The following is an 87,589-nucleotide window of genomic DNA, read 5'->3' on the forward strand; positions in this document are numbered from 1 at the left end:
AAGAATTCGATTACGACGAACCAAGTGCTCATATTCGAGCGACCTTAGAACCAACCGAAGCGGCGCGGCACCTGACCCCCACCCGGCATTTGTTGGTTGCACGCCGCTAGCCACGCGGCGTAGTCAGGACTGTCCGGACGATGAATGGTGACCTCATAATCGACTCCAGGTTCCTCGCCTGGGGCCATAATCATAACTGAATAATCCGGAACTATGCCGACAAGCTTCGACGCCGTGATGCGAATTTCACTTTTTCGCTCGTAGTAGACTGTGTTGAGGTTGTATTTTTCCTCCGACAGTACCAGCGCTCCACCCGCCCCGTACACCTGAATATTAACGACTGGATCAGGTATACGTTGCGGGTACGGCTTTCCGGTACTTTTTGGCGTAGTCATTCCGTTGAAGGGAAAGTCGAAGAAGGCAGGATTCTGGAGCGCCGCGCTCACGCTCAGGAAGATCTCGCCGTTGTGGTGAGGCTTGATCTGGATCGCGAAACGATCCGCTTGCGCAAGGCTCACCGTCAGGGTGCCCGACACGGTCGGGCTCGAGGTTGCCTGCGGAGTTCCAGTAGATGCGGCTTTTGTCACCTTGGGGTCTGCAAGCGCGCCCGAAGGAAGTGGGGATGCCGGCTGCAGAAGAAGCCCCGTTTTTGCGGTCTGTTTTGTGGAGCTCTTGCCCTTGGCAAGGGCCCCCCGGAGGGCAGCTTCGCCTAGTACGTGCCCGTCGGCGACGAGTTCGTTCAGGAGCGCGAGATCCAAGGGCTTGGTTGCGGCGCAGTTCGCAGGCAGTAGCTGATCCCACAAAGCTTCCGCTTCCTGAAGAACTGCCGCGTCTGCAGGTAGATCGGCACAGACGCGAACTGCTGTTTCGAAGTTTGTCTCCGTGCCTCCAACGGTGAGATTATTAGAGCCGATATAAATCCGGGCCAGTGCCGGACCAGTGAAGATGTATGCTTTAGGGTGGAAGGTTATTCCTCGTTCTCTCGTGACGTAGATCTCGTCAAACACCGCCAAGGCAAACTCAAGCGCTTCTCGACTCGTACCTTGCTGGTCGATACCGAAGATCGCGCGTACCTTAGCCCCTTTCTTGCGCCATTTCTCGAAGTGGCCGCGAAGGCGGTGCAGCGGCCCTGCCTTCGCGTATGCCACGATGATGCGAAAATCCTGAAAGTCGGCCGAGGCGAGATCAGCCTTCAGTTCACCTAGAAGCCGTCGCTTGCCGACGGCTTGATCGACCGGCTTGAGTATCTCGACCTTGGCCATACGCACTCCGCGCCCCACGATGCGCCTGAACCAACATCGATTCGCACTCTGATTCCTAAGCTTAGATCAGTGCACGGAACCCGCCTGCGCTCTCCTACGCCGACCCGGGTCAACTCTGAGCCAGCGGCGAGCAGGCGACTGACTGCGTCTGCGGGTTGCATCAGGTGCTTCGCTGGCACCGGCTACATAATGGGCGATCGGATTTTCCGAGACATTGGCGAATCGCTCATGGGAGACATGCTCATCCGGGTTCCAGCGAGGGCACTCGGCGCGGCCATGTGCGTGTGGCACCCGCTTTCTAGACGGACCGCCCGACTTTGCCGACGCTAAGTTTTTACCACCCCCTGAGCTCTGCCATGCGATAGATCACGCATGAGCCTCGAACCTGAAGCAACCGCGACTCGCGCCGGGGCCTCCAGCCAGCCGGTAACTGGCTCGATGCTTTACGATCTCATTCAGTGTCCTCATCGGGTTTATGCCGACACCTTTAGTGTGGCCAGTGAGCGGGACGAGGTGAGCCCGTTTGTGCGCATGCTGTGGGAGCGAGGCAGTAATTTCGAGGCGCAGGTCATGGGCTCTCGTGTGGCAGGCTACGTGGACCTGACGTCAGTGTCCCGCCACGAGCGCGAGCGCCTGACTCGCGAAGCAATGGATCGAGGCGAGCCCCTCATCTACCGCGGGCAGATTTCAGCCGACGACCTGCTCGGCATGCCAGATGTCTTGCGTAAAGAGGTCGGCGGCTATGTGCCCGGCGACATAAAGTCGGGAGCGGGCGAGTTTGGCGGAGATGACGAACACGAACCGAAGCCGAAGCTCCACTATGCCGTGCAGCTCGCGCTATATGTAGACATACTTCAACGCTTGAGCCTCGCCGCTGGCAGGCGCGGCTTTATATGGGATGTGCGCGGCGAAGAGGTCTCTTATGACTTCGACAAACCCATCAGCGAGCGCAAGCCGAGAACCCTTTGGGATGAGTATCTCACAGCGCGGGAGGGGGCCCGCTCGATACTGTCTACGGTCACCGTCACCCGGCCGGCCTACTCCAGCACCTGCAAGCTTTGCCACTGGCACACACGGTGCCTCAGTGACCTGGAGGCAATGGATGATCTCAGCCTCATCCCACACCTCGGCCGCGCGAAGCGTGACGCCATGCTCGATTACATTCCTACACTCGCCGAGTTCGCCTCGATGGAGCTCCACAGCTTCATAACCAAAGGACGCACGCCATTCGCGCGAGTAGGTGAGAAGAGTCTGCGGACGTTCCATACGCGCGCGAGGCTCCTGAAAAGCCCCTCTCCGGCCCCGTTTCTCAAGGAGTCCATCTCCTTGCCTCTAGTTTCCCGGGAACTCTTCTTCGACATCGAAGTCGATCCGATGCGCGAGATTTGTTACCTACACGGCATCGTCGAACGCCTCGAAGGTGACAACGCTACGGAGCGCTTTATTGGCTTCTTCACCGAAGACGAAAGCGAGCAGGAGGAGGAGCGGGCGTTTGCGGAGGCCTGGGCCTATCTGACAGCTGATCCTAACGCCCTCGTCTACTACTTCTCCAAGTACGAACGGACGATCTACCGCAAGCTGCAGGCCAAGTACCCGTCGGTCTGCACTCGCGAAGACGTCGAAGCGTTGTTCCATCCCGAGAAGGCGATAGACCTTTACTTCGACGTCGTGTTCCCGGCCACCGAGTGGCCGACTCGGGACTACTCGCTGAAAACCCTCGCCCGGTATCTCGGCTTCAACTGGCGGGATGAGAACCCCTCTGGTGCTGCGTCCATCGAGTGGTTCGACCGATGGGTGAAGGGTCGCGACCCCGCCGACCGCCAACGGATCCTAGAATACAACGAGGACGACTGCCGAGCGACGCGCGTGGTCCTAGATGGGATCCGCGCTCTGGCTGCATAGGCCTAGGGCTGCAGGTTGCGCCGTTCCAACTTGTGTGCGGCAACGCCTAGGAGGGATTGCGCTGATGCCGATGAGTTTTGGCTATTATCTCGAGTTGAAATCGGTCGGATCGGGGCGCGACCGATGCGCCAATGCCCCAGTCGTTGCATGATGCCCGAGGGGGGCCGTGGACGCCAAGGATTACATGCCAACGAGGTCCTGCGGGATGCCCGCCGTGCGGCAGTATCAATGGGGAGTGAAGCGGCTCGTGCTGCTGGGGGACGACACCGTAGCCAAAGCCGGCGAGGTCCTCGCAGGCCAAGTTTCCACATGTTTTTAGTATCGTCGGGGTGGGATATCGTGAACCATTTAGAGCAACTCGTTTCCGAATGGCTTCAATACAAAGGTTACTTTGTTCGTACGTCTATTCCCGTGGGGCGGCGACCTAAGGGTGGGTATGAGGGCGAGCTAGACGTTGTAGCAATCCACTTTAAGAACAAGCACCTCCTGCATGTGGAATGCTCTCTTGATGCCTGGAATATTGAAAAGCGCCACGAGCGTTTCGCCGCAAAATTCGAGCGTGGACGTCGTTATGTGCGCGATATCTTTGAAGGTATGGAACTTCCCGAAGAGTTAGAGCAAGTCGTCGTGCTTCAGTTCGCTAGCGGCGTGGATCGCCACTTCGGCGGGACGCGACTGGTCACCGTGCGGGAGCTAGTTCACGAGATTGTTGACGGCTTGAAGGGCACATCGCCCGCAAGCAGCGCCGTGCCGTCCAACTTTCCGCTCATCCGCACCCTTCAACTGGCGTCTGACGCCATGAAGCACCCCGAGTTTGCACGGCTCGAACACCGGCTGATCCCGTTGGCGTAAGGCGGCGGCTCAGCCTCAGCCGCCTTCGGAATCGTGGCTCCTGCGAGCGAGAGGACCTGGGCACCGTAGGGTGTTACGATTGGTAAATCACGCGAGAAGCGCCCGTGGAAAGTGCGGCGCGCCTCGCCCGGGCGGCGCGGCGTGTGGCGGCTTTCGCTGCTGATGAACTGAGCTGCGGGTGACTCACTCCAGGCTGAGCTGGGAACGCGACCTCCTCTTGTGGCCTCTGCTTCCGCTGACGTCCGATCTTGCCGGCCGTGAGAGACCTCAACTATGCAGTCCGCTGGCCTATCCGACATCAGCACGACGCCCTCTCGCCCAACTGGTGAACGTCGTCATAAGCGGCACAGCGTCTCGGCTGGGGCACCTACCAAGATGTGCGCCCCTGGCAAGCTCTCACACGGCGATTTTGGCGATCAAATATTTGGACAGCGGATAGATATCGGCCTCAACGGCCTCCTCCTTTTCGTCTTGGGTACGATTGGCAGACGTAAACGGTTGAGGAGTGAGCGCTTCGCTCAGCTTGTGTCGATCAAAGACGAGGATCCGGCCTACGCCGTCGTCGTCATCGCGCGGCAACGAAGCCCAATACTCAGCGATCTGGAAGTCTGAGGTGAGACTTACATGCTTGTCGCCAAACGGGGCGCAGGCAAGTCGGTCGCTCGCGAAAATGGCATCTCCGTAGCGAGTGCCATGGAACAGAAATCGGGTCGAACGGGAAGCCATGGATATTCCTGAGCTCAGCCTTGGCGTCACCTGCGTACCTTCTCTCGATCGTAAGCGCCGAGCGGCTCCGCCTTCTCAAGTGTCTCCCGCAGGAATTGGCGGTGGCGTGCCTGCTGGTAGACTTCCTGGAACTCCTCCCGCGTAATAGTGTCGAGGTCGAGGACGGGTTCACGCTCGCGCTGCACAATAAGCTCACGAGGGACTAGCGAACCAACGATCCTTACATATGCTGCTGGATCTGCCTCGCGGATGCGCGCAATTGCGGCCGCGCCATGCTCAGCAAAGTCGTCAGCCACCGCAGAGAGGAACACATCCGTGAGGCGGTTGCGGGACCCCTTGGGCCTTCCGCCGCCGCCATTTCCCGTTAGAAAACGGCCATCTGAAGCTCGCGCCGGCGGCGTCGTGATCCCCGCTAATTCGGCTAAAGGTGCTAAATCAGCCTGCGGGTTAGCAGGATTAGCAGGCTTAGGGCGAAGCGTGTCGGTCATGGCCGAAGGGTCCAGGCTTCGCGGCGGGGAGCGCCGTCTATGATGGTTCCGGCGGGTAGCCGCTCGACGTGGCCATGTTCTTCCAGAATTTCGACCGCTCGCCGTGCGGACTTGGCATCGCGCAGGGAGTTGGGGCCAGACTGGTAGATGGTGGCAAGATTGAGCGATTGGCTGGGTTGGTCACGCCACCACGCAAGTAGCCTTTCGGCCGCGCGAAGTTCCTGCGAAACCGCCGCGCCGCCATGGAGCCGCAGCATTTCGCTGGCGAAATGCATGGCCAAGATGATGCCACACCGCATCGCCGCGAGCGGGACTTCCAAGGCTTCAGGGTCGTTGTAGAGCGTCAGCGTAGCCGCAAGCCGGCCGGCGTGTTCTGCAAGCTTCGATGCGAACGCCTTAATGGATGCTAGATGACCAGCCGCGGACATTTCGCGCTCGCAGAGATCGTGGAATTCCACCCACGCGGTAGTTGCGTCCACGCTGAGGCCCATCCCTGGCGGGTCCAGCGCGTCTGGCATTTCCCGTCGGGTTTGAGGCGGACGCGTCAAAAGATAGCGAACCCGCTCATTGTAAGCTGTCAACGCCGCCTGGGCCGTCGATGGCGGCTCGCGAAACAGCCGCGTTCCCGCCGTCGATTGCGGCGCCACAATCAACATGCGTGCCGTCAGGCCCATTCCATCTAATAACGGATCGCCAAACAACCGCTCGCCGACGACCGGCTGAAACATGATGTGAGCGCTGCATCGGCGGCCAGGCAGAAACGTCGAACCAGTGCCTACCCTGCGCCTGCGGAGCGGGTCGCCGTCCCAAAGGACATTGAAGAGCCCGGCCGTTCTCATACGGCTCTCCTCGTTGAAGGCTGCGCCGCCGAGCAACAACCCGCCTTCAGCAGTGAAAACTCCTACCGTCGGCCGACCGTTGGCTAGGTGCAGCGTCAAGCCTTCGGGAGTGGGATCGGAAATTAGCATCATGGGGTCGAGCGGCGGCTTAGGTTCTGCGCCGATCTTATCCAGGGCGCTACGAAGCGCGTCCATGTTCCCCTTGTGGGTCCGTTTCGCGTGCTCGCGCGCCGCATCCCACGCCGTTTTCTGGTTCAGATAAGCCGCGCGTTCGCCATCGCTCTGCTGTCGCAACTCTTGTTCAACTTCATACACCGGTGCGAGAGCAAGACGATCCACGCTCGACTTGCGCTCGCCGCTGTCGGCCACGGACACGAACAATCCTGACAACGGCCTCCGTCCCCCTCCAGGCAAGATCACGTCGCGTTGCGCCTGTGCCGCGAGCGTAGCGACCGCCAGGACCGACTGTGCGGCGATGGCTAGGGGAGCTTGGGTGGATTGTTGGATCGCAAGGGCCGCGGGCGCGAGCGGTCCGAGCGCGTCCAGAGGAAATGCGGGTGCAGGAGGTAGGGGTCGAAAAAGGGGGCGTTTCTCGTGCGGGGTGGCGGCTTCTTCCACTACCATTCGAGTGAACGTCACCGCGTCCGCGCCGGTCCATGTCATCGGGCTACCGTCCATGACCCGACCCCCGCGCCGCGGTCGAGATTCCACTGCGGACGGTCGCGGCGGTTTCGCGTTCGCCGAGGCCTGCCATCAGCCCCGCTTCCACCAAGGCCGCCACGGCGATCGCTGAAGGCAGCAGGCCCGCGCTGACCAACTCGCCAGCCCGGCAGGCGGCCCAATGAAGCGTAGCGTTGCGGTGCCCCGGCCTGGCTGTCGCGACGGCCCTGATCAGGCCCGCAAGCCTTGGACGCGGGTCGGTGTCATTCTGTCCGCCGGAGACAGGCTGTCGCTCCACCGACGAACGCGCCGACTGAACGCGTGCCGAAGAGACAGGCTTGGCGATCAAGTCGCATAAGGCTTGAGGCAAAGCGGGGAGCGAGTGGGTGGCAATAGCCGTCGCCAGTTGCGGCACGGTCCCGACGTGCAGAGCATAGGGCCGGCCCGTCGCCATCACGGAACCGGCCGCGATCACGTAGGCGTTGTCGCGGACGTCTATAGCTGGCGCGACCTTGCCATTAGTTGCGCCCAAGCTCTCGGGCCGGCGAAAGATAAAGTGCCGGCCGTCTCGTGGCGTGACGACTACCGGTCCGGCGTTCGGATCGACGCCGCAACGCTCAAAAATCGCTAAAGCTTCGGCGACGCCATCGCCGGAGCCGTGGCGATCCGCATCCAGAACGATGATTCCATTGGCCCGGCACGGCAGCCCAATGGCCGCAGATGGCCAGGCCCACCACCACCGGCCGACTTGTTCCGCGTCGGTGGTGGCGTTCTTGAAGCCACCTTGCACATAGGGAGACTTCGCCTGACCGCCCGCACCATCCGCCTCGCGGACTGGAATAATGCATACGCCATAGGAGCGATAGGTGCTTGCCAGCTCTGCGGCTGAGCCTGGCGCGGGAAGTCGCCTCATCGAGCTTTCTGGCCGCTTGCTCGAGCCACTGCCGACTGCCAATCGGAAACAGCCTTTTCGTCGTATCCGCCAATGGCCACGCACTCTGTGACCACCGCCATCACCTCCGCATCTGTCGCCAACTCAAGCGGAAATCGAGCGGGGCCCCGCCAGAACGGCAGCTCGAAATGCCAGCCTGGAACAACCCTGAGGACAAGCGTCGAGATATCCAGAGATGGGATGCCGGTCGCATCCCATCTACCCGGCATCTCCGGCAGGGAGGGAGCGTGGCGGATGAACGCGTTTCGTCCAGGGCCGAACCTAGCGAACGTTTCACAGTCGCGGGCGTAGGCGTCGCTTTGGTCGCCTGCCGGCGGGCTAAATCCCCACTGTCTACTGAGGGGCCGGGTATCGATCCGAGGCCAGGGTCCCGGGTCAAATATGCCCTGGAGAGGGTGCTTTCGAGCGGAGGCCATGACTCAGACCGCTCGGGCGCCGGAAGCGCCCAATTCGGACGTCGATTGGACGGCCTTTGACATGCGGGCTAAGGCCCACGCGTCGAGGTCTTGAGGGCTGTAGACGGGGAACGGGCCGAGTTTCCTAAATCGTGGGCCGCCGCCGACACAGGCGAATTTCGCCAGAGTTTCTGTGGTGTACGCGCCGTATCGTGACTGGAGGTACGCAGCCGCCTTGTCTCGGCGGAGATAAGTCTGTGTTTCCACTTGGGGCCATCCCTTTCCCTGCGCCGGAATGGCGCGGGCTGGCTCCCTAGGGATCACATAGAATTCGAACCGGCCAATGCATTGCGGTTCGGGTAAACCCCTGATTATCGCGAACCTAACGAGTGCTCGCGCATCAGCCGTTCATCTTCCTCGATGGCTGGCCGCAAGATGCGCACGGCCTTCAACAAGGTGGTGCGGCTCAAACCATGGTCAGATTTGCCTCTGGCGACCGCGTACTCAAAGCCATGGGCAGACTGGTTTTCCATGAATTGTCGGACCGCCTCAAAATGCTCCATCGCCGACTCACGGGGCCGGCCGTTGCGCCGCTTGGTCATTCCCAATTTCATTTCGCTGTTCCCATCGGGATCGCAAAGCGCGGCGAGCCAGTGGCGCATATCCGCCGATATCGGATGCCGTCCACGGAGTAGTTCAGCCAGCAAGGCCATATTTGGGGGTGCGCCTTTTGGTATCGGCGCTGCGGTGTAGACCGGTCTGCCCTCAATCAAGCTCACTGAAGCAGCCGACTGCTGCCCTTCGACAGTGGCTCGCACCATCAGCGCTTCGAGCCGCCTGCCGAACCGGCCCTTAAAAAGCTGAACCATCGGCAATTAGGCCTGTCGAGCCGGTAGCGGTGTGGGGTCTGGCGGGACGGGCTGCGCGCTGATAGCCGCTGAAATCGTACTCGCAATGCTGTCGGACGCTCGGCGCAGCGGGTCGTCGGCAAAGTGCGAATAGCGGGCTGTCGTCGTAGGTGAGGCGTGACCGAGTAACTTGCCAACCAAGCCAAGGCCAATCCCGGCCGCAGCGCCGACTGACGCGTAGGAATGGCGTAGGTCGTGAAGCCGAACGTCGTGGAGCTCGGCGTGCGCGATAACGCGCTCCCATGGCCGCTTGATGTCCGCGCGCGGCTTGTCCGGCTTTGCACCGGCAATGACGAAGTCCCCTATCCGAGGGAGCGTGGCGAGGATTTCGAGTGCCGGCGCGCCAAGAAGCACCTTCTTCGCTCCCGTCTTCGAATCCGGCAGGTTCAGCAGGCCGTTGTCGAAATCTACTTCGTTCCAACGGAGGTTCAGCATCTCGCCAGCCCGGCAGCCAGTGAGCAGCATCAAGCGAATGGCCGCGATGGCATACGGGGATATGACTTCGCGCCGGTTTTCCTCCTTTACCGGCCGGTGCTTAGCCTTCTTATCCTCATTGATTTTCCAGGGGAGCCCTACGGTTTCGGCTTCGCGCAGGGTTTCGCCCAGCTTCTGAAGCTCGGTCCCCGATAAGAACCGTTCCCCTTTGCCGTCGGCGTAGACCTTCACACCAAGGCGGGGGTTCGTCGCGAGATACCCGTTGTCCACGGCGTAGGTGAAGATGCCTCCCAATAGGCGAACCGTTCGGGTTGCGGTGCCTTTGCCCCCTTTGACGATAACCCGGCCGTGCTTAATGGTCTTCAAGTCCACCGCAGTCTTCCCGTTGGCGACGTCGCGCATGAAGCGTTCGATGTCGGCGCGGGTAATGTCGCCGATCTGTTTGCGGCCCAACAGCGGCTTGATGTGACGCACGATGCGTCCACGATCTGAGGCTAGCGTCGACGCCTTCTTCAGGGCGCAGCCCTGTTCAAGATATTCATCGCAAAGCTGAGCGACTGTCATTTCGGCCCGCTTCTTTGCCCGCTCCGCAGCCACGTCGCTGCCAAGCTCAGCCTTGGCCAGAACTTCACTCGCTGCCTTGCGCGCGGCGTCTACGGTGAGCTTTCCATAGCTTCCAATAGTCACCTTCCGAACCGGCGTATTCCGGCCGCCCACCCGATATTGAGCGATGAAGGATTTTGCGCCGGTAGGGCGAACGCGGCACCCGAAGCCAGGCAGCTTGCCGCACCACACTACATAGTCGGTCGCGCGCGGCTCCAACTCTTCTACGACGTCCTTCGTGAGGCGCTTCGTTGCCATCACTGCCTCCGGGAAGCACCGGGGTAGCACGACTGCGGTATTTTGACGTAACCCGCAGCTACCCAAGGCAAGGAGTATAGATAGAAATCCGTGACAGTACAACGTGCTACGCAGGCCCAGGCAAACTGAGGTAAAGCGATTCCTATTGCGTCCCCTGCCCTCCGAAGGCAAAGGTCACACGTTCGAATCGTGTCGGGTGCGCCATTTCTTTTTCACCAGCCAAAAGACCGGTTAAGACGTTGAACGGCAACGATAAATTTGCCGTTCTAAACCCTTCTTTGCACTTGTAGCGAAGTCGCTCCGCAAACGTGAGCTTTAGCACCGTTCGGCGGTCTACCAGCCGATCTGATTGCCAAAGATTCCAAGGGTTTGCGAGGAAGTCGAGCGCCGTTCTAAGTCCATCTTCAAAGCTGCTTGCCGGCTGTCCGTTTTTGGCAAGCCGCACTGTCATGGACAGCTTTCGCTCTTCAAGCTTGCGAATCCGATCTTCGAGGGCATTCGCCACCGTCGGCAATGTCGTTTCGAGCAGTCGATCGACATGCTGCGTAATTTGCTTATCCACTCCCTGAACTTCCAGTCGCAACGCGTTTGCCTGGGCCTCACCTTGAGTGCGCCGGTGTTCCCATAGATCGCGGAACATTTTGCGAGCGACTTGGAAGAGCGACGGGGCCGGGCGAATGCTATGGAGCAGCTCTGCGAACTGCCCCTCAATCAGCTCTCTACGGATCGACTTCCCGTAGCTCTCACAGCCCCGCTTTGGGCACAGGTAGTAGGGATATCGAGCGTGGCTTCCCTTCGACCAACACGAGGTTACCCGCCAACGGATATATGCGGCTAGCGACAAGCCGGCCGCGTCGTGTTCGAGGCGACGACGATCCTCTGCCGAGAAGCGGAGGCTGAATGGCATAAGTCGCTTCGCCGGCTGGTCCGGCGACGCGCTCTTATCAAACTCAGGTTTGATGGGTGGCTGATCGTCTAGGGGCACGGCGGCTCCTTCCGATCGGCTTGGGGTCTATGCTCTAGGTAGGTGTTCCATTCCGCGAGAGTTTCGAGCAGTTCGTTCGAAGTCGCACCATCAAGGTGCGCCAGCAGGATCAACAACGCAGCTATCCCGGCGAATGGCGTTGCGTCGCTGAAGTCGCCGCCGCCCCAGCTTTCTTTCGCCGGGAATTGACGTCAGCAATCAGGTCTCGACCACGCCGGGTATCGTCTATCTGAGCCGCGCAACCATCTCTGTCGGCATCGAGCCTGGGGATCCACTGGGCGTCTACACCGTGTCCGCGGCTCTGCGTGATCCGGCAAGCGGGGGCCTAGTCGAGCTGAAGCAGACGTTCGACGTCGCACCGTGAGCCTTGCCGGGCGCACAAGCCGGCGTTCCGTCACGCGCCGAGGTCGAGATCGAGCGCACGCGTAGTCCGCGGCTGGTTCATGATCTGCGGGCGGCCTTTTTCGCCACCACTGAGAAGCTCAGCGCCGGGTCGCCGTCAGCCGTCACGAGGCCGCGGATAAAGACCAGGCTTCGGCCGCCGCGGATCACTTCGCCGCCAGCCTCAACAAGAGCGCCGGCCGAGACCGCGCCCACGAATTCGGCGTTGAACGCAGCCGTCACCGACCAGTCGTCACCCAGGGCGCTCATGCCGATCGCGAATGCGGAATAGTCGGCGAATGTCATCAGGCACCCCCCGTGCATGAATCCGCTGGCGTTCATGTGGCGCGGTTCTGCCCGAAATGCGCACCGGATCGCCCCATCGGCTCCCGCACGCCAATAGAACGGCCCCACCATGCTTTCGAAGGCGTCGAGTTCGCCCCAGGTGCGCCAGCCCGCCCAGGGGCCTTCGATCACATCGATCACACCGTCGGGCCAGACCGTCGCTTGTTCCGCCATCGATCACTCCCAACAGTTCCTGCGCTCGTGAACGACTGTAGTTCGGCGGAGCCTGTCGGTCCGACTGAGATCGCTGTCTCCGTCGGCCTGTCACCGCCAACGCACCGGCCGATCCTGTTGGCGAGGTCGGCGGTGGCGCCTTTCAGCGGCGAGTTCATGTCGAACCCTTCGCGCCCCTCGCCTAAGCGACCGCACGCACCGAAGCGGGGTCGACGGGGCGCGAGCGGCCGACGCCCCTGGCCGAGAACAGGTGTTCGATCGGGCCCGGGAAATCCGCAGGGTTCTCCAGCATCGCGCGGATGTGTTCGCCCACCTCTCGGTCGGTAATCCAGTTGTACTTGGGATCATCGCCCTTGGCCTTGTGCTCGGTGGTGACCATGGCGCCGATGATGAGCTCGCGGATCGCGATGCGATGGTTCTCCATCTCGTGGTCGAGGTAGCGGAACATGGTCCGTTGCGCCGACTGGATCATCGAATTGTAGCTGTAGTGAGGGAAGATCCGGTCGGCCATGGCGCCGCCCACGCCGATATAGATCCCGCCGTCGATGACGATCGGAACGAAGGTCTTGGCGGCGACGAAATGGGTGATCAGGTTGTCGTGCACGATCGCCAGCAGGTCAGCGGAACTCCATTCCACCAGCGTCTTGCCCTGCGGCCAGGCGCCGCTCAGGCCGGCCAGCACGCCGTCAACTCGATCGACCCGCGCGCGGACGCCCTGCAGCAAGGTCGCAGCCGCGGCCTCGTCGTGGACGCTCCCTTCGATCAGCTGAAAGGATCGGCCGGCGTGGCGATTCTGCAGGGCCTCGGCCTTGGGACCGCCCCGGCTCGCCGCCAGGACGCCGTGGCCTGCATCCAACAAGGCCGCGATGACGCCGCTGCCCACGTCGCCGGTACCGCCCAGAATCAAGAACTGCTTCATCGCTTCGCTCTCCATGCCTCTGTTCTTCTGTGGCGATCGGAACGGCCGCAACCTGCCGATCATGGACCGGCGCATATCCCGCATCAATCGGGCCTGGCGCCCGATGGCGAGGTCGTCGCGCGAGCTTTGACCTGCTAACGTCTTCGCCTGCGACGGGAGCAAGCCTATGAGCCAGACTGAAGTCAGCCCACCGGAAATCGGCAAGAGCCTGGAGGCGGGTGGCGTCTCAACGAACTACCACGATCATGGCGCCGGGCCGCCGGTGCTGCTGATCCACGGATCGGGGCCGGGCGTCAGCGCCTGGGCCAACTGGTCGCGCAACATCCCTGTCCTGGCGAAGGATTTCCGGGTGGTCGCCCCCGATCTGGCGGGCTTCGGCTACAGCGACGCGATCGCCGGCGGCGTGCGCGACAAGGCGGTGTGGGTCCGCCAGCTCGTCGGGGTGCTGGATGCGCTGAAGCTCGACAAGGTCAGCGTCGTCGGCAACTCGTTCGGCGGCGGCATGGCGATCGCGCTGATGGTCGCCCACCCCGACCGGGTCGAGCGCGCGGTGCTGATGGGTTCGGTGGGCCTGAAGGCGCCGATCAGCGAGTCGCTGGACTACCTCTGGGGCTATCAGCCGAGCCTCGAGAACATGCGCAAGGCGATCGAGCGGCTGGTCTACGACCAGAGCCGGATCACCGAGGAGCTGGTGCAGATGCGCCACCAGGCCAGTTCGCGTCCAGAGTCCTACGCGCCGTACGCGGCGACGTTTGGCCAGGCGCCGCGGCAGAATGCGATGAACATGCTGGCCAGCGATGAGGCGCAAATCGCCGCGATCACCCAAGAGGTGCTGATCCTGCATGGCGCCTTCGACCGGGTGATCCCGCTGGAGACCTCGGTGCGGTTGAACCAGCTGATCCGCAATTCTGACCTGCACAGCTTCGCCGGCGCCGGCCACTGGGTGCAGATCGAGCGTGCTGCGAGCTTCAACCGCATGGTCGCCCAGTTCATCAAGCACGGGCTGAACGAGTAGCGGTTAAGGCCGGGCGAACACGTGGCGGAAGCCGCGCCAGCACCTAGTCCGTACACGGACGGCCAACGGCGCGGCGCGGAAGGGGTAGTCGATCTATCCAATGACACGTGGACCCAGGCCTGGGGTTGAGGCGTCCAGGCGATAGGCGGCGCCGGCGACGGGGCCACCCAACGACGACCTACTGAGCCGCTAGAATTCCGCGCGTAGCGTGCCGCCGAAGGTGCGTGGCGCGCCCAGGCGCGAGCTGACGCCGAACGCCGAGGCGCCCACCGGGCCTGCCGTCGTGGCCGACTGCAGGAAGTAGACTTCGTCGAAGGCGTTATCGACCCAGAAGGACAGGTCGTACTTGCCGTCCGCCAGCTTGGCGCCGACGCGGGCGTTGAACACGCCGTAGCCCTTGATAAGCGTCAGCGGGTCAGCCTGCGGCGAGCCGAAGTGGTCGGAGCGGTAAGCGTACGCCGCCAGCGCATAGCCGCGGGCGGAGTCGTTCCAGTCCCACTCGTACCGCGCCCCGAGATTAGCGATATACTTGGGCGACTGGTAGAGGCGGACGCCGGTCAGGTCGCAGGGCGCGGTCTTGCCGACGGCGCACGGCCCGTTCGGATAGGACGTGTAGCGTGCGTCGATGTAGGAGCCGTTGGCGTTCAGCGTCAGGTTGTCCGTGACGCTCCAGACCGCCTCGGCCTCGACGCCCTTGGACCGCACCTCGCCGACGTTGGCGAGATACGAACGCACCCCCGGCAGGGCGATATTGGCCTGCAGGCCGGACAGCTCGGTCCAGAACGCCGACAGGTTGAGGGTCAGGCGCCGGTCGAAGAACTGGTTCTTGGAGCCTAGCTCCCAGTTGGTGACGTCTTCGGGATCGAGGATCAGCGGCGAGCCTGGGGTCACCGCCGCGTTGAGGTTCAGGCCGGCGGCCTTGTAGCCCGTCGAGTAGGACGCATAGAGCAGGTTGTCTGGGGTGACCTTGTAGGCGGCGCTCAGCAGGTATGAGACGTTGTCGCCCTTCACGGTCACGTCGTAGTTGAACGGGATCGAGGTGGGGGCGTAGGGCGTGCCGCGGGTCGAGGTGGCGGAGATGCCGTCACGTTCGTCCTTCGTGTAGCGCAGGCCGGCCGTCAGCGTGAGGGCGTCGGTCAGTTCGAAGTTGGCCTGTCCGAACACCGCCCAGGCGGTCGACTTGGTGTTCACGTCATCGAGGTACTGCGAGCCCGGCGCGATGGTGATCGCGGCCGCGTTCGGGTTCGTCTGACGGGCGAGCGCGGTGTAGAAGGCGCTGGCGTCGAAGCCGAACTGGTTGAGGATGTAGTGGTCCTTCAGCCGCTGCTGGAAGTAGTAGGCGCCGGCCTGCCAGTTCAGGCGGCCAGGCTTGGAAGCCAGGCGCAGCTCCTGGGAATACTGCCAGTCCTTCGTCGTCGCGACGTTCACCTGGATCACGTCCAGAGGCAGGTTGTCGCTGTCCTGCAGCGGATCGAAGTGCCAGTAGCGCCAGCCGGTGATCGAGGTCAGGTCGGCCCACCCCAGGTCATAATTGACCTCGGCCGAAACGCCCTTCTGATCGGTGCGCATGTTCTGCAGCGCGTTGTTCTGCACGCTGTCGAGGCTGACTTTCGGGACGTAGCCCAGCGCCGCGAAGGCGTTCAGCGTGCGTTGCGTGGCGACGCCGCCCAGCGAGGTCGGGACGAGGGCCGACAGAACGCTGACGCAGCAGGTGTCGTCCTCCATGGAGTAGTCGCCGATCAACCGGATCGACAGCTTGTCATTCGGTGTCGCCAGCAGTTGCAGCCGGGCGCCGGCGCGGCCGACGCTGTTGGCGGAGATGCCGGTTTTCGTATTGTCCAGCACCCCGGCGCGGTGGGTGTTGAAGGCGGTCAGGCGATAGGCCAGCAATCCGTCGATCAACGGGCCGGTGAGGCTGGTGCGGATCTGGTTGTACTCGTAGTTGCCGAGCGAGCCCTCGATCACCGCGCCCTGGGTGAAGCTGGGCTTGCGGGTGGTGATGTTGATCACGCCGGCCGAGGTGTTGCGGCCGAACAGCGTGCCCTGCGGCCCACGCAGAACTTCGAAATTCTCGATGTCGATCAGGTCGGCCAGCGCCATTCCGGGACGGCCGAGATAGATGCCGTCGAAGTAGAACCCGACCGAGGTGTCCAGCCCGTCGGAAGCCGTCGACACGCCGATGCCGCGAATGGCCGCCGAAGAATTGCGCGGATTGGAGTTGTTGGCGGTGAAGCTCGGCACCGTCCGCTGGATGTCCTCAAGGGTGTAGGTCCCCTTCTCCTCCATCGCCGCGCCAGAGATCGCCGACAGCGGGATCGGCACGTCCTGGGCGCGTTCGGCCTGACGGCGCGCGGTGACGATCACTTCGGCGACCGCCGTGGCGGCGTCGGCGCCCGGCAGCGCCTCTACGGCCGAGGCCGACGCGGAGGCGTCCTCGGCGGCGGGCGCCTGGGCGAACGCCGGGGAAGCCGACAGGGCGCCGACAGCAAGGCTCGCGAGCAACAGTGATTTGTAAGTGTGAGAAGAAATCATGGTTCGTCCAGTGAAGAGTTACGAATACCCGCCCCGCGACCGAAGCGGGTCGCAGGTTTCACAAGCATCCGGGATTACAGAGAGCGCGTTTGGCTTCTCACCTCAGTCTTGGGCAGACCAAGGCGTGGCCGATTAGGTCAAGAGGCGCGGCGACAACACATTATGGTCGACGCATGTTGGGTCGCAGTCGCGGCCTGCTTTTCATTTTCTCGTACATCGACGAACCGCATGCGGTGAAGTTGAGGCCGCGTCTTAGGTCTTCAAATCATACTCAGTCAATATGAAATCCCATCAATGCTTCTCGCCAGACGGATAGTTTTTCTGTTTCTGGGTTCGCAACCATGCACAATCTGACCCGCATGGAAGGTGGCGTCGCTCGTCGGCGCCCGGGCGATCGCCTATCTTTCACGCGAGAATCTAAGGGAGCCGCGGACACGCACCCGCGGCGGGGGTGGACGACGGATGCTTTCGCAGCGCGGTCGCTATGCACTGAAGGCGCTGATCAACCTTGCCCGTCTGGAGCAGGGGTCGCGGCAGGTCAGCGCCATCGCCGCCGAGGAGAACATCCCGCGGAAGTTCCTCGAGGCGATCATGTCCGACATGCGACGCGCCCATCTCGTTGAAAGCGCGCGGGGAAAGATGGGCGGCTACAAGCTCGCCCGTCCCGCCGACCTGATCACCTTCGGCGATGTGATCCGCATCACCGACGGCCCGCTGGCGCTGATCCCCTGCGCCAGCCGCAACTTCTACCGCCGTTGTGACGACTGCCACGACGAAGGCGCCTGCATCCTGCGTCGGATCATGTCGCGCGTGCGCAACGAAGTGTCCGAGATCCTCGATCGCACAACCCTTGCCGACGCCCTCGCCGGCCTCGCCGATCCGCTGCTGATCGACGAGGACGAGCTGCTGGACGGCCCGCCACGCCCGGTCGAACAGGCCTGACGGTGTCAGCAGCGCTGTAGGGCGGGTCCAGAATTTCTGACGCATTTCCGAGTCAGAACGCGCTTTCCCAATTCATATCACGATAGTAGGTGTTAAGCCGCAACCGCGGAAACGCGCGTTGCTGGACGTCCGGCGACGTCCTTGGTCTTGGCTTCAGATTAGCGGCGCGGCGAACGCTCGCCAGCCCACGAGGGAAACACCATGAGCAGCGCGTCAGCGGTCCTGAAACGTCAATCATCCGATTTCCGGGCGAGCCAGCAGTCGGCTCCTTCGCGCATCGTCGTGCAGCCGGTGACCCCGGTGATCGGCGCGGAAATCTCCAACGTCGACCTTCGCAAGCCCATCGATGCGGAGACAGCAGCCGAGATCCAGGCCGCCCTGCACAAGTGGCGGGTGGTGTTCTTCCGCGACCAGGACATCTCCAACGACCAACTCAAGGCCTTCGGCCGCGCCTTCGGTCCGCTGACCCCCGCCCATCCGATCTCCGACGGGCTCGAGGAGCATCCCGAGATCTGGGAGCGCAAGGTCGCCGAGTATCGCACGCGCCGCACCGACAACGACGCTTCCGTGCCCCGGGCCCGGCCACCCCGCGACTACAAAGGGTGGCACATCGACATCACCTTCGTCGCCAACCCGAACCGCTATTCGATCCTGCACGGGGTGGAGATCCCGCCTTATGGCGGCGACACCCTGTTCACCAACCTGATCGCCGCCTACGAGGGCCTGTCGCCACCGATCCAGAAACTCATCGATGGCCTGCAGGCCGTGCACCAGACGACCAGCTACGACGCCGGCGAGCGCAAGCCGCGCCGCGACGGCCGCTCGACCGGGCCTTTCGTCTCGCTGCACCCGCTGGTGCGCGTGCATCCGGAGACGGGCGAGAAGCTGGTGTTCCTCAATCCGGGCACGGTCAGCCACATCGTCGGCCTGAAGGAACGCGAGAGCCAGGCGTTGCTCGACCTGCTGTACGGCGAGATCACCCGGCCGGAATACCAGGCGCGACTGCGCTGGGCGCCGAACTCGCTGGTGGTCTGGGACAACCAGGCCGTCGCCCATGCCGGGCCCATCGACTACGCGCACTTCAGCCTCGGCCGCACCGTGCGCCGGATCACGGTGGCGGGCGACCTGCCCACAGGTCCAGACGGATTCCGCTCGCGCGCCCTGGAAGGCGAGCTGTTCAACGTCCTCGGCTGACCCCCAGCCCGAGTAAGCGGCGGGCGCCGCTGGAGCCCCTGCCGGTCAGCGCCCGCCGCACCTTCGTTTCGTTTCAACTGACTGGTCAGATCGTGGCTTCCACCCGCAACGGCGTCCTGGCGATCATCGCAGCCTCCCTGGTGGCCTCCGCCGGCGTGCTGGCGTTCGTCAAGCCGCCCGAGAAGGCGGTGGCGGCGGAGGCCGGATTGCCCCTGGACGCGCCGTTGCCCACGGTCGTGCCGCCGGGCGCCAAGCTGGTGATCGGTGACCCGCTGACGCAGCGCGTGCTGGAGCACACCGGCTGGATCAAGGACCTGCCGTTCAAGGTGGAATGGGCGCAGATCTCCGGCGGCCCGGCTGTCACCGAGGCGTTCCACGCCAAGGTGCTGGATGTCGGTTCCGTCGCTAACATCCCGCCGATCCATGCGACCTGGGTCGGCATTCCGGTCAAGGCGATCGGCCTGCGCTTCCGCCGCGATCCCCTGGCCCATCCAACCTTCGTCCTGGCCACGGCGCCGAAGTCCGGCATCCGCTCGCCGGCCGATCTGCGCGGCAAGCGGATCGCCTTCAGCGCCGGCCAGGCGCAGGGCGAAATCGTCCTGCGCACCCTGGAGCAGCAGGGGATTCCCGTCTCCGCCGTGAAGCTGGTCGAGCTGCCGTCCACCAGCGGCGACCTCTACATCAACGCCTTGGTCGGCGGCATGATCGACGCGGCCCCAATCTCCGCGGGCGCGCCTGCCAAGCGCTACCTCGAGCAGTACGGCGCGGAGGGCGGTCGGGTGATGAGCCACGGCAAGTTCCGCGACGACCTCGGCATCATCTACGTGCGCACCGAAACCCTGCACGATCCGGCCAAGGCCGCGGCGTTGCGCGAGTACGTCAAGATCTGGGGCCGCGCCAATGAGTGGATCGCAACCCACCCGAAGGAATGGGCGAAGATCTATTACGAGCAGCACCAGGGCCTGTCGCCGGATGACGCCGCCTATGTGGTGCGCACCACCGGCGAACCGGACATCCCCGCCGAATGGACCGACGCCGTCACCCTGCAACAGGCGTCCATTGACCTGATGGCCAAACAGAGCGGCCGCAAACCGTTCGACGCCGCCATCCTGTTCGACCGCCGGTTCGAACACATCGCCGCCGAAGCCGTCGCGCAATACCGCGCCGGTCTCGCCCCGCACCTCGCGCAAGCGTCGAAGGACCCCACCCCATGAACGCCCGCACGGCGACGAGCCTCGCCATCGCCGCCGAACTCCCACGAGACGCACTCGGCGTCCCCTACATCGCCGCGCCGGTCACGCGCCGCGCCCAGGCGCGTGGCGAACGCCGCCTGAGCCTGGGCGAGCCTGTGCCGTTCGGCTGGCTGCTCGGCCCGTTCTTGCTGGTGCTCTACTGGTCGGTGGGCTCGGCCTCCGGGCTGATCGACCCCCGCGTCCTGCCGGCGCCGTGGGTCGCGGTGACCACCGCCATCGACCTGATCGAAAAGGGCCGGCTGCAGGCCGACCTCGCGGTCTCCACCCTGCGCGCGGCTCAGGGACTGGCCTGGGGCGTCGCGGTCGGGCTGCTGGTCGCGCTGGTGTCGGGCCTCAGCCTGCTGGGCGGCTATCTGTTCGACGGACTGGTGCAGGTGAAGCGGGCGATCCCGACGCTGGCCCTGATCCCGCTGCTGATCCTGTGGTTCGGCATCGGCGAAACCATGAAGGTGACGGTGATCGCCCTGGGCGTGTTCATCCCGATCTACATCCACACCCACAACGCGCTGCGCGGGATCGACCTGAAATATGTGGAGCTGGCCGAGACCATCGGCCTGAGCCGCTGGGGCTTCGTGCGTCACGTGGTGCTGCCAGGCGCCCTGCCCGGCTTCATGCTGGGCCTGCGGTTCGGCGTGATGGGCGCCTGGCTGGCGCTGGTGGTCGTCGAGCAGCTCAACGCCACCAGCGGCATCGGCTACATGATCAACCTTGCTCGCACCTACGCCCAGTCCGACGTCATCGTCGTCGGCCTGGTGGTCTACGCCCTGCTGGGTCTCTCCTCGGACGCCGCGGTGCGGGCGCTCGAGGCGCGCGCCCTGCGCTGGCGTCGGACGCTCGGCCGATGAGCCCGGTCGTCAGCGTTCGCGGGCTGATCCGCAAGTTCACCCTGCGCGGCGTCCTCAACGGCGTCGACCTGGAGATCGGCAAGGGCGAGTTCGTCGCCCTGCTGGGTCGCAGCGGTTCGGGCAAGAGCACCCTGCTGCGGGCCATCGCCGACCTCGACCACGAGGCGTCGGGTTCCGGCGAGATCTTCGTGCCGGAGCGCCTGTCGGTGGTGTTCCAGGACGCCCGCCTGCTGCCGTGGAAGCGGGTGCTGGACAATGTGATCCTGGGGCTCGACGGGCCGAACGCGCGCGAGCGCGGACGCGCCGCCCTGGCTGAGGTGGAGCTAGGGGGACGCGAGAGCTCCTGGCCCTACGAGCTTTCAGGCGGCGAGCAGCAGCGCGTGGCCCTGGCTCGTTCGCTGGTCCGCGATCCTGAGCTGCTGCTGGCGGACGAACCGTTCGGAGCCCTCGATGCGCTGACCCGCATCCGCATGCACGTGCTGCTGCGCAAGCTGTCGCAGGCGCACAAGCCGGCGGTGCTGCTGGTGACCCACGACGTCGACGAGGCGATCGAGCTCGCCGACCGTGTGGTGGTGCTGGACGACGGCAAGCTCGCCGCCGACATCCAGGTCGACCTGCCGCCCGAGGGGACCGCGCGGATCGAACGCTTCGCCGAGGTGAAGGAACAGCTCCTGGTGCTGATGGGCGTCCACGAGAGCGCCTAGGTTCAAATCCCCGGTGGAAGCGTCGCCCCTCACCCCTTCGCCCGGCTCAGCACGAACTCGGCCATCTCGTCGTGGCGGGCGAACCAGACGTCGCCCGGCTGCTGGAAGTAGCTGAGGATCTTGGCGAACATCGAGGCCATCATCGGCCTGCCGCCGAAGTGGGTGTGCAGGGTCAGGTTGATGATCTCGGCCTGGCCGCTGGTGCGCAGGAAATCGAAGGTGTCGCAGTAGACGTTGAGGAAGTCCCGGGGACTCCCGCGCAGCACCCGGTTGTCGGTGAAGTCGCTGTGCATCAGGGCGACGATGTCGCCCTTGGGCGTGGGCACGACGTACGGCAGGTCGGTGTCGTTGTAGTCGCCGTGCCAGGTGTAGCCGCGCTCGGCCAGGATCTCTGCGGTGAGCGGCGTCGGCGTCATGCGGGGGCTGGCCCAGCCCAGCGGACGCGCGCCGGTGACGCCCTGGATGATCTCGCCGCAGCGGTCGATCATCGCGCGCTCCTGGTCAGGGGTCATATAGGCCACCAGCTGGTCCTGCGTGTAGGAGTGGCCGGCGATCTCATGACCCTGGGCGTGCAGGGCGCGGGCGCTCTCGGGATAGCGCTCGATGGCGTGGGCGTTGACCGCGAAGGTCGCCTTGACGCCGGCGTCGGCCAGCACCTTAGCCAGGCGCCAGACCCCGGTCTCGCCGCCGTACTCGGCCCAGGAGATGCCCTGCAGGTCGACGACGCCGTCGCGCAAGGGACTGGCCATCGGCGAATAGGGCGGCGATTTCCCGGTCGGCCAGGTCTCGTACATCACCGTGACGATGACCGCGATCTTGCCGCCGTTCGGCCAGGCCTCGATCCTCGGCGGCTTCAACGTCCCATGTCCTTGGCGGTCTTTCCGGCGATGCCCCAATCGGTGCTGGGCACCTCATGAATGATCACGCGGATCGACTCGATCGGCGCATCGAGCGATTCCGAGATCGCCTGGGTGACGGCGATGATCATCGCCTTCTTCTTCTCGACGGAGCGGCCTTCGATCAGGTTCACGATGGCGACGGGCATGCGGTTTCCTCCCGGTGTTTTCTGGTTAGCTCTCACGCTGGCTGGCCGGCGCGGGCGCCGACAGCAAGGCCGTTCGCTCAGCTTGCGTCAACGGCCTCCATCGGCCTTCCGGCAGATCGCCCAGGGTCAAGGGTCCGATCCGCACGCGCAACAGGTCGACCACCGACAGGCCGACCAGATCGCACATACGACGGATCTGGCGGTTACGCCCTTCCTGCAGGATGAAACGAAGCTGCTGGCCGCCCATGCGGTCGACGCGGGCCGGGCGCAGTTGACGGCCGTCGAGCTGCAGGCCGTGGCGAAGCTGCTTCAGCTTGCGCTCGCTGATCTCGCCAGCGACTCGGACCAGGTACTCCTTCTCCATCTCGGACGCCGGCCCGATCACCGCCTTGGCCAGCACGCCGTCCTCGGTCAGCACCAGCAAACCGCGCGAATCCATGTCGAGCCGGCCGATCGGCGCCAGGCGGTTGGCGGAACCGGGAATGGTCGTCGCTTCGCCCCACAGGGTCTCGCGGGTCAGCAGCCGTACGGCCGGGATCTGCTGGCCTTCCGGCTGGGAGGAGACCACGCCCATCGGCTTGTGGATCACCACGCTGAGCGTCGCCTCCAGCAGCGCCTCTGCGCGGTCGGACAGCGTCAGGATCTGGCCGGGCAGAATCTTGCGGCCCACGTCGTCGACGCGCTCGCCGTCGATCGACACCAGGCCCTGGCCGATCAGCCCCTCGGCCTCGCGGCGCGAGCAGACGCCGTTCTGGGCCAGCCAGCGGTTGACCCGCTGCGGTTCGGCTTCGTCATAGCGGCGGGTCCAGGCCATGGCCGTGCATCGCGCGCCGCAGCGACCCTGTCCAGACCTGCGCAGCTCCGCATTGTGGCGATGCGGCGACACAGTTAGGCTTCCGCGCAATCAACCAACCCAATCGGAGACGCAGCCCCATGTCCCTGTTCAGCCGTTCGACCTGGCTGCTCGCCGCCGGCGCCGTGCTCGCGGTGGCCACTGTCGCCCAGGCCCACGTCACCATCGGCCCGAAGGAGTCGCCGCTGGGCGTGCGCGAGAAGTACGTCATGCGCGTGCCCAACGAGCGCAAGACCGCGACAGTGAAGATCGAGGGCTTCTTCCCGGCCGGACTGAAGATCAGCAGCTTTGAGGATAAGTGCGGCTGGAAGGTCGAGACCACCCGCGACGCGTCGGGCGCCATCGTCTCGGCGGTGTGGACCGGCGAGGTGCCGGTCGATGGTTACGCCGAGTTCGGGATCATCGCGATCAATCCGAAGGAAGGCGCGACCCTGGCCTGGAAATTCAACCAGACCTACGCCGACGGCACGGTGGTGGAATGGAGCGGACCCAAGGGTTCGAAGACGCCAGGACCGATCGTGACCTTGACGCCTGCGCCGGAAGCGGCCCCTGCGCCGGCGGCGGCCGCGCACTAACCCCCTCCGTCAAGCCCCTGCGGGGCGCGCCACCTCCCCCGTTCCACGGGGGAGGTGGCCTCGCGGCAGGCGAGGTCGGAGGGGGCTTACGCGCCCTCCACACACAACGATCTCGCTCAGACCGTAGCGATCGGATTGACCGGTGATCCCACCGCGCCCGGCAGGCGCAACGGCGGCGCGGTCAGCAGGAAGCGGCTGCGCCCGTTGGCCGCCAGCCAATCGGCCAGCGGCGTCAGCCACCAGAGCTCGCCCAGCGGCAGGCCGAGCTTGAACAGACAGAGCTCATGCAGCGGCAAGAGCGCATGGCGGCCGTCACCCGCGTGCTCGTACGGGCGCGCCTCCACCGCGTAGTTGTCGGCGGCGATGGCGGCGATCCCGCTGTCGTCGATCCAGCGCAGCAGCCGCGCGTCGGCGCCGTCCAGCACCGCGCCGCAGGCGTCCAGCCGCGCCTTGTCCGGCGCGCCGGCCATCTCGACGATCGCCTCGGCGAAGCCTGTATGGACGCAGAGCACGTCGCCGCGCTCGACCTCGGCGCCCTGCGCCTGCAGCGCCCGCATCAGGTCGTCATAACCGACGCTGCGTCGAGCATCGCCGAACGCGCGGCGCAGGTCGGCCATCACGCCACGCCCCTGCACGCCGTGAACGGCGGCGTTCTCGATGCCCAGCGCGCCGGCGCTGGAGGCTCCCTGCGGATTGTCGGCAGGGGTATGGAACAGGCCTTCCGGGCGATAGCCGTTATAGAACACCGTCTCGGCTTCACCGTCGCCGTCCGCATCGAACTGCGCCCCGACGTGGCTGAGCGCGTCCCACTGGGTGGAGTACTGCAGGCACAGCGTCACCATGTCGTCGCAGACGACCTCGGTAGTGTTGTAGACCTCACGGAACGACCGCAGGAAATTCATCTCTCCCGCCGGCGTCGTGGTCGGGCGAAGCTGCGGCGGATGGCGCGACGGATTGAGCACCGCCCCGCCCGGCAGGTCGAGCGGCAGGCTGAGGCTGAAGGTGCGCCCCTCGCGCACCTCGGCGACGCCCTGGCGCACCTTCTCGGGCGTCATCAGGTTCAGACGGCCGAGCTGGTCGTCGTCGCCGAATTCACCCCAATTGGCGCCCTCAGGCCGGACCTTCCAGCGCCGGGTCACGAGAAGCTGGCATCGAGCACGCCCAGCCGGTCGAACTCCAGCCGCACGGCGTCGCCCGGATGAACGAACACCGCGTCGGTGAGCGCGCCGGCCAAAGCCACCTGACCAGCCTTCAGCGGTCGGCCGAGCTCGGAGGCCCGCGTCGCCAGCCAGGCGAGAGCTTCCCAGGGATCGCCCAGGATCGCGGCGCCAGAGGCGGTGGCCATGACCTCGCCGTTCTTGCTGTAGACCATGCCCACCAGCTTCAGCTCGTAGTCGCTGGAGACTGGCGTCTCCGGACCCAGCACCACGCGCGCGGCCGAGGTGTTATCGGCGATCACGTCGCCCAGGCCGAACTTGAAATCCTTGAAGCGGCTGTCGATGATCTCCAGCGCCGGCATCACGGTGGCGGCCGCGGCGCGCGCCTGGGCGATCGTGGTCGGCCCGTTCAGGTCGCGGCCGAGACGGAACGCGATCTCCGGTTCGGCGCGGGGATGGATCAACGGCTTGGTGTCGACGACGCCGCCGTTGGCCACCAGCCCTGAGCCCAGCAGGTGCCCCAGGATCGGCTGCAGCACGCCCATGGTCTGCTGCTTCGCCTTGCTGGTCAGGCCGGTCTTCAGGCCGACGATCTGCTCGCCGCGGGCGAGCTTGTCGGCGATGCCTTCGAACTGCAGGCGGTAGGCCTCGTCTTCGCCGACCAGGCCTTGGGGATCGATGCGATCGATCTCGCGGCGCTCTCGCTCGGCGGCCAGCAGGGTGACAGTGCGGGGGTCCATGGTGCTCATTGTCCGTTCGCCATCAGTGCGCGCATCAGCGCATAGCCTTCTTCCGGCGCCGCGTTCAGCGAGCTGCCATTGGTGTTCGGGCGGATCCACAGCCAGGATCCGGGGATGTTCTGGTGCAGTTCGAAGCAGTGACCCAGGGGGTGAACCACTTCACGCTCGTCGCCGCGTAGGATCAGGGTCGGGACTCGGACCCCTTTCGACGTTTCGCGCAGGCTGTAGTGCTCCTGAAGCTCCGGCTTGTTGCGGATGCTCATGTAGTTGGCCAGGACGTTTCGCCAGTCTGTCCCGTGCTGGTTCTCGCGCATCTTCTGGTCGGCTTCAGACAGGTTGTCGAACGAGCCGAGGTTGACGTTCAGCGCGGTGTTGGTGGCGCCCTCCATGGCGATGATCGGCAACTCCAGCGTCAGGGTCTTCACCAGCGCCGGATGATCGATGGCCAGCCGCAGGGCGACACGGGCGCCCAGGCTGATGCCAAAGACATGCACGCGCTGCAGGCCCAGGTGATCCAACAGGGCCTTGGCGTCATCGGTCCAGGCCGACGGCGGCATCTCGCTGACGTGGGCGCTGCGGCCCATGGCGCGCATGTCCGGCACGATCACCCGGTGGGTCTTCGACAGAGCAAGGGCGTGGTGGGCGAGCGAGACGTTGGACTGCGAGGCGCCATGGAACATGATCAACGGCTCGCCCTCGCCGTGATCCTCCCAATAGTGTTGCAAGCCGTTAATGACCGCCTCAGGCATGGTCGCCTCCCATGGGTTCTTGTCTGTTTCGCGTGTGAGCCCGCGAATGGTCCAACCTTAGGGGCGTATCACCGCCGTGGCCAGACGGACGTCACATGGCGTCAACCCGCGGCGACGTCCAGCAACGCCCGGGTGTAGCCCTCGACCACCAGGCTGATCGGCGTTTCGTCGGCCAGGACCAGCACGGCGCGGTGCCGGATGATGTAGGGGCCCGGCGCGCCCGTCAGGATCTCGGCGTCCAGTGTGCGGCGGCGGAAACCGAGCGGCCGCACGACCGCGCCGAACGGCGTGCGGCTCTCATCCAGACACCGGTTCATCTCCGGCGTCAGGCGCGCGGGCACGTACCAATTGTCGGCCTCCGACAGGATCGTTCCATCGACCAGGAGCTCGACCCGGCGATGGCGAACCAGGTCCCCGTCGCCGACTTCGAGCATGGCGCGGGTCGCGGCGTCGGCTGGACGCTCGTTGTCGCCGATGCGGCAGGCGCTCACCTCGGCGCACGCCACGCCGCGCCACCGGGCCAGGGTCTCGGTGGCGCTGTCGTTCTGCAGGAGCTGACGGTTCAGCGCCTCGACGCGGGCCCGATGCTCTGGGCTCATACTGGTACGCGACTCCTTGACCCTCTCGAGCGGCGCGCCGCGTGTCAGGTCGCGGGCGGGCGCTCGCCGTTCGGCTTCTGGTAGTGCAGGACGCGCATCACGTTGTCGACCACGCCGGTGATCATCATCGGGCTGCCAACCTCGCGGCCCATATCCATGGCGATTCCGACGTCTTTCAGCCCGATCTGCAGCCGTCCTGCGTAACTGGGATCGACGCGGCCCTGCATGAAGCCGGCGAATGAGTTCATCAATCGCGCGAGCCCGTGGTCGGGAGCGATGGCGTTGGCGCGCCCGTACTCCTTGAGCATGTTGGAGTCCGCGAAACCGCCGGCCAACGCCTGGGGCAGCAGGTCGGAGTTCAGGCCGAAGCACTGCGACAGACTGCACGCCTCGGCGATCGCCATCATCGTCGCGAAGTTGATGACCTGGTTGCAGATCTTGGTCGCCTGGCCGGCGCCCTGCCCGCCCATGTGGGTGATGGTGCCCGAGTAGGCGGCGATCATCGGCCGAGCCCGCTCGAATTCCTCGGCGGTTCCGCCGGCGAAGGACGCCAGCGTCCCGGCCTGGGCGCCGCCCGGCCCGCCGGACACCGGGGCGTCCACCCAGCCGATGCCGTGCTCGGCGCGCAGGCGCTGGGCCATCTCGACGGTGACCTTGGGGTGGAGGGTGGAATTGTCGACGATGAGCTTCGTCCGGCCGCCGGCGGCGACTCCCAGCGGGCCGAACACCACCGCCTCCACCGCGTAGGGACTGTCCAGGCAGAGGAAGACGATGTCGGTGGCTGCGCCGACCTCGGCCGCCGAGCCCGCGGCGCGGGCGCCCTTGGCGATCAGCGGCTGCATCTTGTCCGGCGTGCGGTTCCAGACCGTCAGGTCGAAGCCCGCCAGCGCGATCCGCTCGGCCATCGGCGCACCGATGGCGCCAAGGCCGATGTAACCCACGCTCTGCGTCATTGCGGTCCCTCCCAGCGCGACCACGGCCGGGGATTGAGCCCCCGGACGCTGCGCCGGGCTTAGGTAGCCAGATCGGGCCAGCCGAACCAAGACCTCAAAGCGAGGGCGTCGCAGATCAGGGTCGCGCGGGGACCTTGCCCGGCCAGGTCAGGAAGCCGTTCCCGTCGAGGCCGGCCGCGCCGGGGCTGGCGACGCAGCAGGGGCCGCGCACGCTGCTGCGGCTCTCGTAGACCGCGCCGCCGCTGCTGTAGCTGCGATGGGTCTCGGATTCCGAGTAGCTCTCCGAACGGCTGCGCTCGCCGTAGACGCCGCCGGCGGTGCGGCCGGACTCCTGCTGGTAATAGCTATGGCCGCCGGAATAGCGGTCAGGCGTCGGCAGGCGCGGAGTCTCGTCGCGATAGCGGACCGGCGGCGGAGCCGGACGCTCGTCCCTATAGCGCGCGGGCGGCGGCGGCGGCGCGTAGCGGCGACGGCCGTCCTCGAACCACTGGCCGTCGTCAGCCGGCGCGGCGCGCTCGTAGCGGCGTTCCTGGGATTGGCCGCGATAGGCGTGGCCGTCCTGATAGCGGCGATCGGAGTAGACCTCGTCGCGCTCCTGGAACGACGGGCCGCCATAGATCCGGACGCCGGAGTCGCGACGATCGTCATAGCGGCGCTCTTCGTAACGGCCGCCGCGATCGTCGAAACGCTCGCGCGGCGGCGGGCCGCCAGCCAGGTCGTCATGGTCGCGCTGCTCGGCGCGGCGGTATTCGTAGCGCCCGGCAGGCGCGGCGTAGGCGGTGTGACGGACCGTTGAGCGCTTCGTCGCCGTAGCCTTGCCCGTGCGGCGGGCGACCGCCTTGTGGGCGCTGGCCTTATGGCCCCCACTCGCCTTGGCGGTCTGCGGCAGGCAGGCCGGCGTCGGCGGGCAGGCGGTCGCGGGCATAGTCGCCGGCAGCGGCGCACGCGCGGCGACACCACTTTTCGAAGCCGGTTGATCGCAGGCCGCGAGAGCCAGAAGTGCGGCGAAGGGTAGGACGAGACGGAGGCGCATGAAGAATTCCGGACGCGTCTGTTGAAACCAAAACCCTAATTGCAGGATGCCGAGCCGTTAACGCTGTAGGTTTCACCCGTTGCGCGAAGAAATTCTTCGACCAACTCGTCGTAGAGGTCCAGGCGCTTGTATTGGCGGAACTGTGGCGTGGCGCTTCGCCAAGCCTTGGCGAAGCCCGCGAGACGTGGCGGGTCGGCCAGCAACGCGGCCAGCGGCTCCAGCGATACGCGGATGGTGAACACTGCGCCGCCCGTCCGCGGCAGACGGCGCACGGTCTGGCGCTCAACGCGTATCCGCAGTTCCCGCTCCACATCGGCGGGCGCCAGATCGGCGATCCGCGCGCGCATCGGCGCGGGGTCGGGCGCGAACAGTTCCGGCGAATTGACCAGGGTCCAGTTGCGGCGCTCCAGCACGACGTTGGGACGCAGGGCGTCGAACACCCTTTGCACGCGGGCCAGGAACCGATCGCCGAAGCCCGGCACCGGCCCGTGCAATGCGGCCAGGGAGCGGCCGAGCGCTTCGCCGGCGGTGAAGAAGGTCGGGGCCGACAGGCTGAGCGCGGTCAGCCGCCAGGCGCCGTCCGTCTTCTCCATCAGGCAAAGGTCGTCGGCCACCCGTCGAGCGGCGGCGTACAGCGGCGGCAGGGCGCCGGGCGGCGGCTGCGCGCCCAGGGCCGCGTCGACCAGCGTGGCGACCTCCTCCTGGCCATCGCGCGACCCTTCGATTTCGCCCCAGACGAGATCGCGGCGGCCGGCGAACAGCGGGTCCTTTCGCAACCAGGGCGCCGCCTCCCCGCCCTGCAGCCACGCCGAGGCAGGGATAGGGCGCAGGCCGATGGCGAAGTCCGCGGCCTGTTCCCAAGGGCTCATGGGCGACGCCGCAAGATCACGGCCAGCGCCGCAGCCACGGCCACGCCGATGATGTTGGCCAGCATGTCGCGCCAGTCGCCGTCGCGGCCGAACCCCATGGTCGCCTGCAACACCTCGATGCCGGCGCCGAGCACCAGCATCGCCCCCACGAGGCGCCTGCAACGGGTTGGATAGAGAGCCAGGCCGAGGGCGGTGATCGTCAGGTAGGCGATGGCGTGCTCCGCCTTGTCCCAGAACCGCGCCAGGCCTGGCACGTCCTCGCCCGGCGCGAGCGAGGCCCACAGCAGGGCGGCGATCGCAGTCCCGAAGATCGCGGCCTTAAGCGCGGACGGCCAGCGCCAGGGATGCAGGAGAAGGGACGGGGGCATCGCCCGCTGATAGCAGATCAGCGCAGTGCGCGAACGCCTTGCGCGCGTCATGGGCCGTCTCTAGCGTCGCGCCGTTGGTGAGGAACAGCATGGCGATCGAGGCGGTGATCTGGGATTTCGGCGGGGTGTTCACCACCTCGCCGTTCGAGGCGTTCGCCCGTTACGAGGTCGAGCGCGGGGCGCCGAAGGACCTGATCCGACGGGTCAACACGCTGAACCCCGACACCAACGCCTGGGCGCGGTTCGAGCGCTCGGAGATCGACGCTGCGGCGTTCGACGGCCTGTTCCTGGAAGAATCGACCGCGCTGGGCCACGCCGTGCCCGGCCGTGACATCCTGCCGTTGCTGAGCGGCGCGGTCAGGCCGCGGATGGTGGCGGCGCTGGCGGCGTGCAAGCCGTTGTTCAAGGTGGGCTGCATCACCAACAACATGCGCACCGAGCACAGCCCGGGCGCCGACGCCGGCCAGCGCGAGGCGGGCGACATCCGCATCGGCGACATCTTGGAGATGTTCGACGTGGTCATCGAGAGCGCCAAGGCGGGCGTGCGCAAGCCCGATCCGAAGATCTACCTGATGATGTGCGAGGCGCTCCGCGTCGAGCCGCGCGCCTGCGTCTATCTCGACGACCTCGGCATCAACTGCAAACCGGCGGCCGCCCTGGGCATGAAGGCGATCAAGGTGGGCGATCCCGACGTGGCGTTGCGCGAACTGGGCGAAGCGGTCGGCCTCGACTTCGCGGCGGTGGCCGCGTGAGCCGCCCGGCCCGCATCGGCGCCGCTGCGGCGCTCGCCCGCCTGCCGGGCTGGAACGCCGTGGAAGGACGCGACGCCATCCATCGCACCTTCGAGTTCGACGAGTTCAACGCGGCCTTCGGCTTCATGACCCGCGTGGCGATGATGGCCGAGACCATGCAGCATCATCCGGAGTGGTCGAACCTCTATGGCGAGGTCAGCGTCACCCTGGCGACCCACGAGGTCGAGGGCGTCACCGAGCGCGACGTGATCATGGCCTCGTTCATGGACCAGTGCGCGCGGTCCAGCGGCGCCAAGTCCTGATCGCGAAGAGGGAGACACGGATGGCAGGACGGCTGGACGGCAAGAAGGCGTTCATCTCCGGCGCCGCCCAGGGCCTGGGGGCGGCGATCGCCGAGCGGTTCGTTGAGGAAGGCGCGCAGGTCAGCCTGGCCGACCTGAACCACGCCGGCGCGCAGGCCCAGGCGGCGGCGATCAACGCGGCCCACGGCGAGGGCCGGGCCTTCGCCTTTCCCCTGGACGTCACCCGCGAGGACCAGTGGATCTTCGCGCTGGAAGAGGCCGACGACGCCATGGGCGGGCTGTCGGTGCTGGTCAACAACGCCGGCATCATGCGTGGCGGCGACATCGAGAGCCTGTCGTTCGAGATCTGGAAACAGGTGATGGAGGTCAATGTCGACTCCGTCTTTCTAGGGTCGAAGCACGCGCTGAAGTACATGCGCCGGAGCCAGCCCGGCTCAATCATCAACCTGTCGTCGATCGCCGGCCTAGTCGCCGCGCACAATACGCCGGCCTACAACACGTCCAAGGCCGGGGTCTGGCTGTTGTCCAAGAGCATCGCCCTGCACTGCGCCAAGCAGGGGCTGGATATCCGCTCGAATTCGCTCCACCCGACCTATATCGACACGCCGATCCTCGACGACATCCGTGACCGCTTTGGCGCCGAGGAGGCCGAGGCGAAGCTGGCGCGCCAGGTGCCGCTGGGGCGGATCGGCGTACCGCGGGACGTCGCCGACGCGGCGGTCTACCTGGCGTCCGACGAGAGCCGGTTCATGACCGGCGCCGAACTCAAGCTGGACGGCGGCGTCTCGGCGATGTGAGGCGAGGCTTAAGGCCCGCGCCGAGTGACGACGCCCTAGTTGAGCAGGAGAGTTCCCAGCAGCAGGCGCGCACCTTTCTTGCCCAGCACGCGGTCGGTCTCGCGTTGCAGCTCACGGGCCAGGAAGTCGGCGTTGGGTGCAGAGGTCGGCGACAGGCCGGCGGCGTAGGTCTGGACGACCTGCACATAGGCCGCCCGAAGTCGCGGCAGGTTCAGCTCGGCGCGGTTGCGCAGCGCCCCGTCCGGCACATCGATGCCGGTTTCGACGGTGAACACCCCGCGCTTGCCGCTCGGGCGGATCGCCGTGGCGGTCAGGGACGAAATCTGGATGTAGGACTCGCCGCCGCCCTTCTTCTTCTCGGCCTTCTTCTCGCTCGCCGCGGCCATGCCCGGAACGGCGCTGAGCAGGGCGATGGCGGCCAGGATGTCGCGGCGGTTCATGCCCGCTATGTGCGGCCGTCAGGGTTAGCGCCATCTTTACGCGGGGGGCCGAAGAGTGCGCGCCGACATCCACAGATTGCGGAGCCCCACTTTGGGCCGGTTCGCGCCGACATCGCTAGACCTCGACGGCAAGGTCATCCTGGTGACCGGCGGCACGGGCTCGTTCGGCCGCCGTTTCATCGAGACTGTGCTGACCCGCGCGCGCCCACGCAAACTCATCGTCTATTCGCGCGACGAGTTGAAGCAGAGCGACATGCAGATCGACCTGCGCGAGCAGTTCGACGAGGCGACGCTGTCGGTGATGCGCTTCTTCCTGGGCGACGTGCGCGACCGCGAGCGGCTGACGCTGGCGCTGCGCGGCGTCGACATCGTCATCCACGCCGCCGCCCTGAAGCAGGTGCCGGCGGCCGAATACAATCCCTCGGAATGCATCCACACCAACGTTCTCGGCGCGGAAAACGTCGTCTGGGCCTGCCTGACCAACCGGGTGAAGCAGGTGGTGGCGCTGTCCACCGACAAGGCCTGCAACCCGATCAACCTGTATGGCGCGACCAAGCTCGCATCCGACAAGACCTTCGTCGCGGCGAACAACCTGTCCGGCGACATCGGCACGCGGTTCTCGGTGGTGCGCTACGGCAACGTGGTGGGGTCGCGCGGCTCTGTCGCGCCGCTGTTCCGCCGGCTGATCGACAAGGGCGCGACCGAACTGCCGATCACCGATCCCAGGATGACGCGGTTCTGGATCACCCTGAACCAGGGCGTCGACTTCGTGCTGTCCTCGCTGGACCTGATGCGCGGCGGCGAGATCTTCGTGCCGAAGATTCCCAGCATGAAGATGACCGACCTTGCGGCCGCCATGGCCCCGGACACCCCGATCAAGGTGGTGGGCATCCGCCCGGGCGAAAAACTGCACGAGATGATGATCTCGGTGGACGACGCGCGCACCACCCTCGACCTTGGCGACCGCTACGCCATCGAGCCTGCGTTCGTTGAGTACACCCGCGGCCCATTCACCAACGGCTCCACGTCGGTGGACGAGGCCTTCTCCTACGCCAGCGACACCAATGACGACTGGCTGACCGGCGACGGCCTGCTGGCGATGCTCAGCGATGGCTGACGGCGTCCTGCCCTACGGTCGCCAGACCATTGAGGACGACGACATCGCCGCCGTGGCCGCCGCCCTGCGCGCCGACTTCCTGACCACCGGGCCGGCCGTCGACGCCTTCGAAGACGCCTTCGCCGCCGTGGTCGGCGCGCAGCACGCGGTGGCCTGCGCCAACGGCACGGCGGCCCTGCACCTGGCGATGCTGGCGCTGGAGGTGCAGCCGGGCGAGGTCTGCATCGCGCCGTCGATCACCTTCCTGGCCACCGCCAACTGCGCCCGCTACGTCGGCGCCGAGGTGGTGTTCGCCGACGTCGATCCCGACAGCGGCCTGATGACCCCGGACACCCTTGCCGCGGCGATCACGCGACTGGACGGCCGTCGCCTGCGCGCCGTGCTGCCGGTGCACCTGCGCGGTGACGTCGCCGACCTGCCAGGGCTGCGCGCCGTCGCGGAATCCGCAGGCGCCGTGTTGGTCGAGGACGCGCCGCATGCGCTGGGCTCGCGTCTCACCACCCCTGATCACGAAGAATGGGTCGGCGGCGTCGGATGCTCGGCCATGGCCACCTTCTCGTTCCATCCCGTGAAGACCATCGCCACCGGCGAAGGCGGCATGGTCACCACCAACGACGGGCATCTGGCCCAACGCCTGCGCACCCTGCGCAGCCATGGGATGGTGCGCCCGGCCGGCGCCGACCCGTGGATCTATGAGATGCCGGAGCCCGGCTTCAACTATCGGCTGCCGGACATCCTCTGCGCGCTCGGGCAATCCCAGTTGGCCAAGCTGCCGCGCTTTGCTGCACGCCGCCGAGCTCTGGCCGCCCGCTACGCCGAGCGGCTCGCTGGCCTGTCCCCGCTGGTGCGTCCCGCGACCTCGCCCGCCTGGAGTGATCCGGTGCTGCACCTGATGTGCGTGCTGATCGACTTCGAGGCCGCCGGCGTCACGCGCCGCGCGGTGATGGAGGCGATGCGCGCCGACGGCGTCGGCAGCCAGGTCCACTACATCCCCGTGCACACCCAACCCTACTACGCCCAGCGCTACGGGCCGCTGCATCTGCCCGGCGCCGAAGCCTGGTACGCCCGCTGCCTGTCCCTGCCGCTGTTTCCGGGGATGGATGACGCCGACGTGGACCGCTCGGTGGACGCCCTGGCGCGGGCGTTGGGTCGCTAACGCTCCTTCCGCTCCATCCCGGCGAAAGCCGGACCCAAGCTGGCTATCCACGCAGGAGACCACGCCATGTACATCGCTGCGCCGTCCCGCGAGGAACGCCCAGAGATTCTGCGGGAGGCCATGCGCGACATGCAGTTCGCGGCCCTGGTGATCGCCGGAACCGATGGACTGACCGCGTCCCATATACCCCTGCTCGTGCGCCAGGCAGATGACGGCGGATTGTTGCTGGAAGGCCACGTGGCCCGACCCAACGACCTGTGGAGACAGGCGCTAAGCGGCCGCCCGGCGCTGGCCATCTTCCAGGGCCCGCAGGCCTACATCCATCCCGGTTGGTACCCCAGCAAGCAGGTCGACGGCCGCGCGGTGCCGACCTGGAATTACATCGCGGTGCACGCGCACGGCATGCTGGAAGCGGTAGAGGACGAGGCGTGGCTGCGTCGACACCTGGCCGAGCTCACGGCGCGCAACGAAACTGACCGCGACGCCCCCTGGGCGATCACCGACGCCCCGGCGGACTACGTGGCTGGCATGCTGCGCGCGATCGTCGGTCTGCGGCTGTCGGTCGAGAGGATCGAAGGCGCCTGGAAGATGGCCCAGCGTCATCCGCCAGAGAATCGGCGAGGCGTGATCGAAGGCCTTTCGACGTCCTCCAACCCACGCGACCACGAGGTCGCCGCGGTGATGCGCGCACTGGACGGCGGTTAGGGTCGCGCTCAGGCGGCCAGACTGGCGGCCTGGATCATGTCGCGGACCTGGGCCATCTGCTCCGGTGATCGCGCGAGTTCGCCGCGGATGTCGTCCTGACGCAGCAGCTTCATCGCCTCGACACGGGCGCGGTCAGCGGCCGGACCCAGCGGCGCGGCTTCGCCGGCGGCCAGCCGCAACAGCAGTGAAATGCGATGCAGGGCCGGCGCCTGGGCCTTGGCCACCGCGGCGACCAGCTTGGCGTCCGCCTCGACCAGCCCACCCAATTCGCCGAGCTTGACCTGGATCGGCTCGAAGTCCTCCAACACGAGACCCGAACGCGCCACGGAACGCTGCAGGTCCGCAAGGTTGGCCAAGCGGGTCGCCGGGCTGTCCGGGCTGTTGCGGACGTCCTTCTCGAAGCGCAGGGCGGAGATCAGGGCGGCGAGCCAGCGTCCGGCCTGGCGCTTGTTGGCCGAGCCGATGACGTTCTCCACCAGCCAGATCAGCGCCCCCGCCTCGGCGCGCGCCGAACGGTCCTCGCCCAGGAACGCATCGACGAAATCGCCGGTGACCAGGGTCTTGGAGCGGGCGGCGAAGGCCGACTGGACGTCGTCGACCGGCAGCATGTCGCCGGCCGCCGCGGTCAGCGCCATGGCCAGACCGCGCAAGATGTCGATCTCGCCTTCGGCGTCGGAGGGACGCAGGCGGCGTGGGCCCATCAGCTCTCGCAGGACGCGCCGCGCGATGGCGGTGCGCACGGCCGCGAAGTCCTCCGCGGCCAGGCAGCGGCCCAGGCGCTCGGCCGCTGGCGACAGCTTGGGCATCACCTTGGCGACCGAAGGCTCGACGGCGATCAACGCGTCCACGGCGTCGGCGGCGGCCAGGCGGGTCATCGCCGCGAGCGTACCCCCCAGGTCAAGATCATGGCCGAGAATGTCGTCCAGTCCCACCTTGGAGCCGAGGATCTCGGCCAGCAGTTGTTCGATGGTCGACAGCGCCAGCGCCCTGGGCGGACCAGCGGCGGGCGCGACGTCCACCAGATCCAGCAGCCGCGTGACCTTCTCGGTCCAGGTGCGGGCCGACGCCAGCGAGGCCGCGACGCCGGCGCCCAGCAGATAACCGCGCTCCGGCTCGCGCATCAGGCGCTCGGCGGCGACGGCGAAGCCTTCCTTCTCGATGTTCGGCAGCAGGCCTTGGCGGTTGTCCTTGAGCAGCCGCTCGATGGCGCGCTCTACCAGCTTCTGGAAGCTGCGGATCAGTTCGTGGACCGAGATGCCGCGATCCTGGGCCTCGGGAATCGCGATCTTCTGCAGGGCGTGCTGCAGGTCGGTGCCGGACGCCTCCAGCTTCTCGACCAGATCGGGACGGTGAAGCAGCTCGAACGGCGTGGCCCGGTTGCGCTCCAGCCAAGCATCCAGCAGCCGGCCGATGCGGTCACGCGCATGGGCCGAGTAGAGATCCTGCGGGGTGACGCACAGCGGCTCGAGATCCTCGCGGACCTTCTTGGCCTTCGGCTGGTCGGGATCGCCCAGCGCCAGGATCGACACGCTTCGGAATTCGCGGGTCTCGGGATCGAGGGTTTCCTTGGTGACCTTTACCGCGATGGCGCGGCCCTCGGCCATCGTCTCCTGAGCCGCGCTGACCGCCTGCGCGCGGTCTTCGGTCGCCAGCTCCAGCGACCAGCCCGAGCCCGGCTTGCGCCGGACGCAGACCTCGAAGTGCACCTGCGCGCCGTCCATGAGAGACTCTCCCTGCGGTGCGAAAGTCGCCGAACAAGCTTAATGCTGCGTCACCGCTTGCAAATGCGGCGCCCCATTGAGGTCACTGTGTCGGCCGACTAGCTTCCAGCCTCGCAAGGAGACGCGAACTTCAGATGGCCAAGATCACGCTCGTCGACGACGACGAGAACATTGTCACCTCGGTGGGCCTCGCCCTCGAGAGCCACGGTCATACGGTGAAGTCGTACTACGACGGCGCCGCCGGCCTGGCCGCGCTCGAGAACGATCCGCCGGACCTGGCCATCCTCGACGTGAAGATGCCGCGCATGGACGGCATGGAAGTGCTGCGTCGCCTGCGCCGCACCACCGACCTGCCGGTGATCATCCTGACGTCGAAGGACGAGGAGATCGACGAGATCCTCGGCTTCAACCTGGGCGCCGACGACTACATCCACAAGCCGTTCAGCCAGCGCCTGCTGATCGAGCGGGTGAAGGCGCTGCTGCGGCGCGCCGGCGCCGACGGCGAGGAGCCGGCGCCGATCGCCGGCGACGCCACGCGGGCGATCAAGCGCGGCAAGCTGACGCTCGATCCGGCGCGTCACGACTGCCTGTGGGACGGCCGTCCGGTGAAGCTGACGGTGACCGAGTTCCTGCTGCTGCAATCGCTGGCCCAGCGGCCCGGGTTCGTGAAGAGCCGCGACAACCTGATGGACGCCGCCTACGAGGATCAGGTCTATGTCGACGACCGCACCATCGACAGCCACATCAAGCGGATGCGGAAGAAATTCCGCGATGTCGACCCTGAGTTCGACGCGATAGAGACCCTGTATGGCGTCGGCTACCGTTACCGCGAAGTCTGAACCCGACCGCAGGCGGTCGCGCGGGTCCTGGCTGCCGGGCACCCGGCTCGGCCGGCTGATCATCGCGCTCAACCTGCTGGGACTGGTGATCCTGATCGGCGGGGCGCTGGTGCTGAACGAACTGCGGCGAGGCCTGGTCGGCGCGCGCATCGACAGCCTGACCACGCAGGGTGAGCTTATCGCCACCATCATCGACCGCGCGGCGACCATCGGCGAACCCGAACCGTCAATGGACGGCCAATACGCCGCCGAGATCCTGCAGATGCTGTCCAACCCGCGCTCGCAACGGGCGCGACTGTTTGACGCCGAGGGGCGGCTGATCGCCGACTCCGACTGGGTGGCCGACCGGGTGGAATGGAAAACGCTTCCCCCCGCGCGCCAGCGCGTCGACCCCGGGACCTTCTCCCTGGATCTGCAGGGGCGCGGACCCGCGGCGCCGATGGCGAGCGGGGAGGCGGGCCTCGCCCGCGAAGTCGCCAAGGCTCTGAAGGGCGACCATCAGGCCGGCATGCGGGTCGGCGACCACGGCGCGCGCGTCGTCTCGGTGTCGATCCCCATCCAGCACGTCCAGGCGGTGCTGGGGGTGCTGACCCTGGAAGCCAGCGACGTCGACGAAATCATCGCCCGCGAACGGGCCGCGCTGATCCCCTTCGCGCTGATCGCCGTCAGCGTGACGCTGATCTCCTCGCTGTTGCTCAACCGATTGATCGCCCAGCCGGTGCGCAGGCTGGCGCGCGCCGCCGACAGCGTGCGGCTGTCGCGGGCCAGGGCCATCTCCCTGCCCGACCTCGCCAAGCGGGACGACGAGCTCGGCGACCTGACCCGCTCGCTGGAGGACATGACCCACGCCCTTTCCGAGCGCATGGACGCGATCGAGAGCTTCGCCGCCGACGTGGCGCACGAGATCCGCAATCCGCTGACCTCGATCCGCTCGGCGCTGGAGACCCTGGACCTGGTCACCGATCCGGCCGCGCGCGAGCGCCTGACCCGCATCCTGCATCAGGACATCCAGCGGCTGGACCGGTTGATCACCGACATCTCCAACGCCTCGCGCCTGGACGCCGAGTTGTCGCGGGAATCACCGCGCCCGCTGGACGTCGGCCGGCTGCTGTCGGACGTCGCCGGCCTGTACCAAGAGACCGCCAAGCCCGGCGACATCGACGTGCGCTTCGTCCCCGCCGATACGCTGGAGCCCATCCGGGTTTCGGGCCGCGAGGGTCCGGTGGGTCAGGTGTTCCGCAACCTGATCGACAACGCGCGCTCGTTCAGCAGACCAGGCGGCGAGGTGCGGGTCGGTCTGCAGTCGTCGCGCGGACAGGCCGTGGTGACCATTGACGACGACGGCCCCGGCATTCCCGAGGAGAACCTGGAAACGGTGTTCCAGCGTTTCTACACCTCCAGGCCGAAGGGCGCGGCGTTCGGCGGCAACTCAGGTCTCGGCCTGTCGATCGCCCGCCAGATCACCGAGGCGCATGGCGGCGTCATCCGCGCCGAGAACCGGGCGGGACCGGACGGCGAGGTCGCCGGCGCGCGCTTCGTGGTCTCGCTGCCGCAAGCCCGGTCGTGATCGTCCACGGCGGTCTGATCGCGGCCAGGATCGGCGGCGCCTGGCGCGGCGCGCTGATCGAAGGCGCATCCGGCGACGGCAAGAGCGACCTGGCCTTACGGGCGATCGACGCTGGGTTCCGCCTCTGCGCCGACGACCGGGTCGAGCTCTGGGCGTCGGGAGCCAGGCTCTACGGCTGCGCGCCGCCCAGTCTGCAAGGCCTGATAGAGGCGAGGGGTCTCGACGTGGTGCGCCTGCCCGCCCTGGCGTTTTGCGAGGTCGCACTGGTCGTTCAGTTCGGAACGCCGGAGCGATTGCCCGAACCGCGCTGGGTGGAGCGCGAGGGCCTTCAGATACCGGCGTTCCTGTTGGCGCCCTACGAGGCGTCCGCACCGCTCAAACTGCGCCTCGCCCTGGAGCATACGCAGACGCGGCGCCCTTGATCATGTGTCGCCTGAGTTGATTGCTCGGCGCGGGATGAAATTCAGGGTTGAGGTCGTTTGACTCTGTGGATCAGGGCGGCGATGGACAGGCGCAATTCCCCTTGCCTTCGTGTGGTGTTGGGGGCCTGTGGCTTTCCGGCGCGCCCCCCTACCGCGTCAGTAGAGTGTTATCCATGTTGTCTCAGAGTGGGGGCGAATTCTTCGGGCTTCCCCTGTGCGACGCGATGCGGGCGGGGCGCACGCAGAGTCAGGGCCAAGACCGCATGTGGCGTCGAAAATGGCGAATGACGACTCAAGGCAGCTCTTTCCTCCGACGCCGCACTGCTCGGTCGGGGACGGCGGACGTGAGCCTCGCGGGATGATCGGCCTGGTCATCGTCACCCACGGGCGCCTGGCGGAGGAATTCATCTTCGCCATGGAACATGTCGTGGGCCCCCAAGCCGCCGTGGAGGCGATCTGCATCGGGCCTGAGGACGACATGGAACGGCGCCGTCAGGACATCCTGGAGGCCTGCAGCCGGGTCGACGGCGGCGGCGGGGTGATCCTGCTCACAGACATGTTCGGCGGCACGCCGTCGAACCTGGCCATCTCGGTCATGGAACAGACCAAGGCGGAGGTCATCGCCGGCCTGAATCTTCCGATGTTGATAAAATTGGCCAGCGTGCGCAATCGCCAGCCGCTCGAAGATTGCGTAGCGTGTGCGCAGGAGGCGGGACGCAAGTACATCTCGGTCGCCTCGTACGTGCTCGCCGGAGAGAAATGAGCGAAAGCGTCGTCAGGGAGGTCGAGATCGTCAATGAGCGGGGGCTGCACGCCCGCGCCTCGGCGAAGTTCGTCCGCACCGCCGCCGGTTTCGACGCCGAAGTCACGGTCTCCAAGGACGGCCAGGCCGCTGACGCCCGCTCGATCATGGGCTTGATGATGCTGGCCGCCGGACCTGGCTGCTGCATCCTCATCGAGGCGCGCGGCGCCGAAGCCGACGCCGCCGTGGCGGCGCTGGCGGCCCTAGTCGCCGACCGCTTCGACGAGGACCGCTGAGGCCGCGCCCATCGGCCTCATCCCGAGATCGGCCAGCAGCGCCGCATCGGTGTCGCGGTCGGGGTTGGCCGTGGTCAGCAGCTTGCCGCCGATGAAGATCGAATTCGCTCCGGCCAGGAAGCACAGCGCCTGCAGCTCGCGGCTCATGTGTTCGCGCCCGGCCGACAGGCGCACCACGGCCTTCGGGCAGACCAGGCGGGCGACCGCCACCATCCGCACGAACTCCAGGCCGTCCACGGGATCGCTTCCCCCCAGCGGGGTGCCGGTGGTCGGCATCAGGTCGTTCACCGGCAGGCTGTCCGGATGCTTGGGCAGGGTCGCCAGGGCCTGCAGCAGGCCGGCGCGGTCGTGGCGCGTCTCGCCCATGCCGACGATGCCGCCGCAGCAGGTGTTGAGCCCCGCGTCGCGCACGTGCGCCAGCGTATCCAGACGGTCCTGATAGGTCCGCGTGCTGACCACGCTCGGGTAGTACTCAGGGCCGGTGTCGAGGTTGTGGTTGTAGTAGTCGAGGCCGGCGTCCTTGAGCGCCTTGGCCTGCGGGCCGGTCATCATCCCCAGCGTGGCGCAGGTCTCCAGACCCAACGCCTTCACCCCGGAGATCATCGCGCAGACCTTCGGCAGGTCGCGATCCTTGATGTCGCGCCAGGCCGCGCCCATGCAGAAACGCTGCGCCCCGCCGGCCTTGGCCTCCATCGCCGCGGCGATCACCGCGGTCGTATCCATCAGCTTGGTCGCCGTAAGGCCGGTATCGAAGCTCGCCGACTGGCTGCAGTAGCCGCAGTTCTCCGCGCAGCCGCCGGTCTTGATCGAGAGGAGCTGGGAAAGCTGCAGCTCCGTGGGATCGAACCAGCGCCGATGCACCTCGGCCGCTCGGAACACGAGCTCGGTGAACGGCAGCTCGAACAGCGCCTCGATCTCGGCCACGGTCCAGTCGTGGCGGGGTTCGGCGGCGTCGACCATGCGGGTGTGGGCGTTCATGACGGCTCCTTGCGCTCAAGCGCGATTACACCGGCGGAGCGCCTGCACGCAATGCGTCGCGCCGCACGCGGGCGTCGGGCCGCCGCCGAGGACGCCTTTTTCAGGCGCAGGACGGCGTCAACCTAATCATATAAGGATTTCTTTATATGTTTCCTTGCCCATGGCGGCCGGGCTGGCTATAGAGCCGGCCACCAGACATTCGCCGACAAGGACCCGTCATGACCGACTACGTCGTCAAGGACATCGCCCTGGCCGATTGGGGCCAGAAGGAAATCGCCATCGCCGAGACGGAGATGCCCGGCCTGATGGCGGTGCGCGCCGAGTTCGGCAAGGACAAGCCGCTGAAGGGCGCCCGCATCGCCGGCTCCCTGCACATGACCATCCAGACCGCAGTGCTGATCCAGACGCTGGAGGCGCTCGGCGCCGAGGTGCGCTGGGCCTCCTGCAACATCTTCTCGACCCAGGACCACGCCGCCGCCGCCATCGCCGCCGCCGGCACGCCGGTGTTCGCGATCAAGGGCGAGAACCTGATCGAGTACTGGGAGTACGCCCACAAGATCTTCGAATGGTCCGACGGCGGCTATCCCAACATGATCCTCGACGACGGCGGCGACGCGACGCTGCTGTGCGTGCTCGGACCCAAGGCCGAGAAGGACGCGAGCCTCCTCAGCAAGCCGACCAACGAGGAGGAAGAGGCGCTCTACACGGTGATGAAGCGCTATCTGAAAGAGAAGCCCGGCTTCTACAGCGCCATCCGCGACTCGATCAAAGGCGTCTCGGAAGAGACCACGACCGGCGTCCATCGCCTGTACCAGATGGCGGAACGCGGCGAGCTGCCGTTCCCCGCGATCAACGTCAACGACAGCGTCACCAAGTCCAAGTTCGACAATCTCTACGGCTGCCGTGAGAGCCTGGTCGACGCCATCCGCCGCGGCACCGACGTGATGCTGGCCGGCAAGGTGGCGGTGGTGCTGGGCTATGGCGACGTGGGCAAGGGCTCGGCGGCGTCCCTGCGCAACGGCGGCGCGCGCGTCGTGGTCACCGAGATCGACCCGATCTGCGCCCTGCAAGCGGCCATGGAAGGCTATGAAGTCCAGACCATGGAAGACGTCGCCGACAAGGCCGACATATTCGTCACCGCGACCGGCAACAAGGATGTGCTGACCGTCGAGCACATGCGGCGCATGAAGAACAACGCCATCGTCGCCAACATCGGCCACTTCGATTCCGAGATCCAGGTCGCCGGCCTGAAGAACTTCAAGTGGGACAAGATCAAGGATCAGGTCCACCACGTCGAATTCCCGGACGGCAAGAAGATCATCCTGCTGTCTGAAGGCCGCCTGGTGAACCTGGGCAACGCCACCGGCCACCCGAGCTTCGTGATGAGCGCCTCGTTCACCAACCAGACGCTGGCGCAGATCGAGCTGTGGGCCAACGGCAAGAACTACGAGACCAAGGTCTACACCCTGCCCAAGCACCTCGACGAGAAGGTGGCGATGCTGCACCTCGACAAGCTGGGCGCGAAGCTGACCACCCTGTCAAAGGACCAGGCCGACTACATCGGCGTGACCCCGCAGGGCCCGTTCAAGCCGGACCACTACCGCTACTGATCCTACTCCGCTCACCCTGGCGAAAGCCCGGGTGAGCGGAAGGGATATCAACGCCCCTCGAACTTCGCCGGGCGCTTCTCGGCGAAGGCGGCGAAGGCTTCGGCGCGGTCGCGGGTCGGGAAGATCTGGGCGTGACGCTCGGTTTCCGCCAGGCTGAAGGCGCGCATGTCCATGCGCTCGGCGTCGAGGAAGTTGGCCTTCAGCGCCTTGAGCGCCAGCGGCGCGGAATTGGCGAGCTGGGTGGTGAGCTTGTCCAGCTCGGTCTCGAAAGCCGCCTCGTCGAACACGCGAGTGACCATGCCCATGTCCAGCGCCTCCTGCGCGCCGAACTTGCGCGGGAAGAAGTAGAGGTCGCGCGCCCGGCCCGCGCCGACGATCCGCGACAGCGTCCAGGGGCCGGCCATGTCGCCCGCCGCGCCCACCGCCAGGAACGCCGTGTTGAACGCCGCGCGCGTGTCGGCGAAGCGCAAGTCGCAACCCAAGGCCCAGCCGAAGCCCGCACCGGCGCACGCGCCGCGCACGGCGGCGATGGTCACCGGCGCCATCTCATGCAGCAGCACCGGCAGGTGAAAGTAGGTGCGGTCCTGGGCCAGGTGCTGCGGTTGGTCGCTGGCTTCGGAATTGTACTGCTTGATGTCGGCCCCGGCGCAGAAGTCCGCGCCCTCGCCCCGCAGCACGACGACGCGGACGCTAGGGTCCTTCGACGCCTCCAGCGCCGCGTCGTAGATCGCCGCAGCGGTGCCGTAGCGCAGGCTGTTGCGCGCCTGCGGACGGTTGATGCGGATGGTCGCAACGCCGTCCTTGACCCCGTAGATCACGTCTTCCGGATGCTTGGTGAAAGCGGTCATTTGGGGAATCCTTCGCTGACGGGGGCAAATGCGGGAGGACGGCGCTCGACGAACGAGGCGCCGCCCTCGACCGCGTCAGGGTGCTTCAGGGCGGCCTGCATGATCCGCTCGCAATCCTCGGACGCGGCGACGAAGTCCATCGACAGGTGCCGATAGACCATCGTCTTGATGGTGGCGACGGCGCGTGGCGCGACATTGGCCTTGAGCATGGCCACGTAATCGATGGCGGCCTGGACCAGGTCGGCGGCCGGAACCACGCGGTCGACCAGGCCGATGCGCAGCGCCTCCTGGGCGTCGACCTTGCGCGAACTCCACAGCAGATCGAGGGCGCGGCTGGTTCCGATCTGGCGCGGCAGTAGCCAGCTCATGGCGTGTTCGGCGATCAGACCGCGCTTGGAGAACACGGTGATGAAGGTCGCCTCCTCTGCGGCGAAGCGCAGGTCGGACATCATCGCCAGCACGAAGCCGCCGCCGGCCGCCACGCCGTTGATCGCGCAGATCACCGGCTTGGGCGTACCCAGCAGATAGCCGAACAGCGCCGGCGTGCCGTCGCCGGCCTCGAAATGCGGGCGCGGCTTGCCCGCGGCGCCCGTTGAATTCTGCAGTACGCCCATGTCCATGCCGGCGCTGAAGCCGCGGCCTTCGCCGGTGAACACCAGGGCGAACACGGCGTCGTCGGCGGTGGCCCGCTTCACCGCGGCGCGGATGCCGTCGATCATGCCCAGAGACAGCGCGTTCAGCGCCTCGGGCCGGGTCAAGGTGATCAGGGCGACGTTGTCGCGCACCTCATACTTCAGGTGGTCGGCCGTCTCACCCATACGCGTCTGCTCCCATGATCCGGGCGCGGCCCGTTACGCTTTGCGGCATCTTTCTTGGATGCTACGCCCAAAGGCAACCGACCGATCCGACGGCGTCGACGAGGAAATGCGGATGAGCGAGTACCGGCTGCGCCAGGTGGCTCTGATGGCTGAGGACCTTGGCGAGGTTTCCCGCCAGCTCGAGCAGATGTTCGGCGTGGAGGTCGGCTTCAACGACCCCAGCCTGGTCACCTGGGGACTGATCAATGCGGTGTTCCCGGTGGGTTCGGACTTCATCGAGGTCGCCCAGCCGACGGTCGACGAGGCCCCCGGCCGCCGGTTCATGGACAAGCGCGGCGGCGACGCCGGCTACATGGTGATCTTCCAGGCCGAGGACGCCGACGCCCATCGCCGGAGGCTGGAAGCGAAGGGCGCCAGGGTCATCGAGCTGTTGGACTACGACGACCACGTGGCCGTGCAGTTCCATCCGAAGGACTTCGGCGGGACTCTGACCTCGATCGACGAGGCGCGCGGCGCAGCGGACTGGCTGAGCGCGGACTGCCACTGGCATCCGGCGGGCGCCGACTGGATGGCGGCGCGCAACGGCGACACTTTGGGCATCGCCGCCGTCGCCGTGCAGCACCCTAACCCCGAGGCGGTCGCGGCGCGGTGGTCGGAACTGCTCGAACTGCCGGTGAGCGCAGGCCCGAACGGTCCCGCCATCGAAGTGCTCGATGGACGGATCGACTTCGTCCCAGCACGCGGCGGCGCAGGCGACGGCGTGGTCGGGCTGGAGATCCGCGTCCCGAACGTTGAAGCCGCACTGAAGCGCGCGCGAGACGCCGGCCTCCCCGTCGACAATGGCGCGGCGATGATTGGCGGCGTCGCCTTCCGACCGGTGACTTAAGCGTGGCCGGCGTCGAGGTCCTGGGTTTCGCCCATGCCCCATTCGGAGCGGTGAAGGACGCCTTCGCCGCCAACTTCGCGGAAGGCCGCGAGCTGGGCGCTCGTTTCAGCCTGGTGCGCGAGGGCGAGACTGTAGTCGACCTGCATGCGGGCTTTGCCGATCGCGCCCGTACGCGGGCGTTCGGCGCCGACACCCTGGCGACGTTGTTCTCGACCACCAAGGCGCTGGCGGCGCTGATGATGGCGCGGCTGGTGGACCAGGGCCGCCTCGCCTACGACCAGCCGGTGGCCGATGTCTGGCCGGAGTTCGCCCAGGCCGGTAAGGCAGGCGTCACAGTCGAGCAGGCGCTGTCGCACCAGGCCGGACTGTGCGGGTTCCTGGAGCCCATGGAGCCGTCGCTGTGGTTCGACTGGCAGGCGATCTGCGACCGGTTGGCGTCGATGGCGCCGATCTGGCCACCGGGCACGGCCAGCGGCTACCACCCGCTCACCTATGGCTACCTGGCGGGCGAGATCTTCCGCCGCGTCGACGGCCGCACCCTGGGCCGGGCGCTGCACGAGGATATCGCCGAGCCATTCGGCCTGGATATCTGGATCGGGCTGCCCGACGCCGAGCATGACCGCGTCGCCCAGGTGCAGCGGCCGAGCGCCCTGCCCGACTTCGGCGAGATCAATGCGGCGACGCGCGCGGCCTTCCTGTCGCCCTGGTCACAGCCGGGCGGACGGCCGGAGGCGGAATGGCGGCGCATCGAGGTGCCGTCGGCCAACGGCCACGCGACCGCTTTGGCATTGGCCCGGTTGTTCGGGGCCCTGGCCGACGACGGCTGGCTGGACGGCGAACAGATCCTGTCGCCGGCGCTGATCGGTGAACTGGCGCGCGAGCGGATCGGCGGCCAGGACCTGGTGCTGCCGTTCGAGATGAGCTGGGCGGCCGGCGTGTTCCGCAATGCGCCTTTGAAGGCCTGGGGGCCGGCGGAACAGAGCTTCGGCCATTCTGGCTGGGGCGGCAGTTGCGTCTTCGCCGATCCGGAACGGCGGCTCGGCGGGGCCTATGTGATGAACAAGCAGTCCACCGACCTGGTCGGCGACGCCCGGCCGAAGCGGTTGATCGAGGCGGCCTACGCGGCGCTCTGAACCGCCGCGGCGGCCAGGCGGCTGCGTCGCCACGCGCCCCACAGGAACACGCCGACGCCGATCCAGATGAACACGAACGACATGCCGCGCAGCCAGGTGAACGGTTCGCCCTGCAGCACGCCCATGAAGAAGGTGATGGTCGGCGTGATGAATTGCAGGAAGCCGATCGCCGACAGCGGGATGCGTCTGGCCGACCAGGAGAACATCATCAGCGGCACGGCGGTGAGCACGCCTGCGAAGACGAACGCGGCGGCCACGCCCGCGTCGCTCAGGAAGTGTCCGCCCCCCGATCGCTCCAGCCAGAGGACGTAGGCGAGCCCGCAAGCGCCCAGCATCAGACACTCGATCAGCAGACCAGTCTGGGCGTCGGCCGCCACCTGCTTGCGCACCAGGCCATAGGTGCTGAAGCTCAGCGCCAGGACGATGGAGATGATCGGGAGCTGACCGATCGCCGCCGTTTGCAAGGCGATGCCGGCGGCGGCGAGGCCGATCGCGACCTTGGCTGAGCCGTCCATGCGCTCACGGAACAGCAGCGCCCCGCTGGCGATATTGAACAGGGGCGTGATGAAGTAGCCGAGGCTGGTCTCCAGCACCCGGCCGGTGTTCACCGCTGTGATGTAGAGCACCCAGTTGAGGGTGATCAGGCAGGCGGAGATCGCCAGCAGACCCAGCACCTTGGGCTGGCGTAAGACAGCGAGGAACTGGGATTGCTGGTTCGCCAGCACGACGAACAGCGCCGCCGGCGGGATCGCCCATACCGTCCGCTGGGCGAGGATCTCCCACGGTCCGCCGCCGTGTCGGGCGATGAACTGGAACAACAGGGGCATGAACCCCCAGATGACATAGCAACCGGCGCCGGCTCCGAGCGCGAGGCGCTGTTCGGAACCGGCGGCCGATTGCGCTGTCATTACGCCAGGGCCTTGGTCCGGATCAGGCCGCGTTCGTCGAGCAATTGGGCAATCTGCACGGCGTTGAGCGCCGCGCCCTTGCGCAGGTTGTCGGCGACCACCCACAGGTTCAGGCCGTGCTCGACGGTCGGATCGTTGCGGATGCGGCTGATGAAGACCGGGAACTCGCCCTGGGCTTCCTTCGGCGTGATGTAGCCTTTGTCGTCGCGCTTATCGATCACGATGATCCCGGGGCTTTCGCGCAGCAGTTCGCGGGCCTCGTCCTCGTCGATGGGGTCGTGGAACTCGATATTCACCGCTTCCGAGTGGCCGACCATGACCGGCACACGCACGCAGGTGACCGTCAGCTTGATCGCCGGGTCGATCATCTTGTGCGTCTCGTTCCACATCTTGGCTTCTTCGTCGGTGTAGCCGTCGTCGTTGAAGGCGCCGATGAAGGGGATGACGTTGAACGCGATCTGCTTGGGAAACTTTTTTGGCTCAGACGGGCCGAGCACGAACACGCCCTTGGTCTGATCCCAGAGCTCGTCCATGCCTTCCTTGCCGGCCCCGGAGACCGACTGGTAGGTCGACACCACAACCCGCTTGATGCGCGCGCGATCGTGCAGCGGCTTCAGCGCCACCACCAGTTGAGCGGTGGAGCAGTTCGGGTTGGCGATGATGTTCTTCTTGTGCGCGAAGTCGACGTCGTCGGGGTTCACTTCCGGGACGATCAGCGGCACGTCGGGGTCCATGCGCCAGGCCGACGAATTGTCGATGACGATGGGGCCGGCCGCGCCGATCTTCGGCGCCCACTGCTTGGAGAATGAGCCGCTCACGGACATCAACACCAGGTCGACGGTGGAGAAGTCGAACTGTTCGACGTCTTCACAGGCGATGTTGGAATTGCCGAAGGACACTTGCACGCCGATGGATTTCCGCGAGGCGATCGCGTGAATCTTGTCCACGGGGAAGTTCACTTCCTCGAGGATGTTCAGCATTTCGCGGCCCACGTTGCCCGTGGCGCCTACGACGGCGACCCGGTAACCCATAGACGTATCTCCTGTTTTTGAGGGAGGGTCCCGTTACTCCTCCTGAGGCCCTGGCGCAAGGCGCACCAGGCCACAGCGCGGGTGAATTGCGCGCTGCAACATCATCAAACCACCGCGTCGCGATGGAGTTCGTTCAGAGTTTGGCGATCACCGCGTCGGCCATCTGGCCCGTCGACAGAGTCCCGCCGATGTCCGGCGTGCGGGCGCCGTCCTCCAGCGCCCCCACCACTGCGGCCTTCAGGCGGTCGGCGAGGTCGGCGCGGCCCAGTGACCAGCGAAGGGCCATCTCGAACGACAGGATGGCGGCCAGCGGATTGGCGACCCCCTTGCCGGTGATGTCGGGGGCAGACCCATGGATCGGCTCGAACAGGCCAGGCGTGCCCGGTGCGCCCAGCGCCGCCGACGGCAGCAGGCCCAGGCCGCCGGTCAGTTGCGCCGCCTCGTCCGACAGGATGTCGCCGAACAGATTGTCGGTGACGATGACATCGAACTGCTTGGGGTTCTTCACCAGTTGCATGGCGGCGTTGTCGGCCAGCATGTGCTCGAGCTGCACGTCGGGATAGTCCTTGGCGTGCAGGGCGGTGACGACCTCGCGCCACAACAGCCCAGTCTCCATGACGTTGGACTTCTCGGCCGAGGTCACTTTGTTGCGCCGGCCGCGGGCGAGTTCGAAGGCCACACGGCTGACGCGCTCGATCTCCGAGGTCGTGTAGACCTGGGTGTCGACCCCGCGGCGCTGGCCGTCGGCCAGGGTCTCGATGCCGCGCGGCTGGCCGAAATAGACCCCACCCGTCAGCTCACGGACGATCATGATGTCCAAGCCCTGGACCACTTCCCGCTTCAGGGACGAGGCGTCGGCGAGCGCGTCGAAGCAGATCGCCGGGCGCAGATTGGCGAACACCGCCATGCCGGTGCGCAGGTTCAGCAGGCCGGCCTCGGGGCGCAGATGCCGCGGGGCGTCGGCCCATGCAGGCCCGCCCACCGCGCCCATCAGCACCGCTTTTGAGGCCTGGGCGAGCGCCAGGGTGTCGTCGGTGAGCGGCGCGCCGAACTGGTCGAAGCTCGACCCGCCGAACGCACGCTCCTCGATCGCCAGGTCGTTGGCGAGCCGGGAGGCGACACGACGGACCTGCTCGGTCACCTCCGGTCCGATGCCGTCGCCGGGCAGGAGAAGCACGTCGGTCATGGCTGTGGCCCCCTCAGAGTGGTCGCTGCGAGGCGATCTCGTAGAGGGACAGGCGCCGCTCGGAAACCCCCAAAGCTTCGCCGGCCGCGCGCCAGGCCTTGAGGTGTTCGGTCTTGCCATGCGCGGACAGCGCCGCCTGGTCGCGCCAGATCTCGAAGATGTGGATCAGGCCGGGATCGCCGACGTCTTCGGAGAAGGCGAACGTCTCGCAGCCGTCCTCGGCGCGGTTCGAGGCCAGCACGGTCACCATGTGCGGGCGCAGGGCGGCGACGTTCTCAGGGGGCACGCGAACGGTGCCGGCGATGATCAGGGTCATGCGCGCTCCAGCCAGGGTTGCGAGATGGCCTGGCGCATCTCGTAGACGTCGATGTCCTTGGCCGCCTGCAGCGTCTCGCCGATAGCGTCCAGGCCGTTCTGCATCTTGTGCTTGCGCGCAGGGTCGATGTCGAAATGGAAGCGCAGGCCGGTCGGCGAGACCACGGTCTGCTCGGCGAGGTCGACGGTGACCAGGTGGTTGCCGCCCTGGGCCTCGTCCATCAGCGCCTGCACCTCCTCGGGCTTCAGCACCACCGGCAGCAGGCCATTCTGGAAGCAGTTGTTGTAGAAGATGTCCGCGAAGCTGGTGGAGATCACGCAGCGCACGCCGAAGTCCATCAGCGCCCAGGGCGCATGCTCGCGCGACGAGCCGCAGCCGAAGTTGTCGCCGGCCACCAGCACCGATGCGCCCTTGTACTCCGGACGATTGAGGATGAAGTCCGGCCGCTCGCGCCCCTCAGGCGTGAAGCGCAGATCGTAGAACAGCCCAGCGCCCAGGCCGACCCGGTCCACGGTCTTGAGGAACTGCTTGGGGATGATCTGGTCGGTGTCGATGTTGGCCATCGGCAACGGCGCCATGCGCCCGTCCAGGTGGTTGAAAGCTTCCATGTTCGCTCAAGGCCCCTAGAGGAAGTCGCGCACGTCGGCGATGTGGCCGGCGATCGCCGCGGCGGCGGCCATCGGCGGGCTCATCAGGTGGGTGCGGCCGCCGCGACCCTGGCGGCCCTCGAAGTTGCGGTTCGAGGTCGAGGCGCAGCGTTCGCCGGGCTCAAGCTGATCGGGGTTCATGCCCAGGCACATCGAGCAGCCGGGCTCGCGCCAGTCGAAACCGGCGGCGATGAACACCTCGTCCAGCCCCTCGTCCTCGGCCTGGGCCTTCACCAGGCCGGAGCCGGGCACCACCATGGCGTTGACGTGGTCGGCGACACGCAGGCCGCGGTCCAGGGCCTTCTGCACCACCACGGCGGCGGCGCGCAGGTCCTCGATGCGGCTGTTGGTGCACGAGCCGATGAACACCCGGTCGATCTTCGCCTCGCTGATCGGCTGGCCGGCGACCAGGCCCATGTACTCCAGCGAGCGGGCCGCGGAGGCGCGCTTGTCGGCGTGCGGATAGCTGGCGGGGTCCGGCACATTCCCGGTCACCGGGACCACGTCCTCGGGGCTTGTGCCCCAGGTGACCAGCGGCGCGATCTGGGCCGCGTCGATGGTGATCTCGCGGTCGAACACCGCGTCGTCGTCGGAGCGGAAGGTCTTCCAGTACGACAGCGCCATTTCCCAAGCGCCGCCCTTGGGCGCCGCCGGACGGCCCATCAGGTAGTCGAAGGTGGTCTGGTCGGCCGCCACCAGGCCCGCGCGCGCGCCGGCCTCGATGGTCAGGTTGCACAGCGTCATGCGGCCTTCCATCGACAGGGCGCGGACCGCCTCGCCGGCGTATTCGATGACGAAGCCGGTGCCGCCGGCCGTGCCGATGGTGCTGATCACCGCGAGCGCGAAATCCTTGGCGCCGACGCCGGGTGCGGGCGTCCCCTCGATGTTGACGCGGAAGTTCTTCGACTTCTTCTGGCGCAGGGTCTGGGTGGCCAGCACATGCTCGACCTCTGACGTGCCGATGCCCTGGGCCAGAGCGCCGAACGCGCCATGGGTGGAGGTGTGGCTGTCGCCACAGACGATGGTCATGCCGGGCTGGGTGCGGCCCTGTTCGGGACCGACCACGTGGACGATGCCGTTGCGGATGTCGCCCATCGGGAAGAACTCGATGCCGAATTCCTCGACGTTGCGGCCCAGCGTCTGCAGTTGCAGGCGCGCCTCTGCGTCGGCCACGCCGTCGACGCCCAGGTCCTGGCCCTCTGTGGGGATGTTGTGGTCCGCCACCGCCAGCGTGCGGTCGGGCCTGCGCACGGGGCGGTTCGCGGCGCGAAGGCCGGCGAAGGCCTGCGGCGTCGTCACCTCGTGGATCAGGTGCAGGTCGATATAGAAGACCTCTTCGTCCCCATCGGCGTGGGCGACGACGTGAGCGTCCCAGATCTTGTCGTAGAGCGTCTTTCCGGCCATGGCCGGCATGTAGGCCTTCGGCGCCCGCTACGGCAAGTCCGAGACGGGGCGCCTGAACACAGAAAAACCCGCTCGTCCCGTCGAAGGTCGGTATCCAAGCAGGCTATCCGCGCGCGCTCTGCAGACCCCGCCCAGGCCCCGGCTTTCGCCGGGGTGAGCGGAGACGAACTCAGCTTTCGGTGGTTTCCGCAGTCGCAGCGGCGACCGGCTTGGCGCTCATCGAGCGCTCGGCGATCCTGGCCGACTTCCCGCGACGATCGCGCAGGTAATAGAGCTTGGCGCGCCGCACGACGCCGCGGCGCTTCACTTCGATCGAATCGATCATCGGCGAGAGCACCGGGAACACCCGCTCGACGCCTTCGCCGAACGAGATCTTGCGCACGGTGAAGCTCTCGTTGATGCCGGAGCCGGCGCGGGCGATGCAGACGCCTTCATAGGCCTGGACGCGCTCGCGCTCGCCTTCCTTGATCTTCACGTTGACGCGGACGGTGTCGCCCGGCTGGAATTCGGGGGTGGAGCGCTGCGCCTTCAGGCGATCTTCTTCTTCGCGCTCAAGGGTCTGGATCACGTTCATCGTCGTCGTCCTTCAGGTCTTTTGGGCTTCATCCGCCCTTTGGCTGTTGATTGGCGAGATGCGCCGCCCATAGATCCGGCCGACGCTCCCGCGTGGTTATTTCGCGCTGCGTCCGCCGCCATGCCGCCACCTGGGCGTGATGACCGCTGAGCAGCACCTCGGGGATATCGAGCCCTTCGAACGTCCGCGGCCTAGTGTACTGCGGATGCTCGAGGAGCCCGTCCTCGAAGCTCTCTTCCTTCAAACTCTCCGGCTGGCCCAACACACCCGGCGCCAGCCGTACGCACGCTTCGATCGCCACCATCGCCGCCGCCTCGCCGCCGGCGAGCACCGCGTCGCCGACCGCGACCTCCTCGAACCCGCGGGCGTCGAGCACCCGCTGGTCCACCCCTTCGAACCGTCCGCACAGGACGATGACGCCGGGACCTACAGCCCACTGGGCGACCCTTTCCTGAGACAGGGGCCGACCGCGTGCGCTCATATACAAAAGCGGCCGCCCCCGCCGCTCCACGCTGTCCAGCGCGGCGGCGATGACGTCCGCTCGCATCACCTGCCCGGGACCGCCACCCGCGGGGGTGTCGTCCAGGAAGCCGCGCTTATCCTTGGAAAAACTGCGGATGTCCACCGTTTCCAGGGTCCACAGGCCCGCCTCGCGCCAGGCCGTGCCGATCAGCGAAACGCCGAGCGGGCCGGGAAAGGCCTCGGGAAACATGGTCAGGACGGTGGCGTCGAACGACATGGCCCCGTTCAAGCCTCGCCCGGACGGCGTCCGTCAAGCATCGCAATCACCGGACTTGACCCCAGCGCCCCGGTCGATCCAGGACAGGGCATGACCACCCTGCTCAAGACTCTCGGCGAAATGTTGTCGCTCGAACGCACCGGCGAGGCCACGTTCCGCGGCCTGTCGCTCGAAGGCGGGCCACCCCGCATCTATGGCGGCCAGGTGGTCGGCCAGGCGCTAGTCGCCGCCAACGCCACCGTCGAGGCGAAGGTGTGCCATTCGCTGCATTGCTACTACGTGCGCGGCGGCGATCCGGCCGTCGCCCTCGACTTCGAGGTGGAGAAGGTGCGCGACGGCGGCAGTTTCGCCACGCGCCGGGTCACGGCGCGCCAGGCGGGCCAGGAGATCTTCACCATGACCGCCTCGTACCAGTCGCCCGAGACCGGCCTGGAGCATCAGGGACCGATGGTCGACGCGCCGGTGCTGGCCGACATACCCGACCGCCCCGCCGCTCAGCAGATTGGGCTGATGGGCGCGCTCGACGTCCGCAGCCTGGACAGCCCCATGTTCGCGCCGAGCGCATCCCGAAAGCCGACCTATCAGGGCTGGATGCGCGCGCGCCGGCCGATCGGCGACGACGCGCGCATGCACCAGGCGGTGTTGGCCTACGCCTCCGACTTCGCAGTGATGACGCCGGCCATGCGACCGCACGCGGTCGACTGGCGTGCGCCGGGGGTGCAGGTGGCGAGCCTGGATCATACGGTATGGTTCCACCGCCAGAGCGACTTCAACCAGTGGCATCTGTTCACCATCGAGAGTGACTGGGCCGGGTCCGGGCGCGGGTTCGTGCGCGGGACCTTGCATCTCGAAGACGGGACCCTGGTCGCCTCGCTGGCGCAGGAAGGCCTGATCCGGATCCGGGCGTCGAAGGCGTAGGGCCCGCCACTCTCCCCTCATTCCCAGAACCTGGCATGACCGGGGTCTGGCGGAGCGCTCGCGCTATTCCTCGTCCGCCTCAGTTGGGCGAACGCAGATCAGCCGACCCTCGGCGAGGCTGACCACCGGTACAGCTTCGCGGGTGAAAGGCAGCCACCAGCTAGCCCCATGCGTCGGCTGGACCTCGACCAGGTCGCCGGCGCCGAAATCCTGCACGGACTTGACCAGGCCGAGCAGTTCGCCGGCCTGGGTCTCGACCCGCAGGCCGACCATGTCGGCGGCGTAAAACTCGTCCTCATCCGGCGGCGGCAGCAGGTCGCGCGGCACGTAGAGTTGCAGGCCGCGCAGGGCCTCGGCCTGGTCGCGGGTGGCGACTTCCTTGGCCCGCACCACCGCGCCGCCCTTGGCGATGCGGGCGGAGGTGATCGTCAGGCCGGGCGAGCCGTCCTCGCGCCGCAGGTCGCGGTAGGCCGCGACGGACAGCGGATCTTCGGTGAAGGTCGAAAGGCGAACCTCGCCGCGCACGCCGACGGCGCCGCCAACACGCGCAACGAGGATCAGCCGTTCAGACAAGCGAAGGCCTTAAGCCTTGGGCTCTTCGTCGGCCGCGGCTTCGGCGGCGGGCGCGTCTTCGGCCGGAGCCTCGGCGGCGGGCGCTTCCTCGGCGGCCGCCTCGGCAGGTGCGGCTTCCTCGGCAGGGGCGGCGACTTCGGCGGCGGCCTCGGCCGGGGCTGCTTCCTCAGCGGCCGCTTCGGGCGCGGCTTCCGCGGCAGCGGGCTCTTCAGCGGCCGGCTCCTCGACCACAGGTTCGGGCGCCGGGGCGGCGGCGGCCTGGGCCAGGGCCTCGGCGCGGTCGGCTTCGCGCTGGGCGCGCTCGGCGGCGCGTTCCTGCGACTTCTTGCCCGGCTCGCCCTTCTTCAGGTTGGAGCCGGCTTCCCACTTCACGATGCCCTGGGCGGACAGCAGGCGCGCGACGCGATCGGTCGGCTGGGCGCCTTTGCTGATCCATTCCTGGATGCGCTCGACCTTGAAGTTGGTGCGATCGGCGTGGTCCTTGGGCAGCAGCGGGTTGAACGCGCCGACCTTTTCGATGAAGCGGCCGTCGCGGGGCGAATGGCTGTCGGCGACGACGATCGAGTAGTAGGGGCGCTTCTTGGCGCCGCCCCGGGCGAGACGAATCTTGAGCATAACGAAGTCCTTGGTTCTTTTAGGGTTTCTTGAATGGATTGAGGCCGGGCAAACCGCCCAGCCCGGGGAGTTTCGGTGCGCCGCCGCCCAGCCCGGGCAGGCTGGGTGCAGAGGGATCTGAGGTCGGCAGCTTGCCGCCGCCCATCGCTTGCAGGCGGGCCATGTCGCCGCCGCCGCCAGCGCCGCCCATGCCCATCGCGCCGGCCATGCGCGCGAAGCCCTTGCCGCCGTCGCGGCTCATCATCTTGAAGGCGTCGGCCATCTGACGGTGCTGCTTCAGCAGGCGGTTGACCTCGGAGACCTCGACGCCCGCGCCGGCGGCGATGCGGCGCTTGCGCGACGCCTGGAGGATGTCGGGCTTGCGGCGCTCGGCCTTGGTCATCGACGAGATGATCGCCGCCTGACGGTCCAGCGACTTGTCGGAGATGTTGGCTTCGGCGATCTGCTTCTTGATCTTCTGCACGCCGGGCAGGAAGCCCATCAGTCCCTGCATGCCGCCCATCTTCTTCATCTGGGCGAACTGCTCGGCCATCATGTCGAGGTCGAACTGGCCCTTCGCCAGCCGCTTGGCCAGCGCCTCGGCCTTGGCCTGGTCGACGTCCTGGACGGCGCGCTCGACCAGCGCCACCACGTCGCCCTGGCCCAGGATGCGGCCTGCGACGCGGCGGGCGTCGAACACGTCCAGGCCGTCGATCTTCTCCGACACGCCGAGGAACTTGATCGGCAGGCCGGTGACCGCGCGCATCGACAGCGCCGCGCCGCCGCGCCCGTCGCCGTCGGCGCGGGTCAGCACCAGGCCGGTGAGCGGCAGGCGTTCGTGGAACGCCTTCGCGGTGCGGACCGCGTCCTGGCCGGTCAAGCTGTCGGCGACCAACAGGGTTTCGGACGGATTGCCGATGCGGGCGATCTCGGCGGCTTCCGCCATCATCGCCTCGTCGAGCGTGGTGCGCCCGGCGGTGTCGAGGATCAGGACATCGAAGCCCTGAAGCTTGGCGGCCTGCAGCGCGCGGCGCGCGATGTCCGGCGCCGACTGGCCGGCGACGATCGGCAGGCTGTCGACGCCCGCCTGGGTCGCCAGCATGGCGAGTTGCTGCATGGCGGCGGGACGTCGGGTGTCCAGCGAGGCCAGGAGGACCTTCTTGCGGTCCTTGGAAAGCTTCAGGGCGAGCTTGCCGGCGGTCGTGGTCTTGCCCGAGCCCTGCAGGCCGGCCATCAGGATGACGCTTGGCGGGTTGAGCGAGAGGTTCAGGTCCTCCGTCGCGTCGCCGCCCAGCATCTCCACCAGGCCGTCGTAGGTGATCTTGACCACCTGGTCGGCCGGACGCACCGAGCGGATGACGTTCTCGCCGCTGGCGCGCTCCTTGGCCTTGGCGATGAAGTCGCGGACCACCGGCAGAGCGACGTCGGCCTCGAGCAAGGCGACGCGGACTTCACGCAGCACCTCGTCGATGTCCTTGTCCGACAGCACGCCGCGCCCCGAGAGGCGGTCGAACACCCCCGTCAGCCGCTCTGTCAGTCCGTCGAACATCAAGACCTCGATCGCCCAAACGCAACCGGCCCCCGTGGACGATCACGTCGACGGGGGTCCTCGCCGCCCTCGTCCCATCACAGATGGAGGTCGTGGCGGTGGAGGGCGCTGGCAGGAGCTGGCGCCGGAAGGGCGCGCTTATGCGCCTGTGGACGGATCAGGTCAAGAAAAGCGCCGTCAGCCGAAGAACACGGCCGCCAGCTTGTTGCCGACGGGATCGCGCAGGTAGGTGGCGTACCAGTTAGGCCCATAGTCGGGGCGCGGGCCGGGCGCGCCGTCGTCTGAACCGCCATTGGCCATCGCCGCCTCGAAGAAGGCGTGCACCTCGGCCTGCGACCTCGCCTCGAACGCGACCATCGAGCCGTTGCCGACCGACGCCGGCTCGCCGTTGAACGGTTGGCACACCCAGACGCTCTGGCCCTCGCCCTGGCCGCCCAGGCTGTAGCCGCGCCAACCCGGATTGTCGGCATGCGCCTTCCAGCCGATCGCCCCGAGAACAGCGTCGTAGAAGCGGTTCGAAACCTCGGCGTCCAACGCCCCGATAGTCACGTAGCTCAGCATCACAACCTCCCGTCATTTTGCGTGGAGGTTATTGCTTGTTTGAGAACAAAACAAGTACGAAGGCGCTCGCGCGTCACACTACTGGGAAGCCCTTCTCGCGGAGGTAGGCCTTCACGTCGGGGTCGCGGCCGCGGAAGGCGCGGTACTGGTCGGCCGGATCGCTGGTGTCGCCGCGGCTGAGCACGGTGTCGCGCAGGCGATCAGCGGTAGCCTTGTCGAAGGGATCGCCGGCGTCGATGAACGCTTCCCAGGCGTCGTGGTCCAGCACCTCAGACCACAGGTAGCTGTAATAGCCGGCCGCATAACCGTCGGACGAGAAGATGTGCTGGAACTGCGGCGTACGGTGGCGCATCGGCAGCTCCGTCGGCATGTTCAGCGCCGCGAGCTCGGCCTTTTCGAAGGCGTCCGGGTCGATGTCGGCGTCGCCGGCCAGATGCAGCTTCATGTCGATCAGCGCCGAGGCCAGGTACTCGGTCACGTCAAACCCCTGCCTGAAGGTCTTGGCCTTCTCGATCTTGGCCACCAACTCGGCGGGGATCGGCTCGCCGGTCTTATGATGCAGGGCGAAGCGGCCCAGGATCTGCGGCGTCGGCAACCAGTGCTCGTTGAGCTGCGATGGAAACTCCACATAGTCCCGCGACACCCTGGTGCCCGAAACGGTCGGATAGGCCACCGCCGAGTTCAGCCCGTGCAGCGCGTGGCCGAACTCATGGAACAGGGTCTTGGCGTCGTCCCATGAAACCAGCACCGGCTCGCCCGGCGCACCCTTCTGGAAGTTGGCGTTGTTGGAGACGATCGTAGTGACCGCGCCATCGAACGTCTCCTGCGCGCGGTAGGCGTTCATCCAGGCGCCGGAGCGCTTGCCCGTGCGCGCATAGGGGTCGAAGTACCACAGGCCGCGATGACGACCGGCGGCGTCCTTGACCTGCCAGACGCGCACATCGGGGTGGGGAACGGGAACGCCCGGCGCCGGGGAATAGGAGAACCCGTAAAGTTCGCCCGACGCCCAGAACATCGCCTCGCGCAATTTCTCCAACTGCAGGTACGGCTTCACCGCATTCATATCGAGGGCGTAGCGGCGCCCGCGCACCTTCTCGGCGTAGAAGCGGTAGTCCCAGGGCGAGATGGTGATCTGCGCCTTTTCGGCGTCGGCGATCGACTGCATCTCGGCGACCTCTTCGCGCACCCGGGCGATAGCCGAGGGCCAGACGCGCAGCATCAGGTCCATGGCCGCTTGCGGCGTCTTGGCCATTGCGTCCTCCAGCCGCCAGTGGGCGTGGGTCGGATAGCCGAGCAGCTTGGCGCGCTCTGCACGCAGCTTCAGGATCTGCTTGATGACGGCGTTGTTGTCGTGGGCGTCACCGTTGTCGCCGCGATTGTAGAAGGTGCGCCACACCGCCTCGCGCAGCGCTCGCTGGTCCGAATAGGTGAGGAACGGGTCGACCGAAGATCGGGTGTTGAGAATCGCGAACTCGCCCGGATGGCCGCGCTCGTCAGCCGCGGCTGCGGCGGCGGCCCGCAGGTCGGCCGGGAGGCCGCCGAGCTGATCAGGCTTGAGGTAGTGGACCTGGCCGCCCTCCTCGGCGAGCAGGTTCTGATTGAAGGTGGTGAACAGCGTGGCGAGCTCGCCGTTGATCTGCGCCACGCGGGCGCGGGCCTGCGGATCCAGCTTCGCACCGGCGCGCACGAAGGCGTTCCAGCGCCGCCACGCGACGCGCTTTTGTTCCGCGGTCAGCTTGGGATCGTTGCGCGACGCCTGGTAAGCGGCCTCGACGCGGGCGAACAGCCGGGCGTCCTGCAGGATGGCCGATTCATGCGCCGCCAGCCTGGGCTCCAGCTCGACCTGCACCGGCTGCAGTTCCGGCGTGGAGAAGTTCGCGCACCAGATGGCGTAGACTGTGCCGGCGCGGTTCAAGGCCCTGCCGCTGCGTTCCAGCGCCGCGAAGGTGTTGTCGAAGGTTGGTGGGGCAGGATTGGCGGCGATCGCCCTCACCTCCGCCATTTCCTCGGCCATCGCGGCTTCGATCGCCGGCGCGAAGTCCGCAACCTTGACCTTGTCGAACGGCGGCGCTCCGCCGTATGCGCCACGCCACGGGGCGAGCAATTCGGACGGCGCGGCGAGGGCGGACGGTGGCGAAAGAGTCATGGCTGCGGATGCGGCGGACGCGAAGAGGAAACTGCGCCGATGCATGGGGTCTCCCTGACCGTTGGCGTGTCGTTGTCCGGCCCGTAACGCGCCACAGCCGAGTTTGGCCCAATTGACATGAACGTCATGGATCGGCGGGCCCCATGGGGCTAGTCGCAAGGCCATCAGGCCGCTAAAGCCGGGCCATGTCGATCGGCGTCTTCGATTCCGGAGTGGGAGGACTGACCGTCCACCACAAGCTCGTCGACTGCTTCCCGGACGCGGACTTTATCTACCTCGCCGACCAGGCGAACGCGCCGTATGGCGGCAGGGGCGGCGAGGAGATCGTCGATCTCACCCGCGCCGGCTGCATCCGACTGTTCGAACAGGGCTGCGACCTGGTGGTGCTGGCCTGCAACACCGCCTCGGGCATCGCGCTGCGACGGCTGCAGCAGACGTGGCTGCCCGGCTACCGCCGCGCGCTGGGTCGGCCGGTGAACATCCTGGGCATCATCGTGCCGACCATCGAGGCGGCCACGGGCCTGCCCTGGGAGCACGAGGCCGAGCGGCGCGGCGACAAGGTCGAGAAGCTGGACGTGCTGGCGGTGTTTTCGACGCCGGCCACGACGGCCAGCCGGGTCTATGAGATCGAGATCGACAAGCGCCGCCAGGACGTGGCGGTGTTCTCCGAACCCTGCCCTGAACTGGCGCGGATGATCGAGGCCGGCGCCGCGGCCGAGGCCCTCGCGCCGATCGTCCAAGGGCATGTGGCGGCGATCACTCAGCGGATCGGCCGCGCGCCGGACCGCGCGATCCTGGGCTGCACCCACTACGAGATCATCGCCGACCTCTTCCGCGCCGCCCTGCCGCCCGGAACGCCGCTGATCCATCAGCCGGACGCCACCGCCGAGGCGCTGGCGCGATACCTGGAACGGCATCCGGAGTTCGACGCTGGCGATGGCGGGCTGCGGCGGTTCCTGACCACCGGCATTCCTGGCCCACAGCCGCCCCTGGTGGCGACGTTCTGGGGTGCGCCGTTGAGCTTCGAGGCGGCCTGAGGGGAACCACGGCGTCCGGCGAACAGTTGCACTTGGACAGGCGGCGTGCATCGATCACCGCACACAGGAGCTTCAGCATGGCTGGTCATGATGCCTATTCGTCGAGTGCGCGCGGATCCCCTGGCTCGGACGTTATTTTTCTGTGGCTTGTGTGGGCGCTGACCGCCGTCTGGTTCTTCCCGTTCGCAGCCCGCACACTTGTCGGCATCATGTCGGTGACCCCGCCGCCGGGCGGCGCGGGCGCGGCCAGCGCCGGCATGATGGTCGTGGGTCTGGTGGTGTTCGTGGTGCTGGTAGTCGCGGCCGCCTACGCCGTCGCCGGCCGTCACCGCCGCGATCGCGCGCTCGAATCCGCGTCGGAAGCGGTGACCAAGGCCCAGTACGACGCCCCGCACGCGGCGGCGGCGTCGAGCTGAGACCTTAGGCGGCCAGCGCGGCTTCCGCGTCAGCGACGCGGCTGACCGCGTTGACCACCGCGCCGATCCGCAGCGCCGCCTGGATGGCGGTGTTGGGGACGCCGTGCTTCTTCAATTCCTGCTCGTGGCTGTCGAGACAGGCGCCGCAGCCGTTGATCGCCGAGCCGGCCATGCACCAGAGCTCGAAGTCGACCTTCTCCACGCCTGGGTTGGCGATGATGTTCATCCGCAGGCGCGCCGGCAGGGTGCGGTACTCCGGGTTCTGCAGCAGATGCAAGGCGCGGTAGTAGACGTTGTTCATGCCCATCATGGCCGAGGCGGCCTTGGCGGCGTTGAGCGCCTCGGGCGACGAGCCCGCCTCGGTCGCCGCGGCTTCCAGCGCGAGGATCACGCCAGGTGCGCCTACCGCGTGGGCCGAGGCGACGAACGCGCCCCATTTTTGCTGGTCGGTCAGCAAGGTCTCCGACGCCAGGCTCGAGAGGTTGAGGCTCAGGTCCTTGGCGTAGGCCGGCAGGGTTTCGCGCAGCGCGTCGAGGGACATCATATTTCTCCAAATTCGAAGACGTGGCCGGAAGGCGCGACTGGGGGAGCAGCGCGCCTTCCGGCGTCGCGGTTCAAGGCGTCGGGAGCCTTAGGCCGCGGTTCTCAGGGTCTCGCCGCCCACCGAACGGTTGCAGGGGCAGAGTTCGTCGGTCTGCAGCGCGTCCAGCACCCGCAGCGTATCTGCAGGGTTGCGACCGACGTTCAGGTTGGTGACGTAGACGTGCTGGATGGTGTTGTCGGGGTCGACCACGAAGGTGGCGCGATAGGCGACGCCCTCTTCCTCGTTGAGCACGCCCAGCGCACGGGCGAACTTCCCGGAGCTGTCGGCGAAGTTCCAGATCGGCAGGCTGTTCAGGTCAGCGTGCTCACGCCGCCAGCCGAGCTTGGAGTGCTCGTTGTCCGTCGAGCCGCCGAGCACCACGGTGTCGCGGTCCGCAAACTCACTGTTTAGCCGGGCGAACTCGGCGATCTCGGTCGGGCAGACGAAGGTGAAATCCTTCGGATAGAAGAAGATGACCTTCCACTTGCCCGGGAAACTGTCCTTGGTGATCGGTTCGAACGCGCTTTCGCCGTTCTCTTCGTGGCGGTTGAACTTGGGCTTCACGCCGACGACCTTGAAGTCGGGGAGGATGTCTCCAACGGTCAGCATCTCACTCGGTCTCCTTGAACTATGTCAGGGCAGGACGCCCCGTCGGGACTGGAGATAGGGACCGTGGACCGAAAGTACCAATTGATTGAATTTGCATTTTAGATAGATAATTTCTATCTTCTGAGAAGCGCGCCAACGCTGGCGCGCTTGGAACGACGCCGCGATGCTGCCCACCCTTCGACAACTGAGCTACCTCAAGCTGCTGGCCGAGAACGGCTCGTTCGGCCGCGCGGCCGAGGCGGCCCACGTGACCCAGCCGACCCTGTCGGCGGGAATCCAGGAGCTCGAGCGAACTCTTGGCGCATCGGTGGTCGACCGGGCGCGCAGCGGCGTGATCCTCACGCCGGTCGGCCAGGAGGCGCTGCGCCGCGCGACCAGCATCCTGATGGAGGCCGAGGAGCTGGTGGAGGCGGCCAAGAACGCCGGCCAGCCGCTAACCGGCCGGTTCCGCCTGGGCGTCATACCGACCATCGCGCCTTATCTGCTGCCCCGCGCCCTGCCCGCTTTGCGCGAGCGCTACCCGAAACTGCGGCTCTATCTGCGCGAGGACCTGACCCAGCGCCTGCTCACCGCGCTGAAGGCGGGCCAGCTCGACGCCGCGCTGATCGCCCTGCCCTTCGACATGGCCGGCCTCGCCAGCGCCCATGTGGCCGACGACGAACTGCTGGCCGCCGCCCCGCCCAACCATCCGTGGGCGCAGTCGGAGACCGTGGCGCCGTCGCAGATCGACGCCCAGGACCTTATTCTGCTGGAGGACGGCCACTGCCTGCGCGACCACGTGCTGCACGCCTGCGGGATCAGTCCACCCAAGGCGATGCAGGAGGAGGAACACTTCGCCGCGACGTCGTTGCCGACGATCGTGCAGATGGTGGGATCAGGCCTGGGCGTGACCTTCTTACCGGCCATGGCGGTGAACGCGGGCCTCGCCGACACCGCGCCGATCGTCGTGCGCCCGCTGGCGGCCGATCGCCCCAGCCGCGAGATCGTGGTGGTGTGGCGCGCCGGATCGAGCCGCGCGGCGGAAGGCCGGCTGCTGGCCGAAGTGTTCAAACAGAGCTGAGTGGAACCCTACGCCCCCTTCGGGGACTCCAGACCACCTCTTGAGGAGACATCCGTGATCCGATCATCGATCAGCCTGGCCGCAGCGGCCCTCGTCCTGGGCGGCTGCGTGGGCATGTCGCGCAGCGAGACCGTGTCGCCGTTGTCCGACAACTGGGCGAGGAGCGGACGCATCGAGACGATCGCCCTGACCAAGGGCGACATCAAGGTGACCCCAGAGTTCGACGAGATCTTCAAGAGCCGGGTCAAATCCAAGCTCGACGCCTGCGCCAAGGGACCAACGCCTTTGACGCTGGAGGTCGCTCTCGATCGGCTGGACAAGGCGAACCCCGTGCTGACCACGGTGGTCGCCGGCGCGAACGTCCTGCGCGGTCAGGCCCGGCTGGTGAACCCGGCGACCGGCGCTGTCGTCGCCGACTACAAGATCGGCAAGACCATCGTCGGCGGCCGCTTCGCCATCGTGGTGATGGGCCAGGCCGAGGAGCAGCTCTCCGACGCGTTCGGCGACGAGCTTTGCAAGCAGGCGTTCCTGCCGACCGAAAAATAGTTTCGATATATCTATTGTGATCCGATCCAACTTCGATATATCTGCGCAATCGACATATCGAAACAGGATCTATTTATGCGCGGACTCTTTCATAACCACCATCGCCGCGAACGCTTCGGCCGCGGCCCGTTCGGCGGCCATATGGGCGGCGGACACAGAGGCGGCCATCCCGGCCGCCACGGCGGATCGCGGATCGGCCGCTTCCTCGAGCACGGCGATCTTCGCTTCGTGCTGTTGGCGCTGATCGCGGAGCAGCCGCGACACGGCTACGACCTGATCCGCGAACTGGAGACCCGAACCGGCGGCGCCTACCGGCCAAGCCCTGGCGTGGTCTACCCCACCCTGTCGCTGCTCGACGACGAGGGCTTCATCCAGCCATCCGCCGGCGACACCGCGCGCAAGCTGTTCGAGATCACGCCGGCCGGCCGCGAGGCGCTCGAGCGTGAAGGCCCGGCCGTGAAGGCGGTGTTCGCCCGCATGGCGGAAGCTGCGGCCCAATCCGACCAGACCGGCCCGCGGGTCCGCCGAGCCATGGAGAACCTCGGATCCTCCCTGCGCATCCGGCTGTCCCAGGGCGCCGTCACCGAGGCTCAGGTGGACGCCATAGCCCGCGCCATCGACGAGGCCGCCGCCGCCATCGAGCGGGTCTGAGCGGCGGCTTGGTACAGCCCAGGTGATCGACGGGCGGTTCTCGCCTATATACGGCGGCCATGAGCCGTCCGTTCCTCAAGATGAACGGGCTCGGCAACGACTTTGTCGTGGTCGAGGCCCGCAGCGCGCCCTTCGCGCCAAGCGCCGAAGACGTGCGCGCCATCGCCAACCGGACCAATGGCGTCGGCTGCGACCAGCTGGTGCTGATCGAGGGGTCGGACACAGCTGACGCCTTCGTGCGCTTCTGGAACGCCGACGGCGAGGAGATCGACGCCTGCGGCAACGGCTCGCGCTGCGTCGGCCTGCTGCTGATGCAGGCCTCGGGGCGCGACGAAGCGACCTTCGAGACCAAGGCCGGCGTGCTCACCGCGCGCCGCGCCGGGCCGACGCAGATCAGCGTCGACATGGGCGCGCCCGGTCTCTCCTGGACCGACATCCCCCTGGCTGAGGCCATGGACACCCGCGGTGTCGAGCTGCAGGTGGGCCCGATCGACGCGCCGCTGCTGCACACGCCGGGCTGCGTCTCGATGGGCAATCCCCACGTGGTGTTCTTCGTCCCCGACGTGGACGTTGCGCCTGTGAGGCAGGTCGGATCGCTGATCGAACACCACCCTCTGTTCCCCGAAGGCGTCAACGTCGGCTTCGCCCAGATCAAGGCGCGCGACCGAATTCGCCTGCGGGTCTGGGAACGCGGCGCGGGCTTGACCAAGGCCTGCGGCACCGGCGCCTGTGCGGCGCTGGTCGCCAGCCATCGCCGCGGCTTCGTCGATCGGGAGGCGACGCTCGAGCTGGACGGCGGCGACCTGCACATCGAATGGCGCGCCAGCGACGACCACGTGATCATGACCGGGCCGGCGCAGATCGACTTCAGCGGCGTGCTGCCGTGAACGCGCTCGTGGTCCCGCCGCCCGCCCCGCAGGCCCCAGCGCAGGGCGACGTCGAAGTCGTCACCTTCGGCTGTCGCCTGAACGCTTACGAGAGCGAGCTGATCCGCGCCCGCGCAGCGCAGGACGGGCTGACCGACGCGGTGGTGTTCAACACCTGCGCGGTGACCGGGGAAGCGGTGCGTCAGGCCCGCCAGGCGATCCGCAAGGCCCGCCGGGAACGCCCCGGCGCCCGGCTGATCGTCACCGGTTGCGCCGCCCAGATCGATCCCGCCGCCTTCGCCGGCATGGCCGAGGTGGACCTGGTGCTGGGCAATGGCGACAAGGCCAGTCCCGGCGCCTACCTGCCCGCCGCCGACGGCGCACGGGTGCGGGTCAACGACATCATGAGCGTGCGCGAGACCGCGCCGCAGCTGGTCGACGGCCTGAAGGACCGGGCGCGAGCCTATGTCGAGGTGCAGAATGGCTGCGACCACCGCTGCACCTTCTGCGTGATCCCCTACGGCCGTGGGAATTCCCGATCCGTGCCCGCCGGCGTAGTGGTCGATCAAGTGCGCCGGCTGGCCGCCCAGGGCTACCGCGAGGTGGTGCTGACCGGCGTCGACGTGACGAGCTGGGGCTCCGACCTGCCGGGCGCGCCGACCCTGGGCCAGCTGGTGGCGCGCATCCTCAGGCACGCGCCGGAGCTGCCGCGGCTGCGACTGTCCTCGATCGACGCCGCCGAGATCGACCCCGACCTGATGCGCTGCCTGGCCGAGGAGCCGCGGCTCGCCCCCTACCTTCATCTGTCGCTGCAGGCCGGCGACGACATGATCCTCAAGCGCATGAAGCGCCGCCACTCGCGCGCCGACGCGCTGAAGCTGATCGCCGATGTGCGCGCCGTGCGGCCCGACGTGGCGTTCGGCGCCGACCTGATCGCCGGTTTCCCTACCGAGACCGAGGCGATGTTTGAGAACACCCTGCGCCTGGTCGAGGATGCGGGTCTGGCCTTCCTGCACGTCTTCCCGTTCAGCCCGCGCCCAGGCACGCCCGCGGCGCGAATGCCGCAACTTCCTCGCCAGGTGATCCGCGAACGCGCCGCGCGTCTGCGCGCGGCCGGTGAGGCGGCGCTGGCCCGCCATCTCGATCGCCAGACCGGGAGTACGCTCGACGCCCTGGTCGAACGCCCCGGCGTGGCCCGGGCCGCCGACTTCACCGAACTGGCGTTCACCGGCGCGGCGCCGGCAGGCGAGATCGTGGCTATGCGGATCACCGGCCACGACGGACGTCGCGCGTCGGCGGAAACGCTCGACCGCGGGGAGACCTAGATGGCCTGGACCGGCGGCTGCCAGTGCGGCGCAGTGCGGTTCCGCGTCGAGGGCGACCTCGGCCGCGCCAGCATCTGCCATTGCCGGATGTGCCAGAAGGCCACCGGCGGCCCGTTCGGCGCCTTCGTCACCGTGCAGCGCGACGACCTGACCTGGACCCGCGCCGAGCCGCAGCGCTTCCAGAGCTCAAATATCGTACGCCGCGGCTTCTGCGCAGCATGCGGGACGCCGCTGACCTTCGAGACCGACCGGTCGACAGACCTCTCGATTTTCGCCTTCGATCGCGTCGGCGAGATCACGCCCGTCATCCAGCTCGAACCTGAGCGCTCACCCGCCTGGGTGGCCCACGTCGCCGGACTGCCGGTCGTGGTCGCGCCGACAGGCCACTTCGATCGGATCATCTCGCACCAGCACCCAGACCACGACACCTAGTCCTCCGGCGACGCGCGACCGGGGAAGCCTGGCAGACTCCATCCGAACACCAGGGCCCCGGCCCGCAAGGCGAGAGCCGCGCCGAAGCCCGCCAGCCCCGCTACGGCCGCGCCGACGCCGAGCAGTCCAAGGCCCACGTAGGTCGCAGCCCCGACCAGCGCCGCGGTGACGTAGATCTCGCGCTTCAAAAGCACCGACGGCTCGTCGGCCAGGACGTCGCGGACGATTCCACCAAAGGTCGCGGTCAGCACGCCCAGCACCACGGCGGTGAGCGGCGGCGCGCCCAGCGCTCCTGCCTTCGCTGCGCCAGCGACGCTGTAGGCGGCCATGCCCAGGGCATCCAGCCAGATCAGCAGGCGGTAGCGGCCACGTTTGGCCCCGAACAGCCACACCGCGACAGCCGCCAGCAGACAGGCGACCAGATAGGCTGGCTGATGCACCCAGACCACCGGCGCGCCCAGCAGCAGATCGCGCAAGGTCCCGCCGCCGACGCCGGTGATCGCCGCGAAGAACCCGAAGGTGACGATGTCGTGCTTGCGCCTGGCCGCGGCCAGGGCGCCGGTCGCGCCGAACACCGCCACGGCGGCGTAGTCCAGCCAGATCAGCGCGGTCTCGAAGCCGTCCATCCCCTGCCCCTTCCGCCCCCAGGCTCAGGCGCGGTTCCCTCGACGGCGGAAACCGCGCTAGAAGGCGCCCCATGACCGAACCCAAGAAGGGCTGGTTCCAGCGCCTCACCCAGGGGCTGTCGCGCTCGTCCAAGGCGATGACCGAGCAGCTTACCGGCGCCTTCGTCAAGGCGCCGCTCGACCAGGCGCGCCTCGACGCTCTGGAGGAGATGCTGATCGAAGCCGACCTCGGCCCGCAGTCGGCCGCGCGTATCGTCGAGCGGTTCGGGGCGGAGCGCTTCGGCCGCAGCGTCGACGAGCGCGAGATCCAGGAGGCCCTGGCCGAGGCGATCGGTGACGAGCTCACCGCGCGCCAGGGGGACTTCGACCCCTTGGGCGGCCCCAAGCCGTTCGTGGTGCTGTTCATCGGGGTCAACGGCTCGGGCAAGACCACGACGCTGGGCAAGATCGCCGCCGAGCTGAAGGGGCGCGGCGCCAAGGTGCTGATCGCCGCCGGCGACACCTTCCGCGCCGCCGCTGTCGAGCAACTTCAGGTGTGGGCGGACCGTGCCGGCGCCGACTTCATGTCCAGGCCCACCGGATCCGACGCCGCGGGCCTGGCTTACGACGCGCTCGAGAAGGCGCGGGCCGAGGATTATGACGTACTGCTGATCGACACCGCCGGGCGGCTGCAGAACAAGCAGGGCCTGATGGACGAGTTGCACAAGATCATCCGGGTGCTGAAAAAAGTCGATGCGGACGCCCCGCACGAGACCCTGCTGGTGCTGGACGCCACGGTCGGGCGCAACGCGTTGGCCCAGGAGAACATCTTCGGGAACCAGATCGGCGTCTCGGGCATCGTCATGACCAAGCTGGACGGCACGGCGCGCGGCGGGGTGCTGGTGCCGGTGGCGCAGGCTTCGGACTCGCCGATCAAGCTGATCGGGGTGGGCGAGCAGATCGAGGATCTGCAGCCCTTCAATGCGCGCGCCTTCGCCCGCTCGCTGGTCGGACTGGAGGACGCGTGACCGTATCGCCGAAAGCAAAAGGCTGGATCCGCGCCGCCGTCGACTACGGGGCGCCGCTGAGCTTCATGGTCGCGTTCCTGATCACCCGCGACGCCGTGACGGCGAGCTGGGCGCTGGTCGGCGGGGCGGGCGTGGCGTTGCTGGTGGGCTATGTGGCCGAGCGGCGGATCGCGCCGATGCCGCTGATCGCCGGGGTCGCTGCGCTGATCTTCGGCGGCATGACGCTGATCTTCCACGACGAGCGGTTCATCAAGATCAAGCCGACGGTGCTGAACCTGGGCTTCGCGGCGTTCCTGCTGGGCGGGGTGGCGACGCGCCGCAACCCGCTGAAGGCGCTGCTGGGCGAGACCCTGCGCATGCCGGACGAGGCCTGGCGCACCCTGACGCTGCGCTATGGGATCTTCTTCCTGTGCGCGGCGGTGTTGAACGAGGCGGTGTGGCGCACTCAATCCACCTATGTTTGGGCCTGGTTCCGCTTCCCGGGCCTGCAGATCCTGGCGATCCTGTTCTCGCTGACCCAGGCGCCGCTGATGATGAAGCACGCCAAGGCCGCCGACGAGGAAGCGCCAGCCATTCCGCCGCCGCCCACGGAGTAGACGCTCACACCGCCTACGGACGATCCGTCGCCAAACCGCAACAATAAGAGCGTAGGCTGAAAGTCCCGATCAGGAGACGTCAGCCATGGCCGCCGCGAAAGGCAAGTTGGGGGGCAAGTCTGGCCGCAAATCCGTGGTCGCCGCGCTGGAGCGCTCGCCCAGCCACCTGCTGCACCGCGCGTTGCAGCTCGCGCTCGACATCTACGCCGAAGAAGTCGGCGACTCCGCGCTGACCCAGCGCCAGTACGCCGTGCTGGCCGCGGCCGCGGCCCACGAAGGCGCGACCCAGACTGACCTCGTCAGGATCACCGGTATCGACCGCTCCACCCTGGCCGACATGGCCGCGCGGATGATCGGCCGCGGGTTGCTCGAGCGCGAACGATCGCAATTGGACGCCCGGGCCAACGCCGTGACCATCACCGACCACGGCCGTGCGGCCCTGGAGGATGTGCAGCCGAAGGTCGCGGCCGCCGATGCGCGGCTGCTGAAGCTGATCGCCCGCAACAGCCGGCGCGAGACGTTCCTGGAACTGCTGGGCGAGCTGGTCGCCGCTGAGCCGTCGGCGCCGGCCAGCGAACCCGCCAACGACGAGGCCAAGACGCCCAAGGCGGCGAAGCCGCCAAAGTCGCCCAAGGCCGACGGCAAGAAGAAGAAAAAGAAGGCCGCCTAGTCCGCGCGGCTGCGATTGCCGCCCTTCGGCCGGCGTCGTCAAATGGCCGCCGCATCAACTGAGCATGGTCTGCGCTCGAGACAGGTCGGTCATCCTCGACCCGGAGGCTTTTGCGATGATCCCCACCATCACCGCCTTTGAACGCTCGCCGGATCGCGGTCGGGGTCTGGCGCGCGACATGCGCGTGCGCTGGGCGCTCGAGGAGGTGGGTCAGCCCTATGACGTGCGTCTGGTGTCGTTCGAGGCGATGAAGCAGCCCGCCCATCTCGCCCTGCACCCCTTCGGCCAGATCCCGACATTCGAGGAGGGCGACCTTGCCCTTTTCGAAACGGGAGCGATCGTCTTCCACATCGCCGAGCAGAACGCGGGACTGCTGCCCAGCGATGCGAACGCCCGAGCGCGCGCCGTGACCTGGATGTTCGCCGCGCTCAATACGGTGGAGCCGCCGGTGCTTGAGCGCGAAATGGCCAGGCTCGTGGAGCGCGACAAGCCGTGGTTCGAGGCGCGCCTGCCGATCCTCGAGGACCGCATACGCAGCCGGCTGGGCGCGCTGTCCGATCGCCTGGGTGACGCCGACTGGCTCGACGGCGACTTCAGCGCCGGCGACCTGATGATGGCGATGGTCCTGCTCAGGCTGAAGGGCTCGGATCTGCTCGGTAGGTATCCGAACCTCGCCGCCTACCTCGCCCGCGGCGAGGCGCGGCCGGCCTACCAGCGCGCCTTCGCCGCCCAGCTGGCGGTCTTCACCAGCCAGCAACCCGACGGCTGATGACTGCGTCAGTAACCCCCGCCGCGCGCCGTCGGCTCAGCGCCGACACGGGGTGAAGCGTCGATGGCCTGGGCGATGATCCGCAGCGCGTCGTCCACATCGCGCTCGGTGATGTCCAGATAGAAGACCGCGCGTATCGCATCCGCCCCGGAGGGCAGCATCCACAACCCGCGTTGATGCGCCTGATCGACCACGCTGCCCGCGGCGACATCGGTCAGCCGATAGCGGACGATGTTCGACTGCACGCTCGCCGGGTCGATCTCGATTCCGTCGATCTGCGCGAGGCCCTGGGCGAACCGAGCGGCGAGTGCGTGGGTCTCGCCCAGCCGCGGGCGATGGTGCTCCAGGGCATGCAGAGCGCCCGCCGCGACCAGACCCGCCTGGCGAAAGCCGCCGCCGAACATCTGCTTGAAGCGACGCGCCCGGCTGACGAAATCCGCAGGTCCCACCAGGCAGGAGCCCATGGGCGCGCCAAGCGCCTTCGACATGCAGACGCTCACCGTGTCGAACGATCGCGCATAGTCCGCCTCGGACACGCCGGTCGCGGCCGTCGCATGCCATAGGCGCGCGCCGTCGAGGTGGGTCGCCAGCCCGTGTCGCCGACCCGCCGCCGTCGCCGCCTCCAAGGCTTCGAGCGGCCAGATCGAGCCGCCGCCGTTGTTGTGGGTGTTCTCCAGGCACAGCAGGCGCGCCGGAGCGGTCACGGTCGTCGGGAAGAAGCGGTGCGGAACCCCGATCACGGCGTCGACGTCGGCGGGCGTGAAGATCCCTCTGACGCCGGGAAGCGGCCTGGGCAGCACGCCGGAGAACGCCGCCACGCCGCCGTTCTCCAGGACGTAGACGTGGGCGGCCTGGTCGAACAGCACGGCGTCGCCCGGCTGGGTATGGGTGCGCACGGCGACCTGGTTGGTCATCGTGCCGCTGGGCATGTAGACGGCGTCTTCCTTGCCCAGGATGTCGGCCACCGCCGCCTCCAGCGCCTTGACCGTCGGATCGTCGCCATAGACGTCGTCACCGACCTCGGCGTAGGCCATCACCCGTCGCATTTCGGGCGTAGGACGGCTGCAGGTGTCGCTACGCAGGTCGATCATCGCACGCCCCCCGTTCGGGCCCAAGCGGGCCTCGGCGAGGCGCAATCTAGCGCGCCGACGTCACGAAGACAGGGCTATCAACTCAGGCTGCGGTCCGACATAGCGCGCCCGGGGTCGGATCAGCACGCCGGCGGCGCCCTGTTCCAGGGCGTGGGCGATCCAGCCGGCGACGCGGGCAGTGGCGAACAGGGCGAACGGGGCGTCGGCGGGGGCGGAGATCGCCTGGGTCATCGCCGCGAGGGCGAAGTCGATGTTGGGCGCTGCGCCCGTCGCCTCGTGCACGGCCGCGCTGAGGGACTGGGCCGCCGCGGCCGGCGTGAACCGTCCGAGCAGTGCGAGGGCGCGAGGATCGCCGTCCGGATACAGCGGATGGCCGAAGCCTGGGATCGGCCGGCCCTCGGCGAGGCGCGCGGCGACCGCCACCTGCGCGCCGTCCCGCGCCGCATCGGCCAGCAGGGCGGCGACGCCGGCCGCAGCCCCACCATGCAGAGGTCCGGTAAGGGTCGCCAGGCCCGCCAGCGCGCAGGCGGCCAGAGACGCGCCGGTGGACGCCGCCACCCGCGCGGCGAACGTCGAGGCGTTGAACTCGTGGTCCGCCAGCAACACCAGAGCGCGACGGATCAGATCGGCGCCGTTGGCGTCTACGCCCCAAGCGACCGCCAGCCGCAGATGGATCGCGCCGCCGCCGGAAACGCCGGCGACGGCTTCGGACACGGCGTCCAGCAGATCTTCCGCCTCGAGGCCCAAGGCCGCGGCCTGTCGACCCAGCGCCGGTCGGTCACTCGCCGCCCGGCTTGCAAGCAGGCTGAACGCGCGCGCCTTCAGTGCTCCCGCCGGCATCGCCTGAAGAGGCCTGGGCTGACATGGGTGCGATTGGGCGCTCCACAGCAGACGCGCGACGGCCTCCAGGGTCTCGGTTTCGGCCAACACCGCCGCATCACGTCCGCGGTAGAACAGCCGTCCGCCCACGATCGTGGTGATCGCCGAGTCCATCACGGGCTCGCCCCAGGCGATGGCCCCGGCCGCGACCTCCGACCGCTTGCGCCCGCGCGTGCGGCGTTCGATCAGCGCCGCGAGATCCACCGCGCGATAGAGGCTGCGCCGCGGATCGTCGGGATCGGCGCGCACCTGCACGCGACCGCGGCTGACATAGGCGTAGAGCGTCTGCGGCCGGACGCCGAGGCGTTCGATGGCGGCCTGCGCGGTGATCCACTCGTCTGACATTGATTATATTGATCAAGATTGACTAGGTGATCGTGCGACAGATGATGACCGGGCGCAAGCAAGAAGGAGCCCGCAATGTCCGAAGGCCTCGACGACGTCATCGCCGCCCGCACCATCCTGTCGGACGTGGATGGCGCGGCCGGGCGGCTGGTGATCCGCGGACACTCGCTCGACGACCTGGCCGGCCGCGCCCGGTTCGAGCACGTCGCCCATCTGCTATTCGAGGGCTTCTTCGATGATCTTCCGCGCGACCTGCAGCGACCGCTGGGAGAGGCGCGGGCCGCGGTGTTCGCCCAGGCTGCCGCCGTCGGCGAGCTCAGGGGACTGGATCCCGTGGAGGCGATGCGGGCACTGAGCGCACGGCTGCCCGACGGAGACGATCTCGCCACTGCGCTGAGGCTGCTGGCCGCACCTGGGGTGTTCACCGCCGCCGTGCTGCGCGCCCGCGCCGGCGCCGCCCCGATCGCGCCTGACCCTTCCCTGAGCCACGCCGCCGACATCTTGAGGATGACCCACGGCCGGCCCGCTGGTCCCGGCCAGGCCGAGGCGCTGGACGCCTATCTGGTGACCGTCTGCGACCACGGACTGAACGCCTCGACCTTCGCCGCCAGGGTGATCGCCTCGACGCACGCGGGCCTGACCTCGGCGGTGCTGGGCGGGATCAGCGCGCTCAAAGGTCCGCTGCATGGCGGCGCGCCGGGCCCGGTGCTGGAGATGCTGCGCGAGATCGGAGAGCCGGCGAACGCCCGCCCGTGGCTTGAGGCGGCGCTGGCGCGCGGCGAGCGCCTGATGGGTTTCGGACACCGGATCTACCGGCTGCGCGACCCCAGGGCCGATGCGCTGAAGGCGGCCGTGCGCAGGCTGGGCGCGCTGCAACCGGACGCGTCAGGCCGTATCGCCCTGGCCGAAGCGGTGGAGGCCGCGGCGCTGGCGATCCTCAAAGAACGCAAGCCCGACCGGCCGCTGGAGACCAACGTCGAGTTCTACACCGCCCTACTGCTGGAGGCGGTCGGCTTCCCGGCGGACGCCTTCACCGGCGTATTCGCCATGGGGCGGGTGGCGGGCTGGATCGCCCACGCCCGCGAACAGGTGGCGCAGGGCCGGCTGATCCGTCCGCAGTCGGTCTATGTCGGTCCGCAGCCGAAGGCCGCCTGAAACTCAGGCTTCCGGCACCTCGACGACGCCTGCGCCGCCGGCCTCGTCGCCCCAGGCGAGGCGGCGGTGGTCGGCGGTGATAGCCAACGCAGAGATCGCCGCGCCCTTCTCAGCCTTGACCGTGTCGATGCGCCGCCCGGTGAGGTCGCAGACCCACACCCGTCCGTCGTCCAGCCCGGCGGCCGCCCAGGTGGCCCCAGGCGTCGCAGCGGCGCGGGTCACCAGGGCGGATTCGTCAAAGCCGATCTCGGCCGCCTCCTTGCCCATCGGCCCGGTGGAGCCGCCGAACGGCCAGATCACCAGGCCGTTGGCCCCGGAGGTGACCATCAATTGTCCCTTGGAGCAGAACGCCAGGCTGCGGACCTTGGCCGGGTAGCCGCCCATTCGCATGTTCTTCTCGTCGGAGACCCGCCAGCCGTGGAGCTGGTTCTCCTGCATGGACGAGATCAGGAACTTGCCGTCCGGGCTCCAGGCCGCGCCGATATGGCTGCCGGCCCAGTTCAGCACCGCCGGCTTCTGTTCGGCGATCCGCGCGTACCACAGGCGCAGGCAGTTGTAGGTCGCCGCCGCCACCCGCCGGCCCTTGGGGTCGAAGGCGACGTCGGCGATGGACCGCTCGTGCGGGAAAAGTCTGGTGAAGCCTGCGTCGGCGACGTCGCGCATGTGCAGGTCGCGGCCCGCGGCGAAGGCGATCAGGCCCGACTGGGCGCTCGCCGCGACCACATCGATCCAGCGGCCCTTCACCTCGGCGATCTGTTCGGCGCCGCTCGGCCGCGACCAGACCACACGGCCGTCGTCGCCGCCGGTGAGCATCCCGTCGCCCGACGGATGCAGGCAGGCTGACAGTATGGCGCCGTCGTGCGCCTGGACGCTCTCGCCGCCCTCGAAACGGACGGTCCCGTCGCCCAGGGCGAAACAGGCGCGCTGGGCGCGGTCGAAGGCGGCGGCGGTGACGAAGGCTTCGAATTCAGAGATCATCGCCATGCCATAGCCGGGCCTTCAGGGGCTTTCCAGGGCGCCGACGCACGGCGCGAACCCCGCCGGGGCGATCTGGTCTTTACTTTCTGAAAATGACTTGCGAATGGTCTCGCGAACGGATGACGGGCGAAACTACGCGCCGTCGCAGGGAAGGAACTTCATATGGGTGCGAAGCTGGGCGGTGGGGGCGGCGGCTCCAAGTTCGACCTCGGCCAGAACAGCGACATCAACGTCACGCCCTTCGTGGACGTGATGCTGGTGCTCCTCATCATCTTCATGGTGGCGATTCCCGCCGCGACGGTGTCGATCAAGCTCGACCTGCCGCCGGCCATCCCCCCGCCCCCGGGCGCCAAGGTGAAGGAGCCCACCCTGATCAACATCCAGCAGGGCGGCGTGCTGTTCATCGGCGAGAAGCCGACAACGCTCGACACCCTGACCGGCGACCTGGAACGCGAACTCATCGCCAACGACGAGCCGTCCTCCGGCCCGGACGCGCGGGTCTACATCCGCGCCGACCGTACGGTCCGCTACGGCGAGTTCATGGCCGTCATGAACAACCTGCAGGCGGGCGGCTACTACCAGGTGGCGCTGATCAACGAAGAGCTCTGAAGCTCGACGTCGGTATCGCGAGATCAGAAAGGCCCGCCGGGAAACCAGCGGGCCTTTTTCTTTGGGGCGTCCTGTGAGCTGAACGCTAGGCCGCGCAGGCCTCGAAGCCTTCGCGCAGGGCGGCCTCGTCGAGGTTGCGGCCGATGAACACCAGTCGGCTCTGGCGCACGCTGCCCTCGCGCCACTCGCCCTGGAAATCACCCTCCAGGATCATGTGCACGGCCTGGAACACCAGCCTGCGGTCTTCGCCGGCGACGTCGAGGATGCCCTTGGCGCGCAGGATGTCCGGTCCCTGGGCCTGCAGCACCTCGTTCAGCCAGGTGGTGACCTTGTTGGCGTTGATCGGCTTGTCCAGGGTCAGCGAGATTCCGCGGATGCCGGCGGCGGCGGCGTGGTCCTGATGATCGTGCCCATGATTATGCTCGTGATGATCGTGGTGGTCGTGCTCGCAGTCCTCGTCGTGCACATGGCCCGCCTCGCCGTGCGCCGGGTTGAGGAATTCCGGCTCCAGCTCGGTGATCCGCGCGAGGTCGAAGCCGCCGCGGCCGAGGATCGCGTCCAGGGGCACGTTCGAGCGCTGCGCCCGGTGGATCGGCGCCAGCGGATTAAGCCGGCGGATCGAGGCCTCGACGGCGGCCAGTTCGGCCGGGGTCACCAAATCGGTCTTGTTGAGGATGATCTGGTCGGCGAAGGCGATCTGCTCCACCGCCTCGCGGGAGTCCGCCAGTCTGAGCGGCAGGTGCTTGGCGTCGACCACCGTGGTCACGCTGTCGAGTTGGGTGCGGGCGCGCACGTCCTCGTCGACGAAGAAGGTCTGGGCCACCGGGCCGGGGTCGGCGAGGCCCGTGGTCTCGACAATGATCGCATCGAAGCCGCCCTTGCGCTTCATCAGGCCTGAGAGCACCCGGATCAGGTCGCCGCGCACCGTGCAGCAGACGCAGCCGTTGTTCATCTCGAACACCTCTTCGTCGGCGCCGACGATCAGGTCGTTGTCGATGCCGACCTCGCCGAACTCGTTGACGATCACGGCGTATCGCTTCCCGTGGTCCTCCGAGAGAATGCGGTTGAGGAGCGTGGTCTTGCCGGCCCCAAGGTAGCCTGTGAGCACGGTGACGGGGGTTTTGTCGGTCATGGGGGTCATCTAGTCATCGCAAGAGCGAGTGGAAACCTCGCGGGTCCAGATTGACCCGCGCGGCGTGGACGTTACAAGATAACATCGCTCATCGCCGCCCGAGATTTCCTTGATCCCCATCGATCCCACGTCCGGCGCGGCGGACACAAGCCCGCAGGTCGCGCCAGCGCGCATGGACGCCTTCCGCGCTGATCGCGTCTATCTGGGCGCAGACCACGCGCGCAACGAGCGGCGCACCTGGATCGTCACCGCGATCTGTGCGGCGACCCTGGCCGCACAACTCATCGGCGGGCTGGCGTTCAAGTCGATGGCGCTGACCGCCGCCGGCCTGCACATGGCCGCCCATGTCGCCGTGCTGCTGGTTGCCGCATTCGCATACCGGGTCGCACGCCAGCGCAAGGACGACCCGCGCTATGCTTTCGGCACCGGCAAGATCGGCTTCCTCGCCGGCTTCGCCAACGCCGTGGTCCTCGCCGCCACGGCTTTTCTGATCGCCTTGGAGAGCATCGAGCGGCTGATCGAGCCTGCGGCGGTCGACTATGACTCCGCCCTGCCTCTGGCCGCCGCCGGCCTGGCGGTGACGATCGTCTGCGTCTGGCTTCTGAAGCCCGCGCGCGCCGCCCATGACGGCGACGCCGACCTCAATCTGTCAGCGGCCCACCTACACCTTTCGGCCGACGCCCTGGTGGGCGTGCTGACGCTGGCGGGACTGGCCGCCGGCCGGAGCTTCGGCTGGAGCTGGACCGACCCGGCCGCAGGCCTCGTGGGAGCAGCCCTGGTGGCGCAGTTCGCCTGGAGCCTGCTGCGCCGCACCGGCGGCGTACTGCTGGACATGAACCCAAGTCCGGCGCTGGTCGCCGAGATCCGCGCACGGCTGCAGGCGCAGGGCGAGCGGGTGGTCGACCTGCATCTGTGGCGGCTGGGCCCCGGCCACCATGCCGCGATTGTCGTGCTGGAGGCCGCCCAGCCACAGGACGTGCAGGCCTATCGCGCGCGGCTGGCGGGCCTTGCGGGCCTCAGTCACCTGACGATCGAAGTGCGCCGCGCCTGAGTCCCAAGTTGGCCCCGCGTCCGTTGACTTGGGCCGGTCCCCCTGTATAAGACCGCGCTCTCGCCCGTGGGACCGCTCACGGGCGCAATACTTTTTGCAATTACATTCTGTAAGGCGCGAACGATGTACGCGGTGATCAAGACCGGCGGCAAGCAGTACCGGGTCCAACCGGGCGACGTGCTGGTGGTCGAAAAGCTGGACGGCGAACCCGGGGCCGACGTGGCCTTCGGCGAGGTGCTGATGCTGGGTGACGGCGCGGCCGTCACCGTGGGCGCGCCGACCGTCTCGGGCGCCTCGGTGAACGCCACCCTGATCGAGACCCGTAAGGGCCTCAAGGTGAAGATCTTCAAGAAGACTCGCCGCCAGGGCTATCGCCGCACCAGGGGGCATCGTCAGTTCGAAAGCGTGCTGCGCGTCACCGGCATCACCGGCGACGGCAAGAGCGCCAAGTGGGACGGCACGGTCGACCTGACCACCAAGGCGGTGATCGACGCCCGCGCCCGTGGACTGGCGCTTCGCGACGACGTCACGCCGACCAGCGTCGTCGAAGAGGCTCCGCAGGTTGAAGTCGAAGCCGTGGCCGCCGACGCCGCGACCGAGACCGCCGCTCCCGCCAAGAAGGCCGCGCCCCGCAAGGCCGCAGCCCCGAAGGCCGAAGCTGGCGAAGCCAAACCCGCCGCCAAGAAACCGACGGCCAAGAAGACGGATACGGACGCCGAATAAGGCGTCCAGCAGGACCTAGGAGAGCACCATGGCTCACAAGAAATCAGGCGGCTCCTCGCGCAACGGGCGCGACTCGGCCGGTCGCCGCCTCGGCGTGAAGAAGTTCGGTGGCGAAGCAGTGCTCGCCGGCAACATCATCGTGCGCCAGCGCGGCACCAAGTTCTTCCCGGGCGACAACGTCGGCATGGGTGTGGACCACACCCTCTTCGCCACGGCCCAGGGCGCGGTGAAATTCGTCACCAAGCGCGACGACCGCACCTACGTGAACGTGGTCACGCCGGCCCCGGCGAACGCAGACTAGGCGGAACCCTCATTGCCGGTTCCGCCCCAATGATTGGCGGACCGGACAGACGACCTCAGCGGGGAGTCCGGACGCCGGACTCCCCGCTTTTGTTTTCTGAAAAGGCCCTCCCAGAAGGGCCGGGAGGTTCAAGACCATGTGTGCGATCGAACTGGAGCCCGTCATCCGCACAGCGCGGCTGCGGCTGCGCAAGCCCCGCCGCAAGGACGCCGCGAGGATCGCGGCGCTGGCCAACGACATCGACGTCGCGCGGATGACCACGCGCATGCCCCACCCCTACGGCCTGGACCACGCCGAGACCTACCTGGACAGCCTTGCGGGCCGCGACCCGTCGCGCGAGGCGCTGTTCGTCGTCGATCACGAAGACGAGGGCCTGATCGGCATGCTCGGCTTCCACCCCAACGAGCTGGGGCGCGCCGAGCTGGGCTACTGGCTGGGTCGTCCCTATTGGGGCCAGGGCTACGCTACCGAAGCTGCGTCCGCGGCCCTTGTGTGGGCGTCCAAGGACTGGCGTCGGCGGATGGTGGTCGCCGGGCACTTCGCCGACAATCCGGCGTCGGGCGAGGTGCTGTGCAAGGCGGGCTTCCTCTATACCGGCGAAGTCCGCAGGCTGCCCAGCGCCGCCCGCGGCGAGCCTGTTCCCGCCCGGATGATGGTGTGGCTCGCCTGAGCTGCGCCTTGAGGGCCATAGGGCGCGGAAGGCCTCCGCGTGCTATGGCCTTCAGCCATAGGACATAGAAGACCGCGATGAAGTTTCTCGACCAGTGCAAGATCTACATCCGCTCCGGCGACGGCGGCGGTGGCGCGGTCTCGTTCCGGCGTGAGAAGTACATCGAGTACGGCGGTCCGGACGGCGGCGACGGCGGCAAGGGCGGCGACGTCTGGATCGAGGCGGTCGAGGGCCTCAACACCCTGATCGACTACCGCTACCAGCAGCATTTCAAGGCCCAGACTGGCGGCCACGGCATGGGCCGCAACCGCCACGGGGCCAACGGCGAGGACGTGGTGATGCGCGTGCCGGTCGGCACCGAGGTGCTGGACGAGGACCGCGAAAGCGTCATCGCCGACCTGTCGCAGGCCGGCGACCGGTTGCTGCTGGCCAGGGGCGGCAACGGCGGCTGGGGCAACACCCGCTTCAAGGGTCCGATCAACCAGGCGCCGCGCCGCGCCAATCCCGGCCAGGACGGCGAGGAGTTGACACTCTGGCTGCGGCTGAAGCTGATCGCCGACGTGGGCCTGGTGGGCCTGCCCAACGCCGGCAAGTCGACGTTCTTGGCGGCTGCCTCGGCGGCCAAGCCCAAGGTCGCGGACTATCCGTTCACCACGCTCACGCCCAACCTAGGCGTCGTCGACCTGTCGACCAACGAGCGCTTCGTGCTGGCCGACATCCCAGGCCTGATCGAGGGCGCCTCAGAGGGCGCCGGCCTTGGCGTGCGCTTCCTGGGTCATGTGGAGCGCACCGCCGTGCTGATCCACTTGGTCGACGGCACCCAGGAGGATGTCGTGCACGCCTGGCGCACCGTGCGCGCCGAGCTAGAGGCGTATGGCGAGGGTCTCGAGGACAAGTCCGAGATCCTGGCCCTGAACAAGGTCGACGCGCTCGACCCCGAGACCCGTGCCGCCCGCGCCGCGGAGCTGGCGGAGGCCGCCGGCGTCCAGCCACGCCTGGTGTCCGGCGTCTCCGGCGAAGGCGTGATCGAGGTGCTGAGGGCGTCCTGGGCGCAGGTCCGCGCCCGCCGCGCCGAAGCAGCCGGTCCCGGCGAGGTGGAGGCCTGGGCCCCGTGAGCGGCCTGGAGACTGCCAAGCGCATTGTCGTCAAGGTCGGCTCGGCGCTGCTGATCGGCGACAACGACGCCGGCGCGGACCGCGCCTGGCTGGCCGCCTTCGCCAGCGACGTGGCGCGGCTGCGGGCCCGCGGCCAGCAGGTGCTGGTGGTGTCGTCCGGCGCGGTGGGCCTGGGTCGCCGCCGACTCGGGCTGCTGCGCCGCGCGCTCACCCTGCCCGAGAAGCAGGCCGCCGCCGCCGCCGGCCAGTCGGCGCTGATGCGCGCCTGGGAAGAGGCTTTCGAGCCGCACGGCGCGATCGCCGCCCAGGTGCTGCTGACCCGCGACGACACCGAGGTCCGCCGCCGTTGGCTGAACGCACGCGCAACCGTCGACACCCTGCTGGCGCTGGGCGTCATCCCGGTGGTCAACGAGAACGACACTGTCGTCACCGAAGAGATCCGCTACGGCGACAACGACCGGCTCGCCGCCCGTGTGGCGCAGATGATCGGCGCCGACGTGCTCGTGCTGCTGTCCGACGTCGACGGCCTCTACACCGCTGACCCCCGCAACAACCCCGACGCGCGCCATCTGGCCAGGCTGTCGCGCCTGACGCCGGAGATCGAGGCCATGGCCGGTGGCGCGAATGCGTCCGCGGGCGTCGGCACCGGCGGCATGGCCACCAAGCTCGCCGCCGCGCGCATCGCCCAGTCGGCCGGCTGCGCCACGGTGATCACCCTGGGTCGCCGCCCTGCTCCGCTGGCCGCCCTTGAAGCCGGCGAGCGCTCGACGATCATCGAGCCCTCGACGACGCCCGCCGCCGCCTACAAAGCCTGGATCGCCGGATCGCTGGCGCCCGCCGGAGCGCTGGTGGTCGACGCCGGCGCCGCGGCGGCGCTGAAACGCGGCAAGAGCCTGCTGGCGGCCGGCGTCCGCGAGGTGCAGGGCCGCTTCGACAAGGGCGACGCCGTGGTGGTGCGCGACGAAGCCGGCCATGAGGTCGCCCGCGGCCTGATCCGCTACGAGGCCGGCGACGCCCTGCGCATTCGCGGGCTCAAGTCCCAGGCGGTGGAGCAGGCTCTGGGCTACACGTCCGGACCGATGATCCACGCCGACGACCTGGCGCTGTCGCACGGGCGTGAAGAGCCGCCCGCCTCCGCCGGGTTTGAACCGGCGCCGCAAGGGGCCTAATCAGGGCCCAGATCTGGAAGGCTGAGAGGCGATGGACGACGGCGCGGCGCGGCAGACCACGGAACGGACGGATCGCCTGGAGCGGCTCGCGCCTGGCCAGCCAGTGATCTATGGCGGCGATCGGGTGACCCATGTGGGGGCCGAGCTCGCCGCCGCCTTCCGCCCCGGTGATCGGCTGGTGGTGGTGCAGGACGACGGCGCGCTGCTGCATGTGCCGGCCGCCCAGCATGCGCTGGCCTCTCATGCCGTCGACCGGGCTCTGACCGCGTTCCAGGCCATGGGCGCAGTCGCCGATGCGCAGATCACCGCCTTCTTCGAGGCGTTCGCCGCCCGACTCGAGGACGAGGCCGCCTGGGGCGCGATCGCCCGGGCCAACGCCGCAGACGTCGAGCGCGCCCAGGCGCGGGGCCGATCGACCACCCGGCTGGCGATCAGCGAGGCGATGCGCCGAGACATGACCGCAGGCCTACGGGCCTGGCGCGACACGCCGCCGCCCCGCGACGCGGTGATCGAGCGGGTCGAACATGCGGGGTGGAGCGTCGAGCAGACCGCGGCGCCGCTGGGCGTGGTGGGCTTCGTGTTCGAGGGTCGGCCCAATGTGTTCGCCGACGCCACCGGCGTGCTGCGGGGCGGCAACACCGTGGTGTTCCGCATCGGCTCCGATGCGCTCGGCACCGCGCGCGCCATCGTCGACTTCGCCCTGGATCCGGCGCTCGCCGAAGCGGGCCTGCCGGCGGGCGCCGCCAGCCTGGTTGACAGCGCCGAGCACGCCGCCGGCTGGGCGATGTTCGGCGACCGGCGCCTGGCGCTGGCCGTGGCTCGCGGCTCTGGTCCCGCCGTCGCGCAACTGGGGGCCATCGCGCGGCAGGCCGGCACGCCGGTCAGCTTGCACGGCACGGGCGGCGCCTGGATGGTCGCCGACGCAAGCGCGAACGCGGATCGCCTGTTCGCCGCCGCCTATCACTCGCTGGACCGCAAGGTCTGCAACACCCTGAACGTCTGCTGCATCGTCCGCGCGCGGGCCGCCGAGCTGGTCCCGGCTTTCCTGCAAGCGCTCGAACGCGCCGGCGAGCGTCGCGCAGGCTGGAAGCTGCATGTCGCGGGGGGCTCGGAAAGCTACCTCCCGGCCGGCTGGCTGGATCGCCGCGGCCCGGTCGTGCGCGCCGAGGGGGTCCGCGAGGAGGCGCTGGTGGAGATCATCGCCGACGCCGACCTCGCCCGCGAGTGGGAATGGGAGGAGACGCCGGAGGTCTCCTTGCGCATTGTCGACGACCTGGACGAGGCGGTGGCCCTGTTCAACCGCTACAGCCCGCAGTTCACCGCCTCGCTGATCGCCTCGGACGCCGAAGCGCACCTGCGGTTCTACGCGGCGATCAACGCGCCGTTCGTCGGCGACGGCTTCACCCGCTGGGTTGATGGCCAGTACGCCCTCGACCGGCCGGAGCTCGGCTTATCGAATTGGGAGCACGGACGGCTGTTCGCGCGCGGCGCGGTGCTGGCCGGCGACGGCGTGTTCAGCGTGCGCACCCGCGTGCGCCAGACCGATCCCCACTTGGACCGCGCCGGCGCGCCGACGCCCGCGCGCAAGCCCTGAGCCGTAGCGCCCACGCGATGTGGTCCGACCGCCCCGCCACGCGCGGTCAAGCCGCAGGCCGCCCAAAGGCCCTGCGCCTGGGGTTCTCTCTGCAGCCCGGCATGCGCGTCGGCCTCTACGGCGGCTCGTTCAACCCGGCCCATGCCGGCCACGCCCATGTCGCCGAAACCGCTCTGACCCGGCTCCGACTGGATCAGGTGATCTGGCTGGTCTCCCCGCAGAACCCGCTGAAGCCCAGCGACGGCATGGCCGGCGCCGCCGAACGCATGGCGTCGGCGGATCGATGGGCGCGAGGCCCATCGATGCGCGTCTCCGACCTCGAGCGCCGCCTGGGGTCGGCCTACACGATTGACACCCTGCGCCGGCTGCGGGCGCGCTTTCCGGCGGTGCGTTTCGTCTGGATCATGGGCGCCGACGGCCTGGCGTCCTTCCATCTCTGGAAAGGGTGGGCGGATATCCTGCGCGAGGTTCCCATGGCCGTCGTCGCCCGCCCTGGGATGACCTTGCGGGCCCTGTCGTCGCCGGCGGCCCGGCGCTTCACTTCCGCGCGACGCAGGTCGAGCGCCGCCGCGACCCTGCCGGGCGCCTCGCCGCCCGCCTGGGTGTTCCTGGTTGCGCCGCTGCACTTCGAATCGTCCACTGCGCTGCGCAAGGCCGCCTCCGTGTGAGGTGGATTGACGTGTGCGTGATGGCCGGCTGACCCGGTGGCCGCGACGTGCTAGGCTCGCGCGTAGCGAGGATGACAAGGAGTAACCCGCTGGACCACGATTCCGCGCCGCGCGCGCAGAAGGATGACGGCCTGTCCGATCCTTCCCATCCCCAGGGCCGCATTCAAGCCCTGGAAGAGCTGATCCTGAGCCGACTTGATGACGACAAGGCGCAGGACGTTGTCTTCATTGACTTGAAGGGCAAGAGCGCCATGGCCGACGGCCTGGTGGTGGCGTCTGGCCGCTCCCACCGCCACGTCGGCGCGATGGCCGACCACCTGCTGCGCGCCCTGAAGGAACAGGGTTACGGCAAGGCGCGTGTCGAGGGCATGCCGCATTGCGACTGGGTGCTGATCGACACCGGCGACGTGATCATCCACCTGTTCCGGCCGGAAGTGCGGTCGTTCTACAACATCGAGAAGATCTGGTCGGTGGAGCCGCCGACGCAATCCGTGGCGATGTGAGGGTCACGATCCTCGCCGTCGGCCGCCTGGCCAAGGGCCCGGAAGCCGACCTTGTTCAGACCTACGTCCAGCGCGCCGCCGCGGCAGGACGCTCGCTGGGCCTCTCGCCCGTAGACGCCGTCGAAGTTGAGGCGCGCAAGCCCGGCAAGGCCGCCGAGGCCGAGGTGCTGCGCCCGCACCTGGCCGGCGCCCATGTGATCGCCTGCGACGAGCGCGGCGCGGCGCGCACCTCCCGCGCCCTCGCGATCGAGCTTGGACGCCTGCGCGACGAGGGCGCCCGGCGCGCGGTGTTCGTGATAGGCGGCGCGGACGGCCTTGAGCCTGCGCTGGTCGAACAGGCCGATGCGACCCTGGCGTTCGGACCGCAGACCTGGCCGCATGCACTGGCTCGCGTGATGCTCGCCGAGCAGATCTACCGCGCGACCACAATCCTCGCCGGCGGCCCCTACCATCGTGACTGAGGAAGGCCTAATCGAAGGCATGGCCGCCGTCCTGAAGCCCCCCCGCCTTCCCGCGCTGGCGATCGTCGCCACGGCGGCGATCGCGGCCGTGGCCGTCGCCCAACCTAGCGAGCGCGAGCGTCTGGAGCGGCTGAACCTCAAGGAAACGGTGCTTACCGCCGAGCAGGGCCGCAACATGAACCAGCTGTCCAAGCTGCTGTCGGTCCAGGAGCGCATCCGGCGCGACCCGCCGCCAGCGCTCCTGGTCAGCCCGGGCGACGCGCGCAACGCGGTACGCGCCGCGATCCTGGTCAAGGCGATGACGCCTGAGCTGCAGAAGCGCGCCCAGACCTACGCCGCCGAGGCCGGCGAGATCGCCCGTCTGCGCCGTCTGGCTGCGGTTCAGAGCGAGGCGCTGTTCACCGCCGAGAGCGAGCTGGCCGAACGCCCGGCCGGACTGCGGGGGGCGGTGTCGCCTGGTGAAAAGCCGCAGGTGATGCCGGTTCTGCCACCGACCATGCTGTCGATCCCGACTCCCGGGCCTATGAAGCATGCATTCGGTGATCGTCTGGCGGGCGGTCTCAGCAACGGACTGACCCTCGACGCCCAACCGAACGCCATGGTCCGCAGCCCGGGCGACGGCCTCGTGCAATATGTAGGGCCGGTAAAGGGCTGGGGCGTTATATTGATATTGAGACTGTCGGGCGGATACCATCTGGTGCTGGCGGGTTTGGAACGGACGTCTGTTGACGTCGGACAATCCGTCGCGGCCGGAACGCCTGTCGGTTGGATGCCCGATGGAAGACAATCGGACTCGGAGCTCTATCTTGAGGTCCGGGATCAGGGCGCGCCCGTAGATCCGGCGCGTTGGTTGAAGATCGGGGCGCGTTAGCCTCGGGGTTGATTGGGGCCCGGACTGTTAAGCGGCTGTAGCTGCAAGGGAGCCTGACGGCAGGCGTATGAGAAAGTATCTTCTGATCGGCGCGTCCGCATTCGTCCTTGGCGCAGGCGCCATGGCCTATGTGAGCCAGCAAGCCCTGGCCGCGGCCCAGCCCAAGGCCAAGACCTACCGGATGCTCGGCCTGTTCGGCGACGTGCTGGACACCGTCGAGCGCCAGTATGTGTCCGAGGTCGACGACACCAAGCTGATCGAGTCGGCCATCGACGGCATGCTGACCTCGCTCGATC

Annotated in this window: 95 protein-coding genes, 1 tRNA gene and 1 pseudogene; 51 read left to right on the forward strand and 46 right to left on the reverse strand. The window is 67.6% G+C overall.

The window, feature by feature from the left end:
* Positions 1-44: 44 nt before the first annotated feature.
* Entirely contained in the window at positions 45-1,262 is a 1,218-nt protein-coding gene (locus Q8R27_RS04150; RefSeq protein ID WP_305697815.1) for a phospholipase D family protein, read from the reverse strand.
* A 372-nt stretch (positions 1,263-1,634) separates the two neighbouring features.
* Here Q8R27_RS04150 and Q8R27_RS04155 point away from each other — a divergent pair, with 372 nt between their 5' ends.
* Positions 1,635-3,164 (forward strand): TM0106 family RecB-like putative nuclease, encoded by a 1,530-nt coding sequence (locus tag Q8R27_RS04155; RefSeq protein ID WP_305697816.1) that lies wholly within the window; start codon positions 1,635-1,637, stop codon positions 3,162-3,164.
* Positions 3,165-3,473: 309 nt separating this feature from the next.
* The gene (locus Q8R27_RS04160; RefSeq protein WP_305697817.1) at positions 3,474-4,016 is read left to right on the forward strand and encodes a hypothetical protein; all 543 of its coding nucleotides are present in this window, start codon (positions 3,474-3,476) and stop codon (positions 4,014-4,016) included.
* 396 nt (positions 4,017-4,412) lie between these two features.
* On the opposite strand, the gene Q8R27_RS04165 is transcribed toward Q8R27_RS04160, so the two are convergent.
* From Q8R27_RS04165 to Q8R27_RS04190, 6 genes are all read right to left on the reverse strand, one after another.
* Positions 4,413-4,742, reverse strand: a complete 330-nt coding sequence (locus Q8R27_RS04165) for a hypothetical protein (protein ID WP_305697818.1) — start codon at positions 4,740-4,742, stop codon at positions 4,413-4,415.
* A 26-nt stretch (positions 4,743-4,768) separates the two neighbouring features.
* Positions 4,769-5,230 (reverse strand): hypothetical protein, encoded by a 462-nt coding sequence (locus Q8R27_RS04170; RefSeq protein WP_305697819.1) that lies wholly within the window; start codon positions 5,228-5,230, stop codon positions 4,769-4,771.
* Positions 5,227-6,747: a YfjI family protein gene (locus Q8R27_RS04175; RefSeq protein ID WP_371134645.1), complete on the reverse strand. Its 1,521-nt coding sequence runs from the start codon at positions 6,745-6,747 to the stop codon at positions 5,227-5,229. The genes Q8R27_RS04170 and Q8R27_RS04175 overlap by 4 nt, the downstream gene beginning before the upstream one ends.
* Entirely contained in the window at positions 6,737-7,684 is a 948-nt protein-coding gene (locus Q8R27_RS04180) for a bifunctional DNA primase/polymerase (protein WP_305697820.1), read from the reverse strand. The genes Q8R27_RS04175 and Q8R27_RS04180 overlap by 11 nt, the downstream gene beginning before the upstream one ends.
* Before the next feature lie 763 nt (positions 7,685-8,447).
* Positions 8,448-8,945 carry a hypothetical protein gene (locus Q8R27_RS04185; protein WP_305697821.1) on the reverse strand — a complete coding sequence of 166 codons (498 nt, stop codon included), beginning with the start codon at positions 8,943-8,945 and terminating at the stop codon, positions 8,448-8,450.
* Positions 8,946-8,951: 6 nt separating this feature from the next.
* Positions 8,952-10,280 carry a site-specific integrase gene (locus Q8R27_RS04190; RefSeq protein ID WP_305697822.1) on the reverse strand — a complete coding sequence of 443 codons (1,329 nt, stop codon included), beginning with the start codon at positions 10,278-10,280 and terminating at the stop codon, positions 8,952-8,954.
* Between the two features lie 110 nt (positions 10,281-10,390).
* Between Q8R27_RS04190 and Q8R27_RS04195 the strand changes: the two genes are divergently transcribed.
* Positions 10,391-10,484: transfer RNA gene (locus Q8R27_RS04195), tRNA-Arg, on the forward strand.
* Positions 10,485-11,706: 1,222 nt separating this feature from the next.
* Here the strand turns inward: Q8R27_RS04195 and Q8R27_RS04200 are convergent.
* A complete protein-coding gene (locus Q8R27_RS04200; protein WP_305697823.1) occupies positions 11,707-12,165 on the reverse strand; it encodes a PaaI family thioesterase in 459 nt (152 codons plus the stop codon).
* A gap of 181 nt (positions 12,166-12,346) precedes the next feature.
* The gene (locus Q8R27_RS04205; protein ID WP_305697824.1) at positions 12,347-13,084 is read right to left on the reverse strand and encodes an SDR family oxidoreductase; all 738 of its coding nucleotides are present in this window, start codon (positions 13,082-13,084) and stop codon (positions 12,347-12,349) included.
* A 166-nt stretch (positions 13,085-13,250) separates the two neighbouring features.
* On the opposite strand from Q8R27_RS04205, the gene Q8R27_RS04210 reads away from it, so the two are divergent.
* Positions 13,251-14,099: an alpha/beta fold hydrolase gene (locus Q8R27_RS04210; protein ID WP_305697825.1), complete on the forward strand. Its 849-nt coding sequence runs from the start codon at positions 13,251-13,253 to the stop codon at positions 14,097-14,099.
* A gap of 189 nt (positions 14,100-14,288) precedes the next feature.
* Here the strand turns inward: Q8R27_RS04210 and Q8R27_RS04215 are convergent, their stop codons facing one another.
* Positions 14,289-16,631 carry a TonB-dependent receptor gene (locus tag Q8R27_RS04215; protein WP_305697826.1) on the reverse strand — a complete coding sequence of 781 codons (2,343 nt, stop codon included), beginning with the start codon at positions 16,629-16,631 and terminating at the stop codon, positions 14,289-14,291.
* A 462-nt stretch (positions 16,632-17,093) separates the two neighbouring features.
* Between Q8R27_RS04215 and Q8R27_RS04220 the strand changes: the two genes are divergently transcribed.
* From Q8R27_RS04220 to Q8R27_RS04240, 5 genes are all read left to right on the forward strand, one after another.
* On the forward strand, positions 17,094-17,573 hold the full coding sequence (locus tag Q8R27_RS04220; protein ID WP_305594751.1) for an Rrf2 family transcriptional regulator: 480 nt from the start codon (positions 17,094-17,096) through the stop codon (positions 17,571-17,573).
* Positions 17,574-17,774: 201 nt separating this feature from the next.
* Positions 17,775-18,767, forward strand: a complete 993-nt coding sequence (locus Q8R27_RS04225) for a TauD/TfdA family dioxygenase (RefSeq protein WP_305697827.1) — start codon at positions 17,775-17,777, stop codon at positions 18,765-18,767.
* Positions 18,768-18,859: 92 nt separating this feature from the next.
* Positions 18,860-19,981 carry an ABC transporter substrate-binding protein gene (locus Q8R27_RS04230; protein ID WP_305697828.1) on the forward strand — a complete coding sequence of 374 codons (1,122 nt, stop codon included), beginning with the start codon at positions 18,860-18,862 and terminating at the stop codon, positions 19,979-19,981.
* The gene (locus Q8R27_RS04235; protein ID WP_305697829.1) at positions 19,978-20,865 is read left to right on the forward strand and encodes an ABC transporter permease; all 888 of its coding nucleotides are present in this window, start codon (positions 19,978-19,980) and stop codon (positions 20,863-20,865) included. Before Q8R27_RS04230 ends, Q8R27_RS04235 begins: the two co-directional genes overlap by 4 nt.
* A complete protein-coding gene (locus Q8R27_RS04240; RefSeq protein ID WP_305697830.1) occupies positions 20,862-21,569 on the forward strand; it encodes an ABC transporter ATP-binding protein in 708 nt (235 codons plus the stop codon). Before Q8R27_RS04235 ends, Q8R27_RS04240 begins: the two co-directional genes overlap by 4 nt.
* A gap of 29 nt (positions 21,570-21,598) precedes the next feature.
* Here the strand turns inward: Q8R27_RS04240 and Q8R27_RS04245 are convergent, their stop codons facing one another.
* From Q8R27_RS04245 to Q8R27_RS04255, 3 genes are read right to left on the reverse strand one after another with little or no spacing between them, the layout of a single operon-like run.
* Positions 21,599-22,426, reverse strand: a complete 828-nt coding sequence (locus Q8R27_RS04245) for a polysaccharide deacetylase family protein (protein WP_305697831.1) — start codon at positions 22,424-22,426, stop codon at positions 21,599-21,601.
* Entirely contained in the window at positions 22,423-22,614 is a 192-nt protein-coding gene (locus Q8R27_RS04250; RefSeq protein ID WP_305697832.1) for a 2-hydroxymuconate tautomerase, read from the reverse strand. The genes Q8R27_RS04245 and Q8R27_RS04250 overlap by 4 nt, the downstream gene beginning before the upstream one ends.
* Positions 22,615-22,639: 25 nt before the next feature.
* Positions 22,640-23,428: a pseudouridine synthase gene (locus Q8R27_RS04255; RefSeq protein WP_305697833.1), complete on the reverse strand. Its 789-nt coding sequence runs from the start codon at positions 23,426-23,428 to the stop codon at positions 22,640-22,642.
* 119 nt (positions 23,429-23,547) lie between these two features.
* On the opposite strand from Q8R27_RS04255, the gene Q8R27_RS04260 reads away from it, so the two are divergent.
* Complete coding sequence (locus Q8R27_RS04260; protein WP_305697834.1) at positions 23,548-24,042, forward strand: DUF1775 domain-containing protein; 495 nt, start codon at positions 23,548-23,550, stop codon at positions 24,040-24,042.
* A gap of 116 nt (positions 24,043-24,158) precedes the next feature.
* On the opposite strand, the gene Q8R27_RS04265 is transcribed toward Q8R27_RS04260, so the two are convergent.
* The 8 genes from Q8R27_RS04265 to Q8R27_RS04300 all read right to left on the reverse strand — a co-directional run bounded on the left by Q8R27_RS04265 (position 24,159) and on the right by Q8R27_RS04300 (position 30,561).
* Complete coding sequence (locus tag Q8R27_RS04265) at positions 24,159-25,181, reverse strand: cyclase family protein (RefSeq protein WP_305697835.1); 1,023 nt, start codon at positions 25,179-25,181, stop codon at positions 24,159-24,161.
* Positions 25,178-25,948 carry a 2-keto-4-pentenoate hydratase gene (locus Q8R27_RS04270; protein ID WP_305697836.1) on the reverse strand — a complete coding sequence of 257 codons (771 nt, stop codon included), beginning with the start codon at positions 25,946-25,948 and terminating at the stop codon, positions 25,178-25,180. Before Q8R27_RS04270 ends, Q8R27_RS04265 begins: the two co-directional genes overlap by 4 nt.
* Entirely contained in the window at positions 25,945-26,688 is a 744-nt protein-coding gene (locus Q8R27_RS04275) for an alpha/beta fold hydrolase (protein WP_305697837.1), read from the reverse strand. Before Q8R27_RS04275 ends, Q8R27_RS04270 begins: the two co-directional genes overlap by 4 nt.
* 101 nt (positions 26,689-26,789) lie before the next feature.
* Positions 26,790-27,287, reverse strand: a complete 498-nt coding sequence (locus Q8R27_RS04280; RefSeq protein ID WP_305697838.1) for a hypothetical protein — start codon at positions 27,285-27,287, stop codon at positions 26,790-26,792.
* Positions 27,288-27,331: 44 nt separating this feature from the next.
* Positions 27,332-28,240, reverse strand: a complete 909-nt coding sequence (locus tag Q8R27_RS04285; RefSeq protein WP_305697839.1) for an NAD(P)-dependent oxidoreductase — start codon at positions 28,238-28,240, stop codon at positions 27,332-27,334.
* Between the two features lie 115 nt (positions 28,241-28,355).
* Entirely contained in the window at positions 28,356-29,165 is an 810-nt protein-coding gene (locus Q8R27_RS04290) for a hypothetical protein (protein ID WP_305697840.1), read from the reverse strand.
* A 143-nt stretch (positions 29,166-29,308) separates the two neighbouring features.
* Positions 29,309-30,142, reverse strand: coding sequence for a heme-dependent oxidative N-demethylase subunit alpha family protein (locus Q8R27_RS04295; protein WP_305697841.1), 834 nt, complete (start codon positions 30,140-30,142; stop codon positions 29,309-29,311).
* The gene (locus tag Q8R27_RS04300) at positions 30,139-30,561 is read right to left on the reverse strand and encodes a hypothetical protein (RefSeq protein WP_305697842.1); all 423 of its coding nucleotides are present in this window, start codon (positions 30,559-30,561) and stop codon (positions 30,139-30,141) included. Before Q8R27_RS04300 ends, Q8R27_RS04295 begins: the two co-directional genes overlap by 4 nt.
* A 38-nt stretch (positions 30,562-30,599) precedes the next feature.
* On the opposite strand from Q8R27_RS04300, the gene Q8R27_RS04305 reads away from it, so the two are divergent.
* Genes Q8R27_RS04305 through Q8R27_RS04315 form a run of 3 tightly spaced genes read left to right on the forward strand, consistent with a single transcriptional unit; the run spans position 30,600 to position 32,361 of the window.
* The gene (locus Q8R27_RS04305) at positions 30,600-31,262 is read left to right on the forward strand and encodes an HAD-IA family hydrolase (RefSeq protein WP_305697843.1); all 663 of its coding nucleotides are present in this window, start codon (positions 30,600-30,602) and stop codon (positions 31,260-31,262) included.
* Entirely contained in the window at positions 31,259-31,564 is a 306-nt protein-coding gene (locus Q8R27_RS04310; RefSeq protein WP_305594737.1) for a 4a-hydroxytetrahydrobiopterin dehydratase, read from the forward strand. The genes Q8R27_RS04305 and Q8R27_RS04310 overlap by 4 nt, the downstream gene beginning before the upstream one ends.
* Before the next feature lie 20 nt (positions 31,565-31,584).
* Complete coding sequence (locus Q8R27_RS04315) at positions 31,585-32,361, forward strand: SDR family oxidoreductase (RefSeq protein WP_305697844.1); 777 nt, start codon at positions 31,585-31,587, stop codon at positions 32,359-32,361.
* Between the two features lie 35 nt (positions 32,362-32,396).
* Here the strand turns inward: Q8R27_RS04315 and Q8R27_RS04320 are convergent, their stop codons facing one another.
* Complete coding sequence (locus Q8R27_RS04320) at positions 32,397-32,801, reverse strand: Tat pathway signal protein (protein ID WP_305697845.1); 405 nt, start codon at positions 32,799-32,801, stop codon at positions 32,397-32,399.
* A gap of 91 nt (positions 32,802-32,892) precedes the next feature.
* On the opposite strand from Q8R27_RS04320, the gene pseB reads away from it, so the two are divergent.
* From pseB to Q8R27_RS04335, 3 genes are all read left to right on the forward strand, one after another.
* Complete coding sequence (gene pseB, locus Q8R27_RS04325; RefSeq protein WP_305697846.1) at positions 32,893-33,918, forward strand: UDP-N-acetylglucosamine 4,6-dehydratase (inverting); 1,026 nt, start codon at positions 32,893-32,895, stop codon at positions 33,916-33,918.
* On the forward strand, positions 33,911-35,074 hold the full coding sequence (gene pseC, locus Q8R27_RS04330) for a UDP-4-amino-4,6-dideoxy-N-acetyl-beta-L-altrosamine transaminase (RefSeq protein WP_305697847.1): 1,164 nt from the start codon (positions 33,911-33,913) through the stop codon (positions 35,072-35,074). The genes pseB and pseC overlap by 8 nt, the downstream gene beginning before the upstream one ends.
* Before the next feature lie 66 nt (positions 35,075-35,140).
* Complete coding sequence (locus tag Q8R27_RS04335) at positions 35,141-35,779, forward strand: FMN-binding negative transcriptional regulator (protein ID WP_305697848.1); 639 nt, start codon at positions 35,141-35,143, stop codon at positions 35,777-35,779.
* Positions 35,780-35,787: 8 nt separating this feature from the next.
* Here the strand turns inward: Q8R27_RS04335 and Q8R27_RS04340 are convergent, their stop codons facing one another.
* Positions 35,788-37,500 (reverse strand): hypothetical protein, encoded by a 1,713-nt coding sequence (locus Q8R27_RS04340; RefSeq protein ID WP_305697849.1) that lies wholly within the window; start codon positions 37,498-37,500, stop codon positions 35,788-35,790.
* 134 nt (positions 37,501-37,634) lie between these two features.
* Here Q8R27_RS04340 and Q8R27_RS04345 point away from each other — a divergent pair, with 134 nt between their 5' ends.
* The 5 genes from Q8R27_RS04345 to Q8R27_RS04365 all read left to right on the forward strand — a co-directional run bounded on the left by Q8R27_RS04345 (position 37,635) and on the right by Q8R27_RS04365 (position 41,366).
* Positions 37,635-38,339 carry a response regulator transcription factor gene (locus tag Q8R27_RS04345; RefSeq protein WP_305697850.1) on the forward strand — a complete coding sequence of 235 codons (705 nt, stop codon included), beginning with the start codon at positions 37,635-37,637 and terminating at the stop codon, positions 38,337-38,339.
* Positions 38,308-39,906 carry a stimulus-sensing domain-containing protein gene (locus tag Q8R27_RS04350; protein WP_305697851.1) on the forward strand — a complete coding sequence of 533 codons (1,599 nt, stop codon included), beginning with the start codon at positions 38,308-38,310 and terminating at the stop codon, positions 39,904-39,906. Before Q8R27_RS04345 ends, Q8R27_RS04350 begins: the two co-directional genes overlap by 32 nt.
* Entirely contained in the window at positions 39,903-40,328 is a 426-nt protein-coding gene (locus Q8R27_RS04355; RefSeq protein ID WP_305697852.1) for an HPr kinase/phosphorylase, read from the forward strand. The genes Q8R27_RS04350 and Q8R27_RS04355 overlap by 4 nt, the downstream gene beginning before the upstream one ends.
* 358 nt (positions 40,329-40,686) lie before the next feature.
* The gene (locus Q8R27_RS04360; protein WP_305595217.1) at positions 40,687-41,091 is read left to right on the forward strand and encodes a PTS sugar transporter subunit IIA; all 405 of its coding nucleotides are present in this window, start codon (positions 40,687-40,689) and stop codon (positions 41,089-41,091) included.
* A complete protein-coding gene (locus tag Q8R27_RS04365) occupies positions 41,088-41,366 on the forward strand; it encodes an HPr family phosphocarrier protein (protein WP_305595218.1) in 279 nt (92 codons plus the stop codon). The genes Q8R27_RS04360 and Q8R27_RS04365 overlap by 4 nt, the downstream gene beginning before the upstream one ends.
* Here Q8R27_RS04365 and bioB read toward each other — a convergent pair.
* A complete protein-coding gene (gene bioB / locus Q8R27_RS04370; RefSeq protein ID WP_305697853.1) occupies positions 41,334-42,344 on the reverse strand; it encodes a biotin synthase BioB in 1,011 nt (336 codons plus the stop codon). The genes Q8R27_RS04365 and bioB overlap by 33 nt on opposite strands.
* Before the next feature lie 218 nt (positions 42,345-42,562).
* Here bioB and ahcY point away from each other — a divergent pair, with 218 nt between their 5' ends.
* Positions 42,563-43,954, forward strand: a complete 1,392-nt coding sequence (gene ahcY, locus Q8R27_RS04375; RefSeq protein WP_305697854.1) for an adenosylhomocysteinase — start codon at positions 42,563-42,565, stop codon at positions 43,952-43,954.
* Between the two features lie 47 nt (positions 43,955-44,001).
* Here ahcY and Q8R27_RS04380 read toward each other — a convergent pair whose 3' ends face one another.
* A complete protein-coding gene (locus tag Q8R27_RS04380; protein ID WP_305697855.1) occupies positions 44,002-44,802 on the reverse strand; it encodes an enoyl-CoA hydratase/isomerase family protein in 801 nt (266 codons plus the stop codon).
* The gene (locus Q8R27_RS04385) at positions 44,799-45,620 is read right to left on the reverse strand and encodes an enoyl-CoA hydratase-related protein (RefSeq protein WP_305697856.1); all 822 of its coding nucleotides are present in this window, start codon (positions 45,618-45,620) and stop codon (positions 44,799-44,801) included. The genes Q8R27_RS04380 and Q8R27_RS04385 overlap by 4 nt, the downstream gene beginning before the upstream one ends.
* Before the next feature lie 112 nt (positions 45,621-45,732).
* Between Q8R27_RS04385 and Q8R27_RS04390 the strand changes: the two genes are divergently transcribed.
* Both Q8R27_RS04390 and Q8R27_RS04395 read left to right on the forward strand, forming a co-directional pair.
* A complete protein-coding gene (locus Q8R27_RS04390; RefSeq protein ID WP_305697857.1) occupies positions 45,733-46,506 on the forward strand; it encodes a VOC family protein in 774 nt (257 codons plus the stop codon).
* Positions 46,507-46,508: 2 nt separating this feature from the next.
* Positions 46,509-47,639: a serine hydrolase domain-containing protein gene (locus tag Q8R27_RS04395; RefSeq protein ID WP_305697858.1), complete on the forward strand. Its 1,131-nt coding sequence runs from the start codon at positions 46,509-46,511 to the stop codon at positions 47,637-47,639.
* Here the strand turns inward: Q8R27_RS04395 and rarD are convergent.
* From rarD to trmD, 8 genes are all read right to left on the reverse strand, one after another.
* Positions 47,624-48,547: an EamA family transporter RarD gene (rarD, locus tag Q8R27_RS04400; protein WP_305697859.1), complete on the reverse strand. Its 924-nt coding sequence runs from the start codon at positions 48,545-48,547 to the stop codon at positions 47,624-47,626. The genes Q8R27_RS04395 and rarD overlap by 16 nt on opposite strands.
* The gene (locus Q8R27_RS04405) at positions 48,547-49,578 is read right to left on the reverse strand and encodes an aspartate-semialdehyde dehydrogenase (protein ID WP_305697860.1); all 1,032 of its coding nucleotides are present in this window, start codon (positions 49,576-49,578) and stop codon (positions 48,547-48,549) included. The genes rarD and Q8R27_RS04405 overlap by 1 nt, the downstream gene beginning before the upstream one ends.
* 133 nt (positions 49,579-49,711) lie before the next feature.
* Positions 49,712-50,764 carry a 3-isopropylmalate dehydrogenase gene (gene leuB / locus Q8R27_RS04410; RefSeq protein ID WP_305697861.1) on the reverse strand — a complete coding sequence of 351 codons (1,053 nt, stop codon included), beginning with the start codon at positions 50,762-50,764 and terminating at the stop codon, positions 49,712-49,714.
* A gap of 13 nt (positions 50,765-50,777) precedes the next feature.
* Entirely contained in the window at positions 50,778-51,080 is a 303-nt protein-coding gene (locus Q8R27_RS04415) for a putative quinol monooxygenase (RefSeq protein WP_305697862.1), read from the reverse strand.
* On the reverse strand, positions 51,077-51,688 hold the full coding sequence (gene leuD, locus Q8R27_RS04420) for a 3-isopropylmalate dehydratase small subunit (protein ID WP_305697863.1): 612 nt from the start codon (positions 51,686-51,688) through the stop codon (positions 51,077-51,079). Before leuD ends, Q8R27_RS04415 begins: the two co-directional genes overlap by 4 nt.
* 15 nt (positions 51,689-51,703) lie before the next feature.
* Positions 51,704-53,131: a 3-isopropylmalate dehydratase large subunit gene (leuC, locus tag Q8R27_RS04425; protein WP_305697902.1), complete on the reverse strand. Its 1,428-nt coding sequence runs from the start codon at positions 53,129-53,131 to the stop codon at positions 51,704-51,706.
* Between the two features lie 169 nt (positions 53,132-53,300).
* Positions 53,301-53,705: a 50S ribosomal protein L19 gene (rplS, locus tag Q8R27_RS04430; protein WP_305697864.1), complete on the reverse strand. Its 405-nt coding sequence runs from the start codon at positions 53,703-53,705 to the stop codon at positions 53,301-53,303.
* A 28-nt stretch (positions 53,706-53,733) separates the two neighbouring features.
* Positions 53,734-54,444, reverse strand: a complete 711-nt coding sequence (gene trmD, locus Q8R27_RS04435; protein ID WP_305697865.1) for a tRNA (guanosine(37)-N1)-methyltransferase TrmD — start codon at positions 54,442-54,444, stop codon at positions 53,734-53,736.
* 90 nt (positions 54,445-54,534) lie between these two features.
* Here trmD and Q8R27_RS04440 point away from each other — a divergent pair, with 90 nt between their 5' ends.
* Entirely contained in the window at positions 54,535-55,362 is an 828-nt protein-coding gene (locus Q8R27_RS04440; protein WP_305697866.1) for an acyl-CoA thioesterase II, read from the forward strand.
* A 63-nt stretch (positions 55,363-55,425) separates the two neighbouring features.
* Here Q8R27_RS04440 and rimM read toward each other — a convergent pair whose 3' ends face one another.
* From rimM to Q8R27_RS04465, 5 genes are all read right to left on the reverse strand, one after another.
* Positions 55,426-55,935, reverse strand: a complete 510-nt coding sequence (rimM, locus tag Q8R27_RS04445) for a ribosome maturation factor RimM (protein ID WP_305697867.1) — start codon at positions 55,933-55,935, stop codon at positions 55,426-55,428.
* 9 nt (positions 55,936-55,944) lie between these two features.
* Positions 55,945-56,550, reverse strand: a complete 606-nt coding sequence (gene rpsP / locus Q8R27_RS04450) for a 30S ribosomal protein S16 (protein WP_305697868.1) — start codon at positions 56,548-56,550, stop codon at positions 55,945-55,947.
* 19 nt (positions 56,551-56,569) lie between these two features.
* The gene (ffh, locus tag Q8R27_RS04455; protein ID WP_305697869.1) at positions 56,570-58,078 is read right to left on the reverse strand and encodes a signal recognition particle protein; all 1,509 of its coding nucleotides are present in this window, start codon (positions 58,076-58,078) and stop codon (positions 56,570-56,572) included.
* 177 nt (positions 58,079-58,255) lie between these two features.
* Positions 58,256-58,639, reverse strand: a complete 384-nt coding sequence (locus Q8R27_RS04460; protein ID WP_305697870.1) for a VOC family protein — start codon at positions 58,637-58,639, stop codon at positions 58,256-58,258.
* Between the two features lie 73 nt (positions 58,640-58,712).
* Positions 58,713-60,830 carry a M3 family metallopeptidase gene (locus Q8R27_RS04465; protein WP_305697871.1) on the reverse strand — a complete coding sequence of 706 codons (2,118 nt, stop codon included), beginning with the start codon at positions 60,828-60,830 and terminating at the stop codon, positions 58,713-58,715.
* A 140-nt stretch (positions 60,831-60,970) separates the two neighbouring features.
* Between Q8R27_RS04465 and Q8R27_RS04470 the strand changes: the two genes are divergently transcribed.
* Together Q8R27_RS04470 and Q8R27_RS04475 are read left to right on the forward strand one after the other, a co-directional pair.
* Positions 60,971-61,822 carry a glutamate racemase gene (locus Q8R27_RS04470; protein ID WP_305697872.1) on the forward strand — a complete coding sequence of 284 codons (852 nt, stop codon included), beginning with the start codon at positions 60,971-60,973 and terminating at the stop codon, positions 61,820-61,822.
* 77 nt (positions 61,823-61,899) lie between these two features.
* Positions 61,900-62,238: a hypothetical protein gene (locus Q8R27_RS04475; protein ID WP_305697873.1), complete on the forward strand. Its 339-nt coding sequence runs from the start codon at positions 61,900-61,902 to the stop codon at positions 62,236-62,238.
* A 4-nt stretch (positions 62,239-62,242) separates the two neighbouring features.
* Here Q8R27_RS04475 and Q8R27_RS04480 read toward each other — a convergent pair whose 3' ends face one another.
* Positions 62,243-62,779: a carboxymuconolactone decarboxylase family protein gene (locus tag Q8R27_RS04480; protein ID WP_305697874.1), complete on the reverse strand. Its 537-nt coding sequence runs from the start codon at positions 62,777-62,779 to the stop codon at positions 62,243-62,245.
* Between the two features lie 90 nt (positions 62,780-62,869).
* Positions 62,870-63,430, reverse strand: a complete 561-nt coding sequence (locus Q8R27_RS04485) for a peroxiredoxin (protein WP_305697875.1) — start codon at positions 63,428-63,430, stop codon at positions 62,870-62,872.
* A 163-nt stretch (positions 63,431-63,593) separates the two neighbouring features.
* On the opposite strand from Q8R27_RS04485, the gene Q8R27_RS04490 reads away from it, so the two are divergent.
* The 6 genes from Q8R27_RS04490 to Q8R27_RS04515 all read left to right on the forward strand — a co-directional run bounded on the left by Q8R27_RS04490 (position 63,594) and on the right by Q8R27_RS04515 (position 68,310).
* The gene (locus tag Q8R27_RS04490) at positions 63,594-64,490 is read left to right on the forward strand and encodes a hydrogen peroxide-inducible genes activator (protein WP_305697876.1); all 897 of its coding nucleotides are present in this window, start codon (positions 63,594-63,596) and stop codon (positions 64,488-64,490) included.
* A gap of 54 nt (positions 64,491-64,544) precedes the next feature.
* On the forward strand, positions 64,545-65,036 hold the full coding sequence (locus tag Q8R27_RS04495) for a hypothetical protein (RefSeq protein ID WP_305697877.1): 492 nt from the start codon (positions 64,545-64,547) through the stop codon (positions 65,034-65,036).
* Positions 65,037-65,111: 75 nt separating this feature from the next.
* A complete protein-coding gene (locus tag Q8R27_RS04500) occupies positions 65,112-65,687 on the forward strand; it encodes a PadR family transcriptional regulator (RefSeq protein WP_305697878.1) in 576 nt (191 codons plus the stop codon).
* 59 nt (positions 65,688-65,746) lie between these two features.
* A complete protein-coding gene (gene dapF, locus Q8R27_RS04505) occupies positions 65,747-66,574 on the forward strand; it encodes a diaminopimelate epimerase (protein WP_305697879.1) in 828 nt (275 codons plus the stop codon).
* Positions 66,571-67,878 (forward strand): tRNA (N(6)-L-threonylcarbamoyladenosine(37)-C(2))-methylthiotransferase MtaB, encoded by a 1,308-nt coding sequence (gene mtaB, locus Q8R27_RS04510; protein ID WP_305697880.1) that lies wholly within the window; start codon positions 66,571-66,573, stop codon positions 67,876-67,878. The genes dapF and mtaB overlap by 4 nt, the downstream gene beginning before the upstream one ends.
* Positions 67,879-68,310: a GFA family protein gene (locus Q8R27_RS04515; protein ID WP_305697881.1), complete on the forward strand. Its 432-nt coding sequence runs from the start codon at positions 67,879-67,881 to the stop codon at positions 68,308-68,310.
* Here Q8R27_RS04515 and Q8R27_RS04520 read toward each other — a convergent pair.
* Complete coding sequence (locus Q8R27_RS04520; RefSeq protein ID WP_305697882.1) at positions 68,307-68,936, reverse strand: trimeric intracellular cation channel family protein; 630 nt, start codon at positions 68,934-68,936, stop codon at positions 68,307-68,309. The genes Q8R27_RS04515 and Q8R27_RS04520 overlap by 4 nt on opposite strands.
* 71 nt (positions 68,937-69,007) lie before the next feature.
* Between Q8R27_RS04520 and ftsY the strand changes: the two genes are divergently transcribed.
* The 4 genes from ftsY (at position 69,008) to Q8R27_RS04540 (ending at position 71,978) form a co-directional block, all read left to right on the forward strand.
* Positions 69,008-69,943 carry a signal recognition particle-docking protein FtsY gene (gene ftsY / locus Q8R27_RS04525; RefSeq protein ID WP_305697883.1) on the forward strand — a complete coding sequence of 312 codons (936 nt, stop codon included), beginning with the start codon at positions 69,008-69,010 and terminating at the stop codon, positions 69,941-69,943.
* Positions 69,940-70,539 (forward strand): inner membrane-spanning protein YciB, encoded by a 600-nt coding sequence (locus Q8R27_RS04530; protein WP_305697884.1) that lies wholly within the window; start codon positions 69,940-69,942, stop codon positions 70,537-70,539. Before ftsY ends, Q8R27_RS04530 begins: the two co-directional genes overlap by 4 nt.
* Positions 70,540-70,624: 85 nt before the next feature.
* Positions 70,625-71,209, forward strand: coding sequence for a MarR family winged helix-turn-helix transcriptional regulator (locus tag Q8R27_RS04535; RefSeq protein ID WP_305697885.1), 585 nt, complete (start codon positions 70,625-70,627; stop codon positions 71,207-71,209).
* Between the two features lie 115 nt (positions 71,210-71,324).
* Positions 71,325-71,978 (forward strand): glutathione S-transferase family protein, encoded by a 654-nt coding sequence (locus Q8R27_RS04540; RefSeq protein WP_305697886.1) that lies wholly within the window; start codon positions 71,325-71,327, stop codon positions 71,976-71,978.
* A gap of 8 nt (positions 71,979-71,986) precedes the next feature.
* Here Q8R27_RS04540 and Q8R27_RS04545 read toward each other — a convergent pair whose 3' ends face one another.
* Positions 71,987-73,069, reverse strand: coding sequence for a low specificity L-threonine aldolase (locus Q8R27_RS04545; RefSeq protein WP_305697887.1), 1,083 nt, complete (start codon positions 73,067-73,069; stop codon positions 71,987-71,989).
* A gap of 60 nt (positions 73,070-73,129) precedes the next feature.
* Positions 73,130-74,293, reverse strand: a complete 1,164-nt coding sequence (locus Q8R27_RS04550) for a citrate synthase (RefSeq protein ID WP_305697888.1) — start codon at positions 74,291-74,293, stop codon at positions 73,130-73,132.
* Positions 74,294-74,368: 75 nt separating this feature from the next.
* Here Q8R27_RS04550 and Q8R27_RS04555 point away from each other — a divergent pair, with 75 nt between their 5' ends.
* Entirely contained in the window at positions 74,369-75,448 is a 1,080-nt protein-coding gene (locus Q8R27_RS04555) for a citrate synthase/methylcitrate synthase (RefSeq protein ID WP_305697889.1), read from the forward strand.
* Between the two features lie 3 nt (positions 75,449-75,451).
* On the opposite strand, the gene Q8R27_RS04560 is transcribed toward Q8R27_RS04555, so the two are convergent.
* On the reverse strand, positions 75,452-76,426 hold the full coding sequence (locus Q8R27_RS04560) for a WD40 repeat domain-containing protein (RefSeq protein WP_305697903.1): 975 nt from the start codon (positions 76,424-76,426) through the stop codon (positions 75,452-75,454).
* Between the two features lie 162 nt (positions 76,427-76,588).
* Here Q8R27_RS04560 and Q8R27_RS04565 point away from each other — a divergent pair, with 162 nt between their 5' ends.
* Positions 76,589-77,035: a biopolymer transporter ExbD gene (locus Q8R27_RS04565; RefSeq protein WP_305697890.1), complete on the forward strand. Its 447-nt coding sequence runs from the start codon at positions 76,589-76,591 to the stop codon at positions 77,033-77,035.
* A gap of 85 nt (positions 77,036-77,120) precedes the next feature.
* Here the strand turns inward: Q8R27_RS04565 and Q8R27_RS04570 are convergent, their stop codons facing one another.
* On the reverse strand, positions 77,121-78,176 hold the full coding sequence (locus Q8R27_RS04570; protein ID WP_305697891.1) for a GTP-binding protein: 1,056 nt from the start codon (positions 78,174-78,176) through the stop codon (positions 77,121-77,123).
* A gap of 100 nt (positions 78,177-78,276) precedes the next feature.
* Here Q8R27_RS04570 and Q8R27_RS04575 point away from each other — a divergent pair, with 100 nt between their 5' ends.
* The 12 genes and pseudogenes from Q8R27_RS04575 to Q8R27_RS04630 form a co-directional block, all read left to right on the forward strand.
* Positions 78,277-79,218, forward strand: coding sequence for a cation diffusion facilitator family transporter (locus tag Q8R27_RS04575; RefSeq protein ID WP_305697892.1), 942 nt, complete (start codon positions 78,277-78,279; stop codon positions 79,216-79,218).
* 123 nt (positions 79,219-79,341) lie between these two features.
* The gene (rplU, locus tag Q8R27_RS04580) at positions 79,342-79,941 is read left to right on the forward strand and encodes a 50S ribosomal protein L21 (RefSeq protein ID WP_305697893.1); all 600 of its coding nucleotides are present in this window, start codon (positions 79,342-79,344) and stop codon (positions 79,939-79,941) included.
* A 28-nt stretch (positions 79,942-79,969) separates the two neighbouring features.
* A complete protein-coding gene (rpmA, locus tag Q8R27_RS04585; RefSeq protein WP_305597808.1) occupies positions 79,970-80,242 on the forward strand; it encodes a 50S ribosomal protein L27 in 273 nt (90 codons plus the stop codon).
* Positions 80,243-80,378: 136 nt separating this feature from the next.
* Complete coding sequence (locus Q8R27_RS04590; RefSeq protein WP_305697894.1) at positions 80,379-80,912, forward strand: GNAT family N-acetyltransferase; 534 nt, start codon at positions 80,379-80,381, stop codon at positions 80,910-80,912.
* Between the two features lie 77 nt (positions 80,913-80,989).
* The gene (obgE, locus tag Q8R27_RS04595) at positions 80,990-82,027 is read left to right on the forward strand and encodes a GTPase ObgE (RefSeq protein WP_305697895.1); all 1,038 of its coding nucleotides are present in this window, start codon (positions 80,990-80,992) and stop codon (positions 82,025-82,027) included.
* Positions 82,024-83,196: a glutamate 5-kinase gene (gene proB, locus Q8R27_RS04600; protein ID WP_305697896.1), complete on the forward strand. Its 1,173-nt coding sequence runs from the start codon at positions 82,024-82,026 to the stop codon at positions 83,194-83,196. The genes obgE and proB overlap by 4 nt, the downstream gene beginning before the upstream one ends.
* A gap of 31 nt (positions 83,197-83,227) precedes the next feature.
* The gene (locus Q8R27_RS04605; protein WP_305697897.1) at positions 83,228-84,790 is read left to right on the forward strand and encodes an aldehyde dehydrogenase family protein; all 1,563 of its coding nucleotides are present in this window, start codon (positions 83,228-83,230) and stop codon (positions 84,788-84,790) included.
* A gap of 17 nt (positions 84,791-84,807) precedes the next feature.
* Positions 84,808-85,458: a nicotinate-nucleotide adenylyltransferase gene (locus tag Q8R27_RS04610; protein WP_305697898.1), complete on the forward strand. Its 651-nt coding sequence runs from the start codon at positions 84,808-84,810 to the stop codon at positions 85,456-85,458.
* 71 nt (positions 85,459-85,529) lie between these two features.
* A complete protein-coding gene (gene rsfS / locus Q8R27_RS04615) occupies positions 85,530-85,961 on the forward strand; it encodes a ribosome silencing factor (protein WP_305595607.1) in 432 nt (143 codons plus the stop codon).
* Positions 85,958-86,422, forward strand: a complete 465-nt coding sequence (gene rlmH / locus Q8R27_RS04620) for a 23S rRNA (pseudouridine(1915)-N(3))-methyltransferase RlmH (RefSeq protein WP_305697899.1) — start codon at positions 85,958-85,960, stop codon at positions 86,420-86,422. The genes rsfS and rlmH overlap by 4 nt, the downstream gene beginning before the upstream one ends.
* A gap of 19 nt (positions 86,423-86,441) precedes the next feature.
* Complete coding sequence (locus Q8R27_RS04625) at positions 86,442-87,293, forward strand: murein hydrolase activator EnvC (protein WP_305697900.1); 852 nt, start codon at positions 86,442-86,444, stop codon at positions 87,291-87,293.
* 67 nt (positions 87,294-87,360) lie between these two features.
* Positions 87,361-87,589 (forward strand): annotated as a pseudogene (locus Q8R27_RS04630) (S41 family peptidase); the annotation flags it as partial.

It is taken from the genome of Phenylobacterium sp. (assembly GCF_030697305.1).
GTDB lineage: Bacteria > Pseudomonadota > Alphaproteobacteria > Caulobacterales > Caulobacteraceae > Phenylobacterium.

Coding starts and splice junctions, on each gene's coding strand:
- Q8R27_RS04150 (WP_305697815.1), bottom strand. CDS start 1,262: ATGGCCAAGGTCGAGATACTCAAGCCGGTCGATCAAGCCGTCGGCAAG.
- Q8R27_RS04155 (WP_305697816.1), top strand. CDS start 1,635: ATGAGCCTCGAACCTGAAGCAACCGCGACTCGCGCCGGGGCCTCCAGC.
- Q8R27_RS04160 (WP_305697817.1), top strand. CDS start 3,474: ATGTTTTTAGTATCGTCGGGGTGGGATATCGTGAACCATTTAGAGCAA.
- Q8R27_RS04165 (WP_305697818.1), bottom strand. CDS start 4,742: ATGGCTTCCCGTTCGACCCGATTTCTGTTCCATGGCACTCGCTACGGA.
- Q8R27_RS04170 (WP_305697819.1), bottom strand. CDS start 5,230: ATGACCGACACGCTTCGCCCTAAGCCTGCTAATCCTGCTAACCCGCAG.
- Q8R27_RS04175 (WP_371134645.1), bottom strand. CDS start 6,747: ATGGACGGTAGCCCGATGACATGGACCGGCGCGGACGCGGTGACGTTC.
- Q8R27_RS04185 (WP_305697821.1), bottom strand. CDS start 8,945: ATGGTTCAGCTTTTTAAGGGCCGGTTCGGCAGGCGGCTCGAAGCGCTG.
- Q8R27_RS04190 (WP_305697822.1), bottom strand. CDS start 10,280: ATGGCAACGAAGCGCCTCACGAAGGACGTCGTAGAAGAGTTGGAGCCG.
- Q8R27_RS04200 (WP_305697823.1), bottom strand. CDS start 12,165: ATGGCGGAACAAGCGACGGTCTGGCCCGACGGTGTGATCGATGTGATC.
- Q8R27_RS04205 (WP_305697824.1), bottom strand. CDS start 13,084: ATGAAGCAGTTCTTGATTCTGGGCGGTACCGGCGACGTGGGCAGCGGC.
- Q8R27_RS04210 (WP_305697825.1), top strand. CDS start 13,251: ATGAGCCAGACTGAAGTCAGCCCACCGGAAATCGGCAAGAGCCTGGAG.
- Q8R27_RS04215 (WP_305697826.1), bottom strand. CDS start 16,631: ATGATTTCTTCTCACACTTACAAATCACTGTTGCTCGCGAGCCTTGCT.
- Q8R27_RS04220 (WP_305594751.1), top strand. CDS start 17,094: ATGCTTTCGCAGCGCGGTCGCTATGCACTGAAGGCGCTGATCAACCTT.
- Q8R27_RS04225 (WP_305697827.1), top strand. CDS start 17,775: ATGAGCAGCGCGTCAGCGGTCCTGAAACGTCAATCATCCGATTTCCGG.
- Q8R27_RS04235 (WP_305697829.1), top strand. CDS start 19,978: ATGAACGCCCGCACGGCGACGAGCCTCGCCATCGCCGCCGAACTCCCA.
- Q8R27_RS04240 (WP_305697830.1), top strand. CDS start 20,862: ATGAGCCCGGTCGTCAGCGTTCGCGGGCTGATCCGCAAGTTCACCCTG.
- Q8R27_RS04250 (WP_305697832.1), bottom strand. CDS start 22,614: ATGCCCGTCGCCATCGTGAACCTGATCGAAGGCCGCTCCGTCGAGAAG.
- Q8R27_RS04255 (WP_305697833.1), bottom strand. CDS start 23,428: ATGGCCTGGACCCGCCGCTATGACGAAGCCGAACCGCAGCGGGTCAAC.
- Q8R27_RS04260 (WP_305697834.1), top strand. CDS start 23,548: ATGTCCCTGTTCAGCCGTTCGACCTGGCTGCTCGCCGCCGGCGCCGTG.
- Q8R27_RS04270 (WP_305697836.1), bottom strand. CDS start 25,948: ATGAGCACCATGGACCCCCGCACTGTCACCCTGCTGGCCGCCGAGCGA.
- Q8R27_RS04275 (WP_305697837.1), bottom strand. CDS start 26,688: ATGCCTGAGGCGGTCATTAACGGCTTGCAACACTATTGGGAGGATCAC.
- Q8R27_RS04280 (WP_305697838.1), bottom strand. CDS start 27,287: ATGAGCCCAGAGCATCGGGCCCGCGTCGAGGCGCTGAACCGTCAGCTC.
- Q8R27_RS04285 (WP_305697839.1), bottom strand. CDS start 28,240: ATGACGCAGAGCGTGGGTTACATCGGCCTTGGCGCCATCGGTGCGCCG.
- Q8R27_RS04290 (WP_305697840.1), bottom strand. CDS start 29,165: ATGCCCGCGACCGCCTGCCCGCCGACGCCGGCCTGCCTGCCGCAGACC.
- Q8R27_RS04295 (WP_305697841.1), bottom strand. CDS start 30,142: ATGAGCCCTTGGGAACAGGCCGCGGACTTCGCCATCGGCCTGCGCCCT.
- Q8R27_RS04300 (WP_305697842.1), bottom strand. CDS start 30,561: ATGACGCGCGCAAGGCGTTCGCGCACTGCGCTGATCTGCTATCAGCGG.
- Q8R27_RS04305 (WP_305697843.1), top strand. CDS start 30,600: ATGGCGATCGAGGCGGTGATCTGGGATTTCGGCGGGGTGTTCACCACC.
- Q8R27_RS04315 (WP_305697844.1), top strand. CDS start 31,585: ATGGCAGGACGGCTGGACGGCAAGAAGGCGTTCATCTCCGGCGCCGCC.
- Q8R27_RS04320 (WP_305697845.1), bottom strand. CDS start 32,801: ATGAACCGCCGCGACATCCTGGCCGCCATCGCCCTGCTCAGCGCCGTT.
- pseC (WP_305697847.1), top strand. CDS start 33,911: ATGGCTGACGGCGTCCTGCCCTACGGTCGCCAGACCATTGAGGACGAC.
- Q8R27_RS04335 (WP_305697848.1), top strand. CDS start 35,141: ATGTACATCGCTGCGCCGTCCCGCGAGGAACGCCCAGAGATTCTGCGG.
- Q8R27_RS04340 (WP_305697849.1), bottom strand. CDS start 37,500: ATGGACGGCGCGCAGGTGCACTTCGAGGTCTGCGTCCGGCGCAAGCCG.
- Q8R27_RS04345 (WP_305697850.1), top strand. CDS start 37,635: ATGGCCAAGATCACGCTCGTCGACGACGACGAGAACATTGTCACCTCG.
- Q8R27_RS04350 (WP_305697851.1), top strand. CDS start 38,308: ATGGCGTCGGCTACCGTTACCGCGAAGTCTGAACCCGACCGCAGGCGG.
- Q8R27_RS04360 (WP_305595217.1), top strand. CDS start 40,687: ATGATCGGCCTGGTCATCGTCACCCACGGGCGCCTGGCGGAGGAATTC.
- Q8R27_RS04365 (WP_305595218.1), top strand. CDS start 41,088: ATGAGCGAAAGCGTCGTCAGGGAGGTCGAGATCGTCAATGAGCGGGGG.
- bioB (WP_305697853.1), bottom strand. CDS start 42,344: ATGAACGCCCACACCCGCATGGTCGACGCCGCCGAACCCCGCCACGAC.
- ahcY (WP_305697854.1), top strand. CDS start 42,563: ATGACCGACTACGTCGTCAAGGACATCGCCCTGGCCGATTGGGGCCAG.
- Q8R27_RS04380 (WP_305697855.1), bottom strand. CDS start 44,802: ATGACCGCTTTCACCAAGCATCCGGAAGACGTGATCTACGGGGTCAAG.
- Q8R27_RS04385 (WP_305697856.1), bottom strand. CDS start 45,620: ATGGGTGAGACGGCCGACCACCTGAAGTATGAGGTGCGCGACAACGTC.
- Q8R27_RS04390 (WP_305697857.1), top strand. CDS start 45,733: ATGAGCGAGTACCGGCTGCGCCAGGTGGCTCTGATGGCTGAGGACCTT.
- rarD (WP_305697859.1), bottom strand. CDS start 48,547: ATGACAGCGCAATCGGCCGCCGGTTCCGAACAGCGCCTCGCGCTCGGA.
- Q8R27_RS04405 (WP_305697860.1), bottom strand. CDS start 49,578: ATGGGTTACCGGGTCGCCGTCGTAGGCGCCACGGGCAACGTGGGCCGC.
- leuB (WP_305697861.1), bottom strand. CDS start 50,764: ATGACCGACGTGCTTCTCCTGCCCGGCGACGGCATCGGACCGGAGGTG.
- Q8R27_RS04415 (WP_305697862.1), bottom strand. CDS start 51,080: ATGACCCTGATCATCGCCGGCACCGTTCGCGTGCCCCCTGAGAACGTC.
- leuD (WP_305697863.1), bottom strand. CDS start 51,688: ATGGAAGCTTTCAACCACCTGGACGGGCGCATGGCGCCGTTGCCGATG.
- leuC (WP_305697902.1), bottom strand. CDS start 53,131: ATGGCCGGAAAGACGCTCTACGACAAGATCTGGGACGCTCACGTCGTC.
- rplS (WP_305697864.1), bottom strand. CDS start 53,705: ATGAACGTGATCCAGACCCTTGAGCGCGAAGAAGAAGATCGCCTGAAG.
- trmD (WP_305697865.1), bottom strand. CDS start 54,444: ATGTCGTTCGACGCCACCGTCCTGACCATGTTTCCCGAGGCCTTTCCC.
- Q8R27_RS04440 (WP_305697866.1), top strand. CDS start 54,535: ATGACCACCCTGCTCAAGACTCTCGGCGAAATGTTGTCGCTCGAACGC.
- rpsP (WP_305697868.1), bottom strand. CDS start 56,550: ATGCTCAAGATTCGTCTCGCCCGGGGCGGCGCCAAGAAGCGCCCCTAC.
- ffh (WP_305697869.1), bottom strand. CDS start 58,078: ATGTTCGACGGACTGACAGAGCGGCTGACGGGGGTGTTCGACCGCCTC.
- Q8R27_RS04460 (WP_305697870.1), bottom strand. CDS start 58,639: ATGCTGAGCTACGTGACTATCGGGGCGTTGGACGCCGAGGTTTCGAAC.
- Q8R27_RS04465 (WP_305697871.1), bottom strand. CDS start 60,830: ATGCATCGGCGCAGTTTCCTCTTCGCGTCCGCCGCATCCGCAGCCATG.
- Q8R27_RS04470 (WP_305697872.1), top strand. CDS start 60,971: ATGTCGATCGGCGTCTTCGATTCCGGAGTGGGAGGACTGACCGTCCAC.
- Q8R27_RS04475 (WP_305697873.1), top strand. CDS start 61,900: ATGGCTGGTCATGATGCCTATTCGTCGAGTGCGCGCGGATCCCCTGGC.
- Q8R27_RS04480 (WP_305697874.1), bottom strand. CDS start 62,779: ATGTCCCTCGACGCGCTGCGCGAAACCCTGCCGGCCTACGCCAAGGAC.
- Q8R27_RS04485 (WP_305697875.1), bottom strand. CDS start 63,430: ATGCTGACCGTTGGAGACATCCTCCCCGACTTCAAGGTCGTCGGCGTG.
- Q8R27_RS04490 (WP_305697876.1), top strand. CDS start 63,594: ATGCTGCCCACCCTTCGACAACTGAGCTACCTCAAGCTGCTGGCCGAG.
- Q8R27_RS04500 (WP_305697878.1), top strand. CDS start 65,112: ATGCGCGGACTCTTTCATAACCACCATCGCCGCGAACGCTTCGGCCGC.
- dapF (WP_305697879.1), top strand. CDS start 65,747: ATGAGCCGTCCGTTCCTCAAGATGAACGGGCTCGGCAACGACTTTGTC.
- Q8R27_RS04515 (WP_305697881.1), top strand. CDS start 67,879: ATGGCCTGGACCGGCGGCTGCCAGTGCGGCGCAGTGCGGTTCCGCGTC.
- Q8R27_RS04520 (WP_305697882.1), bottom strand. CDS start 68,936: ATGGACGGCTTCGAGACCGCGCTGATCTGGCTGGACTACGCCGCCGTG.
- ftsY (WP_305697883.1), top strand. CDS start 69,008: ATGACCGAACCCAAGAAGGGCTGGTTCCAGCGCCTCACCCAGGGGCTG.
- Q8R27_RS04535 (WP_305697885.1), top strand. CDS start 70,625: ATGGCCGCCGCGAAAGGCAAGTTGGGGGGCAAGTCTGGCCGCAAATCC.
- Q8R27_RS04540 (WP_305697886.1), top strand. CDS start 71,325: ATGATCCCCACCATCACCGCCTTTGAACGCTCGCCGGATCGCGGTCGG.
- Q8R27_RS04545 (WP_305697887.1), bottom strand. CDS start 73,069: ATGATCGACCTGCGTAGCGACACCTGCAGCCGTCCTACGCCCGAAATG.
- Q8R27_RS04550 (WP_305697888.1), bottom strand. CDS start 74,293: ATGTCAGACGAGTGGATCACCGCGCAGGCCGCCATCGAACGCCTCGGC.
- Q8R27_RS04555 (WP_305697889.1), top strand. CDS start 74,369: ATGTCCGAAGGCCTCGACGACGTCATCGCCGCCCGCACCATCCTGTCG.
- Q8R27_RS04560 (WP_305697903.1), bottom strand. CDS start 76,426: ATGATCTCTGAATTCGAAGCCTTCGTCACCGCCGCCGCCTTCGACCGC.
- Q8R27_RS04565 (WP_305697890.1), top strand. CDS start 76,589: ATGGGTGCGAAGCTGGGCGGTGGGGGCGGCGGCTCCAAGTTCGACCTC.
- Q8R27_RS04570 (WP_305697891.1), bottom strand. CDS start 78,176: ATGACCCCCATGACCGACAAAACCCCCGTCACCGTGCTCACAGGCTAC.
- rplU (WP_305697893.1), top strand. CDS start 79,342: ATGTACGCGGTGATCAAGACCGGCGGCAAGCAGTACCGGGTCCAACCG.
- rpmA (WP_305597808.1), top strand. CDS start 79,970: ATGGCTCACAAGAAATCAGGCGGCTCCTCGCGCAACGGGCGCGACTCG.
- Q8R27_RS04590 (WP_305697894.1), top strand. CDS start 80,379: ATGTGTGCGATCGAACTGGAGCCCGTCATCCGCACAGCGCGGCTGCGG.
- obgE (WP_305697895.1), top strand. CDS start 80,990: ATGAAGTTTCTCGACCAGTGCAAGATCTACATCCGCTCCGGCGACGGC.
- Q8R27_RS04605 (WP_305697897.1), top strand. CDS start 83,228: ATGGACGACGGCGCGGCGCGGCAGACCACGGAACGGACGGATCGCCTG.
- Q8R27_RS04610 (WP_305697898.1), top strand. CDS start 84,808: ATGTGGTCCGACCGCCCCGCCACGCGCGGTCAAGCCGCAGGCCGCCCA.
- rsfS (WP_305595607.1), top strand. CDS start 85,530: ATGACAAGGAGTAACCCGCTGGACCACGATTCCGCGCCGCGCGCGCAG.
- Q8R27_RS04625 (WP_305697900.1), top strand. CDS start 86,442: ATGGCCGCCGTCCTGAAGCCCCCCCGCCTTCCCGCGCTGGCGATCGTC.